Raw genomic sequence first — 111928 nt, forward strand, 5'->3', positions numbered from 1 at the left:
ACCCGGTGACCTATGGGGTCGATGCGATTCGGGTACTCATGCTCGATGGCTGGGTCTGGAGCGTACTCGGACCGTCACTTGCCGGACTCGTTGTCTTCGATCTAGTATTTGGCGCGATTGCGGTGGTGTTGATGAGGCGAGCAACAGACGCCACACCCCGCTGAGAGCTCCCTCAGAGCTTCTGTAGTCGAAAAGAATCACGTCGTATGTTTCGCATCATCCAATTGCCACGTTCACAACTCGAAGGCAGTCACGGATTCGTACGCTGGTCCATCAGAGGTGAGCGTACTTTCGGTGAGGTGAATTTCTGAGATTTCGAACCGACCGAGATCTGGACCACGCTCGCTGAGAATCTTCTGAACGTGTGCTTTTCCACCCGCGTGGTCCATCCGTGCGATGGTGGCGTGGGGGGTAAAAGCGTGATCAGCTGGTTCGAAGCCGATTTCGATCATTCGTTCTTCGATCGCCTCGTGGAGCAGACGGAGCCGTCCGCCGTCGTTTCGGATGCCAACCCAGATAACGCTGATATAATCGTGGCTCGGAAACACCCCGTATTCTCTCGCGTGTGCATTGAACGAGGACACATCAGCGGCGGCGATGGATTCAGCGAGCGTGGTCTCGACGGTACCAAGACGGTTTGGATCGACGCTACCGAGGAACTTGAGAGTGATATGGACCTGTTCCGGGTCGACGAGACGAACGCCATCGAGTGTCTCGAACGGAACTTGCGCAGTTCGGAGTTCGTCATTCGCATCGAGGTCGACGCTAACGAACAGTCGCATGCATAGTGATAGTGGCGCAGCCCTTAACCGTATTAGCTGCTAACCGCAAGTATGACTGAAGACGGCGATCCATCGCACCACTTCTCCGAAGGGGAGGGGTTTGGTGATCCATACGAAGGGTTCGACCTGGATCCAGAGTTCGACATCGATCCGAGCCGGGTCGATCCAGTCGATTCGCGGGTGCTTACAGACAATCTCGACGTAAGCCAACTACCGCAGGATCAGATCGACGTAGATCGACTTCTTGAGGTTGGCATCGAGTACACACAGATCAATCGCTACGAACAAGCAACCGAGACGTTCGAGCGGGTTGCCCGCCTCGCAGAAGACGACCATATCGAACAGGAAGCGTGGGTGAACAAAGGGGCCGCTCACGCGCAACTCGAAGAGTACGACGCGGCGATCGGTGCGTACAGAGACGCACTCCACATCGACGACGAAAGCGAACACGCTGCGACTGCCGAAACGAACCTCGCGTACGCGTTGTGGGAAGCGGGACGAACTGAGCAAGCACTCTCGCATGCAGAACGAGCGGTCGAGCTCGATCCTCGATTTGCGCAAGCGTGGTACAACCGTGGCTTCTTCCTCTCAGAGCGCGGGCTCGCCGAAGAATCCTTGAACTGCTTTAACAACGCCATCCGACTCGGCTTCCGTACTGCAGACATCCTCGAAGAGAAAGCGCGGGTACTCGAAGAGCTCGGCGAAGACGAAGAAGCAGAAGAAGTCGCAGCCGAAGCAGAAGAGATGCGACAGCGGGCCGAGAGCCGCATGATGGAATGACGTAATGTTACTCACAGAACGCGATACCGATCAAGGTCTGCTCGTCGCTGTCTGCGATACCGATATTGTCGGCGACACATTCGAGAGCGGATCCGTGAGCCTCACAGTCGAGGAGGAATTCTACGCCGACGAAGCCACTACAGTCGATGAAGCCACCGTGGTCGATGCGCTTTCCCGAGCAACGATTGCTAACATTGTCGGTACGAGAGCCGTCGAAGTCGCAATCGAACACGGTATTATCGATGAGAACGCGGTGCTCGATCTCGGTGAAACACAGCACGCACAGATGCTCCGTTTTTGATTTTCTATTATAACAAGTTTTGAAATAGTAGACTGAGGTCTGCCCGCTCGTAACTTCAAAGCGGAAGCTCCGGCTTGTCGTGAGGACCTGACGAAACCCGTTTATCCGGTTCTCGGTTACCTCCTCACATGTCCGAATCGTATCACACGCTTTCCAAGCGTGGTGAGTCCTCGTTCTCAGTGCAGGGATCAGAATTCATCGGCTACGCATCACCGAAATCGCAGGTTTCTGCCGCCGAGGCGTTCATCGAAACGGTCCAAGAGCAACACACTGACGCCACTCACAATGTCCCAGCGTACCGCGTCCGGACAGGAGACAACACGCTGGGATCTCATATGCTCCGTGAGTATTCGAACGACGACGGAGAGCCATCAGGATCTGCAGGAAAGCCGATGCTAAACGTCCTACAGGGGAAAGAACTGGAGAACGTGGTCGTCGTCGTGACGCGCTACTTTGGCGGAACGGAACTCGGCGTCGGAGGGCTCGTTCGTGCCTACTCGCGCGCTGTAAAGGAAGCAGTCGCCGACGCTGGTGTCATCGAAACAGTCCCGCACGAACGATTCACTGTGACCGTCGAGTACAGCGACTCAGGAACAGTCAGAGGAGTCCTCGAAAGCACTGGCGTCGAATTCGATGCACACTACGAAACTGACGTCTCATTCGACGTTCGAGTCCCCATCGAAAACGCCGAAAGCCTGCGTGACCGACTCCAGAGCGCAACGAGCGGACGTGCCAGAATAAACGGAGACGAATCAACCAGATCGTGAAAGCGCGTAGCCATCCGCAATGTCCTCACCCTCTCCGCCTTCTTCACCTTCATCTTCCTCACCGCCGCCTTCGCCCTCTCCTCCTTCTTCTCCGCCAACCTCGCCATCGTCTCCCTCTCCGCCTTCTTCTCCGCCACCGTCTTCTCCGCCGCCTTCTTCTCCGCCACCGTCTTCATCTTCGCCCTCTTCGCCTGGGCCAATACAACCAGCGAGAGCGAGGAGTCCCGTGACACTCGCCAGTCCCATCTTGATGTAGTCTCGTCGATGCATGCTCGGTCAGAGATCTGCAACTGTTATAGTGCTATTCCCTGTGACGTGGCTCAGTCACAAAGATTCAGTCAGCTACCCGATCCCGCTCTGGAGCACCACAGATCATCACCGCTCGTCTCAGTCGGTACCGAACGCACGATCGCCCGCATCACCGAGACCGGGAACGATGTAGCCGTTTTCGTCGAGACGATCATCGAGAGAGACGGTGAGGAGCGTTGCTTCGGGGAAGGCATCGCCGACGCGCAGGAGTCCATCTGGTGCGCTCACAGCCGAGAGAACGAACAGATTAGCCGGTTCGGGTTGGTCGTTGAGAACGGCTTCGAGGACAGTGCACATCGTGCTTCCAGTAGCGAGCATCGGATCGGCGACAATGACCGTATCCTCGGGTGTGATCGTCGGTAGCTTCACGTAATCAACCGAGATTGGGAACGCTCCAGCGTCATCCATGCCGGATTCTTCGTCTCGACCGGCGCTGATGACGCCCTGTCGTGCCTTCGGAAACGCTTTTAGTAATCCTTCAACGAACGGGGTTGCCGCTCTGAGAACGTTGATAATAACGACGTTTTCGATTCCTTTGATACGTTCGCCAGTCATTTCCGTGAGCGGTGTCGTCACCGGAACGTATTCGGTCTCCAGTGCTCCGTCGATGATTTCATAGCCACAGATGCGTCCGAGTTTCACCAGCCCTTTTCGGAATGGGACCTGCGCTGTTCCAGTATCGCGTATTTTTGAGAGTGTGTCACGTGCGAGTGCGTGCGTGATGAGTTGTACGTCGTCTCGATCTTCAATGGTCATACCTGTACGCCGGACAGCAGGGATCATAAATCACATTATACCGTTTTCTCGGTCGATCAGCCCTGAATCACCAGACTGCGGCGGTGTGAGCCAGTAGAGTGTGCGAGAGAAACGCAGTGTAGACGCTTGCCGAAGGGGATACAGGAATGGCGACACGCTTTTGCCGCCCGATCGGCGACTGTGAGCACATGACAGTAGCAGATAGGATTGAACGATACCGCCAAATCGTAGAGGAATGGGTACACGGACTCTACCATGGTATGATAGAACATCCTGCGTTCGAGCTCATTGAGAAAGAAGCCGAAGATATCGACGACGTGTTCATGCTCGCGTGCTTTCCGGATGCGTTTGGTGTTCCGAGTCCTATCTCCTACTACACTGCTGAGCTCCTCCCCCACCTCGCAACCGAATTCGAGCAGTGGGAACGGCGGCTGTGGGATCGGGAATCGATGATCGAACGGAAAGGCCAGCAGTATCACTTCTGATGGCATCATTTGTCTTCTTCGGCGGTAAGGGTGGAGTTGGTAAGACGACGGTCGCCTCTGCGTACGCTCTCCGCTGTACTGAAGCGGGACTGCGCACGATCGTTGTCTCGACAGATCCGGCTCACAGCACGAGCGACGTGTTCGAACAGGACTTCGACGATGAACCGACACCGGTTGACGGCTACGATGGTCTCTTTGCGATGGAAATCGACCCGAGTGAAGAGATCGACCAGCATCTCCAAGAGACGAAGCGAGCACTGAATGATCACGTTAGCCCATCGATGGTCAACGCAATCGACCAACAGATCGAGATGGCCCACCAAACGCCCGGCGCATACGAATCCGCCCTGTTTGATCGGTTCATCGAGGTGATGCGCACGACAGACGACTACGACCGAGTTGTCTTCGACACTGCCCCAACAGGCGGGACGCTGCGCTTGCTCTCGCTGCCGGAGTATCTCGAAGGATGGATCGATCGTCTCATGGACAAGCGTGCACGGAGCATCGACCTGTTCGAGAAGGCAGCGATCGGAGAGCGAGAGGCCCGACGGAAAGCCGAAAACGATCCGATTATCGCTCGACTGCGCGAACGGAAAGAGCGATTCGAGTTCGCCGGACGAATCCTCAGCGAGGAGGCGAGCTTCTACCTCGTTCTCAACCCCGACGAACTCTCGATCCGGGAAACGAGTCGAGCGATCGATGACCTCACTGGCCACGATCTATCTGTCTCCGGAGTAGTCGTTAACCGACTGACGCCCCAACCCGACGACGATGAGCAGGGAACGGGTGGACAGTTCCTCCGAGAACGACGCGAGAGAGAACTCGAACGACTCGAAACCATCCGTGCGTTCGATGAACCACTCCTCGCAACGATCGAAACGCGCGTCGGTGAAGTGAAAGGCAGCCTCCTTGATGATGTCGCCGACGAACTAACGATCGAAATCACACCTCAGACAGGCGCTCACTGAGATAAGAGATAAGATTATTACTACTGTCTACCGAGGAATAGTATGGACTGGACGATAGCACGTGGAGGAGGGCTAAACGTGGGTATAATTGGGATTCTCTTGCTGGCTTCGGTTCTATACGCTGAGTCTACACCGCTAGTTTTGGTTCTCGCGCTACTTGGTCTCAGCTTCGTGTATCATGGCGTTTCGATAATACGTACTGGATCGTACAATCCAGTGTGACGAACGTATACAAACGATAACGAAGCGAATTCCGACTCGAACGGAGCGTTTGCGTGCTACAATTCCCAGTACGCTGTAGCTGTAAATCCCCGCGAGGGTTTTTCTTTCGCGGAACCGTACTGTCTATCGATCATGGTGTTCGACTACGACAAAACGGTATCTGAGCGTGCCGACACCGCAACTGCGACGTTTGCGCTTGGATGTTTCTGGGGACCGGACGCACGATTTGGCGCAATGGATGGGGTCATTCGGACCCGCGTCGGCTACGCTGGCGGAACGACGGAGAGCCCTTCGTATCACAGCCTCGGCGATCACACGGAAGTGTTTCAGGTCGATTACGATCCGAATGAACGCTCGTATCGAGAGCTGCTTGAGCTCGTCTTCGCTGCGCACGACCCACACCAACAGCCGACGAAGACGCAGTATCAGAACGTCGTGTTTTACACATCAGACGACGAGCGAAGAGTGATCGAATCGGTCCTCGAAGAACGCGGGCAATCCATCGACGATATCGCAACGAGGATCGAACCACTCGATGTGTTCTACGCGGCCGAACCGTACCATCAGAAGTATCGACTTCGGAATCACCGACTTGCAGAGCAGTTCGCGGACTATGATGATGAAGCGTTTCGAGAATCACCAGCCGCGGCGACACTCAACGGATTTGTTGCGGATCACATCGACAGTGACGATCTTGGCAGTAATCTGAGGGCACTGCTCACTGACGTTGAGGCAGCCTGAACACCGGAGCAGTTCGAACGCCTACCGAAACCGTTCCACCGACGAGATTACCCGTTCCGATTTTTGTCCGTATATGGGGACAAGCGTTCGATATATGGATAGTATACGCATCATTCAGTCTCATATATCCGCCAGAGGATAGAATAAGTTATTTTCGAACGTTCACCGCATATGACAATCAACACGAAGGCTTATGTGTTCCAAATCAGGATAGATATTCGAAACCATGGTACAGATAGTCTGGCTCGTGCTCACGGTGTTGGTGCTGTTCAGTATCGGTTATTTGGGATATTCGAAATATCTCGCTCAGTTCGTCGAATTGGACGACAGCGAAGATACACCGGCACACAAATACGATGATGGACAGGAGTACGTACCGGCGAAGAAGCCGGTGTTACTCGGACACCATTACTCAAGTATTGCCGGTGGTGCTCCCATCGTTGGCCCGATCACAGCGGGCGCTGTCTGGGGATGGGTGCCAGCGCTGCTGTGGATCGCTATCGGGAATCCTTTGATGGGTGCTGTCCATGACTTCCTTTCTTTGTCGGGCAGCTTGCGACACGAAGGGAAGTCGATCGGGTACATCATCGGTGAGTACGTCGGTGAGCGCGGTAAGAACATGTTGCTGTGGTTTGCGTTCTTGACGATCATTCTCGTCGTTGGGGTGTTCGGACTGGTCGTTGCCGTCGTGTTCAATGCGTATCCGAGTGCAGCGACCGCGAGCATCCTCTATATTCTCCTCGCGGGGGTGTTTGGGATCTACCTCTACCAGCTCGATTTGCCGTTTATTGCTGGAACGGTGGTGTTCGTCACGGGCGTGTTTATGAGTGTGTTGGTCGGCATCCAAAACCCCCTCGCACTGTTCCCGGCCGCAGAGGCAGGCACGTATCCCGCGAACACGATCGTTCTCTTTTCTGGTAGTGGCTCGTGGATACCAGGAGCAGAAGCACTCGGAGCGAACACCGCAGCGTGGGTTCCAATCGTGCTCATCTACGCGTTCTTTGCAAGTGTTCTCCCTGTGTGGATGCTGCTGCAACCGCGTGATTACTTGTCTTCGTTCCTGCTCTATGCGGGTGTCGGCGGTGCCCTTCTCGCAATCATCGTTGGGACGCTTCTCAGCAACACCAGCGAGCCGCTCACCATCGGCCTCGATCCGTTTTACGGGTTCATGGGAACAGTGGGACTGCCGCTGTTTCCGCTGTTGTTCGTCACAATCGCGTGTGGTACCATTAGCGGCTTCCACTCGCTGGTCTCTTCGGGGACGACGGCAAAACAGCTCAACAAAGAATCCGACGCGCGCGTCATCGGCTACGGCGGTATGCTCGGTGAAGGTCTTCTAGCCACAGTCGCTCTGGCGACGCTCGCGGTCGTCGGCGTCACGGAAGGATCGGGAATTGCTCTGGCGTTGCCAAACTTCGCAACCGGTGGCGGTATCATCTTCACGAGTCTCAATATTCCACCTCGCTACGGCGCACCGTTCATGGCACTTGTGTTGGTGAGTTTCCTGCTCACAAGCACCGACACGGCTGTGCGTCTCGGTCGCTACATGTTAGAAGAGATCGTCGGAACGCCCGAAACCGCGACAGAGAAGATGGCAGTGAATCGCTACGCCGCTGCTGGCGTACAGGTCGGTCTCGGTTACCTGCTCGTAACGAGCGGGAGCTGGGAGAGCCTGTGGCCGCTGTTCGGCGGTGCAAACCAGCTGCTCGCGGCGCTTGCGCTCTTGACCGCAACCATCTGGCTCGCCAACTGGGATGAGAGCAAGCAGCTCCTGAGCACGGGCGTTCCGATGGCGCTCATGACCGTAATCACCATCATCGCGCTGTTGTATCTCGCATTCTGGCAGAACCTCGCTGGAAAGTTGCTCAACCCATCGTGGATGGCAGAAAACGGCGCGATCACTCAGCTCTCAGTCGCGTTGCAGATCATCATCGCGCTCATCCTCGTCGTTCTCGCAGTATCACTCGTCCGAATGGGGATCTCGAATATCAAAGCTGTACGGAGCGAAGCCAGCGCGGCAGTCACCGACGGTGGTGAACCAGACGGAGACTAAAAAGTCGATACATCACTGAAAATTCCTGTTACTGACGATACCCGATGAGAGAAGACAAATCAAGAAGACGAAGTGTTCTCACTGTTTGAGACGGCGCACGAGTCGATCGAATAGTCCTGCAGGCTCAGGATCTCGCCAGGGAGCGAATAGTCCAATATCAGCGTTCTTGCTTTTCACACTGTCCTGAGCTTCGGGTGCGACGACGACGAGATGAATCTCGTAATGACCGTAGTATCCGAATTTGAGGAGCGTTCGATCACGAAAACCGGAAGCGAACGTACGGACCGCATCGGTAATCTCGGGAACGATGAGTACGAACGTAAAATCGGTGCTGTAGTGCGTTTCGTCGCCTTCGATCCACTCGTCCGCGAGCTCGTGTCCGAGATCGACGAGCGAAGTGAGATCGTCACGCGTAACGCTGCGTTGACGACGAGCAAACAGATATTCCTCAGAACCGTGATTAGCGTAGTTGATCGACGAGTGAAGGAAGTGTTTCTGATGCTCGATACGCAGTTGTCCGGAGAGAGTGAACGATTCCCCTCGAACGTTCGTTTCCTGTTCGAGATCGTAGCTGTGCATCAGCCCATCCGCGATACGGTCTAGGTACTCATCATCCCAATCGGGAACATCTTCGCGGGGGCGAGCGCGTGACGGAGTGGAATCTGACGGAGATGGACGGACGTCTGAATCGTTCACGGTATCGGAATCGTCACTCATCGTATCAGAGATCGGCAGTAGGCGATGTTCGTCGCACGATCTGAGTGTCCATGACCGATCATTGGTATCGGTATACAAAAGAACACGGACCCCACGCGAACCTTTAAATTCAATCACCAGATATCCTGAAGTACGAGGATCGATAGCATGGATGATGAACAAACCGAGGCATGCGGTCGTTGTGGAATGACGAGTGTCGTCGACGCAGTTGGGGACGAGGACAGGCGCTGTGGGTTTGATAGTGAACGAATCGAACTTGACGACGAGGAACTTCGTCTGGCGTCGACACCGGCGGTCGTTGCTGGACGAGTGAAGCGGCGATTGGATGAGCTAGCAACGAAGTTTATCCACGGTCGGTAACACCGTCGTTGTGCGACGCTTGCTCGTACTCATCGCCTGCAGTTTCGTTACTACATAAAGAGCCAATCCTGTCGATAGTTGTGTCGGTCGGAGGGGTTTTTATACTCGCAGACGTAGCCGAAATAGGAGATGGAAGAAAGCGTTACCGGATTCATCGACCGGGGGTCGTGGGGAGATGTCGTCGAGCTCGGTGAACGAATCACACGAGCGCTCGGGGATTGCGGTGTCGATGGCGCAGCTTTCGAAGAATGGGACGAGTGGCGGCCAAAAAGCCACGAGCGGTTGGACAAAGATGTCAACGAAAAGACCGCACAGCAAGCCAGCGTTGACGAAAGCACGGGAGAAAAGGCCGGAAAGGATCCTGATGACGATCTCAAAACAGCAGGAGAGAAGCTTTCAGAGTCCTATGAGAAGCTCGATGAAGACACCGAGGAAGCCGTCGATAAGTGGAACGAGTCGATAGATTACGTCGCGCGTGCGGCCGATTCAGCGAGCCGGAAGGCGATTCGTGCGGTTGAGGGTGCGGTCTACAAGAACGTCATGACGCAGCTTGCACCCTATTATTTCGACAACGACGTTATCAGCGCGAATCTCCAGCGTATCGACGATGACGATCCCACGTACCGCCTCGAAGTGAACATCAACGACGACGATCTGCGAATACACGTCTCGAACATTTTAGCCGACTACGAGCAGTCAGTCGATCGGTGGCACATCGACTGTGAGAAAGACACTGAAATTCTGGAGGCCATCGAAGGGGCCGACGTTCCCGAAAACGGCACAGACTCGGACCCAACAACCAATTGAACCAGCCGCGCGCTGGCGCGCGCAATCGGGCGTGATATCCCGATACTGTAGGATCGAAATGCAGATATAGTAACAGAAGTGAAGATCGTGAGTGCACGAGTGAGATGTCGATCTTGGTTATATTCCTCCTATCGTTGGTTAGGTACCGCTTTAGAAAGATATGTTATGCAAATGTGTATGATAATTCCGATTTCCGAGCCAGAACATTCACAATACTGGCCGTTGTGAAGTAGTTTATGCCAACCGACACGGCTGTGGTTCTCGCGGCGGGAGAAGGGACTCGTTTGCGTCCACTTACCCGTAACCGTCCGAAGCCGATGTTACCGGCCGGGAATCGTCCGATCGTCGAGTATGTTTTGGATGCTCTGATTGAGGCCGGGATCAAGCGCATCTGCCTCGTCGTGGGTTACAAGCGCAGCCGGGTACAGGAACACTTCGGAGCGAAGTACCGGGATGTTCCAATTCAGTACGTCGTTCAGTCGAAACAGCTTGGCAGCGGGCACGCGCTCCAACAGGCCAAAAATAAACTCAGTGGGTCGTTCGTCGTTGTCAACGGCGACCGCGTCATCGAACCGTCGATCGTTACTGACGTTCTCGAAGCGTCCGAAGAAGATGACGCGGCGACACTCGCGGTTCTCGAACGGCCAGTTGAAAGCCGCTACGGTGCAGTCGTTATGCGCGGGTCGACCATCGTTGAGTTGATCGAAAAGCCCGATGATGAGTATCGGCTCGTCAACGGGGGCGTATACGTGTTCGATGAACGGATCTTCGATGCACTCGCAGAAACGCCGCGCCAGAACGGGAGCCTTCTGTTGACCGATGCAGTCGATCTACTAATTTACGAGGCGACAGTTCGAGGTGTCCGAACCGAAGGACTGTGGTCTGATGCAACATACCCGTGGGATCTGCTCTCTGTTTCGCGTGCACTACTTGAACACGAACTCGTTGACGGTCCACAGCACGAATCAGGCGTGTGGGTCGCAGACAGCGCAATCGTACACGACGACGCGACACTCCAGTCGCCGGTCGTTATTGGACCAGACTGCGAACTGGGACCAGGAGCGGTGATCGGACCCAACGTCGCGCTGGGTCGAAATGTAACGGTTGGGGCGAACTCGACTGTCGAGTCGAGCGTCATCGACACCGACACACGGATTGGTGCGGGTAGTACACTGCTCGATTGTGTGACCGGACAGGATGTCGATCTCGGAGCCGGGACAGTCGTTCCTGGTGGCCCAGCCGACGTCCAAATCAACGAGAGCCTCTTCCGTGATGAGCGGCTTGGAGCAGTGTTCGCCGACAGAGTTCGTTCTGGCGGCGGGGTCCGCTGTAAACCAGGGGCACTCGTCGGTACGAACGCCCGACTCGGAACTGGAGTCGTCGTCGATGGTCACGTTCCCGAACGCGCGGAGGTAGTACGATAATGTGTGGAATTATTGGATGTGCTGGCTGTGATGGAGAGACACTCGATACGCTGATGCACGGGCTTTCGAAGCTCGAATACCGAGGCTACGATTCAGCTGGCGTTGCGCTCTCGAATCACTCACTCAGCGTTGAACGAAAGGCGGGCAAACTCGATGCACTGAGAGATGCACTCTCGAATTCGAGTTTGAACGGAAACGGAAACGGAAATGAGAGCGTGATCGGTGACGGGTCTGGCGTGACGACTGCGGGCGACCCCGGAAACGATGCCCACGCGCCAGTCGGGATCGGCCACACTCGCTGGAGTACACACGGTCCGCCGACGGACGACAACGCCCACCCGCACCGAGATTGTACGGGTCGCGTTGCAGTCGTTCACAACGGAATCATCGAGAACTACCAGGAACTGCGTGATGATCTCTCCGAGGCAGGACACGAGTTCAAAAGCGACACGGACACAGAGGTCGTCCCGCACCTGATCGAATCGGCTCTCGACTCGGGAATACCGCCGGAATCAGCTGTTCTCTCTGCTGTCTCGAAGCTCGAAGGGAGTTATGCGATTGCAGCTGTCATCGCTGGCGTTGATCAGGTGTTCGCCGCACGGAACGACTCGCCGCTCGTGCTTGGTGTTGGAGACGACGAATACTTCCTCGCGAGCGACGTTCCTGCGTTCCGCGAGTTCACTGATAAGGTCGTCTACCTCGACGACGGCGAGTTCGCAATCATCAACGATGACGGATGGCGAGTGACCGACATCGATGGTGAGCCAGTAGAGAAGTCGGTGAGCACTGTCGAGTGGGATCCCGAAGAAACTGGAAAAAGTGGGTACGACCACTACATGCTCAAGGAGATCCACGAGCAACCGCGTGCGCTGCGTCAGTGTCTCCAGAGTCGTGTTGATGAACTCGGTGGACAGGTGACGCTCGAAGAGCTCGGCGATATAAACCCATCTTCGGTCCAGTTCGTCGCCTGTGGAACCTCATATCACGCTGCCCTCTACGGCGCGCAGTTGCTCCAGTCGGTTGGCATTCCTGCGCAGGCGTTCATCGCAAGCGAGTACGCGACGAGCGTTCCTCCGATCGGCGACAACCTCGTTATCGGTGTCACGCAGAGTGGTGAAACCGCAGACACATTGAGCGCGCTGCGGGAAGCCCGCCGCCGCGGTGCACGTACGCTCGCCGTCACGAACGTCGTCGGATCGACAGCAGCCCGTGAATGTGACGACGTGCTTTATATCCGCGCTGGACCGGAGATCGGTGTCGCCGCAACCAAAACGTTCGCCTCACAGCTGGTCACACTCTCGCTGTTGACGCTCCAGTTGGACGGAGAGGAGGACAACCGTGAGGCGATCGCCGGACTTCGGGATCTTCCGAGCAACGTTCAGGCCATCCTCGACGACACGAAAGCAAAAGAAATCGCAGAGGAGTACCACGACTCTGATGCGTACTTCTTCATCGGACGAGGGTTACACTACCCTGTCGCACTCGAAGGGGCACTGAAGTTCAAAGAGATCAGCTACGAGCACGCAGAAGGCTTCCCAGCGGGTGAACTCAAACACGGTCCGCTGGCGCTCGTGACCGACAACACGCCGGTGTTTGCTGTCGTCACTGGAGACGGTGAGCAGGCCCGAAAGACGATCGGCAACGTCAAAGAAGTCGAAGCACGTGATGCGCCCGTCATCGCCGTCACGGACGGCGTCTCAGATGTTGAACGCTACGCCGACCACGTTCTGCGCATCCCTGAATGCACACCCCGGACTGCGGCAGTGCTTGCAAACGTCCAGCTCCAACTCGTCTCCTACCACGCCGCAGCACAACTCGGGCGACCGATCGACAAACCACGGAACCTCGCAAAGAGCGTGACAGTCGAGTAAGAAGATATCAGTCTCCCGCGTTCGCTCGTACTAATCACGTTTTCACTACTGTGTCGGCTGAGAGAGGAGGATCTGACTGCGCTGCTATAATCTACGGAGTGTTTTGGCTACCGTGGCTATCATATCAAGAATTCCACCGGCATCGAGAGCAGAATTCGAAGTTGCACTACGGTCAGACTTAGACTCAGACGTAGACGTAGAATCTGTCTTCTCGACGTTCGGTCCTTCTGTTCGAGGGCAGCCAACAGTTGGGTCGTCTGGTATGGTCGGCCCGTACTGATTGTTCGGTCCCACGTCCACTCGTTGGAATGGATCATCGATTCCTTGCCGGACAGCCTCTCCGCGAGCGCCTGTCGGTTCTCGTTCGTGTGCAAACCAGTTCCAGTCGATGACGGACCGTTCCTCGGGAATCCCCCGAATATCGACTGCTTCTTGGGGTCGATCGAGCGTGTCTTCAGTGTACGCGAACGTGTTGTGGTGGATAGACAGCGCTTTCCCCGCAAGGAGCGGGTCATCACAGGAGATATTCTCGGAGAGACGGTGCATATCGAAGGCGTGTGAGATAGGATTCGGGCCAATGAGATTGTACTGCGCCTCATAGCCGTTCGTCGCGTAGCCGAATCCAGTGACAGCGTGCCGATTCGCATCGAAATACGTGTGTTCAATCCGGCTGTAGCCGTCGTAGAGTTCGATCCCGTATCCGAGCGTCTCCATTCGGTTGTGGTGAATCGCATTGTGATGGGCGTACCCTTCCGTCGCGTACTCCCGTGCTCCGAAGGCGATGGCAGCGTGCGGCCACCCGAATAGTTCACAGTTGTCGACCTCCGCTGTGTCGCCAAAGAGGTGAAGTCCGCAGCTGTAAGCCTCCTCTTTCTCGTCGAACTCCTCGCGCGGATCGAAGTAGTCCGTTCGCGGTCCGCGGAGCCGCAAGCCCGTAACACGGACACTGTCGGCCCGCGAGCGAATGAACCAGCGAGGACTGGCGTCGGTGTACACCAACCCGCCATCAGAACCATCGCGTCCCCGTCCCGAAGCGAGCGTGACTCCCTCTTGTAATGGTATGTTCGCTTCACCCGTGAGATCGATCTCCGCGTCGTCAGCGATGTAGACGATCGTGTTCGCGGATGCCGTATCGAGTGCCGCGAGCAACGCGGCCCGCGAATCGACGATCGTATCGGCTCGTTCCGGCTCGATATACCGATCGTACCCGTCGCCACCACCAACAACTGGACTGGCGTTCGTCATCGCGTTCGAAGTGTTCCCGGCCACTCGATTACGTTCGTCGTAACCGACCGTAAACGTGTGTACACAGACGTGCTGTTCTTGGTCGCCGGAAGACGGGCAAGCGATGAGATCGACGGATTGTGAGGTGAGATGAAACGCCCTAAAGTGACGTCAATACATGAAGATTATCGAAGCCAATAGACAAGGATGAGGCTGATGCCAACCACAAGCGAGACAGCGACGAGAGTGGAATCATCCGTCACGGGCAACTGCCTCTTTTCGTCCGATACGTCGCTTTTCGCGTGAATTCGGGTTTGGGATGCTTCAGCGTCGGTCATCTCCCACGTGGCCGTATCTCCCTCCACGCGATCGGCAGACGAGTTCAGAATTTCGCCCGGCATTGTCAGCGTGTATCGAACGGGAACCGTAAGGGAATCTGGCCCAGATGCGGCGTCGGATGCTTCGAATGTCCGATCCGTATAGATCACTCTCCCGTTTCGTTTTGTGACCGAGATCAAACTGTTGTTGGCTGGTGTATAGTCCTCAAGACGAATCGTTACGGTCACATTCCTGCCATTGACTGACTCCGAGTACTCGATATTCCCCACGCGAGTTCGGTTTATTTCCGACATCGATTTATTCATTATATATTCTTCCGTCGAAGAGTAGCCCTCACTCCGCGCTCCACGCTGAATATATGAGTACGCGTTCGTACTGATGTTCAGTCGCATCTCGTACGACGAGATCGTTCCATCTTCATCAACGGACGAATCAACTGAGATTGGAATCGTGAGACAGCCACTCAGAGAAACCAACGAAACAAGAAGGACACAAATCCCGATCCACCGACCAGTAGGTCCCCGTACCATCAGCCATCTGTTGAGAGATGAATTATAAATATCTAATCGTTTTTAGAGACGGTGACTGTTCTAGTATACCAGCCGGGGGTAACGGTCTTGATAGATTTCAGTGTAGCCGCGATCGATCGCCGAGTCGTGTCTGTTTCGATGAGAAGTCAAGGGGGCTAAGTGGTTCCGTCGCCCGGTGTGAGATATGCAGGGAACGGGGCCGCCAGCGAAGATGGCCGCGAATCGGGACGACCTCACCCCGATGATGAGTCAGTACTTCGAGCTCTGTACCGAGTTCGACGACTCACTCGTGTTGTTTCAAGTCGGAGATTTCTACGAGACGTTCTGTGAAGCTGCAGAGATCTCCTCGCGCACGCTCGAAATCACGCTCACCAAACGCGAGGATTCCTCAGGAACGTATCCGATGGCGGGGATTCCGATCGATAATGCGGCCTCGTACATCGAAACGCTGCTCGATGCTGGCTACCGGGTTGCTATCGCTGATCAGGTACAAGATCCATCAGAGGCATCCGGTGTGGTCGACCGGGCGGTTACACGCGTCGTGACACCGGGGACGGTGCTTGAAGATGAACTGCTCGCCGCCGGAACGAACAACTACCTCGCGTGTCTGATCACTGCGGACGAGAAAAGAGCGGGCAAAAAGGGTAATACGAGTGGAAACGCCACTGCCGTCGCATTTCTCGATATCTCGACTGGCGAGTTCCGCGTTACGAGCGGTGACAGCGTGGTCATACAGGACGAACTCGATCGGCTCGCACCATCAGAGGTGATCACTGCCGACGGATCGACAGTCGGAGCTGAGTTCACCGTCGATGGGATGCAGACGTCGTTCCGAACGGAGGCGTTCGATCCTGATGTGGCCCGTGAACGCGTTGCATCGTACGTCTCCAATCCCGAAGCGGTGCTCGAATCAGAGATCGAAATCCGCGCTTGTGGTGCCCTGCTCGCGTACGCAGAGTACACCCAAGGAGTCGATGCGGGTGGGATCGACTACATCGCCCGGATCACACGCTACTCTCCTCGGGAGTCGATGCGTCTCGATGCGACTGCGCTTCGATCGCTCGAGATTTTCGAGAACCGAGACGGCGGCGATGAGCACACGCTACTGGGCGTTCTCGATCAAACATCGTGTGCGCTCGGACGGCGGACGCTCACTCACTGGCTGCGCCGACCGCTCGTCAATCAGGCGGAGATCGAGCGACGACACGACGCTGTCGAGGAGTTCGTCTCACGGTCACTCGTTCGAGAGGAGGCGCGCGATCTCCTCCGTGATGTGTACGACATCGAGCGGCTCATCACTCGTGTTTCGCGTGGTCGGGCGAACGCCCGTGATCTCCGCTCGCTCAAAGAGACACTCGATGTCGTTCCCGAACTGAAAGCGGCGCTTGCGAGCATCGAGTGTGCCCCACTCACAGAACGACGCGAGATGCTAGACGAACTCGCCGACATCCGCGGACTCATCGGTCGGGCTATCCAGGCCGAGCCTCCCATCGAAGTGACCGAAGGAGGTGTCATTCAGGAGGGATACGACGACGATCTCGACGCGTTACGTGCGACCGAACGCGACGGACGCGAGTGGGTGGCCGATCTCGAAGCGCACGAGCGCGAACGTACCGGAATCGGTTCGCTGAACGTCGGCTACAACGAGGTCCACGGCTACTACATTGAGGTCACAAATCCCAATCTCGACCGGGTTCCCGACGACTACACGCGCAGGCAGACCCTAAAGAACTCAGAGCGCTTCTACACGCCAGATCTCAAACGACGCGAGGACGAAATCCTTGGGGCAGCCGAGCGTGCTGACGAACGAGAGTACCAGCTCTTCACCGAGGTTCGTGATGAGGTCGCTGCTGCAGCAGAGCGCGTCCAGCAGGTCGCGTCGGTGCTCGCAGATCTCGATGTGCTCGCAACGCTTGCACATATCGCTGCAGAGCGCGATTACACGCGACCGACACTGGGCGGGACAGGAATACACATTGACGCCGGTCGTCACCCTGTCGTCGAAACGACCGAGGAGATGTTCGTTCCCAACGACACCGATCTCACCGACGAGCGTCTCGCCGTCATTACCGGCCCGAACATGAGCGGAAAATCAACGTACATGCGTCAGGCCGCTCTCATCGTTCTTCTCGCACAGATCGGGAGCTTTGTCCCTGCCGACGCGGCCACCCTTCCAGTCGTTGACCGTGTCTTCACCCGCGTCGGTGCGAGCGATGACATCGCGGGGGGACGCTCGACGTTCATGCGCGAAATGGCAGAGCTATCCGAGATACTCCACAATGCGACCGATCGATCACTTGTCTTGCTCGACGAGGTCGGTCGGGGAACGAGCACAGCCGACGGGCGCGCCATCGCGTGGGCAGTCACGGAGTTCATCCACGACGAGATCGGTGCAACGACGCTGTTTGCAACCCACTATCACGAGCTGACGGCTATCGCAGACAGTCGATCGGACATACTGAACCTCCATTTCACCGTCGATCGGAGCAACGGAGAAATGACGTTTCTCCACACCGTCGTTGGAGGGGCGTCCTCGGCCTCCTACGGCGTCGACGTTGCACAACTCGCGGGCGTTCCTGTCCCGGTCATCGAGCGATCGCGTGCGCTGCTTGAGGACGGGCTCCCGAGCACAACAAAGCCAGACGAGCAGACGAACGGCCACTCAACGGCTGACAGCGATTCGTCGATGACTTCTGCGTCGGTCGCTCACTCTCCGCCGTCATCTACTCACGAGAATGGCCGCGGTAGTGATTTCTTGCTCGATCTCGAAGAGACTATTCGAGATCTCTCGATCGCAGATATGACACCACTCGAAGCCCTCACGACGCTCAACGACATCCAGCAACGGATTGATGACCGCGAGCGACGGAGCGATGACCGTTAGAACGCTCGATACCGAAACAATCGAACGCATTGCCGCGGGCGAAGTCGTTACTCGTCCGGCGAGTGCTGTGGCCGAACTCATCGAGAATGCGCTCGATGCGGGTGCAACTCGGATCGAGATCACTGCAGAGAACGGTGGACTCGACCGAATCCGTGTCGAGGACGACGGACACGGTATGAACGAAGCAGACGCTACGCTCGCCGTCCAGCACCACACGACGAGCAAGATCGAGGACGCAACGGATGTCGAACACGTCGAAACGCTCGGGTTTCGCGGTGAAGCCCTCCCGAGCATCGCAGCGGTTGCTCGCCTCGAACTGACGACGAAAACAGCTGATACGATCGCTGGAACACGTGTTACTGTCGAAGATGGTGAAACGTCGGTCGAGACTGCTGGCCGCGGTGTCGGAACGACCGTCGAGGCGAGCGATCTTTTTTCGAGTCTTCCAGTGCGACGAGAGTCGCTCGGATCGCCATCACAGGAGTTCGCGCGAATGAGCCAGCTGGTCTCACACTATGCCCTTACGCGGCCAACGGTGCGCTTTCGCCTCACGCACAACGACCGCACCGTCGTCTCAACACCCGGAACCGGGCGTACTGATGCCGTTCTCGCAGTCTACGACCGATCGACCGCCGGACAGAGCACCGAATTCGAGTTCGCGTTCGAAGCTGAGAGCGAGGCGACAGTCCACGTTCGGGGATTGCTCGTCTACCCCGCTGTGACGCGATCGAAGCCAACACACGTCTACACAGCTGTCAATGGTCGTCCGGTTGGGAACACGATGATGCGGAACGCAGCACTCGCGGGCTACGGAAGCCTCCTTCCCTCGGATCGGTATCCGATCGCCATCGTTTCGGTTTCACTCGCTCCCGAGGCCGTGGACGTGAACGTCCACCCTGCCAAGGAGACGGTTCGATTCGTTGACGACGAGTGGGTGGCGACAGCTGTCGAGCGAGGCGTCTCTGATGCGCTCTCTGGGACCGACCTCTCCCGACAGGCTGAGTTCGACTTCGATGCTCCGATCACAGAAAAAAGCAGCACGTCAGCGTTCGATGACGTATCCGTCATCGGGCAGTTTCGGGGACTGTACCTGCTCTGTGACGCTGGTGACGAGTTGCTCGTTGTCGATCAGCACGCAGCTCACGAACGTGTTAACTACGAGCGTCTTCAGGAACTCGCGGCCGATGAGATCAGTTCGGTTTCACTCGATCCGTCGCCGACGCTCTCGCTCACAGCAGCCGAAGCGGCAACGATCGAGGCACACCGCGATGCCATCGAGTCATTGGGATTCCAACTCGAAGCATTCGGAACCAATACGTACAGAGCGACAGCGATGCCGGCGCCACTCGGCCGTGTGGCCGACAGCGAAGCGGTCCACGACGTGCTCGATACGTTTCTCGCAGACGATACCCCATCCCCAACCGACCCGCGCGATGCGCTGCTCGCTGATCTCGCGTGCCATCCGTCGTTTCGAGCCGGTGATGAACTTTCGCGCTCTGAAGCGACCGCTCTCGTCGAACAGTTGGGTGCCTGTGAACAGTCGTTCTCCTGCCCGCACGGGCGTCCAACAGTACTCTCAATCGGAGAGTCGATGCTCGCGCGGAGTTTCGACCGACAGAATACACGCTTTGGATAACCGTCGTTTCCACAGGAGTGAGAGCACACGAATCCCCGTGAGTCTCTTCGTTGCAGTCGCTCTGTATGGTTTAGATATCCGATCGATTGACCCGCTGGATCGTGAGACTCGCGCTTGATTGGAGCGTCGTGTGGTCGGAAAACGCGACGGATTGGTTCTCTTCGAGTGTGCTATATCGTTCTGTTGCGCCGTCAAATCATGGCGTTGACTCCGCAATGGAGATCATCTGACCGTACTCCGAATCCCCCGAACAAACGCATTAGCCATCGAGTTTTACAGCACTGCCGGTCAGCGCCATGTGTAAGAAGACGATACCGAAGCCAATCGGAGCGAGTACAGCGATAAAAAGTCCACCCAACCCTCTTCCAACATTCAGGACACCGATGTTGTACAGTTGCCAGCCCATGAATCCGCTGAGGAGCAGACACGAAAGGGCAATGATTCCCGAAAATAGCCGCACAGAGGGAGTAAGATCGCTCACGGCCACTCGATTATGGTGTTCCTCGGAAGATCAGTTCCGTTTTCGATGTCGAGATGCCGTCCCACGATCCCAACGGATCCGAAATCGATACCAAGGACAGTGGCGGGAGTCGTTGTGAGCGACAGGTGGACGAACAGTTGAAAGACAGAGAGCGGACGCTCCAACGACCGAGAGCACCGAGTAATCGTGTACCGATGCGCTCTCGCATTCCTTATCGGTGGATCGTTACAGATTCGATCAGTACGTCGTCCACTGGTCGGTCCTGTGCAGCCGTTTCGACCGATCCAATCTCGTTGACGACATCCATTCCGTCCACGACTTCACCGAACACCGAATGCCGGCCATCAAGATGGGGCTGTGCGTCGAGTGTGATGAAAAACTGCGATCCGTTGGTGTTCGGACCGGAGTTGGCCATCGACAGTGTTCCTGGACCATCGTGAGACAGATCGTCGTGGAACTCATCGTCGAACTGATACCCGGGACCACCGCGTCCGGTGCCGGTCGGGTCCCCGCCCTGAATCATGAATCCATCAATGACGCGATGAACGAGAACGTCGTCGTACAGCGGCTCGTTCTGCTTTGTTTCGTCCGTCTCGGGATCGGTCCACTCCTTGCTCCCAGTGGCAAGTCCAATGAAGTTCTCGACGGTGCGCGGTACACGCTCTTCGAACAGTTCGACCTCGATATCACCGTGGTTCGTGTGGATCCGCGCGTTTGGATTGTCGCTCATACATTTAAATCGTCTCCTGGTAGGCTGAAAAGGGTGCCGATCAGCGGTCTGTGGTTCGATTGATGGGTTACACGGTTGATGAGCACTCAGCTCCCCGTGAGTGCTTCTTCGTATCCGTATCGCACGTTGTTGTAGAGAATGACTACGATAGCGACGAGAATTCGAATCATGATGAGCAGACTGCCGAGCTCGACGAGATTGACGACAAGATCCAGTTCGGCGATTCTGATCAGAACAATCTCAGAAGTGAGAGTGCCAGCGAACCACAACGCGAATGCGATCCAGAACGCTTCATCGCGCAAAAGGAGGGTAGTGAGTGTCGAGAGGACCATATATTTTCAATACGTGCTTTCGAATATATTTTTTCTGGGTCCGCGTGAGGTTCGTTGCGCAGTTCAGAATGCTTCGAGTGCTTCGAGCGTCTCGGCTGCGCGTCCGTCGTCGATAGCATCACGCGCCAGTGCTAACCCGTCCTCAATCGTTGCTGCGTCTTCGCGGGCGTAGATGCGGAGTGCAGCATTGAGCGCGATCGCATCAGCAAAGCTGTCCTCACGGTCACCAGTCAGAACCTCTCGGGTGATCTGTGCCGAGGCTGTGGGAACGTCCTCGACAGCGAGATCATCGCTCGTCATGTCCATCCCGTACTCTGCGGTTTCGATCTCGAAGTCATCGAGGTCGCCGTCGGTCGAAACGGCCACCTTCGTCGATCCGGGTCGGACGTCGTCGTAGCCCTCCATTCCTTGGAACATGACGACTCGTCGGATGTCATAACGTTCGCTCTCCGCGAACGTATCGATGATGCGCTTGGCGTAGGGGAGGTGATAGAAGCTCCCGAGGTGAACGGTTGCGTCTGCGGGGTTCGCGAGCGTCTCGATCGTGTTAACGAACGTCCGGACGCCCATCTGATCACGACGGTCGAAGAGATCGTGGACAGCCGGGTTGACGTTCGGTTGGTAGTAGAACCCGAATCCAATCTCGTCGGTCATAGCTGCGCTCTCCTCTGGAGCGAGATCAGTCCGAACGCCGAGTTCATCGAGCACGTGTTTGTACGCCCACGACTTTTGTGTTGGAACGTGATCGCCGCTGTGAGCGACAACGGGCGTCCCTGCGGCAGCGGCAACAACACCGGCACCGACACCGAGAAGCGCAGATCGACTCTTTCCGTCGTAGTTCGCGCCACAATCGACGGGATCACAGTCGGGGGAAGCGAACTCAACCGATTCCTCCGCCATCACGTCGATATACGCGGCGAGTTCTTCCGGTGTGTTGCGCTTCCACCGGTTCGCTAGCCAGAACGCCCCGAGTGTCGTTGGGTCTGGGGCACCCGCAAGGATGCGTTGGAACGCCTCCATTGCCTGTTCACGGGTCATATCGTCCGCGGACTTGTGTCCCGATCCGACGACCTCGGTCATGAGTCGCTTCAGCGGCCACTCACCGAATGTCTGTGCTGTCTCGACCATGTCCAGAATTCGGGCCTACCGTGCTAAAAACGTCCCGTTCGTCCCGAAACGTTGTGGATAGTCTCGGGTGCAAAGTGAGGTTACGAGCAAAATCTACGACTGTGGATCAGACGAGATCAGTGCGTTCGAACCGCCAGTAGCCCATTGCGAGCGGTACCATTGCCCAAAATAGCAGCACAAAGATTCCAAACAGTTGAACCGTTAGGTTTCCGGGATACCCGATCGATGAATCGGCCAGACTGGCGACGAACTCGCTGTTCTGTACGAAGTTATCCATCGGATTGACTCGCTGGGCGTAGAGGTACCACGTTGACCACGTGTTTGGGTCGAGTGGATCGATCCCCGCGGTTGAGGCACTTCCTGTAGATATCAGCGCCGCCAGCGGCAGCGCGACGCTTCTCCAGATTCCGAATGGACCAAGGATCATAAACAGACCCAACAGACTGGCAATTGCTTGCAACCGCGAGGTGACCGCCGCCGAGACCCCGACCGTCACCGCAGTCCACACTGTTCCATAGAATAGGACGTAACTCACCATCACGACGAACACGACGAGGGGGAGCGTCCCGTAAGCGATGGCAACGACAGCACCGAGTGCAAGCAACCCGATAGAGAGCACGGCCGCAACGAGCGCCACTCGTCCGAGTAGTTTGCCGACGATGACATCTCGCCGGACGATCGGATGACCGAACAACACTCGAAGACTTCCCGACTCGCGCTCCCCGACAACTGCTCGATATGCAGCGATTATGGTCAGCGGTGCGATGAAATTCTGGAAGACAAGCGGAAAGAACGCAATGGCGTCGGTAGCGTTGTCGAGGATCGGGCTATCCGTCAAGCCGTAGAAACTCGGAACGGTCACAACGAGTAACACCAATGTGAGACCCCAGAGGAGCTTCGAGCGGGCAGCGTCCTCGAACTCTTTTTTCGCGATAGTTAGCATCGGCGTCGCTGTCATGGTTTGCCCTCTCTCGCACCAGTTTTGTTCGTATGCTCGACGAAGATATCCTCCAGAGCGGTTCGTTCGACATCGATATCGATCACTGACGCTCCTGCTCGCTCAATCTCCGAGATGACCGTTGCCTTAATCTTAGAATTCGAACATCCGATACGGAGCGTTGTGCCGTTAATTGTTACATCAGTAACGTCATCGATACCCCTAATATTAGACGTATCAGGTACTTCGTCAACGGAGATAACAAGAGTAGATGTCGTCCCGGATGCTGCACACAGTTCATCAACTGTATCGACAGCGACGAGAGTACCTTCGTTCATGATACCGACGCGATCGCAGACTGCCTCAACCTGCTCCAAAATATGGCTGGAGAAGAATACGGTCGTGCCACGGTCTGTCTCCTCGCGGACAATCTGGCGCATCAGCCGAGCACCGTTCGGATCAAGGCCACTGGACGGCTCATCGAGGATGAGCAGATCGGGCTGGCCAACGAGTGCCATTCCCAGTGCAAGGCGCTGGCGCATTCCTTTCGAGAACTCACCGACTGTCTGATTCTCGCTGTCGGTGAGCCCGACTCGCTTCAGAACTGTGTCCGGGTCGTCGCTACTATCTTCCAATTCTACCGCGAATTGGATGTGTTTACGGGCGGTCAGCCGGTCATAGAGATGATAGCCTTCCGGAAGGATGCCGATATGCTCACGAACAAGACGTGGCTCGCTGTGAGGCTCATGCCCGAGAATCGATATCTCGCCTGAAGTGGGTCGAATAAAGTCGAGGAGCATATTGATGGTAGTAGACTTCCCTGCTCCATTCGGACCGAGAAAGCCGAATACTTCACCTTCGTTGACCTCTAGGTTCACGTCGTGGACCGCTGTCAGATCTCCAAATCGTTTCTTTAGCCGATTCGTTCTTATTACACTCATATTAACACACCTCCCGAGTGTATCGTAATGGTTTAAAATCTATCGTAAATCAAAGAATTCAATGAAGTCTGAATAGCCAAAGAGCTATCAACAGCATCCAGAGACGCTCATGTGTGCCATCCGATCGATTTCGAAATGCTACTCGTAGTCGAACAGCCGTAAGCGATACGAGAGACGGCGGAGAAGCTCAACTCGATCATGGCCGAGCTTCGACGCATCACGACGTATCCGATCAAAGCTCTCGATCCGTTCGACAGGGAAACGGGACAGATCACCGACGGGGGAGTGATCGAAGACGATCGTGAGTACGCTATCCTTGACCGATCGGCGGACGAATCCTACGACCCGGACACTGCATCCGTCTCCGGAAACGGCGATTACATCAACGGAAAGCGGACTGCTGCGGTTCACCGACTGCGTTCGACGTTCGACCCAGAAGCGCGCACTCTCATGATTCGAATTCAGGATGAGACAGACGCGCACACGTTCGATCTCGACGACAGAACGGAGCTGAATGCGTGGCTGACCGACTACTTCGGTCGACCAGTGAGTGTTCGTCGGGATGCGAGTGGCCATCACGATCTCCGCAAACGCGACATCTCGGGACCGTCGGTCATCAGCACTGCGACGCTCCGTGAAGTCGCTTCGTGGTTTCCGGAGATCGAGATAGACAGCATTCGTCGTCGGTTTCGCGCAAATCTCGAAATTGGGGGCGTCCCCCCATTCTGGGAGGACCGGCTTGTTGCCGACCACGGTGAGGCTGTTGCCTTTCGCGTCGGTGATGTGCGATTCGAAGGCGTCGAACCGTGCAAACGGTGTGTTGTTCCGCTACGCGATCCCGACACCGGAGAAAAGAACGACGACGTTCGGCAGACGTTCATAGAAAAGCGCAGAGAAACTCGGCCCGAGTGGCTTGACAGTGACCGCTTCGACAGTGATTTTCGACTGATGACAGTAACGAACATCCCGACACGTGATTGGGGGAAAACGCTGCGAGTGGGAGACTCCGTCGAGATCATCGGAACGCACTCATACTCCTCCTAAGTCGTATCCGATCGATTCACGACGGCTACAAAAGAACGACTGGGAAACGTTAAATATTTTTGACATACTCCTGCTGAGCTCCTTGATTGAAAAGCGAAATCGACCCTCAAAGGTCACAAATTGAATGAATCACTCGATCGACGGGTACTACGCGTTTTGTGCCTGCTCCTCTGGTTGTGCGCCAACCGAATCGAGTTGTTCCGTGATAAGCCCGTTCACGTGCTCAGGATTCGGCACGTTGACGAGTGTGAGATCGGTCCCGCCAGTTCCGGCCGTATCGACCCGAATGCTGCCGTACGATAGGAAGCGCTCGGGAAGTGATTGAGAATAGGAAGTGTTCTGGATTCGATCGAGTCGGATGTTGATCACATTCCGCGAGAGGATCCCCGTCTTTTTGTACACCTCCTCGCTTGTAAGCACATACTGAATGCTCTGGTGACGAAAGTACGTTATTGCGATCATCACAAAACCGATCCCCACGGGAGCGATCGAGATGATTCGTAGCACATCACTGGATAGTATGATCCCTCCAAGACCGAGTCCGATGACGATGAGTCCAGTGACGACTGTCCCCCAAGCTGACCGCAGACTCGGATGATCGCTCCAAATGAGTTGCTCGTCAGCAGTCAAGGTGACCCACGAAGGCACATCTACGTTTCCCGGCATATGCTGGGATATGTTACGCAGGAACTTGTCAGTATCCCTTAGCAGAAGACCAAGCTATGTTTTTGATCTCCTGTCGGGAAGGCTGTTTACAAAAATACTGATTGAACGCATTGTTGACAATACTATAACACAATTTCAGAAGCAATAGTGTGTCATAATATGAGCCACAGCAGCAGAGATGGGTAGACACGCCACATTCTACGAACAGATACGTTCGTCTGAAACCGACAGACGGTAAACGCCGACCGTACTACGAATAACAATGAGCGTACTGGAGGATGATTGGCGAAAGACCCTCGACGAGGTCGACGCCGAACTCATCGATGGGTTCCAGAGCGGTATCCCAGTCGAGCGTCGACCGTTTCGTGCGGTCGGGGCTGCGCTCGGCGTGACCGAAGCCGAGGCGTTGTCTCGGATTGAACGCCTCCGTAATCAAGGCATTTTTCGTCGATTTGGTGCGGTGTTGAATCCTCCGGTTATCGGAAGTTCGACGCTCGCAGCGGTGAAAGCCCCCGAAGAACAGTTCGACGAAATTGCTGTGGCGATCAACGACTACCAGCAGGTGAACCACAACTACCGACGAGACCACGAGTGGAATATGTGGTTCGTTGTTACCGCAGGGACTCGCAAGACACGCGATCGTATCCTCGGAGAGATCGAACAGCTAACAGGCAGCGTGCTCAATCTCCCGATGCTGACCGATTACTACATTAATCTCGAATTTCCCGTTGTAAACTCAGATCGGTTCGCACGCGAGAACCACACGGAGACGACAGTAGACGCCACACGAATCAGTGAAGCGGCGACTGCAGATCTCTCAGATCTCGATCGGCGGCTCCTGCTCGCAATACAAGACGGACTCCCGCTTTCTTTGACACCGTATCAAGACGTCGCAAACGCGATCAATGCAGACACCGAGACAGTCACAACCGCCATCGATCGTCTGCTCGATAGGGGCTGTATCAAGCGCATTGGCTGTGTCGTCAATCACGTCGTCACCGGTTTCGATAACAACTGTATGGTCGTCTGGGATATACCTGAAACAGAACTCGATGCCCGCGGCGAACGCGTCGGGGAAATTCCGTACGTGACGCTGTGCTATCATCGGCCACGGCGACCAGAACTGGGTTGGTCATACACGCTCTTTACGATGATTCACGGGCGAGATGCCGATGCTGTCGATGAGACCGTTGACGAGCTTGCACGCGAACATCTCCCCTATCCACACGAGCGTCTCTACTCGACTGAAACGCTGAAACAAACCGGCGCGCGCTACGAAGATCTCGTCAGCACGTAAATTCTCAAAAAGACACGCTTCTCAGATAGAGACGGATTGAAAGTAAGAGACGCCCATAAGCCGTGTCGTATCGCGCTGTACTATTGTTTTACGTGCCTCATCGCCCGATAATGACGAGCATCGGACCGACAAAGACGAGCCCAATACCAACGAACTTGTAGGTGACGTCGTTACCCATCAAGCTGAGCGGCAAGCTCATAAAGAGGAGACCGAATGTGACGACGTGAAGTCCAGTGATGGTCTTGCTCCGGAGCGGAAGGGTACCGAGCAGTCCGAGTACGAACACGAGCACAAGCACCTGACCGATATTGTACTGGAGCAGGAAATTGTCGATTACCTGTAGTGGGAGCGCGAACATCCTTACATCCCATTCACGACGGTGCGGATTTCAAGGTTCCGTTACTCGGCGCAAGAATGAGATACCAACGCACACTCACACGTTAGTACCGACTTGAGAAATCGATCGGTCGTAGCAACAGATACCACAGCGCGAATATTGTGAGTCCGTACCCGAAAATCCACATGAGTTCTCCGGATCCGGGCGGTCCGATTCGATCGAGCAGGTACACCATCAAGCCCGACATGACGATCCCGATCGCAGCGATGGCTCCACCGACCACGAACATCCTCGAAAGACCACCCGATTCATCAGTAGTGGTTTCAGAGTCAGTATCACCAGTAGTGTCGATATCGGAGCCTGTGTCTGCACTATCGTCGAGATCGACAGTAGTGTCGGTGTCCATGTCCCTGTCCCCGTTCGATTGTCCCATATTCGCCGTTCACTCTCCGGGAGTGTGAACCCCTCGGTTGGAGATCGTTCTGTATCGGCCAGTTCTTCGAGAAGAGCGCCTACATCGTCCAGTTTAGACGCTTCCTCACTCGTTACCGTCCAGAATACCAGTGTGGTTGTACTGTCTTCTGTTGCGAGTGAAGCAGTAACGCTTTCACACAACAAGTCGTGTTAATTTCATGCCTTCGTCACGGGAAGCAGCATTCGATAGACGGACATGGTCGCCAGTGTGGGCGGGCTATGCGGCCTGTGCGTGGATGCTCGTGTTCGCCGCGATGAGCTTCTACTGGGCACTCGGCGGAACCGCCGGTCTTCAGACAGTCTCACTCGGGCAGGAGCGTGCAGGCGAGTCGTGGTTTACGTTGGTTCTTTGGCTCACCGGTCTTCTGAAAGTCATCGGCGGTCTGCTCGCGCTCGCGCTTGTTCGGCCGTGGGGGCAGCGAGTTCCTCGCATGCTGTTGCTCACTGCCGCGTGGGGGGTGAGCGCCCTGTTGCTTCTCCACGGTGTCGATTTCGTGATTCAGGGCGCGCTGACGAAGACTGGCGTCATCAGCGTCCCTACACTCACGGCGTGGACAGCGGTTCATTGGCAGACGTTCGTGTGGGGACCGTGGTTTGTACTCGGTGGGATCGCCTTCTGTGTGGCGAGTTGGAACTATCAGCGTCGGGCGTCTACGTGGCGTGCTGAGACGACGTGAGATCGGATTCGGTCTTCGGGATGTGAGCAAATGCTGCTCCAGCGAACGCAGCGACGGTAACGACGAGTGAAACCGGGACGAACAGCCCCAGCAAGGAGACAAGTGGGAAGAAAACAGTTTCCACACCGAGCGCTCCACCACTGAACAGCTCATAGAGTACTGTCACTCCATAGGCAATAACGAAAGGAATCAGCGTCCCAGCAGCAACTGCACCGAGAAACCGCTGATACTCACGTCTAAGCGCTATTCGTTGTCCAACGTAATAGCCGAATCCGACCGCGAGGACCATCATGAAGAGCAGTCCGATAACCTTCGTTCCGTTGGTGTACACCAGGGCTGTCTGTCCCAATGTGCCGAACGTCGGAAGCCAACTTGGAGAACCGTTACCAATCCATCTGTTCATGAAAATTTGTGGAACGTACTGAACGACGAGACTGAGGACTCCGATTACACTTGCGAGGACAGCGATACGTTTGTTATTCACACATGAGATAACTTCTATTTTATCATAAGTCTTGTTGAAAATGGCAGCGTCGCTGTCTGTAGCTATCAGTGGCGGATAGTGGCATCCAACCGGTGCTGCTGTCCACGGCGGTTTCAACGGTGCTGTTCATACACTCAGCGTCATCATCAGATTCGAGCAGCTGTGGGAATACGAGCACGCTTAAGCCGCTCTGTCTACACGTTCAGATATACAACACAATGCAACCACGGGAGCTCTCTGCCCACAGCGTATACCGGGCCGGACGTGGAATCGAGGAAGTCGCCCGCGAGCTTGGGATGGATCCCGACGAGCTAATTAAGCTCTCCTCGAACGAGAATCCACTCGGGCCGAGTCCGGCAGCGACTGATGCAATTCACGAATGCGCAGATCACGTCCACACCTACCCGAAAACTGCCCATTCTGACCTCATTGAGGCAATTGCTCGGGAGTGGGATGTCGAACCGAGACAGGTGTGGCTCGCCAACGGCGGGGATGGTGCGCTCGATTATCTCGCCCGCGCGTTTTTGGAACCGGGAGATCAGGTACTCGTTTCCGATCCCGGTTTCGCCTACTACGCGATGAGTGCCCGCTATCACCACGGCACTGTCGCAACGTACCCACTCCGGAAGAGTGATGACTTCGAACAGACCGCAGAGAACATTCTTGAGAGCTACGACGGCGATCGGATCGTCTGCGTTACCAGTCCGCACAACCCTTCGGGACGTGAACTTCCACGCGAGGAACTGCTCACGCTCGCTGATCGAACCGACGATTCGACGCTTGTCCTCGTCGATGAGGCGTACGGCGAGTTCTCCGACTCACCGAGCGCGATCGAGCTGCTTTCAGAGCGCGATGACATTGCTGTGCTCCGCACATTTTCGAAAGCGTACGGGCTAGCAGGACTACGGCTGGGCTATCTGGTCGCGCCCACGTCGTGGACAGATGCCTACGCTCGCGTGAACACGCCGTTTGCGGCGAGCGAGATCGCCTGCCGGGCCGGGAAAGCAGCGCTCGGTGACGACGCACACCTCGAAGAAACTAGTAAGTTGGTTGCGTGGTCGCGTGCGTACATGCACGAGCAGATTGACGCACGCACGTGGCCGAGTGCGGGTAATTTCATTCTCGTCGAAGTAGGTGATGCGGATGCGGTTGCAACAGCGAGTCAGGAACACGGTGTGATTATTCGTGATTGTACGAGCTTTGGACTCCCCGAGTGCGTTCGGATCACGTGTGGGACACGAGAACAGACAAAACGCGCTGTCGAAGTTATAAACGAATGCATATGAGAGTCGCTGTCACCGGCACCCCAGGAACGGGAAAGACGACGGCGACAGAACGGCTTACAGGAGAGACAGTCATCCACCTCAACGATGTGATCCGCGAGGAAGGCTTGTATACGGAGCGGGACAGCGAACGAGACAGCCTTGTCGCCGATTTCGATGGGATCGAAGACTGGCTCGACGAACAGACGACGAGCCCGTTGGTCGTCGAATCGCACCTCGCTCACCACTTCGATGCTGACCGCGTCGTCGTCTTGCGCTGTCATCCCGAAATAATGCAAGAACGACTCCAAGAGCGTGGAGAACCCGACGCGAAGGCACACGAAAACGCGGAGGCAGAGGCACTCGATGTGATTCTCGCAGAGACGGTCGATCAGCACGGTGAGGATCACACCTACGAAATCGACACGACAGATCAGAACCCAGCAGCCGTCGCCCACGAGATCAAACATGTTATTTTGGGTGAGCGCGAACCGAGCGTCGGAGAGGTGAACTTCGTCGATTTCCTATGACGCTCGATCGTTTTCGACCCATTGCGGCGCGCGTTCTGAATCCCTTCGTCGACCTCTCGGTCCGTGCGGGACTGACGCCGAACACGGTGAGTATCGCTGCGGTCGGACTCGCGGTCGCTGCGGGGCTCGCGTTCGCGCTTGCGGGAGATGAGCCGTCACTCTATCTCTTCGGTGCTGTACTCGTGTTCCTCAATGGCTGGTTCGATCTGCTCGATGGAGCAATCGCGCGTCGACTCGACACCACCTCATCGGCCGGTGATCTCATAGATCACGTCCTCGATCGATACGCCGATATCGTCGTCATCGTCGGACTCGCGGCGGGCGTCGAGCGCTACGGAATCGGACTCGCGGCGGTCACAGGCGTGTTGATGACCTCGTATCTCGGGACACAAGCGCAAGCAGTCGGTCTCGATCGTGTCTACGGTGGTCTCGTGGGGCGTGCAGACCGACTCGCACTCATTGGAATCGGTGGCGTCCTCGCCGCATTCGTTCACGGTCGTGTTTATGGGATAACCATTATTGGCTGGCTGCTCGTTCTGTTTGCCATCGTTGGCCACCTGACAGCAATACAACGGTTCTACCACGCACTGCGCGCGCTCGATACGAACTGACAAGACGCGAAAACTGCAAGGCGTGTGGCGATATTTCGATGTATCGATGCAGTAGGCGGCGTATCATTTATACCCCCCCGTGGCAAAGCTTTGGTCATGCCTCAATGTGAGATGTGCGGTAAGGAGGTTCCCTCCCTGAAGGCAGTACGTATCGAGGGAGCGGAGATCGATGTTTGTGATGAGTGTGCGGATTTTGGAACTGAGATCCGTACAGAGTCACCCTCTAGCACGTCCACGAAGTACTCGACAGGTAGTAGTTCGGAAGGCTCAACATCCTCGGGGAGTTCTTCATCTTCATCTTCCGCTTCCACATCAAGCGGATCACGGCGTGATATGTTCGATGAGATGGAGGAAATTGCACAGGACTATCACGAACGCATTCGGAGCGCTCGTGAAGCATCCGGCCTCTCGCAAGAGGAGTTGGCCAAGCAGCTCAACGAGAAAGCGAGTCTGATTCGAAAACTTGAGCATGGTGATGTCCTTCCGAGCGACAACATACAGACGAAGCTCGAACGGAAGCTTGACATCTCGCTCGCTGAATCCGCCGACATGGACGACAGCGAGTGGGAGGGTGGCTCATCGACAGGGAGCTACACGCTCGGAGACGTGGTCCGGCGAAAAGACTGAGCGAGGGTGAAAAGCTATATCAGCTTCGGTGTGGGCCTTTCAGTATGTTCGTTGTCGTCAATCTCAAATCCTATGCGTGCGATCCGGTCGAGATCGCGTCCGCCGCAGCCGACGTAGCCGACGACGTGGATGCACGCATTGCAGTCGCTCCACAGACCGCGCATATCGAGCGGGTTGCATCGACAGGCGTTGAAACATGGGCACAGCACGTTGATTCCATCGAACACGGTAGCCACACGGGACAGTCGCTCGCCGAATCCGTCGCGGACGCGGGTGCGGTTGGGACGTTGCTCAACCACTCCGAGCGACGGCTGAAGCTTGCGGATATCGATGGTGGAATCCACGCGGCCAAGCGAGCTGGTCTCGAAACGGTCGTGTGCGCGAATAATCCGGCACAGATTGGAGCTGTCACAGCGCTCTCACCAGAGATGGTTGCTGTCGAACCACCGGAACTCATCGGAACGGGCACACCAGTCAGCCACGCTGATCCAGACATTGTCAGTGAAGCGGTACGCACGGCGAACGGCGTCGACGAGTCGGTACCAGTCCTCTGTGGTGCAGGTATCTCGACTGGCGACGATGTCGATGCGGCTGTCGAACTCGGAAGCGAAGGCGTACTGCTCGCCAGCGGTGTCGCAAAGGTGGATGACCCACGCGCAGTGCTCACGGATCTCGTAACGAACGAGTAACCACTCATATATTCGAGCCGACAGGCTCTTTTGGGGTTCGTTCTAATGGGTAGATAATGCGTATTCGTGACTGGCAGGACATACTGACCGACGTCGTGGAGTCGAGCGCGACCCCCGACGACTGGCGCGCTGTGGCGGGCAATCGTCAGCGCGGTGTTGGCGAGGATATGTACCTTGGCCATCCCGATGCGGGAGTCTTCCATCTCAAGACGTACGCGAAAAATCCATTCGAAGTCAAGGGTGTCGGTGGACGAGTCGCCCGGCGAATCGATGATGATCTCGATCCACTCTTTCCGACCACGGATACTGGGCGGTTCGGTGTTCAATCACCTATTGAGGACGAATCACAGGCCGAACAGACGGCCACCGAGCTCGAAGAGGTGATCAAGACCCACGCCGACGCGCCGACAACGCCTGATGCGCTGTTCGAAGACGTGATGGGCGCATTAGACAGTCCTGCCTACGGGCCGATAGAGTACGACCAGTACGACCGACCGGAACAGCTCGACGAACTCGGACACACGTTCGAAGAGGCAGAAGAGCTCCTCGAACGCGACTTCAAGGACATCATCGGCGATGATGGCGTCGATCGCGGCTTCCAATAATATCGCGAGAGAGCTAGTAGAGAGGGCACAACGCTGTGTATTCCGGTGACAGCCGCGTACCGTGAAGTCTTTTATTGGAGTAGGTAAGCCTATCAATCAGCCGAGTGTCTATTCGACATGGACGCTGAGGAAACCGTCCGTTCGTACTACGAAACCCTTCGCCGCGGCGAGTCACTGCCCCCTTACTTCGCCGAAACCGAAGCTATCGTTAAATTCGGCATCTCAGAGCGTCTCACAGGATTTGAAGAAGTTGCAGCGGGACTCAAAGAGCAGACTCGGACGACCAACAACTGGCAGATCGATAGCAAAGCCCTCCACGTGGTCGAGCGCGAGGCGTACGCGTGGTTTTCTGATGATGTCTTCATGGCGTGGACAGACACTGATCGACAGATCCGCTATGAGTTCGACAGTCGCTGGAGCGGAACACTCGAACGACACAATGATGCGTGGCACTTCGTCGAGATGCACGTCAGTACCCCGAGGGACCTCTGATGGTCAGTCCAACCAGCGATGCTGGCCATTTTGGTTCCCGGCTGAAGCTCTTTTTCGTCGTCCTCGTCGGCGTCTCTGCCGGGCTCATCACCCGTGTTGGGGATGCGACACTCCTCGAAAGCGCGCTGGTCGTCGTTTTGGGACTCGGAGTTGGAGTGGTCCTCGTCTGGATCGTCTTTCCGGGGAATAAGAATGGAAACGATCGGACGAGTGGAAGATGATGAGAATCTATCCCGAGACACAGCCTTCGGTTATATTTCTATTCTACACGAACCATTTGACCCAAAATGATTGTACTTTGGCATAGATAATAGACTATATGATTATATCATCTGAAAATGGAATATGCCCTCTAGTCATGCGATTCGCACTGCAGCAATAGCCGATACGGAGACAATGTTAGTCATTCACGTTGCTGCTATCATCGCTCACGGACCGTCTGAATACTCAGACAAACAGGTGGCAGCGTGGGCAGCGAAGACAGATGGAACTGATAGATATGTGAATGCCATTGAGGAATCTTCGACGGAACTCGTCGTCGCAGAGTCTGACGATCGAGTGGTTGGCTTTGGTGAACTTGACGTGGAAACTGGTGAGATCGAGGCACTTTTCGTAGATCCGCAGCGAGATGGGGAAGGTATCGGTTCATCGATCCTGAGTCACTTCGAGCAGCGACTTCGGAGCTATGGTTTCGAAGTGGCTCGGTTGCGTGCCGTACTCAATGCGACCGGATTCTACAAAAAGCATGGATACGATGCAATCGAGAGGGTGACTACACAGACAACCAACGACATTGACGTGGATTTTATCTGGATGGAGAAGTTGCTCTAACGCATACTCACTGACCCACCCCAACAGTCGATTTGACGACAAGTTCTTGCTGAGAGAATTGAAGATCGGTAGACGGTAGCCTCGTCTGTTTAATGTCTGCACTCATATGAGGACATAGATGTCAAATTTCCGAGGATGTCGTTCTTGGAGTCTCAACGTCCCGCGATCTTTACGACGCCTTTATGTTGTGAACTACCTCAAGCCGGTCGACGATTCTGGCTGTCGGTTCAATCGCCTGTTCGATGAGCGCGGCATTCTTGTACGCTTGGGGGGCTTCGTCCAGCGTCTCTCCGTTCACGGAGGTCGAGAAGATGTCTGACATCTGCTCGCGGAACGTATCGAGATCGAGTTCTCGGAACGCTTTCCGTCGGCTCATCACTCGTCCTGCTCCGTGGGGGGCTGAGAAGTTCCATTCAGGATTGGACTTACCTTCACAGATGAGCGTTCCATCGCGCATATTGAATGGAACGATGATCCGCTCGTCCTCGTAGGCGCGGGTCGCCCCTTTCCGAATCACCAGATCTCTGAAATCGATGTAGTTGTGGACGGATTCGATTTCATCGTTTGGCTCAGTCCCGAGGAGAGAGCAGATCTCACGAGCCATCTCTCGTCTGTTTTCCGAGGCGTACTGCTGTGCGAAGATCATATCGATGAAATAGCCGTGTGCTTCTTCGCCTTCGAGATAATCGAGGGTCTCGTTCCGATCTCGATCCGTGAGTCGCTCGTTCAGTTCGTCGATACGGCGTCCGATCTCTTCACCGTCGTACTCCTCGCGGATGCGTTCGATTTCGGCTTCGACGTCGACACCGCGCGTGTCCATGTGTTCGGTGGCGCGTTCTTGCCAGTAGTTAGCGGTGTTGTACCCGAGACCACGGCTCCCGCTATGAACAACGAGCCAGAGGTCGCCTGTCCGCTCGCTCCGCCCAAACTCGATGAAGTGATTGCCGCCGCCGAGCGTTCCAATGCTGTTGATTGCTCGTTTCTCACTAACGCCAACGCGCCGACAGAGATCGGTGAAATACTCCGTGTCGTAGCCATCGAACGCGATCTCCCGACCGTATCGCTGCTCGAAGCGTTCGACCGTCTCGGTCGCTCTGTCCCACGGAAATTCCGTGATACTGTACTCGCTGTTCGACCGGACTGACGAGCCCATCGGCACACGAGAACGAATCGCTTCGTCCAGTTCAGTGCCGGAAAGCGAAATGTCGGAACCGATGTTCACCGCGAAGAGTCCACAGCCGATATCGACACCGATGGTGTTCGGAACGACGCGGTCGCCGAGCGCCATCGTGAATCCGATAACGCTGCCTTTTCCCCAGTGAGCGTCGCTCATCACCCGAACCGAATTTTGGAACGCAGGGTGATCGACGAGTGTCTGAAGCTGCTCGTGGGCTGACTCCCCGAGCTGGTCCGCTTCGAGAAACACACGGGCCGTCGTGTGTTCGCCCTCGATATCAATCATACGGGGGGTACAAGACGGGCGGCCTAAACGTCGCCGGAACAGTGTCTTGATGAGTATATTTGACACGACATCCGTGTAGCTTTATGAATGCAGACCGAATAGTCGAACGATGACACGAGCAAGTGTCGTCGGAGCCGGAATGACGGCCTTCGGCGTTCACGAATCGACGCTGTCCGAGCTATTCGCAACAGCAGCGCTCGATGCGTACGATGACGCGGGCGTTGGTCCCGCAGACATCGACGCGTTTTACTTCGGGAACGCAATGGGTGGTCAAACCGAAAACGACACACACCTCGCCCCAAAGCTCGCCACGGAGGTGGGTATTGCCGGTGTTCCAGCACAGCGATTTGAGGACGCCTGTGCGACATCGGCGAGCGCGTTCAAGAACGCTGTACAAGCAGTCGACGCCGGTATTCACGACACAGTTCTCGTCGGCGGCGTCGAGCGATGTACCCCCGAAACAGGGAACGGAACCGGGGAGATGACCCGCATTTTCGCCTCTGCATCACATCGACAATACGAGCAACCAACCGGGCTGACGTTCCCCGGCGTGTTTGCCCTCATGACAAAACGGCACATGCACGTCTACGGGACAACAGAAGAGCAGTTGGCTCACGTCGCGGTGAAAAATCACAGAAACGGGACGTACAACCCACGAGCACACTTCGGCAGAGAAGCGACCGTCGAGGAGGTGCTCGATTCGCCGATCGTCGCCGACCCGTTCCGTCTCATGGACTGCTGTCCGTTTTCCGACGGGGCAGCAGCAGTCATTGTCACCAGTGACGATCTGGCCGACTCCTATGATGCACCAGTGGACGTCACTGGAGTGGGTCAAGCGACCGATCTCGTCCCATTGGGACTCAAATCGACGTTATACGCAACACAGGCCGCACGCGACGCCTCCGCGAAAGCCTACGAGCAGGCTGACATAACAGCTAACGACGTTGACTTTGCGGAAGTACACGACTGCTTTACCGGTGCGGAAGTGCTGGCAAGCGAGGCCATCGGCTTCTTCGAGGATGGAGAAGGAGGTCCAGCAGCCGCAGCCGGGAGAAGCGCGCTCGATGGCGATCGACCGATCAACCCGAGTGGCGGACTCAAGGCGAAAGGTCACCCGATCGGTGCGACCGGCACCGCCCAAATCGTCGAACTCACCGAACAACTCCGTGGTGATGTCGGTGAACGACAGATCGACGACGCGACGTGTGGACTCGCGCACAACCTCGGCGGAGACGCCGGAACAACTGTCATTTCCGTTATGGAGGTGCGCGGATGAGTCTCTCGTACAGCGAGTGGACAGAGGGACTTCGCACGGGTGCGCTCCTCGGAGTCTCGTGTTCTGATTGTACGACAACGTACGGGACGCCGGTTTCGGTCTGTCACGACTGCGGCGGTCGTTCGCTCCAATCGGTCGAACTGCCAGACGAAGGCATACTCCACTCGATAACACGAATTGCTGTTCCGCCAGTCGGCTTCGATGGTTCGTACTACGTTGGTATCGTCGAAGTGGAGAACGACCGCAACCGTGCCCGTCTTGCGGCACGGATCGAGAGCGACGAAGAACCCGAGATTGGAACGACAGTGGTGCTCACAGACGTTATTGAAGAAGACCCAAGCGGGTACGTAGCACCAGTGTTTGAAACGAGAGACGAACGCTAATCAGACGCCCATCCGGGCAAGCCATTTTTCGGCGTCGTCGAGTTCGCTATCGGTCGGGAGATTCTCTTTGCGTTCCCAGACGAGCGATGCGGTCTGTAGATCTTCTGCGTCAGCGACTGCATCGAAGAAATCCTTACCGCGCTCGTACTGCCGGCGTTTGCGACCGAGACCGAGCAAATGCCGCATGAGCTGCGTGAGCGGGTTCCCACCGCGACGACGCTCTTCGAGTTTCCTTCGGAGATCGTCATACTCGTCGTCGAACGTCCGGTCCATCAGCAGTTCAGCGTATCCCTCGACGGCCGTCATAGTGACGTCGACCTGTTTGAAATCAGCCCGGTCGAAACGCCCGGACGAGAGGTCGTCTACAACGTCTTCGAGACAGTCTTCGAGATGGTTAGCGAGCCACGGAGCACTCCCGAATTCAGCGGCGTGGGTGACTTCGTGAAACGCGATCCAGCGTCTGAACCGTGGCAGATCCACAGCCAGACGATCGGCAACGCGCTCGATGTTCGGGTTGACAAAGTACAATGCGTGGGCGTTACCCGTGTCAGGTGAGAGGAGAAGCGGATCGTACTGCCCAAGAACGTTGTTCGCAAGAAAGCTGATCGAAATCGCCATTGACCCCGTGTTGACTGACCGGACGACGCCTGGAAGAAACTCGACACCAGTATCTAGGTCGGCGAGAATACGCTCGAACGTCTCGATATTCGCATCGATCCAATGGTGCCGGTGTTGGACTTCGATCGTCTCCGGAAGGTCGAAATCGAGACCACCGACCGAACGGATCCGATCGCGGGCAGCACGAACGTCAGACTGATAGGACTCGACTTCGTCCGACGACAGATCGAGATCACCCGGAGCCGTCGCCGCTTTTGCAGACTCGGCCACCGCCGCCCAGTCAACTGGACCGGCACCTGACGCATCCGCGACGGCCCTGACAGCGCGGTAGAAATTCATGGTAGCTATACTAGACGAGAGCACTATGCAAAGGCCTTCCGACTACGCAAAAATGCTGGAAAATAATGTTCTGAGCGCTCAATAGAGCAACACAGTCATTGTGGGATAGAACGTCACCAGTGCCATCCTGCTGTACTCACGGAGGAGTCCGAGCACAGTTGAAGAACATTGGATGAAGACACGTGCCGGTCACACTTTGTTCTCGGCATCGATCAGAGAGATGCTGGTTCACGATTTATTGCTACTCGTGCTCCAAGACGTTCCGAGCAGTGACATATCGAGTGAAGCTTAAAGAGCGAGTGTGAGGGGAGTTGTCGTATGGAACTCATCAAAGCCACCGCTGAAGATCTTGATGCACTCGTCGACCGCTGGTACACGCTCGCACGCTCGATGGAGGCGTACGACGAACTGAACGAACTCGTCTATGCGGACGTTGACGAAGTTCCCGACGACGGCTTTCGGGACCATCTTGACGACGAGAACGTCACAGACTACCTCATCGTCAACGAGAGTGAGCCGATCGGCTTTGTCACACTCAGGAAGGGTCATCACGCATCTAGGCAGTACTCGCAGTATCTCCGCATCGTGAACCTCGCTATCGACGAAGGCTATCAGAGCCGGGGACACGGCACAGAAGTCGTCGAGCGTGTAAAAGCGATGGCTCGTGAGCAGGGGTGTGACCATCTCACGGTCTCCTGTGAGTGGGAGAACGAGAGTGCACGCCGATTCTACCGCGAGACGGGCTTCCAGCCAAAGCAGGTCGACTACGCACAGTCACTTGAGTAGGCATCGACAGAGTTGTTTCAATTTTTCCAGACAATATTAGATTGCAACCATTCAGTTAGCCGTTTACGAGAGCTCGTCTGTGGATGAATCGAGCGGGCCGATCAGACTAGTCGAATAGCGGTAAGTCGAAAATACAAGCGACAGATGAAAACCATCGGAGAATGAAGAGAGTCGATCAAGAATTCAGACGCTTGCTCCAGTCGGAGACGGTTCGGTGTTCTTCCATCGTCTCATGAGGACGGTCAGCACCACGAGAAAGGAGAGACCGATGATCGCTCGGATTCCGCCACGATCCTCACCCTCGCTGGAATCCGTTTCGGCATCCGTATCAATCACTAGTTCAGCATCTTCGTCATCGTCTTCATCTTCGTCTCCGTCCCCTCCGAACGTTCGCTTGAGGAGGACGATCAGAGCGAGCAGTGTGAGCAGGAGAACTCCGCCGAGTCCGGCGATGAGTTTCATGCTCGGGCCTGATGATTCTGTTTCAGTTGGTGCCCCATCGGACCGTGCGCGACCGCCAAACGGCGCGTTGAATGTCGAGTCGTCGATTTCCATCCTGAAAACAGTGATATCAACCATACCAATAGTTGGTGCGGTACGACTATAGAAATTTGCCTGCACATCGCACTGCTTGAAGAAAGTATCGTGGTGTTCATCTTCGTACGTCACGACGCTTTCGCATGAACGAGCGACAGCGGACGTTTCTCGATGATTTATTGCAGACTGCGTCTCCGTCTGGGTTCGAGCACGCTGGCCAGCGTGTTTGGGTGGAGTACGTCGAGCAGTTTGCAGACGATGTTCGGATGGACGCGTACGGAAATGCGGTTGCAGTCTATCAAGGAGGAGCCAGCAACGTAGAGATTGCGTTCGCTGGTCACGCTGACGAAATCGGATTCATGATCCGTGACATTACCGACGACGGATTCTTGAAGCTCACAAGTGTCGGTGGGTCGGATAAAACCGTTTCCAGAGGTCAACACGTCACTGTTCACGCCGATACGCCTGTCCATGGTGTCATCGGGCAGACGGCGATTCACCTGCGAGATTCTGACGAAGCGGCTGTCGCAGATATCAGCGAACAGCACGTCGATATTGGGGTTGACTCACGAGAGATGGCCGAGGAACTCGTCGAAATCGGCGACCCGATTACGTTTACAAATGAAACTGCTTCGTTGCAAGGAACGCGGCTGTCGGCTCGTGGGATGGACAACCGTATCGGTGTGTGGGCGGCCGCAGAAGGCCTGCGACGGGCAGCAGAGCGCAACGCAGACGCGACAATATACGCTGTTTCGACCGTACAAGAGGAAATCGGTCTGCAAGGCGCACAGATGGTCGGATTCGGACTGACACCAGATATGTTCATCGTCATTGACGTCACGCACGCGACTGACTCTCCTGGAATACCGGGGGAGAAGCACAACAGCGTCGAACTCGGGGAGGGACCTGTGATCGCCCGTGGAAGCGCGAACCATCCACAACTCGTCGATACCGTCAGACGCATCGCCGCAGGAGAGGGAATCGACGTGCAACTCCAAGCCGCCAGTAGCTCGACCGGTACGGACGCAGACGCCTTCTACACCTCCCGTAGCGGTGTTCCGTCGCTAAGTATCGGGCTGCCTAACCGGTATATGCATACCCCGGTCGAAGTCATCGACACTGACGATCTCGATGTGCTTGCAGATCTCCTTGGGATCGTTGGAGCCGAAGCAGATGGGTTCGAACTTCGACCATGAGTGGCAGATCACGATTGGTAGAACAACACACACCATCTCCTGATCGATCGTACCCGGTGCGCTTAAGACACAGGAACGAGGGAAAATGAATATGGCTGGCCGACCGCTTGATGTGCTGGAAGAATCACTCGGGACTGTGGTGACGATTAATCTGAAAGGTGGGGAAGTGTACACTGGTGAACTAGCCGGATACGACCAGCACATGAACCTCGTCATCGAAGAGGACGAAGACACAACCGTTATACGCGGTGATAACGTCGTTTCAATCAACCCATGACTGGAGCGGGAACCCCGAGCCAGGGAAAGAAGAATAAGACGACGCACGTGAAGTGTCGAAGATGTGGGAAGAAGTCGTACCACGTTAAGAAGAAAGTGTGTTCGGCGTGCGGGTTTGGAAAATCTGCCAAGCGTCGCGAGTACGCGTGGCAATCCAAGGCTGGCGAATAATGCACGAAAAATGCGGTGTTACCGGACTTTCACTTGTTGATCGGGACGCCGCTCGCCCAATTTATTACGCACTGTACGCTCTTCAGCATCGCGGTCAGGAATCGGCGGGGATCGTTACACACGATGGCTTTCAGCAGTACGATCACGTCGAGATGGGACTTGTTGGCGATGCTTTCACCGAGGAAGATCTCGATGGACTGCATGGAAGCGTTGGTATCGGACACGTTCGGTATCCGACGTCTGGAAGCGTCGACGCGTGCTGTGCACAGCCATTTTCAGTGTCGTTCAAGAGTGGATCACTCGGTCTCTCGCACAACGGCAATCTCATTAATGCAAACGAAGTTCGAGATGAGCTTGCCGGGCAAGGACACGCATTCACGTCCGATGGAGATACCGAAGTTATCGCACACGATCTCGCGCGGAATCTCTTAGACGGCGACCTCATCCACGCTGTTAAGAAGACGATGAACAGACTCCACGGATCGTACTCGCTGACGATTATGCACGATGATATCGTCGTTGGCGTCCGCGATCCGGAGGGGAATCGGCCACTCTGTCTCGGCAAGCTCGAAGATGGATACGTGCTGACGAGCGAAAGTTCCGCCATCGACACGCTTGATGGCGAACTAATCCGTGATGTTCGTCCTGGTGAACTGATCCGGCTCGAACCCGACGGGACGGGATACGAGTCGTACCAGCTCAGTGAGCGCGAGAACAGCGCCCACTGTTTCTTCGAACACGTCTATTTCGCCCGTCCTGATTCGGTCATTGATGGCACGTTGGTTTACGAGAGCCGTCGTGAACTGGGTCGTCAACTCTGGGAAGAATCCGGTGTCGAGACGGACGTCGTGATGCCTGTTCCGGACTCTGGCCGGGCGTTTGCGAGCGGATACGCTGAGGTCGCATCGGGTGTTGAATTCGCCGAAGGCCTGATGAAAAACCGCTATGTTGGCCGGACGTTCATCATGCCCACACAGGATGCTCGAGAGCAGGCAGTGCGCTTGAAACTCAATCCAATCAAAAGTACTGTCGAAGGAAAGACGGTTACGCTCATCGATGACAGTATCGTCCGTGGGACCACCTCGACGCAGCTGGTTGATCTCCTGCGAGGGGCTGGTGCCGAAGAGGTACACATGCGTATCGGTGCACCGCCGATTATCGCCCCCTGCTACATGGGGATCGATATGGCGAGCCGTTCGGAACTCATCGCGGCAAACCGGGATGTCGAAGAGATCCGCGAAGTGATCGGTGCAGATAGTCTCGCGTATCTCTCGATCGACGCCGTTGCGCAGGCACTCGATATCTCGAAGGACGATCTTTGTCTTGGCTGTGTCACGGGAGCGTATCCGTACGATATCCCTGACGAACCGACCGATCGGGACGTAACTCGTCCGGGAATCGGAGACGAATCGGTCCCAGCAGCCGATTGATCACAGAAGTATATTGTGATACTTCTGGAAAGAAAATCGTAGGGATTGACTTGAAACACCCAGAAAAATGATGTACGAGGGACGTTCATGGCCGACTGTGCCATTTACGCCCTTCCACTTTGGTCCCGGACTCTTGGTTGGCGTTCCGCTCAGACGACGCCTTGACCCCGTGACGTTTCTCGTTGCGAACGTGCTGGTTGACGTGCGAGCGACGCTCGTTTTCTTCAATATACGCTCTGGTCCATTACACGGGCCACTTCACACGTATCTTGGCGCCCTCGGACTCGCTGTTATTCTTACAGGGAGTGTTCTCGTGGTTACACAGAGGATTCCAAACACCACTCAGTGGACTGGATACCGGCCAGCATCGGTGACAGCCGTCGCGCTGGCAAGCGTCGCAGGAACGTGGCTCCACGTTACACTCGATGCGATCCTGTACTCCGACATGCAACCGCTCTATCCCGTCCTCGGAAATCCGCTGTACGGCCTTACAGGAACACTCACTATCTACGGCGCGTGTACGCTTGCACTCTTTCTCGGAGCGATTGCGAGCGTCCCACCCCTCTGGAGACGGTGGCGAGCGAGCAGTGCGTAACGCGATTGACTAATTCCCCTAAAGCGCCGACCGAGACAGCACGAAGCCGTAAGCCGAGCTATTGGTACTTGAAATCTCATCAGTCCCACAACGAATGAGAGAATTACGGCAAACATGTCCCTTGGAATGATTGAGACATCTTCCAAACCATACTTATATTGCCACTATTTACAGTGCATAAACATATTCTCAGATACACATATGATGTCGGAAATAAACTGTTGCGAAGTGAGGTCGTGGAGACCGAGGGTATGGAGAGCGCGCGAGGCCGGCGATAGCGAGGTCAACGGTTATACTAGTGACACAGCGACACAAAGTATGAAAATTTTACTTTGCCAATAATTATATTTGCGTTTTATTGTAACTAAATTGTGTGATTAATCGGTTTGTTCGACATGGATCTACAAGACTTATACCACAGTAGAAAGCTAACGAAGGTCATGGAGACCGGTCGGTCACAAGAACGAGTAACCTCGGCATTGAGCACACTCAACGCCGTGTATGACTCGTTTTCCGTCCACCAGACGTCGATGAGTGTTGACCGGGACACGTACGAACATGTTGCTCAACACTGTGAACGCGGTGTCATTGAGGCCGATGTCAAGGTCCGTCACGACAAAGGGGTTCTCGTTCTCGAAACAGACGGCGTCAGACGGATGCCTCACGGGCCTATTGAAGCCGGCGACGAATCGATCGAGGCTGGTGCCCGGCGTCTTGTGAAGGATCTCACCGGCGTCACGTGTGACATCATCGATCTCGCGAGCGCCAACATCGTTGGCATCCACGATACATCGGGTCCGGACCGGGAGCCGGTGTATCGTCTTTCTGCGCTGTTCGAGGCGATCTACAAGACTGGTGAACTCGACGAGTGTGCCACGTGGCACACAACGAAGCCTCCGTTAGTCACTCATTGTGAACGATAACTAGATGACGCCCGTTGCGATTGCGGCTTCTCGGGCTGCTGCTTCACTGACGCCGTTTCCGAGGATGGTGTACCGATCTCGAATTTCGTGAGCCGTCGTCATCGCTTCGAGTAGATCTTCGGTCGTGTGACCGAGCGCTTCGGCGGTGGTCGGTGCGCCGATGCTCGCAAGTGCGTCACGAACAGCGCGCCATTCCCCATCCTGGCCCGAGTGGAGGTACTCCGTGGTGATGCTTGCAACACCGACCTGATGTCCGTGCAGAGCCGTCTCGGGAGCGATGCGGTCGAGTTGATGGGAGATGAGATGCTCTGCGCCGCTCGCCGGACGCGAAGAGTCGGCAATACTCATCGCAACACCCGACGACACGAGCGCTTTCATCACGATCCATGCCGACTCTTCGAGACCCTTCTTGATCGAATCCGCATTTCCAACGAGCATCTCGGCGGTCATACGCGAAAGCGCGCCTGCGTATTCGGAGTATTCGACGTTCTTCAGTCGGTGAGCGAGCTGCCAGTCTCTGACAGCGGTGTGATTGCTGATGATGTCTGCACAGCCAGCAGTAATGAACCGCCACGGTGCACTGGCGATGATAGTCGTATCAGCGATCACCACCAGTGGAGGATCAGCGGCGACGCTGTGTCGTGTATCACCTTGTGGAATCGACCCACGACCGCTGACGATACCGTCGTGGCTCGCTGTCGTTGGAATTGAGACGAACCCGACACCGATATCATCAGCCGCCATTTTGGCGACATCGATGACAGTTCCTCCACCGACACCAAGAAGAAAATCGACCGATTCGGTCTCCGCCCGATCGATGACGCGCTCGACAGACGCGAATTTCGCTTCGTCGATGAGTTCTATCGGTGGATCGTATTCGAGCTGCTTTGCGATTCGCTCTGCTGCGATCGTTTTCGGCGTCGAGCTCGTCACAATGAGTGGCACACCGTCGAGATGAAGATCAGAGAGTGCTGTTGCCGTCTCCTCAATGACACCGTGACCGATAACGACGTTGCGCGGCAGGCGAATCCAAGCGCGCTTATCGAACATACAGACGCGAGTCCTTCAGCGGATATATACTGTCGGTTACGTGTTCACGAACGTACCGAGTCGGCAGCTGATACGGATCGCCAGTCCCATCATGGTTGTAGTATGACCGTCGCTGCTCACAGGCCGACAAACAAAGGGCGTATCAGACTCGATGATGTACGAATAGCAATCAAATGTCTCGTCGAGATCAGTACTACAACAAGGCGAAACAACAGGGCTACCGTTCGCGGGCCGCGTACAAGCTCAAGCAGCTCGATGATACAGCCAATCTCATCGACGAGCACGCCACGGTTGTCGACCTCGGGGCAGCCCCCGGAGGCTGGCTTCAGGTTGCACACGAGCTTGCCGGTGATGAGGGGACGGTCATCGGCGTTGATCGTCAGCGCATCAAGCCGATTGACGGATGTGAGACGATTAAGGGTGATATGACCGACGCGGAAACGAGAGAACGGCTACACGAGCGGATCGGAAAGGCAGACGTCGTCCTCTCGGATATGGCACCGAACATGTCTGGTGAGTACTCACTCGATCACGCCCGATCGATTCATCTCGCTCGACAGGCGTTCGAAACCGCCCTTGCTGTGCTCGCACCAGATGGCGCGTTTGTGGTGAAGGTGTTTGATGGACCAGATCTTTCGAAGTTCCGCTCGGACATCGAGGGCGAGTTCCAGTACGTCCGTGCCGTCCGACCAGACGCCTCTCGAGATGAATCCTCTGAGCTGTATCTCGTCGGAAAGGGACGGCTCACCGCACCGGTCCAGGTTGGCGACGAACTCGACGTTGAGATTGTCGACACCGGCCACGAAGGCGATGGTATCGCAAAAGTCGACGGATACACGCTCTTTGTTCCGGACACTGAAGTAGGCGAGACGGTCCGAACACGTATCGACGATGTGAAGCCAAACTTCGGCTTCGGAGAACGAATGGAGTGACCGACGCGCTGCATCAAACTCCGAACTCGATCCAGCTAGACGCATCCGATACAACCGAACAGCAACGGAGTTAAACGAGAATCCAACGTCAACAAAATAGGAAAGGAATTGCTATTAGATGATAGAAAATAAAACGCTAACATGTATAAATTACAGTCGTGATTGACGACAAATATGTACTGGTTTCGAAACAATATTGAAAGATAGTTTTGGAACGCCGAGTGATGTCGGTTGCAATGTTACTTCGACATATTCCGTTTGCCAGAGGCTCCAATCTCAGGGCGGTTCGACCGTACAAATCCCACGACAGCGTAGACGATCGGAGTATCGAGGATAGCGATGAGCAGTTTTAGCAAATATTGTCCGACGATGAGTTGGACGATGACAGCTGTCGGGAGGACCGAACCGGTGCCGAGGAACTGCGGTGCGAGCACGAACGCAATTCCAACGAAAATAACCGTGTCTATCAGCTGACTTGTGGCGGTCGAGCCGATGTTTCGCAACCAGAGTTGTGCGCCGTCGGTCGCTTCACGCAGCCGGTGGAAGATTATGACATCCCAATTCTGACTGACGAGATAGGCAATGAGACTTCCGAGGATGATGCTTGTGCTTGCACCGAGCACGCCTTTGAACGTCTCAGGATCGACAGCACTGCTCTGGGCCGCAGGTGCCCAGATCGTGCTCCAGACGAGCGCAAGCAGAACAAAGTTCATGAGAAAGCCAATGTTGACCATCACCTGCGCTGAACGCTTTCCGTAGAGCTCCGTGACGCAGTCTGAGGCGAAGAACGTGAGCGTGTAGGCGAGCGCTGCGCCGGGCACGACGACCTCGTTAGCGATGAGTGGAACTGACACTGGTAGCGTAAACGCCAGCAGCTTCGAGGCTGTCAGCTGTGCGGTCACCAACGCGGTGATGAACAACGCAATCAGCGCGAGTGCGGGGACTGGTATGACGCGATCCTGCCATCCATCGCTCTCGTATCTACTCATCGTCCTGTAACCTCCCGTGGCGCTCGTCGATCTCATCGAGCACATCGAGCGTCTTTCTGATCGATCCTCGGATGGCGTCACTCCGATTAACGAACTTTCCATTTTCACCGACGTGTTCGTCGAGATCGTCGAGCAACTCCTGTGGGATCTCCACGCTTATCTTGGGCATACTCGAATATTATCGTTCGAGTACGTGTGTTCGTCGGTTCGGACTATCTGAGTCATGAGACGGACCAGAAACCATTGCACAGGCGCTGGACCAACGCTACTGTGGGTTCTGAATCGCGCTTTACCCATCGAGCCCCCGAGAAGATACAACGAGTGCGCTTCAGAGAATCTGTACCGACGACCGCTCTGCTCTGTTCACGTATCGGTGTCGGATTCATCCAGCGCGTGCCACGACAGCCGTGGGTTTCTGGCCGCGCTTGCTTGATCGATCTGCCGCGCTGTGGTGCGCTGTGGTGCACTCTCGACCGTCTCCTCGCTTTCTGCTGCCACGGCGTTGAACGCGTGAGCAAGCTGGTCGAGCGTCCGCTGGTTCTCGATTTCGGTCGGTTCTGTCATCAGCGCTTCGTCCACGGCTTCGGGCCACTTCGTTGTCGGCGGGTGGACACCGTGATCGAGCATACGCTTTGCGACAGAGGCGGCGTCCATATCCGCGCTGGCGACGAATTCGTGGTGGAATGGATCGAACGGGATGTCGTATTCGATCTGGCTTGCGAGGTAGTTCGCGTTCAGCACGGCCTTTGCGCTCGCATCGGTCAGGCCAGCATCTCCGAGTCGGGCAATGTAGGCGTAGGTCTTGACGAGCACGAGCCAGTTGCCCTGATAACCGTGGACTCGCCCGATCGTGCGTTCGGGTGAAAACAGTTCGAACCCATCATCTGTCTGCTCGACACGCGGTTCGGGCAGAAATTCTTCGAGTTCGTCGACGACGCCGACGGGACCTGCGCCGGGACCACCACCACCGTGGGGCGTTGCAAACGTCTTGTGGACGTTATAGTGCATGACGTCAAAGCCCATGTCGCCTGGACGGGCACGTCCGAGTAGCGCGTTTAGGTTCGCACCGTCGTAGTAGAGCAACCCACCAGCGTCGTGGACGATGTCGGCGATTTCTGTGATGTCACGCTCGAACAGTCCGAGCGTGTTCGGGTTCGTAAGCATGAGCGCAGCGGTGTCATCGCTCACAGCAGCCGACAGCGCATCCAGATCGACGCGGCCGTCTTCGGCACTAGGGAGACTCACCACGTCGTAGCCCGCTAACGCCGCGGTTGCGAAGTTCGTGCCGTGGGCGCTGTCCGGAACGAGGACCTCGTTTCTGTCGTTTCCGTGTGCCTCGTGGTATGCTTTGGCGACGAGGATACCAGTGAACTCACCCGCCGCACCGGCCGGTGGTTGGAGCGTGACGGCGTCCATCCCGCCGATTCGTTCGAGATACTCCTGCAGTCGGTACATGAGTTCGAGCGTCCCCTGTACGCTATCGGAGGATCGGTCGGGGTGAACGGCTCCGGCAGGGAGTGCAGCCACGTCCTCGGTGAACGACGGATTGTACTTCATCGTACAGGAGCCGAGCGGAAACGGACCATTTTCGATCCCATAGTTCATTTCAGAGAGCCGGGTGTAGTGTCGTGCGAGCTCTGGCTCGGAGAGAGCGGGGAGTGAGAGCGACTCACGCGTAAGGTCCGCTGGGAGTTCGGACTCGGTGGACTCGACAGCAACGTCCTCCGATCGCTTCTCCGTGAGGAGTGGCTCATAGCAGTCGTCTCCGTTCGTCCAGCGTGCTTGGTCGTACTTCATGCGATTACCTCCAGTGTCTCAACGAATTCATCGCGCGCAGCGGCGTTCGTTTCGGTCGTACACACCTGTAGCATGTGGTCATCGATGGCGTGGACAGCGAAGCCGTGTTTTTCGAGCGCTGCTGTAATCTCAGCTGCCTTCCGGTCAGTCCGAACGACGAACTCGCGGAAGTGGTGGCGGTCGTGAATCGGGGCGTCGATGCCGTCGATCGCGTCCAACCGCGCAGCTAGCTCTCTCGCGCTCCGGACACAGTCGTTTGCGAGATCGAGTAAGCCGTCGGGACCGAGCGATGCGACACACATCGCGGTTCGGAGCGCGACCCACGCTTGGTTCGTACAGATGTTACTCGTCGCACGCTCTCGACGGATGTGCTGTTCGCGGGTCTGTAGTGTGAGAGTGTACGCGCGCCGTTCCGTCGCGTCCTCGCTCACTCCAACGAGTCGGCCAGGGACCTGACGCAAAAACGCCTCGCGGCAGGCGAACAGACCGAGACCCATCCCGTAGCTCATCGGAAGTCCGAGCGATCCCGCTTCTCCGACAACGACATCGACGCCAACGCTCGCTGGTTCCTGCAACAGCGCGAGCGCGACGATGTCGGAGCCAAGGCAGAATAATGCGTCGTGCGCGTGCGCGAGGTCCCCAATTTCTTCGAGATGCTCCTCTATTGTGCCCCGAACGGTCGGAGTTTCGGCGTACAACAACGCTATGTCCTCGTTCATCCGTTGTTCGAGGGTGTTTAGATCGACGTTTCCGTCGTCCATCGGGTAGGACTCGACCGTCAGGTCGGTGCCAGCAACGTAGTTTTCGAGGACAGCACGACGGTTATGGTGGAGGAGTTCGGGCACCAGCACCGTCTTTCCCGTGGTCTGTCGAACTCGGTCGGCGAGTGTCGCCGCCTCACCGAGCGCGGTGGCTGCGTCGTACATCGAGCAGTTTGCTACGGGGAGACCAGTCAGCTCGACGAGCATCGACTGATACTCGAATAATGCCTGCAAGAACCCTTGCGCGACTTCGGGTTGATACTGGGTGTAGCTCGTGAGGAACTCAGACCGATCTGCGAGATGATCGACCCACGACGGCACGTAGTGGTCGTAGTGGCCTCGGCCGAGAAACTCCGTCAGATCGGCATTCCTATCGAGTAGTGCATCGGTCTCGGCGATCACAGACTGTTCTGACTGTTGGGGAATGTCGAATTCGCCCTCAAACAGTACCTCCTCCGGGATGTCGAACAAGTCCTCTTCGCTGTCTGCCCCGATGGCATCGAGCATGAATGCCGTTTCATCAGGCGTATGCGGCGCGAAGGGACTGCCAGTGTCGTTATTGCTCATGGTAAACGTAGATCGGTGGTCGTCCACGGCACAGCTAGTGGGAAAAATTTGCGAGCGCGAGCATATCAGACCCGCGATTCAGCCGTCCGATCTTGCAACACACTTTTCGATAAGATCCGTGCTGAATTGTTGTGGTTGTTCGTCTGGATAGTACCGCAGTCTCTGATCGTATCAGCATCTCTCGCCTGAACAGGTCTGTCTCTTTTAGTGAGCTACGTTGCTGGGTACTCTGTATCCTGTCTTTGATGCCTCGAACGGTGTCCATCGAAGACGTTTGCCCCAGTCAGCTCTATCTCAGCAGCGCGAAGGTGGGTGCTGTCATCGAATGGTTCGATTTCGATCATCCAGATCCGATTGTGCTTCCGGTACGTGACTACGACGGTGACCCGTATCTGACTGATGGTCACACGCGTGCATTCGTCGCCTCTCTTGCGGGAAACGAGAAACTACGAGTGACGCGAGATGAGACCTCTTTCGAACGAACCGACCTACAAGTCTATCACGAGTGTCTCAGTTGGTGTTCGAGCGCGGGGATCACGACCATCAGTGATCTCGCCGGGCGGGTCCTGAGTCCGAAAGCGTACGAGAAGCAGTGGATCGAACGCTGTCATCGAGTGGCCGAACAATTCGAGTGAGAATTCACAATGTTGTGAGCAACAGTCGAAGGAGGATCGACAGCGGAACATCATGGAGGTCGGGAACGTTAATACACGTGCAAGTGGTTATTACAACCATGTTCGATGAGGAGGATTTACACGAAATTCGAGCGTCTCACGAGGAATGGCAAGCGGAAACCCTCGATCCGGCGCTCGATGCTCACGGCGAACGCAGGGATCGGTTCGCTACGGTGTCGAACCACGAAGTAGATCGCCTGTATACCCCTGCGGATATCTCCAATCTCGATTATGAGGACGATCTCGGATACCCCGGCGAGCCACCGTACACCCGTGGACCGTATCCGACGATGTACCGAGGGCGCACGTGGACGATGCGTCAGTTCGCCGGATTCGGCACTGCAGAGGAGACCAACGAGCGCTTTCACTACCTCATTGAGGAAGGACAGACCGGACTCTCGACTGCGTTCGACATGCCGAGCCTGATGGGGATCGACTCGGACGATCCGATGAGCCAAGGAGAGGTCGGCAAAGAGGGTGTTGCGGTCGATACGCTTCGGGATATGGAGATCCTCTTCGACGGTATCGACCTCGATACTGTCTCGACATCGTTTACGATCAACCCGAGTGCGATCGTCATCTACGCGATGTATCTCGCGCTGGCAGACCAACAGGGAGTTCCGCGCGAACAGGTCCGTGGGACGCTCCAGAACGATATGCTGAAGGAGTTCATCGCACAGAAAGAGTGGGTCATCCCACCGAAGCCGAGTGTCGACATCGTCACGGATGTGGTCGAATACGCGACCGAGAACACGCCGAAATTCTACCCGGTTTCAGTCTCGGGCTATCATATCCGCGAAGCTGGTTCGACGGCCGCACAGGAACTCGCGTTCACGCTCGCGGACGGCTTTGCGTACGTTGAAGCTGCTCTCGAACGGGGATTGGACGTAGACAGCGTTGCGCCACAGCTCTCGTTCTTTTTCAACTCGCACAACTCTGTGTTCGAAGAGGTTGCAAAGTTCCGCGCCGCTCGGCGCATCTACGAGCGTGTGATGACAGAGCGCTACGGAGCCGAAAGCGGTGCCGCCCGGCGACTGAAGTTCCACACCCAGACAGCTGGGCAGTCACTGACGGCCCAACAGCCGCTCAACAACATCATCCGAGTGACGCTGCAGGCGGCGGCAGCCGTTATGGGTGGCACACAGAGTCTTCACACCAACAGCTACGACGAGGCGCTTGCACTACCGAGCGAGGAGGCAGTCCGCGTCGCACTGCGCACACAACAGATCATTGCTGATGAATCCGGATTGGCTGATATCGTCGATCCGCTTGGTGGAAGCTACGCCATCGAGACGCTCACTGATGAGATGGAATCTGAGGTGATGTCCTACATCGATGAGATCGAAGAGATGGGCGACGGATCGATCCACGACGGCGTCCTCCGAGGCATCGACGAGGGCTATTTCCACCGCGAGATTCAGGACTCGGCCTACGAGTACCAAGAACGCGTCGATGCAGAGGAAGAGACCGTCGTCGGCGTCAACAAGCACACTATGGAAGAAGATACGAGACCGGAACTTCTCCACGTCGGCGAAAAATCCGCGACACGACAGATCGAACGACTCGAACAAGTGAAAGAACAACGCGATGACGAAGCCGTCGCAGAGACACTCACAGCACTCGAAGAAGCGATCCTCGCTGGTAAAAACACTGTCCCGTACGTCATCGACGCCGTGAAAGCCTACGCCACAATGGGCGAAATAATGCAGGTCTACGAAGCAGAACACGGGAGCTATACCGAGACGATTAGCGTAACCTGAGATAGCCCACCACAGAAGCAGTGAGTGGGCCGACACACTGCAACCGACACAAGCAGTCAGGGAGTCGTTCGGACTGGTACAGAACGACGCTATCGTTCGAATGGTAGGCCTCAGATATGAGGAAAGTGTTGGACAGTAATAAAATCTCTTTTAATTAATTATGTATTATAACTTGTATGTTGTGAGATTTTATACACATTTACTGTAATAAAACTATATAATAGTTTATTGTCGTTAATGCTATGTGGTGGGTGTTCATATGACCTAGCGAGATGAGCAACGAGGAACAAGAACTGGAAGCTCGATTAGCTGATCAGGAATATTTCCGGCCCTCACCCGAGTTCGTCGGGCAGGCGAACGTGAGTGATCCAGCAATCTACGATCGATTCGATGATTTTCCGGCGGGTTTCGAAGAATACGCCGAATTATTGGACTGGGACAAACGCTGGGATGAGGTGTTAGACGCGAGCAACCCCCCGTTTTATGAGTGGTTCGTCGGCGGGGAGTTGAATGCCTCGTACAACTGCGTCGATCGACATCTCGACGAGCGCAAGAATCAAGCGGCACTGCGTTGGGAGGGCGAAGACGGCACACAGCGCACGCTCACCTACCAAGATCTCTACCGAGAGGTCAACGAGATGGCGGCCGCCTTACAATCAATCGGTGTTGAAGAAGACGACATCGTGACGATCCACCTTCCCATGGTGCCCGCCTTGCCGATCACGATGCTAGCGTGTGCTCGTCTTGGCGCCCCCCATTCGGTGGTGTTCGCGGGCTTTTCGGCCAGCGCGCTAGCCGAGCGAGTGCGTGATGCCGACTCCGAGTACATCATCACGATCGACGGCTACTACCGCCGAGACGAGTTGCTCGATCACATCCAGAAAACCGATCAGGCGCTCACAGAGGTCGAACACGACCCACAGGTACTGGCGTGGACCCGCCACGACGACGCTCGTCACGAGATCGACGAGGAGTATACGATGGTCGACGACTTACTGGCCGAGCACCGTCGTGAGGAGGTCGAGCCAGTCTCACGGGCGGCTGAGGATCCGCTGTTCTTGATGTACACCTCAGGGACGACAGGCAAGCCCAAGGGCTGTCAGCACCGGACAGGAGGATATCTCGCGTACGTGACGGGAACTTCGAAATACGTCGAGGATATCAAGCCTGAGGACACCTACTGGTGTTCGGCGGATATCGGCTGGATTACTGGGCACTCGTATATCGTGTATGGGCCGCTCGCGCTCGGAACGACGTCGCTCATGTACGAGGGTGCGCCGGATCATCCACACAAGGGACGCATCTGGGAGATCGCAGAGCGCTACGACGTGGATATCTTCCACACCTCTCCCACTGCCGTGCGGATGTTCATGAAATGGGGCGAAGAGTATCCCGAAGAGTACGACTTTGACTTCCGGCATATGACGACAGTTGGTGAACCGATCCAGCCCGAGGCGTGGCTGTGGTATTACACCCACATTGGCGATGAAAGCGCGGTGATCGTCGACACGTGGTGGCAGACCGAAACAGGCGGACACCTGATCACGAACCTCCCTGCGCTCCAAGACATGAAGCCCGGGAGTGCAGGTGTGCCTGCTCCAGGAATCGCTCCCGCACTCTACAACGATGCGGGCGAATCTCTCGAATCAGCGAACGGTCAAGCGGGTAATCTCGTGATCGAGAACCCATGGCCGGGAATGCTCCAGACGGTCTACGGTGACGACGAGCGATTCATCAATACCTACTGGGCGGACTTTTCGGAGACAGACTCTGATGACTGGCACGATTGGACGTACAAGGCAGGCGACGGCGCGGTCCACGCCCAAGATGGTTACTTCCGGGTGCTCGGGCGGTTAGATGACGTGATGAACGTGGCGGGGCACCGGCTGGGAACGATGGAGCTCGAATCAGCAGTCGCAGAAGTCGAAGCCGTGGCCGAGGCAGCGGTAGCCGCACGCGAGCACGCCGAGAAAGGGGAAGTTCCGGACGTCTACGTCACGCTGCGCGAAGGTCAGGAAGAAAGCGAGGAGGTACGCGAGGCGATCGTCGGGGCGATCGAAACGGAAATCGGACCATTCGCGCGACCGGCGAACGTGCTGTTTGTCGCTGATTTGCCCAAGACTCGATCGGGGAAGATCATGCGCCGGCTGCTTGAGGACATCTCGAACGAGGAGGAACTGGGCGATACGACGACGCTACGCGATCCCAGCGTCCCCGAACAGATCCGCGAACAGATCCAAGCAGGCTGAAACGTACCAGTAAATCCTGACAGTTCCACAGTTCGCTTCCGTTTCTCGTTTTATTGCTCGTGTTCGTTATTCCTGCTTGATCGTGAGATGAGATTCGACGTGAACGGACGGTCAGTCGTTTCCTTATTCTCGACCGGCGATCAAGACTGGTCGGTTGGTGTTGAGAATGATCGCTTCAGCACCGATTCGCATCTGCATTTTTCCGGCGAGTGAGCGATGCCGTCCGCCGATACAAATGAGATCCGCATCCTCACGCTCGGCGGTATCGAGAATCGCGTTTGCGGGTGTTCGATCAGTTGCGAGCAGTGACACATCGACCCCGTGATCAATGAGATAGTCGTGGACATCGCTGATGGAAGGAATTGATAGAAGGTCCACATCGTCGTCAGCGTGGACGATCGTGGCAGAGATGGATTCGCCTGGTAGATCGGAGACCGCTTTGGCTTTCGCACGAGCCTGCGCATCGTCAGTTGCGATTCCCATGACGACGTGATACATCACCTCAAATTCAGTTCCGATGGTATTTACGAATTATCGTCGACCGGTTCAGCGTATCGGTTCGAGACGAAGATCATCAACAGGAAGATCGAACCGAGTAGCGTTGCGATCGTGAGTGCACCGTATACGGCCATCCCGATCGCCGTTGGCGGGAGCTGAATCACACCGAATAGCTCCGGGTCAAGTCCCTCGATTCCGAAGCTACCGATGGTGAATCCAGCCATGGCAGCGATGCCGACGATCGTGACATATAGATACATCACAAACTTCCGACCGCCAAGCTCAGGAACGTTTTGGCTCACAGTTCTTATTACGAATAGTGGTACGATTAGCCTTTTGCCCTGCGATGACAACGCCCGGAGTATGGGTGAAAAAGAACTCCTCCTGCTCGTTCTGGTTGGCATCGCTATGCTCATGTTCGTTACTGGAATCATCCTCGTTTCGAACCTCGTGTATTGACCGCTACACCGATTGAGAGCCAACTCAAAGCAATACCGGGAGATAGATGTAACATCTGACTACCGGCTTCTGGCACGATGTGAAGCTCCGTTATTCTGAATACATCAGCTGGGACAGGACCAGCATATAAACGAATACGAGAGGAGAGAAGAAAGAAGAGAGAAAGTTACGAGCGGCGGACAACGCCACCGCAAAATGTCGCTTCGATGGTGGTCGGTCTTACGATTCAGTCTTCGTCTGCTTCAGTGCCGCCGTCGGTTTTGACTGTATTCGTCTCGTCTCCACCGTCGGTGACGGCAGTCTGGAGGCGGCGTGCGTGCCACTCGAATTCGGGGGATGTCATACCGTACTCTCGAAGGTTCCACGGATCTTCACCGACGACAGGCCCTTCGTACCACGAGACGACGAAATTCCACAGCCAGACGATCGTTCCGATCGCCATGAGGAACGCCCCGAAGGTAGCAATCTGATGGAGATTCTCGGTGAGGATCGAGAATGGAGTACCATCTGAGAGCACGTACGTCGCGTATCGGCGAGGCATGCCCTCATAGCCCAACAGCAACATTGCAAAGAACGTGATGTTGGATCCGAGCATCCACAGTCCGAAGTGCCACCGTGCGAGTGTCCGCTGGTACATCCGACCAGTGAAGATCGGATACCAGTAGTACATGGCAGCGAAGCCAGCGAAGGCGATCGCACCCATGACGATGTAGTGGAAGTGACCGACGACGTAGTACGTATCGTGAAGGATGAGATCAACGGGAATGGCCGAGAGGAAAATCCCGGTCACACCACCGATAATGAAGTTCGAGACGAAACCGATACAGAACAGCATCGGTGCGGTCAATCGAAGGTCTCCGTTCCACATCGTCGTGATCCAGTTGAACGTCTTCACCGCACTCGGGATCGCAATGGCGAGTGAAACCGCCATGAAGCTCAGCCGGATACGTGGATCGATACCGGTCGTGAACATGTGGTGTGCCCACACGCCAAACGACAGCACACCGATCGCCAACGTGGAGTAGACGACGAATTTGAAGCCGAATAGCTTCCGCCCCGAGAATTTCGGGATGATGAGGCTCACGACCCCCATCGGCGGCAACACGAGAATGTACACTTCGGGGTGCCCGAAGAACCAGAACAGGTGCTGCCAGAGAAGCGAGCCGCCTCCGTCGACCGCGAAGAACGTGGTTCCAAAGTTCCGATCCAGCAGCAGCATGATCAATGCGCTCCCGAGGAGCGGGAACGAAAACAGGATCAGCCCTGACTGGGTAAGGATCGTCCACGAGAAAATATCGAGGTTCGCCCAATTGATATTTTTCCCACGTTCAGTGAAGATGGTAACGATGAAATTAACTGCACCCATCGTCGCCGAAACGCCTGTTAAGTGGAGGCCGAGGAGGAAGAGATCCACACCGGGATTGACCTGCTGAGCCGAGAGCGGTGTGTACATCGTCCAACTCGTTTGGGATGCTTGAATGGCACCACCGGTTGCGGGATCAAGGAAGAAGCCCGCCCAGATGAGCACTGCACCCGGTGGAAGCAGCCAGAATGCAATGGCGTTGATCCGTGGAAACGCCATGTCGTCTGCGCCGATGAGCAACGGAATGAAATAGTTCGCAAGCGCCGCGATAATCGGCGTCCCGAACAGGAACAGCATCGTGATTCCGTGGCTCGTCATCAACGCATTATACAGGTTCTCTCCACCGAGTCCGGCGAGTAGATCCATCTCCGGTGTCGAGAGCTCTGCGCGCATCAGGAATGCTGCCATTCCACCCCACACAAAGGAGATGACGGCGTATACGCCGTAGAGCATTCCAATGTCTTTGTGATCGACCGTCGTCAACCAACGAATAAGGCCGGACGGCTTTTCTTCAGAAATATACCCCGTCTCGTCACTGACGGCGGTGCCTCCGCTGGTAAGTGGCGTGTACGACCGCCAGTCCTCCATGCGAGAGAGGACCATTGCCACACCAGCGAGAAATATCCCCATCAAAACAGTCAGCGCGAGCTGTGCTGAGAGGTCCATATCCACCCTTCAGCACCGGTGGATTAGAAAGGTTATGTTCTGACTTCACGAGTACAGTGTTTTACAATCGCTGCACTCCCGGCGAATAGTGTTGTACAAAACAGCTCCCGATTGAGCACGCAGATCGACCGTTCGCAAGTGATAAATGTGTGCCCATCGCTAAACCGCAGCCATAACAGAGACATAGTCATGTTATGACATCATATTACACTCTGTGATATTGCACCATGCGGTGCTACGGCGTTACGTTACAGATTCTCGAGTTTTTCTTCGTCTTTGGCGATGGCCTTTCCGGAGTAGTAGGTGAGTACTGCCAATCCGATAAAGGGAATGACGAGCAGACTCATTTGGATCGTCGTCACGACTGGGTCGAACTTGAACACCGGGAGGACTGCGAACAAGACGACGAAAAACACGATGATTCCAAGCGGGATGATATTGACCGCGAGATCAAGCATCGTTTCCCGGTCGAAAACACTCGATTCCATGACAACGGATGAGAGTGGAAGCGTAAATAGGCTATCGATTCGCGTTACAGTGTCTCGACATCCGGCTCGACAAACTGTGCGAGTTGGCTCACCACGATAGCGATAACGCCGGCGACGACGATGGAGAGGCCACGAATGGCGATGCCGTTCGGTCGGGCACTGAACAACTCTGATAACACCGACGAGAGCGCAGCGACGCTCGCGCTGGGTACCTGTGTTGCAACGAGTATGCCACCGAGTACGATGAGAACGAGACCCAATCCACCGAGAATACCCCACGCTTGTTCGGTGTAGCCTGCCTCCGTGACAATTCCAGCGATACTTCCCGAAAACAGGAGTAATCCCCCGACCGACAGTGGAATAATTCCTAAAAGAATGCCGAGTTCGGAGATGACAAGCCCAAGTGCGACGAACAGGGGCCACGGACTCGACATCCGATACTGGTCACTCAATCCCGGTTGGTCGTCCATAGCACGGTTACGAAATACACCCTCAAAGGAGCGTCGGATCGACGGTTGTCGTTCGAGCTGCAAGTATCAGGCGAACGTCCGGCTGATCTCGTTGTTCTCGCTTTCCTCGTCGTTGATCTTCTCCCACGCGTTATCGAAGTCCTCACGACGAACGGTGTCGCGGTCGTCTCTGATAGCGAACATCCCGGCCTCGGTACAGATCGCTTTGATATCTGCACCACTTGCAGACCCGGTATCGGTAGCCAGCTGCTCGAAATCAACGTCGTCATCGACGTTCATCGAACGAGTGTGGATCTGGAAGATCGCTTCTCGGCCTTCCTGCTCTGGTTTCGGGACCTCGATAAGACGGTCGAACCGTCCGGGTCGGAGGATAGCGCGGTCGAGCATGTCGAATCGGTTGGTGGCCGCGATGATGCTGATCTGTCCCCGGTCGTCAAAGCCGTCCATCTCGGAGAGCAACTGCATCATGGTGCGCTGAACTTCGGCATCGCCCGACGTTTTCGAGTCGGTCCGTTTCGAAGCGATCGCGTCGATCTCGTCGATGAAGATGACAGCTGGTTCGTGCTGGCGAGAGAGTTCAAAGAGGTCGCGCACGAGCTTTGCACCCTCTCCGATAAACTTGTGAACGAGTTCCGAGCCAGCCATTTTGATGAACGTCGCGTCGGTCTGGTTGGCAACCGCCTTTGCAAGCATCGTCTTCCCTGTCCCCGGGGGTCCGTAGAGCAACACGCCCGACGGCGGATCGATACCGACAGCATCGAATCGATCCGGGTTGGTAAGCGGCATCTCGACGGTTTCGCGCACTTCCTCGACTTGCTCGTCGATGCCACCGATGTTCTGGTACGTCACGTCCGGGTCGTGTTCAACTTGCATTACGCGCGCACGAACGTCGGTCTCTGCGTCGAGAACGCTGACGATCGAAAGAGAGTTGTTGACCGCGACACGCGCGTCGGGTTCGAGCTGATCGCGCATCTCGTCAGTAACCTCGGTGAGCGCCTCCTGATTGTTTCCGTGCTGTTTTATGATAATGCCCTCATTAGAAATTTCCTGTACCGTAGCAACGAACAGCGGCGATTGCTTGAGCTTCTTGTTCTCGTGTGTCAATCGCTCGAGCTTTTGCTGATACTTGTTATTTTCCGCGTTCGCATCGAGGAGCTTATCTCGCATCTCTTCGTTTTGTCCCTCGAGAATCTCCAGTCGTTCTTGAAGGGACTCAATTTTCTCCTGTTGTGACGCGTCGGGATCATATGGCCAATCGACGTCGTCAACGATGTCGGTCATCCAGCGACGACTAGCGCTCGTATTCATAAGAGGCTTCGGGTCGGTTCAATTCAACGTGTACGTATTCTGGCTTTCTGTCCCCGAACAGAGCTGATCTCGACTGAATACGTTCGTACACAGCGCCGTAAGCTATCTATATCACCCAGAAATCAAATTACCAAAGGTAATTTTAGAATGGAAAATATTACATTGTTGCATTATAAATAGGAGATATGCCCACGGCAGAGGAGAGCGGCGGAGAACAACACAGTGAGGAAGCCCTCCGAGACTGTCCACCGAGCGCAAAACTGGTCGCAAAGGTACTCGAATACGATGGTCCACTGACCCAACAAGAGCTGGCCGAACAGACGCTGTTACCGACACGAACGGTGCGGTATGCAGTCTCTCGCCTAGACGAAGTTGGTGTCGTTCAATCTCGGTTTTCGTTTACCGACGCCAGAAAGCGGGTGTACCAGCTCACGCCAGAGTGACAATTTTGCTCGATCGGGTCGGCGTGCCCGTCGATCACTTTCGGGACGCTCGCACAATCGATTTAGGTATTGGAGTAAAACTCTCGAACAGATGACGCGCGTGATTCACACGGGCGATACGCACATCGGGTATCAGCAGTATCACCAGCCCGAACGCCGCCACGATTTCCTCGATGCGTTCGGACAAGTGATCGATGATGCGATCGACGACGAGGTTGATGCGGTCGTTCACGCTGGCGACCTTTTCCACGACCGACAGCCCGGCCTACAGGACATTCTCGGAACACTCTCACGACTCCGGCCGCTTGCAGCCGCCGACATCCCGTTCCTCGCTGTCGTCGGTAACCACGAATCGAAACGGGATGTTCAGTGGCTCGATCTGTTCGAGTCACTCGGATTGGCTGTTCGAATCGGACGAACGCCACACGTCGTTGGCGACACGGCCTTTTATGGAATGGACTTCGTCCCCCGTGCACAGCGTGCTGCGCTGGAGTACGACTTCGAACCTCACACCGCCGAACACGCTGTGCTCGTTACTCATGGACTGTTCGAACCGTTCGAGTACGGCGACTGGGCCACAGAGCAGGTGCTACAAGAATCAACGGTGTCGTTCGATGCAATGTTGCTCGGTGATAACCACACGCCAGACCGCACGGAGATCGACGGAACGGTGGTTACGTACTGTGGATCAACCGAGCGCGCGAGTGCGTCCGAAACTGACGAGCGAGGCTACAACATCGTTAGTTTTTCTGAAGAGTCTGACTCCCATCAGGTTCACATCTCACGGCGTGGCCTGGAGACACGCGAGTTCGTGTTCATCGATCTCGAACTCAAGTCCGGGGAAGGAATTGAGCGAATCACAGAACGTGTTGGCCAACACGATCTGACCGACAGCGTTGTTGTCGTCACGATTGATGGTGAAGGCGATCCTGTCGCTCCTGCTAGTGTCGAGTCGTTTATCGACGAACAAGGGGCGCTCGTCGCTCGTGTAACCGATCGGCGCGAACGAGATGACGAGGAGGAAATCGAGGCAAACTTCGCTGATCCGGATGAAGCCGTCCGCGAACGAGTACGCGATCTCGGGTTGAGCGTGGCCGCGCAGGGCATCGACGAAACCGTCCGGACGAACACCATCGCAGACGCGAACGTGGCGGATGAAGTCCAACGACGAGTTCAAGATCTCATCGACGACGCTGATGCGTTCGCTGTCGACACCGATGCACAAGCAAAGAGAGAAAACGGCGACGCAAACGACGGCGCTGCGGTTTCGGAGAGTACAGAGGAAGAGGCCGACGACGGGGAGACGGCAGCCGACGGAGGGGCTGAACAGTCGACAATGGGTGAGTACCAGTGAGATTCGAGCGGCTTCGGCTCATGAACTTCAAATGCTACGAAAACGTCGAGGTTCGTCTCGACCGTGGCGTGACGGTCATCCACGGACTGAACGGAAGCGGGAAATCATCGCTGTTGGAGGCGTGTTTCTTCGCGCTGTACGGATCGAAAGCGTTGGACGCCCGACTCGACGAGATCGTCACGATCGGTGCCGAGAAAGCGACTGTCGAACTCTGGTTCAAACACGACGGAGCCGAGTATCACATCGAGCGTCGCATCCACGTCCGAGACGAGAGCGCACGGACGACGAAATGCGTGCTCGAAACGCCCGACTCCGACGAAACTATCGAAGGTGCAACTGACGTTCGTAATCGAATTGGCAGCCTCCTCCGAATGGACGACGAAGCGTTCGTCAACTGCGCCTACGTTCGTCAGGGTGAAGTAAACAAACTCATCAACGCGACGCCGAGCCAGCGACAGGATATGATCGATGACCTCCTGCAACTCGGGCGATTGGAGGATTATCGTGAGCGGGCTAGTGACGCGCGCGTTGGCGTTGGGCGCGTCCGTGACAACAAAGAAGGAGAGCTGACGGGCCTTATCGACCAGATTGAAGAAAAAGAAGAGAGCAACCTTCACGCGCGCCTGAACGAGTGTCAGACAGAACGCACCGAAATCGTCGAAGAGATCGACCGCATTGAAACCAAGCGAGAGAAGGCGATTACGACGCGCGATCACGAGCAGCAGGTGATCGAAGAAGCCGACGAGCAGCGATCGAAAATCGAGACGCTCGCGGACGATATCGAAGACCTTCAGACGAGCATCGAAACGACCGAGCGCGAACGGAACACGATGAGCAAGCGCCTCCGTGAGGAACGCGAAAGCGTTGATGAAAAACGCGATCAACTTGAGGAAACGCTTGAAACGGTCGATCTCGACGGTTCTGACCCGAAAGTCGAAGAACGGATCGATACACTCGAAACACGCGATGAAGAGCTATTGGAGACGTTACAAGAGCAGCAGTTGAGCGCACAGGAACAGAGCAATCGAGCCACACAGCTTGAGGAGACAGCTGAAGAGCACGAACGACAGGCCGAAGAGGCAAGAGAGAACGTAGACGAACTCGAAACGACACTCGAAGAACGAAACGAGATCCTCACCGAGCGGCACGAGAAGTTAGAATCATTACGCACAAAGCGGTCTGAAAAACTCGAGCAGTTCGAGAGCGCACCCTGTGAGCTCGGCAGTGCGAGTGAGCACCGACAGACCGTCTCCAAAGAGCAGACGGAACTGCGCGAGCGCGAAGCCGAGCGACGAAGCGAGCTGAGTGCAGCACGAGACGCTGTGGAAGAGGCAGAGCAACTGCAGGCCGAAGGAAAATGTCCCGAATGTGGACAGCCTGTCGATGGCTCACCACACGTCGAGGCGATTGAAGAGCGCCGCGAACGCGTCCGTGAACTCGAATCGGCACTCGACACGATCGAGACTGAGCGAGAGGCTGCGGACGAACGGCTCAAGACAGCGGACACACTCGTCGAACTCGAAGCAGACATTGAACGGCTCGAATCGGAAATCGATACAGAAGAGCAGCTTATTGAGAACGAGAAAGCGTCCGTTTCGAAGGAACGTGACCAATGCGCCGAGCTACGAGAGACAGCAGACACCCACGTAGAGAAGGCACAAAAGAAGCGTGAGGAAGCAACCGAGGCCCGCGAACAAGCCGCGGACTGTCGATCGACCATCGGTGAGATCAACGCCGAACGCCAGACCGTCAACGAACGGATTGAACGACTCGAAACGATCGAATCCCTACTGGACGATATCGACACAGCAGAGACTGAGATAGAACGGCTCCGGACGCGACGGGAAGAACTCGAGGAACTGAACACAGAGCGCAGAGAGAGCGTTACAGAAAAGCGACAGCAGAAACAGGACCTCGAAGAGCAGTTCGACGAAGCGCGGATCGAGAAGGCCAAAGAGAACAAGACGGGGGCAGAGCGCTACATCGAATGGGCCGATGACAAGCTCTCTGATCTCGCAGAGAAACGCGACACGCTACAGGGACACATCGGAGCGATCCAGAACGAGATCGAGACGTTAGAAGAGCTGCGAGAGCGTCAAAAGGAGCTAACAGCGACCGTCGAGCGACTGACCGCACTGTACGAGGAGACCGAACAGCTCCAGACGATGTACGCGGAACTGCGATCCGAGCTGCGCCAGCGCAACGTCCAGAAGCTCGAACGATTGTTGAACGATACGTTCGGGCTGCTCTATCAGAACGATTCGTACGCACGAATTGAGCTCGATGGCGATTACGAACTAACGGTGTACCAGAAAGATGGAGAAGTCCTCGATCCCGAACAGCTCTCGGGTGGCGAACGCGCACTGTTCAATCTCAGCCTGCGCTGTGCCGTGTATCGGCTGCTTGCTGAGGGAATCGATGGAGCGGCACCGATGCCTCCACTCATTCTCGACGAACCGACGGTGTTCCTCGATTCGGGGCACGTCTCGAAGCTTTTGGATCTCGTCACATCGATGCGCGAGATCGGTGTCGAACAGATCGTCGTCGTCAGTCACGACGACGAACTCGTTGGAGCGGCTGACGACCTCGTGAACGTCGCAAAAGATCCGACAACGAATCGCTCGACAATCGAACGGCGAAAAGCACTCTCCGTATAAAAATCAGTCACACAACGCCGAGATCCCTTCACTCGCTTGTTCGGTCGTTTTGTAGCCGGGAACACCACCGATCGAGACTGTTTCGATGAGTTCAGCAGCGCGTAGCTCCGTGAGAAGCCCGTTGAGATCGCTTTCACAGAGATCGGAACACTCCATGAGGTCAACGGCGGCCATCGGTCCACGTCGGTCAAGAATTATTAACACACCGAGAGCGTGGTCACTCGACGCGACGCGAATGATTCGACGAACGGGAGCAGCGATCGCTTGTGCGGCGGTTTCGAGCGATGAGACACCAGTACATTCGAGTTTCTCGTTTTCGATGTAACGCTCGTCACCGGTCTCGGGGTCACGAACGAGCGAGGAACCGCTCGATCGTTTGATGAGAAGATATCGGCATCCGTCGTCGGTCCGGACCGTGCGCATACGTTACGTAGCAACCACAGGCCATTATCCGTTCTGATAGCTTCGGTACCGACGATACCCGACAATGAGTGCGAGCACGCCGACGGCTAAAATAGAGCCCCCGAATTGGAGGCGTCCCTGAAAGATGATAATCATCCCTCCAAGACTAGTTGCAAGCAGCCCGATTTTGGCCATGACGACAACAATCCAAAATGTCCGATACAGATCTGTGGAAACGTCAGACTCGGAGAAATCTGGCGGCTCGGGGATATCGACCTGCGGGCCAAGACTATCGGGATCGAACTCATCTGGTTCGTTCAGCCCGAGAGCGCTATCGTCTTCAGTCGGATCCACGAGTACACATATGGTTGGCGATTCACAAAAGACTCTCGTTGCCGTGTACTGATCTGTACAGTCACACGCAGAAATCAGGGATGAGAGGAGAGCTATGCGGCGTCGTCTAATCGAACAGTCTCGCGGGACTGCATCCACGCGAGCGGGTTGTCGGCATCGTAGAAGACGACACCCTCATCAGTTTCGTACGCCTCGGTCGATGCGATGGCGTTGGAAACGGCTGACTCAGGACGCGATTCGTCCGCACGATCCGGCGTTGACGGGACGTCATTGTCAGACATTGCCGTATTACATGGTAATCAATAGCACACTATATATCTTGTGGGCACACTCAAAGATTGCCGCAGCTAAATGACAACAGACTATATCGATGGAATCACTAGGATCAGCGGAGTTTTTACCCGCTCGCACCCATCGACGACTATGACCGAGAACGCACGTCTCACGGATTTTACTGGGGGTGATGAGAGCGATCGTCGACCGTCAGCGGAGGCTGAGGCGGTTGCTGGCAACGGCGGCGCAGTCGTTTCCCCGGACGTGGTCGATACCGCTGCGTACCGCTACCCTGATGCTGACGGCAGTGTCGACATCGCGGTCACACAAGTGGATTACACTATCGAAGGAAACGGTAGCGATGAGTTCCCAATTCTTCACGTGTTCGGACGGACGACAGACAACAAGACCGAGCACGTCCGCGTTCGAGAGTTTCGGCCGTATTTTTATACCCCAACGGAGTCGCTCGACGCTCCTCCGGAAACAGAGTACGATACGCTCACAGGAAGCGAGGACGGTTACGAGAGCATCCGTGGAGAGTCGTTAACGAAGGTCTTCGGACAGACGCCACGCGATGTGGGGCAACTGCGTGATCAGTTCGAACACTACGAAGCGGACATTCTCTTTCCCAACCGACTTCTCATTGATAAGGACATTACGAGTGGGATTCGCATCCCCAATCGACGCGCCGACGATGGGAGCATCGATATTCCCCATCAAGAGATCAAACCAATCGAGGTAGAGGCCGATCTCCGAGTGAATACGTTCGATATCGAGGTCGATGACCGCTCTGGCTTTCCGGAGGACGGCGAAGAGCCGATCATCTGTCTGACGAGCCACGACTCGTACGACGAGCAGTACATCGTCTGGTTGTACGAGTCACCAAACGGGGAACAGGGACCGGACGGACTCCCCGACTACGAACCTATTTCGGAGGACATCGACGCAGAGGTACGCCGATTCGAGAGCGAGGAACAGATGCTCACAGCGTTCCTCAATTACATCGAGAAAACCGACCCGGACGTACTGACTGGGTGGAACTTCGACGACTTCGACGCGCCGTATTTCCTCGATCGATTGGAAGAGTTGGGTGGAACAGACGGACTCAACCCGGATCGACTGTCGCGGGTGGACGAAGTCTGGCGCAACGACTGGCAGGGACCGAATGTGAAGGGTCGGATCGTGTTCGATCTACTCTATGCATACAAGCGCACGCAGTTCACCGAACTCGACTCCTACCGACTCGACGCTGTCGGTGAAGTCGAGCTGGGCATCGGGAAAGAACGCTATCCGGGCGATATTGGGACACTCTGGGAAGAAGATCCCGAACAGCTGCTCGAATACAACCTTCGAGACGTGGAGCTGTGCATCGAACTCGATCGAAAGCAGAGTATTATCCAATTCTGGGAAGAGGTCGCTACGTTCGTCGGTTGTAAGTTAGAAGACGCGACCACGCCGGGCGATGCGGTGGACTTGTACATTCTGCACAAAGTGTACGGCGATCTCGTGTTACCCTCGAAAGGGACTGTCGAGTCAGAGGAGTATGAAGGAGGCGCGGTCTTCGATCCGATCACCGGTCTCAAGGAGATGGTGAGCGTCCTCGATCTGAAGTCGCTCTACCCGATGGCGATGGTCACCATCAACGCGAGCCCCGAGACAAAGGTCGGCCCGGAGTTCGATGGTGAGGCGTACAAGGCCCCGAATGGAACGCTGTTTCGAAAAGAACCAGACGGGATCATCAGGGAGATGGTCGATGAGTTACTCACCGAACGCGACGAGAAGAAGACCCGTCGTGACGAACACGATCCGACGAGTGAGGCTTACAAGACGTACGACCGCCAGCAGGCAGCCGTAAAGGTCTTGATGAATTCGTTGTATGGCGTTCTCGCGTGGGACCGCTTCCGTCTCTACGATACGGAGATGGGCGCTGCGGTGACAGCAACCGGCCGTGAAGTGATAAAACACACCGAGAAAGCCGCGAACAAGATGGGAAAGGAGGTCGTGTACGGTGACACCGATTCAGTGATGACTGAATTCGGACAAGACATCTCGAAAGAGGCTGCCATCGAGCAATCGTTCGAACTGGCAGAGCAGATCAACGACTCGTACGACGAGTTCGCGCGCGAGACGCTCAACGCGACCGAGCACCGGTTTCAGATCGAGTTCGAGAAATTGTACCGACGCTTCTTCCAGGCGGGCCGGAAGAAGCGATACGCCGGACACATCATCTGGAAAGAGGGCAAAGACGTAGACGACATCGAGATCACAGGGTTCGAATACAAGCGTTCTGACATTGCGCCAGTCACAAAGGAAGTCCAGCGGCGGGTCATCGAACTCATCGTCACGAGCGAAGGCGAGGAGTACCGCGATGAGGTGACGGAGTACGTCCACGATGTCATCCAGCAGTTCCAAAATGGCGAGATTAGTGTCGAAGAGATCGGAATCCCCGGTGGAATCGGGAAGCGACTCGATAACTACGACACTGATACCGCACACGTCCGTGGTGCGAAGTACGCGAACGCAGTGCTCGGAACGAACTTCATGCGCGGATCGAAGCCGAAACGACTGTACTTAGACCGGGTTCATCCCGACTTCTTCCAGCGTATCGAGGGCAACGAGGGGATCAGTGCCAACGGCTCCGGAGACCAAGCGTACAACGAGTTCAAACGCAATCAGGACGTTATCTGCATCGAGTTCGCCGATCAGCTACACGATGAATTCCGTGTCGACTGGGACAAAATGCTCGACCGAACGCTCAGAGGACCCATTGAGCGCGTTCTCGAAGCTATCGGCATCTCGTGGGACGAAGTCAAAACCGGACACCAACAGATGGGACTGGGCGACTTTTGAAACCGAACTGAACACGAGATTCTCAGAGCATCACGTGAATATACACCACCCCCTAAGCCCCTATAAAACTACAGTAAACATGCGATAGGTTGCGTTTTCTTTTCTACTCGGGAAATTTTGTTTCCATAATCCAAATTCGATCACCAACGATACGAAAACATTATACGCGAGACGAGCCGAGCAACAGGTGACAAGGTACACCTATCATGGCACGATTAGAGATACGGAACCTTCATGCGAAGGTAAACGAAGATGGCGGTGAGACGATTCTAAACGGTGTCGACCTCGAAGTGTTGTCCGGTGAAATCCACGCACTGATGGGACCGAACGGCAGTGGGAAATCAACGATGGCGAAGGTCATCGCTGGTCATCCCGCATACGAGGTCACCGACGGCGAAGTGCTCATTCACCTCGACGAGAATGAGTTCGGAAACGGTGAGATTCCCGAAGACAATCGAACGTGGAATCTCCTCGAAATGGAGCCGAACGAACGAGCTGCCCTCGGTGTCTTCCTCGGATTCCAGTACCCATCTGAGATCGAGGGCGTCACGATGGTGAACTTCCTCAGAACGGCCCTGAACGCGAAAATCGAAGAGCGCGAAGAGCTGTTCGAGGAGGGCGAGAGCGAAGAAGAAGGAGAAGAAGAAGCCGGATACGATACCAGCCCGATGGAGGGCCCTGCGGACGATGGTGACGTTGGTGTCGCAGAGTTTCAGCAGCTCCTCAAAGAGAAGATGGAGCAACTGGACATGGACGAGAAGTTCGCACAGCGATACCTCAATGCGGGCTTCTCGGGCGGTGAGAAAAAGCAAAACGAAGTGCTGCAAGCGGCCGTTCTCGAACCGTCCGTTGCAGTGCTCGATGAGATCGATTCCGGCCTCGACATCGATCGGCTTCAAGATGTCTCGGCAGGGATCAACGCGCTGCGCGACGAACAGGGCGCTGGCGTATTGCAAATCACGCACTACCAGCGAATTCTCGACTACGTCGAGCCCGACCACGTCCACATCATGCTCGACGGTGAGGTCGTCATGAGTGACGGCCCCGAACTCGCCGTCAAGCTGGAAGACAAGGGTTACGACTGGGTCCGAGAAGACGTTTACGAGACAGCCTGATAAAGCCAGAGTTCCAAACCATACTTACAATGAGTTCAGAACAAGATCATCTTCAAGAGACCGACACGGAGGCTCGCTTCGAGTTCAAGAAGGAGCAGCGCTCGGCGTTTCAGACCGAGAAAGGTCTCACGGAGGAGACAATCCGTCTCATCTCCGATGACAAAGACGAACCTGACTGGATGCGTGACCGCCGTCTGCGTGCGCTCCGTCAGTTCCACGAAATGCCGATGCCGACCGACTGGCCCGGTCAGCCAGATTTGAGCGAGGTCGACATCGACGAGATTGTCCCGTACATCCGTCCCGACATCGATACCCGGGGCGGTGTCGACGATTGGGAAGACCTCCCCGAAGAGATTCAGGACACGTTCGATAAGCTCGGCATCCCAGAGGCAGAGAAAAACGCCCTCTCGGGTGTCGGAGCCCAGTACGAGTCCGAGATCGTCTACCAGAACATGCAAGAACAGTGGGAGGAGAAGGGTGTCATCTTCTGTGACATGGACAAGGCCGTCCAAGAGCACCCAGACATCGTTGAAGAGTACTTCATGACGAAGTGCGTGCCGCCAAGCGACAACAAGTTCGCGGCGCTTCACGGTGCAGTCTGGTCCGGTGGCTCGTTCGTCTACGTCCCCGAGGGCGTCACTGTCGAAATGCCCGTTCAGGCGTACTTCCGCATGAACAGCGAGGGAATGGGCCAGTTCGAGCACACGCTCATCATCGCAGAAGAGAACAGTGAAGTGCACTACATCGAGGGATGTTCTGCACCCAAGTACAGCCGCTTCAATCTCCACTCGGGCGGCGTCGAAGTCTTCGTCAAGGAGGGAGCACACGTCCAGTATTCCACTGTGCAAAACTGGTCGAAAAACACGTACAACCTCAACACGAAGCGAGCAATCGCCGAGAAGGACGCGACGATGGAATGGGTGTCCGGAAGTATGGGATCGAAGGCGACGATGCTCTACCCGTCGACGATCCTGAAAGGACCCGGAGCGACGGACAACCACATCACCATCGCGTTCGCTGGTGAAGGTCAGAACATCGACACCGGGGCGAAGGTGTACCACAACGCGCCGAACACGAAATCGACGATCGAGTCCAAATCCATCTCGAAGGACGGTGGCCGGACCAACTACCGAGGACTCGTCCACATCGCCGATGGCGCAGAAGGTTCGAGCACCGCTGTCGAGTGTGATGCGCTGATGTTCGACAACGAGTCCACCTCGGATACGATGCCGTACATGGAAATCGAGGAGTCGAAGGTAGACGTTGCACACGAAGCCACGGTCGGGAAAATCGGTGACGAGGACATCTTCTACCTCCAATCACGGGGACTGGACGACGACGACGCAAAGCAGATGATCGTCGCCGGATTCATCGAGCCGATCACCGAGGAACTGCCAATCGAGTATGCGGTCGAGTTGAACCGCCTCATCGAACTCGAAATGGAAGGGAGCCTCGGGTAGACGCACAATACAATGAGTACACAGGTACACGCACATCCTACGGAAAAGCAGGTACGGTCGATTAGCGAGGAACTCGGTGAACCGGAGTGGATGCTCGAGATTCGTCTCGAAGCACTCTCCGAACTCTCCGAGCTTGCGTTCCCCGATGTCATCAAGACACCGGGGCGTACGTGGACAGATCTCTCAGAGCTCGATTTCGAGTCACTCGTCGATCCGTTGGGCGCAACTGAGCAAAAAGACCGGATCGGACCCAACAACGTCGAGGTGCTGTCGTTTGCCGAGGCGATAGACGAGCACGAAACGCTCGTGCGCGAGCACTTCGGGAGCATCATCGATCCCCAAACGAACTATCTGACGGCGCTCTCGACGGCGCTCTTCACGACAGGAACGGTTGTCTACGTCCCAGACGGCGTTGATGCCGAGGACGTGACGATCCGAACGACGATGGATTCTCAGTCGCTGTTCAACTACACGCTCATCATCGCCGAAGAGTCCTCGTCGGTAACGATCCTCGAACGACAAGAAACCGGGAGTGACACGGAAACGACGGACGACACTTCCAGCGAGCGTTACTACAGCGGTATCGTCGAGCTCGCTGCTGGCGAGAACAGCTACGTTCAGTACGGATCGCTTCAGGATCTCTCTGAAGAGACGTACAACTACCAGCTGAAATGCGCGAGCACGGACACCTACGCGACTGCCAACTGGATCGACTGCAATATTGGGTCGCGGTTGACGAAGACGAGCGTCGAGACGGATCTCGACGGCGATTCTTCAGAGACGAAGATCGTCGGAGCGTTCTACGGTCACGATGACCAACACTTCGACGTTGACGCTCGTGTCTGGCACAACGACGAACAAACCACTGCGGATCTCGTTACCCGCGGCGTCATCGACGATCACGCTCGCTCGGTCTACGAAGGCGTCCAGAACGTCGGGCGCGATGCATGGAGCACAAGCTCCTACCAGCGCGAGAACACGCTGATGCTCTCTGATGAGAGCGAAGCCGACGCCTCTCCGAAGCTCATCATCAACAACCACGACACGGAGGCGAGCCACTCCGCGACAGTCGGACAGGTCGACGCCGAGGACCTGTTCTATATGACCTCTCGCGGAGTCGCCGAGCATCTGGCAAAGAACATGCTCGTCGAGGGCTTTTTCGTCCCCGTCTTAGAGGAAATCGAAGTTGACGAACTGCGTGAAGACGTGAGCGGACGAATCCGAGACCGTCTGCGAGCGCGGATGTAGCTGGAACCGGCACACCAACTCACGGAGACAGAGCGGACGAAGAACAGAGGACGGAGACCGAAGAAAGAGGGAACAACTTAACTTTCAGCATCTCCGATGCGGAGTATGAACGTAAACGCATCGCTGTCTGAACACTATCATATTATTCGACATGAGTGTCACGCGCGCCGTTGGGTCTGATCACCAACTTGCCCGGCTCTTGCAGATCGGGATGGTTCTCGAAGAGGTCGTTGAGGCGCGGGCGTACAAGCACGCGCAGGCGATGGACTCCGAACTCGAAGAGGATATCCTCGCATTGCTCGAACACGCTGCTGAGGAATCCGCGAACCACCGCACCGAGCTAGAGGCGTTGGTTGATGAACTCGAAGCTGATCCTGTGCCGTTCGACCAGATAGAGACGCTCGTCGAAGCCCGCTATGGCAAGACGAAACCAGAAGATTTTGACGGCATACTGTACGATCAGCTCTGCAACGAGGAGACAGCCTACAAGTTCTACGACGATGTGATCACGGCCATTGAGGCCTCTGATACGTCGTTTGGAATCGATCGCCAACGACTGATTACTGTACTCAGTCGTATCCGTGAAGAGGAAGCCGAGGGTGTCGAAGAAGTGACCACACTGATGGAGGACCGATAATGAATACGTCCGACCAGTACCTGAAAGCGATCTATCTTGTCCAGCAAGTCGAGAATGGACCCGCTTCGACGGGCCGCGTTGCTGATATGCTGGACGTAAGCCCCGCGAGCGCGAACGAAATGATCGGCAAGCTCCAAGAGCGCGGCTTTGCCGACCACGAGAAGTACAAAGGTGTCTCACTCACTGATGACGGGATTACCCGAGCGCGTGATGCGCTCCAAACGTATTGCATCATCGAACGGTTTCTCGTAGAAGTACTCGAAGTCGAACGGTTTCGCACAGAAGCACAAACGCTCGAAACGGTCATCGACAGCAACGTTGCAGAACGCCTCGATACAATCATCGACCGCGAACCACAGTGCCCGGACTGCTTTGGCCCCGAAACAGATGTCTGTGCGCTCTTAGAATGTGACATTACAGAAGCAGCGGATTCGGAAGTGGCCGATTGATCACAGCTAGAGTCCCGTCTGCTTGCATGCGAATTGCGTCGGCGATGTACACCACAGGAGCAAATTCAAGACGATAACCAACGAGTAGTATCGAGATCAACAGCCAGCGATTGCATACAAGGTCGTGTTATCGGCAAGATACAGACGTTCATCGGCTGGCACGAGGATTCGAAAGTCCAACATGTCACTCCCCTTGGGACCTCGATACGTGTTTATTAGACTGCCGTTGGCAGCGTCCAACACGAGTAATTCGTCGAGATAGAAACTATAGACGACACCATCAGCATGCGCCACGAGGGGCCCACCACCATACTCGCTGATGAACATTTCCCACTGAACGTCGCCACTTGCCCGATCAAGCGCGTACATCGTCTCACCAATAGCTGCATAAACGACGCCATCTCCGATGGCTGGCTGGCTAACGTTTTCAGATTGACCAGTCTGGAGCGGAGAGGACTCCTTGCTCCAAAGGATATCCCCTGTGTCGGCTGCTATCCCATACAGGGCTGTATTAGTGGCAGCAAAGACGTGTTCATCAGTCGCGATGAGACGTGGGAATTCGTGACTGAGCTTGGTTCTCCAGCGACGCTCGCCTGTCGCTGCATCCAATGCAATAACAAAAGATCCAGATTCAGGAGTCCCGCTTCCGACGTACAAGGTTTGATCAGCAACAGCGTGACGGGCTGTTGATCCGCCGATGTTACGCTGCCAGATTTTTGAACCGTCGGTTCGATCAAGGGTGAACAGCCGTGGTCCGGTTGCAAGATGGAGTCGTTCTGTCGTTGCCACCATGCCAGCCCCACTGTCTTCGACAGTCCACAGTTCCGTCCCGTCAGCAGCATCGAACGCACGGGTATACTGTCCACTCAGATAGACGGTCCCGTCGATACTAGCAGGTGGTCCGTTGTAGATATTTTCAGGGTTATCCATATCGACAGTCCAGCGTTTAGACCCTGTGGCGCGGTTGAGCGCGAACAATGTGGCAGTCCCATCGATATTATCGACAAAATACGCAGACGCTTCATCGATGACAGGATAGTTACTCGCTCCTTTAAACATCCAAGCAAGTGTGAACAGCTGTGTTGGTGGGGACGCACCCATCGCGGCACTCGTATTTCCAGGCCCGCGCTGGTACTGTGGCCAGAGATCGCTCGTCGGCCTCGATTGAACCGCTGTTGCCGAAGATAGTTGCTGGAAATTGTTTGATGTGTCTGCATGCGTAGATCCGATGATAGTAGTGCCACCGATAGTGCTGAGACTAGTTGAAACAAATGTACGACGATCAATCATCTTTCGTAATCCCCCATATCACCATATATACATCGCTCAGACATATACAAATTTTGTAACCATTAAATTAAATCGTGCATATTATGTAATAAGGTGCTGTTATTGGAATGGATGCCAGCAGAATTAGACGACCCATCTCCGCCAGATTCTCCTGTGGGTGGTGGACGTGAATACGGAGACAAATTCACCCCAGATGATGCCGATGAGGTAGTCAGCACGAAATCACAACTCCTCTCAGCACTCGAAGAGACAGAGTTCCGCTCGAAAGAGGACTCACAATATGTGATCTATATCGATAATAACTCGAAAATAGATATGACTGGTGAAAATTCACTTCCACTCGGTCATAATGTCACACTCGCAAGCGGCCGAGGAGTGGACGATGCTCGCGGAGCGCTCTTATACATTCGCCGAGATCAATGGGATACCAACCCGATTTTCAAATCGAGAAGGAATAATGTTAGAATATCTGGTCTTCGAGCTGAAGGTCCAAATACTCAGTACTTCGATCCGGGTCCTGTGGAAGAAATAAACAACCGGGCAACAGCGGGATTCTGGCTCTTCGGTGAGAACACTACGATCGATAATTGTCAATTGTATGGATGGACAGACGCGGCTATCGCCATTGGTGCGGCAACTCATATGCCACAAAACGCACGGGTTCGGTACTGTAGTATCCACAACAACCAGATGGAGGGCCTCGGATACGGCATTACCGTGTACAACGGTAATCCAACAATTGATATGAACTACTTCGATCGTAATCGCCACTCAATCGACGGGTTTGGCTTTGCAACGTGTGGATACAAAGCCACAGCAAATCTTGTTGGTCCTCATCCAGTCGATCATGCCTTCGACATGCACGCGCTCACAGAGAATATTAGTGATTATGAGGGTAATCTCGCAGGTGGAACAATAATCATAGAGAGAAATACATTCCAATTTAACACACATCATAGAGCTGTTGATGGGCAAGCTGAGGAAGCGGTCAAGATTCGGGGACGCCCAGATGATGGGGTGTATATTCGAAATAACCGATTCTATCACCTTGAAGAGCCGGAGAATCCGCATGTTCATGGACAAGCATATCAACAGAGGATGCCAGATCCTGATGCGATCGACGGGTGGGAGAACCTTTTTACGTCTGATAACCAGTTTGGGACGGCGGTTTGCGGTGAAATCGGCGTGGAAACGCCTGCACAAGCATCTCGGGAGCAATGGCACACCGTCTCTCTCCGTGGTGTCTATCAGGATCCAGTAGTGATGATGAAATCAGCTTCGTACAAAGATCCGGAGCCATGTCACATACGTCTTCGAAACGTCGAGTCGGACAGCTTCGAATTCCAGATTGGAAAATGGCTATATCAAGACGGATCGCACAAACCGGAATTTCTCTCCTATTTGGTTCTGGAAACAGGGACGCAACGAGCTAACAATGGAACATTAATTGAAACGGGGAAAACCAGCGTCAACCACGAATTCAAATCAATTTCATTCGAATCCGATTTCGATAGTCAGCCAGTAGTGCTCACTCAGCCACAAGTTGTGCAGGGAGCCCACCCTGCTGTTACGAGGAATAATAATGTGACAGCTGATGGCTTCGATGTTCGTCTTCAGGAAGAACAGCGGCTCTCGAATGGCGGACACCGTTTTGAACCCGTGGGTTACATGGCGTTCGAACAAGGTGTGATCAATTTGTTAAGTACTCGTCTAGAGGTTGGAAGAACCCCCACAGAGGTCACAGACGACTGGTATCGGGTGAACTTCAAAACCACGCGTGATACACCAGCATTCCTTGCGGATATACAGACGTTCAATGGAATAGACACATCCTATCCGAGATTTACTAATCTGAATAAATACGGAGTCGATATTAAGATCGATGAAGAGCAGAGCGCAGACAATGAAACAGTCCACAAATACAGCGAATCTGTCGGTTATATCGTCTCTGAGAAAAAGAACGGACTTATCTGAATAGACATTATTGGCAGTGTATCAGCCGATAATGCTATTTTCTGTAGAGGATCGCTGTCGCGGCAAAGATGTTTGATCAATCGATAGGGACAGTGGGAAAGCAAAGCCAGACAACTGACTCGACCCAACCTCGTCCCGTGACTACCGGGAGCGTACGATATGTTGTTTCACACCATCCGAACGATGGAAAGGGTAACGCTATTGTATACCGAGAGGTAATCCCAGCGTGAAGTCCCGTGGTGTAGTGGCCAATCATAGCGGCCTTTGGACATGATACGGTTCGTCCCTGTCATGGAAGTCAGCCGTTGACCCCAGTTCGAATCTGGGCGGGACTACTCCATATTCTGCAGCGTGTTCTGATTGTGCATTGCTGTCGTTCAGTTTCTACAAGCAAATACTGAAGCTGTCCGATTGGATGCGGATCGGGATTACTGGTGGACTGGGCTTCAAAGAACAGCAATAGACATGGAGACGAAACCAGTGGACTCTGGACTAGAGGTATGCTGCGTCCCAGCGTGTCGCTTTGCGTTGGTTGCCACAGTTATTACACTCTGCCCGACCCATTGAGTCCATTGCAATATCGAGACTGCTACAGTTCGAGCAAAAGTAACCGTACCGGTCAGTTCGGTCAGCATCGTTGTAGGCGACGAGGAACGGTGCAACGCTGCCACGCTCGGCGTCATCGTGATCGATATAGACCTCACCTGCGCCATTTTCGGTAGTGACGGACTCGATATCAGTGGGCTCGTCCTCGACGTAGATGTTCTCGACGTATTCGCTCCCATCGATCTCGATTCGTTCGTCGACAGCTCGTACGAGCCCGTGATCCTCGTAGAAATCGTTTCCTCCCGGATTGTCTCTGAGAACGCGTCCACGAAGCCGTGTGGCACCCATCTCCATCAGTCGATCGTAGATAGCGTGATAGAGACGGTTTCCGACTCCCTCACCTCGGTAATCAGGATCGACGTGTAGCCACAGGAGATCACCGTCGCCGCCTGGCTCGACGATATCGCCTTCAGCGAAGCCGACGACTTCGCCATCACGCTCGGCGACTAAGACGATCAGGTTGGGGTCATCGAGTTTCTCCGTCATCGTATCGACGTTGTACCATTGCTTGACAGCACTCTCGATCGTCTGGGGACTGAGTGTATACGAAGCTTCGAGCGATCGACGCGCTATATCGCGAATCGTCGTCCCATCCTCTGGTTTTGCTGGTCGGACGTCCATATTATGCTAATGTCCTTCATCAACAATAAACCCCACTGCCAGGGTGAAGATACTGTAAACGTCATTCGAGACGTCTAAGAGCCGTGTATAGCCGATCAATAATGAAAATGTAACAACACGACAAGTAGGTTATAATTACTCACTGGTCGGCACGTAGTACAGTCAGTTCCAGCCTATTCTATTTTATCCCGATCAATTGGATTTTCGACCAACGTAAACCTCAAGACTGTAACACCACTATAGACGAGCAATATGATTAATTCTCGGTATTGGGGGCGGTATTGTGGGGGTTGAGATACGCGAAAATCCCGTAACAGACGACGAGTTCGAGGAAATGAAACAGTTCGTCCATGATTATCTCGCTGCGAGTGTGGAAGGAGAAGACGACGGGGGCCGGATGCGCTGGTATCCGTGGCACTCTGCAGACTACCGGTACAACCACATCCTAAACGTCATCGATATTTCAACTCGGATTGCCGAGAAGGAGGGTGCGAACATCGATGTCGTTCGTGTGGCCGCGCTGTTTCACGACATCTCGAAGTTAGAAGTCGATCAGGACGTTCACGCAGAGGCTGGCGCTCGTGTTGCACGGGAGTATCTAAAGAGTCACGGCAACTATCCTTCGTCGTTCATCGACGAAGTGTGTGATTCTGTCAGAGCACATTCTTATCAGGGACCACTCATGGATCTCCCGCTCGAAACGCGCTGTCTCATCGAGAGTGATCTTCTCGATAAAGTCGGTGCAAACGGAATGGCGCTCATTCTTCTCCGGATGGGCTATGAAGCTCGCACCCACATGGACTGTTCTGAGATGATCGATCGCATCTTAGAGCGGGGCGAAGACGCGATCGATCGAATCGAGAGCGACAGCGCAGAGAGCATTGCCCACCAACGGCTCAAACGCGTGCGTTGGTTCCGTGAGTGGCTCGTCTCCGAAGTCGCCGAACTAGAACCAGACGGCGTCGACCACGAAGAGCGTTGAGCCGGAGAAAGCAAACGGTAGCCAGGCTCAGATAAACAGCCGTCGGAACGCATCGACGAGAAAGTAGACACCGAATCCTCCGAGAACGAGCGCACTCACACCGGTGATGAGTGGGGCGAGCGTTTGTACCCGACGCTCTGCGGCGACAAGGGTCACTGGAAAGCCCACGACCCAAACGACGATCCCACCGAACAGTCCGACGAGCAACACAGGACTCCCTGTCTGGACGACGAACTGTCCGGCAAGCGACTCTGACAGCGGTGCCAACACGTCCACTGTGCCAGGATCGAGCAGCGCAACGCCGGCCGTCAACCAAAAGAGAATCTGGTACGGATTGGTGACAGCAAGCACGAACGCTTTTCGAAATCCGCGTCCACTCGTGTCCTCACTACGAAAGCCATTATGAAGTTCGGTAGCCGTTTCGTAGGCGAAATACAACATGATGACGCCACCGACGGCGATCATCGTTGCTCGAAGAAGCGGCAGTCGCTCGATAACCGCAACGACGCCCAGCAGCGCACCTCCGAAAAAACAAAGATCAGCAGTCATCGCTCCCAATCCAGCACGAACACCCGAAACCCAGCCGTGGACGACGCTCTCTTCAGCAATAACGGCGTTCATCGGTCCTGGTGGAGCCGCAAGCGCTAATCCGAACACGACACCAGCAAAGAACGTCACGGGAAAATCCATCATCTTGCTATAGACGCGTGATTGTGAAAAATCACACGTACGAGCGTTCAGCTGCGTGGGAATCTGACGCACCCGATCAGAACCAGCCCAATACTAGTAGAACGTGAAATTCGTTGCGGTCTGAGTGAATCAGATTCCTTGACGCATCAGGTGACTCCGGAGAAGATCTGCGTCTTTTCGTCCTGCAGCGGTGTTGATGATGGCAATTGTATCACGTTCATCGAACTGCTCGTGCAGTTCCCACGCGCCGCTTGCTGCGGCTCCAGCTGAGACACCCATCTCGATCCCTTCGTGGCTTGCGACGGTGACAGCACTTTCGAGGATGGTTTCATCACTGGTTGCGATTGCTCCGCCGCCGCTCTCGCGGAGTGCATCGAGCACAAGTTCACTCCCGTTTGGATCCGGCCGTTCGAGATTGCCACACACAGTATCGGGAACCTCCCACGGATCGTGTGTGCTTGCGCCGGAGTCAAACGCCTCGACGATCGGCGCACAGGCCTCTGACTGGGCTGCATACAGCGGTGGAAGAGTGTCGATCAGTCCGAGATCCCGGAACTCACGGGCCGCCTTGGCCATCCCGACGAGAGCAGCGCTTCCCTCAAATGGATAGAACACGGCGTCGGGAACCTGCCAGTCCAGCTGTTCGAGAAGTTCGTACATGATCGTCTTCGCTCCCTCGTGGCGATAGGGCGTTTCGAACGGCTGGACCGAGTACCAGTCTTCTTCGACCATCGTGTCCTCGTACGCCGCTGTAGCATCGTTGATCCGTCCCTCGACAACGGTCATATCGCCGCCGTGGACGTTGATCATGGCTTTCGTAAGGAACGAAGATCGTGATGGTACGAACGCGTGACTCGTAATTCCGGCGCGGGCAGCGTATGCGGCCACAGATTGTCCGGCATCGCCTGCTGTAGCGAGGGCAACGTCAGTCGCTCCGTGCTGTCGCGCGGCCGAAACGGCGAGTGCACTCTCACGATCGAGCAACGTTCCCGTTGGATTTGTTCCCTCGTCCTTGATGACACACCGCTCGATTCCGAGCTCAGCTGCGAGTGTCGGACAGTCGATAATCGGGGTCCCCCCTTCGCCCAACGAGACGAACTCGTCAGACGGAATCGGAAGAAGCTGTTCGTATTTCTCCGGGCCAAACGACTGGGACTCGAGATCATCACGAGAGAGATCGATCGCTTCGTAATCGTACACCGGATCGAGAATTGCACCCTCTGGATGGTGGCTGGTCGTCGCGTCGAACAGCTCATCCGCTTCGGGACAGAGAACACCCCTGAATGCTGGCGTCGTTTCCATACCAGTGCTATCCGTCGGACTCAACTAAGCACTGTTGACACGCCCGAGAGAAACAACGGACCAAGAGATTCTGGCACGACACACCGAATGACCATACTTCTGGATGATGTGCAGGACACATCCATCCAGTCGGCTACTGTAACGGGTGCATCGTCAGGAACGACTCGTTCGTTGGGTCTGAGCACAGATCGAGGGTTAGGTAGTATCATCAGAGACGGTCGCATAGGCCTCATTCACCTGTTGGAACGCCTCAGGGTCGCCACCCATGTCGGGATGAACAGCTTTGACTTTTTTGCGGTACGCGGCCCTTATCTGCTGGTCTGTCGCATTCGATGGAAGACCGAGGACCGCAAGAGCAGCATCGGATTCGTCCACGGATGAGTCCTCATCAGATAGATCGAAAGTCGGTGTCTCGAACGGAAGACGGTTCCCGAGGTAGATCCCTGGCATCTCGTGTTCGACGAGAACTGCGTGCGTCGATGAGTGTTCGATGGCGTAGAATGCGCGGGCGTCGAACGTGATAGCAACGTCGCGGTTCGGGAGATAGAACTCGACAGGCTGTTCATCGATGAGATGGTCTTCGACGAACGGTTCATCGATTGCGTGGAGATACTGTCGAATTTCCGTCCGACGGCGACCCTCGCCACTTCTGACCGCCCCGCCGGTTGTCCGGTCGGGGAAAAAATACGCCCCGAGTATAAAGACGCCTGCGACGACAGCACTCACTATGAGTCCGAGGAGTATACCGGAGAGCAGCCAATCGGGGATGTCTACCGGGACCAGTTGCACAAGACACAGTTAGTGGAGCGAGCGTAAGAACTCCCCGATGCTACACGATCACACACATGAACAGCAACCAACGAACAGTGGATGGTGACAAATGAAACATGAGGATCAATGAGAACGTGTCTTCAGCACACTGCTGTCAGATCAACCGATATATCGCAAGTCGTCGTCGGTCGGTGCTGGTCCTTGTTCCATCTCCCGAATTTTCGTCACGACCTCTTCCATTTCCTCGGCGCGTTCTTCGAGTGACTCGTAGCCGACTTCGAAATCGAGAATAGTTTCGAGGACTTCGAGGACAGCCTGCGCGCTTTTTGGATCGACGAGATAGCCGCTTGTTTCACCCATGAGGCAGGCTGCATCGAGTCCACGGCGCTCGCCCATTCCGAGTAAGAGTCCGCTCACGCCGACGATCCCGCCAGCGGGTTCGTCCTCTCGGAACTCGACCGTATCGGACAGCTCCTCAATGAGCTCCGCAGAAGAGGCAGCACCAATGACGCTGTACTCCTCGATGAGCTCGCCTGTTGGGACGCCACCGAGTGTGAACGCGCGTTCGACGTCGTACTCCGCTGCGATGTCGAGAATCGAATCCGTGAGCCGGTAGTGTCCTGTCGAATCCTGTGCTTGGTGGTCACCAGTCAGCACAAGCAGATCAGCGTCGATAGCCTCGCCTGATTCTTGCTCGTCCTCTTGCAATGGTGTAGAGAGATCGACCGCGTGAAATTCGAGACACGCGAGCTGTGTACGTCCATCTTCGATGGTGACCTGTGGTGGGAAATGCTCCGAATACAGGCGGCTGATAAGTGTATTATTGAACTCCTCTAGTAGATGTTCGGCGGCGAGCTTGCCAACGTGACCGACACCAGGGAGCCCTTCGATAAGAACGGGAGAATTCATATCCGGTTGGGCAACCGTCTCGATATCGAACTCGTCCATGCAGCCTACTCGTGTGCTCGCCGCTTAAGTGCACGTCGGTACTCGCCGTAGCGGTCTGTGGGATCATACGGCGCTGGTGCGCTGTTGACCGCGTCACTACCACAGACAGGACAGGTCGAGGCGAGCGTGTACACTGGACCGTCGTGGTGCTCTTGCCATGACGCACAGACACGAATATCCGAAATCATCTCATACTACGATCTATTCTGGGTCTGTCGATTATTCTGCTTCAGTCTGTCGCTCTCGGTGGAAGTCTGCAGTTCCACCGCGCTCCTCAATGACTGCCCGCGCTCGTTCGACGGTTTCTGTAAGCTCATCCTCTGCAACTTTATACGACGGCGCGCGCACTTTGATGCGGTACTCTGGCGAACCGACGTACGTCACACCGAGTTCGACTTCGTCCGATACCTCTCCATTTCCTTCGGCACTCTCGAGTGCCGCACGAACATCATCGACGCCATTGGGATTAGACGAGCGGAGATGGACGTAGCCGGTCACCGTAACATACGGAACAGAGACGTTCTCGCGTGCAGTGTCGACGATAGTTGTGATCTCCTCGTCAGTGAGATCGGTCTCGGAGAGCGTGTCTTCGCCGTGGATCGCCGCCTGCTCGAAGCCCTCATACAGCGTACCGAAGACAGAGAGCAACTCGTTTGCGACCGTCCCGTACTGCTCGTCACTCACGTCCTCCCCGAACGCGAGGGTCATCCATTTGTCCGCCTTCTGCTCGTTTTTCCACTCTTGGATCTTCTCAGAGCGCTGGTGGTCGTTAACGTCCTTGACCGAGAGATCGATCTGCTGGGCACTCTCATCGACATCAAGCACTTTGCACACGACCGTCTCGCCCGTATTGACGTGGTCACGGATGTTCTTGATCCACCCGCTTGCTACCTCGCTGATGTGGACGAGTCCACGGCGATCTGTGTACTCTAATAGATCCACGAACACCCCAAAATCCTCGATTTCGTCAACCCGGCCGACGACGAGATCGCCCGGATCGGGCCAGCCTGTGTACTTCATGCATCTGGCTTACAGTCTGATGGGAATAAAGGCACCGTATACCACCAACGGCACCTCCTGAACGAAGTGGTTTGCCCAACTGGATCAACCACTGATCGAAGAATAGAACGGCTTGGTTCGATCAACCGCAGACCGATACCGACGCGTGAGAAGAGAGCCGATCAAGCGTGTTCTGCACGCCGTTCGACTGTCTCGGTGACCTCACCTTCGATGACGGCTTTGCCTCCTGTGGGCCGTGCTAAGACGTGTCCACAGACCGCGCACGCGACTTCGGTCGCAGCCTTACCGTAGATGATCTGTTCGTTCTCACAGTCCGGGCACGTCACTCGGTAGAAGCGTCCAGACATGGTTACTCCTGAAACTCCAGACGGCCTGCGCGCCATCCCTTTCGGAGGTGAGCTTTTCCACAGTCGCTGCACCGGTACTTCAGGTTCGTCTTTTTCGTCGGTTTGTCACCACTCGGAACCTTCGAGAACTTACCAGCGTTCCCGATTCCAGACTTCTGGCGCTTTCGTTGGCGACCCTGCACCTTCGTCATGCCTGAGGAGCGACCGCTCCGCACCTTCTCAACCTCGTGCTCATGGTGCGCGTTGCAATGCGGACAGTACGTCCGAAATCGACGTGGCATCTGCATGGTTGTTGAATCACTATTATCGACGCCACATTAAAACGCGTTTGGTTCGGAGCAGCCAGTCGATCAGATCAGACAGTTTCCTCTTACCTTCGATCACGCTGTCCGCCGTAGTGTCTGATTGTCCTGGCTAGAGAACAAATGTCGACATACATGACCATATTCAATCAATAGTATATATAGTTGAATTATTTAGTATATTATAATATTTTATATAATTACGAAATAATTAATATCTGCAATATTCTTGATTTTTTTGATGCGAGAGAAACTACTTCGGCGGAGAACGTTCCTTAAACAGACAAGTGGAGCCGCAGCAGGGATTGTAGCACTACGGTCTACGAGTTCCTCGGCGCAGGGAGCAACACCGATTCCGGTGATCTCGACTCGTGGTCACTTCGACGACAGCGGATCCCTCACAGGTGGACATTCAGCGACTGGCTACGACACCGACGGGACAGTTCCAGGTGTCGACACTGGTTGTGCAAGCGACTTGCTCGTCTTCGCACACGGCTGGACCAAGGACGCCACAGACGACGAAGCAAAACAGGCTGCAGAGGCGAAAATCGAACACGCTGATGCGTCGCTCGGCGGAGCGGGGTACGGCGGGACTGTCGTCGGTTACTCGTGGGACAACAACAAAGGTGGCGGCGTGGACTTCGGCTGGGGTGAAGCACAGAGCATCGCACAGCAGAACGGTTCGAAACTCGCCCAGTTCTGTCTCGATTACAAGTACTCGTGTGGCGGAACGCTTCGTCTTGCCAGTCATTCGCTTGGAGCACAGGTCGTGTTCAGCACACTTCGGGTGCTCAATGCAACTTCATATTGGAACGACAACGGCTACCAGATCGATTCAGCGCACTTCCTCGGGGCGGCGACCGACAACGAAGTACCATCCCAAGAGGACATGGATAGCTACAACGCGGTTGCTAACGAAACGGTCGGGACGTTCAACTACTACAGCGAAGAGGACGACACACTGGAGTGGATTTACAACACCATCGAGTTCGACCAAGCACTCGGTGAGACAGGAGTCGAAGACGGCAACACGCCGCCTCCGAACTACACCGACTTCGACGCGACTGGGCAAGTCGGTAACAACCACTCGGGCTATCTTGACAACGTTTCCGACGAAGTTGTGGCCCACATCAACACGGTCTAGCGTTATTCACCAGTAAGCGCCTCGCTGCCTGGGGCGATATCGATGTACTCCCCGAGGTCGCGCTCGCGCGCTTTTTCATAGAGCATGTACGCAGACGCGACGGTCTCGATTGCGGTTCCACCGCTGTCGAAGATCGTTATTTCCTCGTCACTCGTCCGTCCAGCGACGTCACCGGCGAGTACTTGCCCGAGATCACCGTGGATGTGATCCTCTGTGAGTCCACGCTCGTCCATCGCTTGCATGAATGCGCCAGCATCGCTCGTCGCACGATCGTAGAGATCTGGAACGTACGTCGAGCGCTCAATAACAGTCGCGTCGAGCTCTCGGGCGTTCGGATCGTACTGCCCCATTGCAGTGACATGAGTCCCTGGTTCGAGTCGTTCACCGTCGAAGACTGGTTCTGTATCGTTTGTAGCAGTGATGAGCACGTCTACTCCCTCGAGGACGGCATCGCTCGATGCGACTGCGCCAACAGAGGCGTCGTACTGCTCGTTCATCTCCCCCACAAAGCGTTCGCGGCTCTCTTTCGTCGGCGAATAGACGTTGACAGTTCCGAAATCGCGCACGGTCATCGCCGCGTGTACTTGGCCACGGGCCTGCGCACCGCTTCCAATGACACCGAGCGTCCGCGCGTCCTCACGAGCAAGAGCATCGATGGCAACTGCACCGACGGCACCGGTTTTGTATGGATTGAGGCTCGCACCATCAAGAAGTGCGAGTGGACGACCGCTCTCGGCGTCGAACAGCGGAAGGAAAAAGTGTACGTCGCGATCGTCGAACCCCGCTGCGTATGTGTAGCCACCCATTGCGCCCGTCTCGGGAAGAATAGCAAGATAGCCCGTAAGCATCCCCGCTGGATCGTCGTGAACGAGTTTCGTCCGCGGGGCTGCCGGACCCTGCTGACGATAACCCTCACGAACAGCCGTCACGTACTCCGCAGGTGTCGCCAGACCCGCGAGTTCTTCGCTGGTCAGAAACAACGTCTTCGTCATATATGCCACAAGAAGCGGTGATGGCTTAGTGTTGATGCCCGATACGATCGATCGTTAATCGGCGTTAACGGACGCAATGTCAGTATGGGAAGACGACTGTTCTGTCGGTGTCGGATCAGTTGGCGCGCGGACGAACAGTGCATGTCCCATGAACAGAACAGCAATCGTTGCAGCCACTGTTATGGCGAGCGTCAGCTCAACGCCGGCAACGGTCAATGCACCGGAAACACCGGCGAGTGAAAGCGGAATAAGGCCAAGGACGATATCGTAGTACCCAGTCATCGTCTACCATAACGTAGTGCTTCCATCATTTATAAATCTTTCCACGTCACCAACCTGTATCATCCAATGTAGCCATGACATACCCCCACACAAATACCTGCAAATCCATCTCATAAGTTATGAGCTGGTTTTGTAGTTCAACCGGCCGCAGTCGGGCGTTTTTCAGAGTATATATGCATTTTGCATCGAGTTCGCTTTTGCAATAACAATCATTAACAATTGTGAGTGGTTAGGGGCCAACCAATTGATGGAGACTACGTAAGGTCGTACACACCAACAACTCCATTCGAACCATTCACAGGCGATTCGAGAACCTCCTCGCGTTGGTCACTGTTCCGGTTCAATTGCCGAACAGATACTCGAAACACCGACTCCACACATTCGCAGCCAGATCAGCAACCAACGAAGAAAATCTTTGGAAATAGCCTCTATGAACACCGAGTTCCCGCATGCGGATGAGTGTTGTTGTTTACGTAAGTTTGAAGCGCGCTTGCAATGATAGATTGGTGTGAATCGGAACGATCGAGCAATCACGGGGTTAGTCATGCTCGCTCATTCGCTTGTCCACACCTACGAGTTCGTCTTCCCCGTATTCATCCCGCTTTGGCTGTCACAGTTCGGAACGACAGAGGCAATCGTCGGTGCCATTGTCGGCATCGGGCTCTCGTTGTTCGGACTGGGAGCACCGCTGGCGGGTGTACTCACCGACCGTCGCGGATCGAAACCACTCATCCTCGCCTGTCTATTCGGGATGGGTGGCTCGTTCGTTTTGCTCGGTCTTTCATCGACGATTGCCGGACTCATTGGCATCAGTCAGCTATCAATGTCTGGAATAGCGATACCAACCGAACTTGGTGTCGTCACGATTGCACTGATTGTCTGGGGCGTTTCTGCAAGCCTCTATCATCCTGCGGGACTGTCTCTCATCACCAGAGGCGTCGAAGCGCGCGGAAGTGCCTTCGCGTACCACGGCACGGCGGGCAATATTGGCACTGCTCTTGGTCCGCTTCTTGCCACCATCCTCCTGTTCTTTCTGAGCAATAACTGGCGCATCGTCGCCCTCATTCTCGCAGTTCCCGCACTCGTTGGTGTGGCGTACGCTGTTCGTATCAACGTAAACGAGACCGCTGCCGTCTCGACCGCGACCGATGGAGGGTCCGAGACAGAGAGCGGCATCTCATCACTGTCCGAGTTCTTCTCGCTCTCGAAGACGCTGCTTGCCAGTGCGTTCCTCGTTGTGTTTAGTATCGTGATGTTTTCTGGGCTGTACTACCGTGGCGTTCTCACATTTTTGCCGTCGCTCCTCGGAGATATCGGGATCATTGCACCAATTGAATTCTACGGACGAACGATCGAGCCGGCGAACTACCTCTATACGGGGCTTCTCGCAACGGGTGTCGGTGGCCAGTACGTTGGCGGGAAACTCACCGACAGAATTCCCGTTGAGCTGGGTCTCACAGTGGGATACGCGGCGTTCGGTGTCGTTGCACTCGCGTTTCTCCCCATCACGGCCCTCGGGCTAATTCCATTTGTGCTCCTCTTAGCGCTGCTCGGGTTCGTCCTCTTTTTCGTCCAGCCGTTTTACCAAGCAACAGTCGCAGACTACACTCCTGCCTCAGTGCGTGGACTGTCCTACGGGTACACGTATCTCGGTGTATTCGGCATCGGTGCGCTCGGAACGCCGCTCGCAGGTGCAGCACTCACGTATCTTTCACTCCCATATTTGTTTGGACTCCTCGCCGTAATCGGAGGAGCGGCTGCTGGACTCAGCCTGTATTTGCTCACCGCAGAACGAAACCGTTGATCTGATGTCCTAGATACCGATTACCAGATGCTGACCACAATCCGCCACGGAACGAGTAGTACGAGACCGACACCAATCGAAACGAGCACGAATGTGACGGCGAAATCGCCGTGGAACACTGACGTGGCGCGAAGAGCTTGTCCGATTACTGCTGCGAGGATCCACGTACCACCAGCCACCAGTGCTGCCTGTTTCGGAGACTCGCGCGCAGCGTGACTGTACGCACCGAGCACGAGAGCAGCGAGAATCCACCCAATGTAGAAGGGGACTGCTGTACCGACGATTCGCTCTGGATGCGATCCCAAATAACTGACCGAGTAGTGACTGAGTTCGCCCGCGAGAACGAACAGCCCTATGAGCGCAGCATCACCGATCGCTACCCCAAAGCTCCGTGAGGAGAAATCGACCCGCCCTACTCCCGTTGTGGTGCTCATGGCTGTCAGTACCACCGGACTCCACTCATACGTTCTGGTCCGTTCTGCTTCATCCGTCATATACAATAGATCACAGAACTCCCTCTCGATCGTTCCGGAGCAGAGACCACATAGTTCTCGCTCACTAATCATCGTGTATGGAGTACGCCGTGCTCGGGTGGCCGCCGGACGGACCGACACTCCGTCTCGATTATCGCCGATTCGGCTACGCTGGGAAGTTCGTCATGACGAACACCGGAAAGGCGATCGCACGCGATAGCGACGGCGAGCAAGAGCCGCTCGCAGCGGTCGCGTTCAACGAAGATCGGACCGACCCGAACACGCTTTGGCTCCGGTATATCACTACTCGACGAGATCGCAGAGGAGAGGGCATCGGCGCGCGGCTCGCGGCGTTTATCACCAACCAAGCCCACGAACGCGGCTACGACCGAGTTGTGATCGCTGTCAACAATCCGTTTGCCTATCACGCGTTGTTCAAAGCCGGATTCGGATTCACCGGAGAACGAACCGGTATCGCCGAACTGGTACTCGAACACCCGAGCAACACGAAACGCTATCACGCGGGACTCGACATATTCTGCGAGCGCGATCTCACCGAGGACGAACGAGCGTTTCTCGACACGAAATCCAAAGAAGGGCCGCCGAGCGTTGTCCCACCAGAGGGTTAAAGCGTTACTCGGCATAGATTCGAGCAATGGGAAACGCATCGCTCAGGGATATTGCGGCTATCGACGAGGTCTCGTTCGACTCACTCGATGGAGTCGTCGCTGTTGACGCGCACAATTGGCTCTATCGGTATCTCACGACAACGGTCAGATTCACCAACAGTGACGTTTATACGACAGAAGACGGAGCAGAGGTCGCAAATCTGATCGGAGTTGTTCGCGGACTGCCGAAGTTTTTCGAGAACGATCTCACCCCTGTCTTCATCTTCGATGGGGGCGTCACGGATCTCAAAAGCGACGAGGTACAGGCGCGTCGGGAACAGCGCCAGCAGTACGAAGAGCAGCTCGAAACGGCCCGCAAAGAGGGCGACGCGACTGAGGTTGCACTGCTCGAATCGCGCACACAACGCCTGACGAACGTCATCCAAGAGACGACCCGCGAGCTTCTCTCGTTGCTCGATGTACCGGTCGTCGAAGCTCCCGCAGAAGGTGAAGCACAAGCCGCCCACATGGGTCGCACAGGGGCCGTCGATTACGTCGGAAGCGAGGACTACGACACCCTCCTTTTGGGAGCCCCCCTCACGATCCGTAAGCTCACGAACTCTGGCGACCCAGAGCGCATGGACTTCGAGGCGACGTTGGCGGAACACGACATCACGTGGGAACAGCTCGTCGATATCGGTATCCTCTGTGGAACAGACTTCAACGAAGGGATTTCCGGTATCGGACCGAAAACGGCAGTGAAAAAAATCAACACACACGGTGATCTGTGGAGTGTGCTCGACGCCGAAGGTGAGTACATCGAACACGCTGATCTCATCCGAGAGCTGTTCTTGAACCCCGACGTGACCGACGATTATGCGTTCGAGACGGACACCTCACCAGATATCGGAGCCGCAAAAGCCTACGTTTCCGATTGGGGAATCCCAGAGAGCAACGTCGAACGTGGATTCGAGCGCATCGAAGAATCAGTCGCCCAGACCGGACTGGACGAGTGGATGTAATTCGTTCAGTGGATACGTCCACCCGAGCGACGACCGCAGTCGATCACAAACATTCTGCGACGAAGTGTCTGGCGAGCCACGATTCAGCGCGTTGGAGCCGGTATTGGAGCGTCGATTGAGGTATTCCGACAGCAATAGCGAGATCACTCAACGAAGTCTCGCGTGGTGTTTGATAATACCCATGCTCGACAGCCAATTCGAGGGCCTCACGCTGTTCGTACGGGAGTTTCGCTACGGTGATCGCCTCGTCAGTCCAATGAGTCGGCTCGCTCAGATGTGAAAGGCTCACGCTGAGACCGTCACAGAGTTCAGCCTGCATGGCGTCGTACAGCCGACCAACGTTCGCGTCGTTGCGCATCAGAATGCGCCACTCGTAGCGCTCCTCTCGGCGTTCGGTTTCGTAAAACAGCCCGTCACCAAGATACTCGCGTGCGAGCGACGGCAACGTCCGGCACTTGTCGATCCCAGATCGATAGGTGTAGATTGTGCTACTCGTGGCATCACCAGAGAGTAGTTCGTACTCGCGGTGAGAATGACAGGCAGGTCGATCAGGACACTCGTTGCACCGTTCGCTATCGAGCAAGAGGTATTCGAGCCGTTCAATTGCCGATTTTGGGCCAGTGATTCGATCAAGCCGCCACATCGCGTCACCGGCCATCGAACACGCAACCGATTTTGATAGCGCCGATGGATGTTCGATAAACACGTCTGCGACTGCGTCGACCCCAGGTTCGTATTCGATCGTAATAACGAACTCCCGCATAGCAGGATATCGGTTCACACCGAAGTAATACCATCGATCAGGGCAGACTCGGTGTCGAACAAAATACCGAATAAAACCGCTCTATGAGCAGTACACTGGCTTTTACGATGATGATTAATCATCATATAAATCGGAGTTCGGTTATAACCAAACATAGCTATATGATAGTCGGGCGTCTATTTGTGGATGAATACGAGTGTGGCAGCGAAAGGACAAATACCAATCTGGAGAGCCAGCAACCAGTGAATAACGTAACATCGTACAATCCGACAGAGACATCGACAACCGAGCGTTCGACCCACGACGGTGAGCAGAAACACGCTGAGCGGGAAATGGTCTGTCCCGAGTGTGGAGGAGTACTCATCGAGGATCACGAACACGGAGAGCGTGTCTGTACCGAGTGTGGGTTAGTTGTCGAGAGCGATGAGATGGACCGTGGTCCGGAGTGGCGTGCGTTCGATGCCAGCGAGCGAGACGAGAAGGCTCGCGTCGGTGCTCCGACAACCAACATGATGCACGATAAAGGGTTGTCGACCACCATTGACTGGCAGAACAAGGATGCCTACGGTTCAGCACTCTCATCTCGACAGCGCCAGAAGATGCAACGTCTTCGGACGTGGAACGAGCGCGTTCAGGCGGGTAATGCAAGAGAGCGTAATCTCAAGCAGGCATTGGGTGAGATCGATCGGATGGCCTCAGCACTCAGTCTTCCCGAAACGGTCCGCGAAACTGCAAGCGTCATCTATCGGCGTGCGCTTTCGGAAGGACACGTGCAGGGGCGATCGATCGAGGGAATTGCGACGGCCGCACTGTACGCAGCTGGGCGACAAGCCGGAACGCCACGAACGATCGATGAGGTGGCTCACGTCAGTCGAATTGAAGAGCTTCGGTTCGAACGCGCTTACCGGTATCTGGTTCGGGAATTGGGTCTCGAAATCGCCCCTGCGAACCCGGTGAGCTACATTCCTCGGTTTGCGAGCGATCTTAGCGTGAGTGATGAAACCGAGCGTCGAGCACGAGAACTCCTCGATGCAGCAAAGGATGAGGGTGTTCACAGCGGGAAGAACCCAGTTGGGTTGGCTGCCGCCGCCCTGTACGCGGCTGGGCTACTAACGAGTGAAGATATCACGCAACGTCGCATTGCGAAAACCGCTGATGTCAGCGCCGTTACTATCCGAAAACGATACCGTGAGCTCCTTCGAGCGGGCTATGACGGCGCACCAGACACCGATCTCTGAGAAGCAGCGCTTATTCGACATTTCCTGAATATCTTCGGTGCTGAACAACTTTTAGTTCCAGCTGTATTGCTCTCGGTGGATGTTCTACCCTACGTCTGATCTTCAAGGAATGGTTACTGAGTGATACGTAACTGACAGCAATTCGGAGTGAGCCATCATCGTATTAGAATCAGCTCCATTTGGAACGTGCAAATCGGTACGTATTTGGTTATTGTTCACAAATAGCTATCGATATACCAGAAACAATACTGGTAAACAGTACACATCTATGCCAATCTTTGGACTCCCAACAGTGACGTTCGTGATGGCTGTGGCAACAATCTTAGCAGGCAGTCTTGGAGCGATTCACTACGTCGTGGTACACAAATTCATGGAAAAACCGTTCCCCGATCAAGAGGTGAGCGAGTAGATGGTTAACCCGGTCTATCTCGGCGCATTCATCGTCTACCTCGTGCTTGTGCTTGCGATCGGGGTCTGGGGGTATACAAAAACAAAGACGAAGGACGATTTCTGGGTATACGGACGGAATCTCGGGAAGTGGCTCGCAACGTGGTCGCTGGTTGCGAACTTCTTTAGCGCTGTCGCAGCCATCGGCGTCATCGGGGAAACGTCGAAAACCGGCTACGCGATCCTCGTCGGTGTCAATTTCGGATTGGCGCTCGGGATTAGTGGACTCTATTTCGTTTCGCATAAGATCCGCGCACTCGATGAGGTCACCCTTTCGGACATTGTCGCCAACGTCACTGGTCGAGAGTATGCCCGTCCTGTCACTGGTGTCATCCTATTCAGCAATGCATGGGTCTACCTCATCATCCAACTCGTCGGTGCGAGCGTCCTCGTTACCGCAATTACTGGCGTTCCCTACCGGTATATGGTCTGGGTTATTGGGATCGTGTTCATACTCTACACCGTCCTCGGTGGTCTGGTCAGCGTCGCGTGGACTGATTTAGCGCAGGGAACCGTGATGGTTGCGCTCATGACGCTCACTGCTGCCTACCTGGTGGTCGATCTCGGCGGGTTCACGGCAATGAACACGCAGTTTGCCGCGATTGATGCGGCCAATGTAGAACCATTGGGCGGTGGAGAGTACACCCTGATCACGATTGTGAGTTCCATCGTCGGATTCTTCGGAACGATCTTCACGGGACAGAACGTGATCATCAGGATCAACGCAACGAAGGACATCGAGACGACTAAATTTCATTTGGCGGCCGGGGGTGTCATCATCGGAAGTTTCCTCGTCGTGACGACGATATTGGGCGCTGCGACGGGCGTTGCACTCGACAACGCTGGTCATACGGTTGCCAACCCAGATAAAGCGTTCCCGGTGCTCATTACCCAGTATATGCCGACGACGATCGGTACCATCATCATTCTAGGAATCATGAGCGCCATCCTTTCGACGACAGACACTCGCCTCCATGCGCTTGGAGTGACGCTCACACGGGATATCTACGATTACTTCAGACCAAATACGTCAGACGAACATCAGCTCAAGATTTCCCGAGCGACCACGATCGTTTTCGGACTGCTTGCGACAGCGATTGGTGCGAACCCGCCTGGAACGATCTTCGACCTCTACAGTTTCCGGGCGGTACTGTTGACTACTGGTTTGCTATTACCAGTGTACGTTGCACTCTATTGGCGGGGCTTCGACGGCCGAGTAATCATCGCATCGATGGTGCTGGGAGGTGTCTTCGGCGTTGGTACCGCGTTGGTCGGTGGGACGGTGATGGGTGTCCCCGCGACACTGCTCGGCGTGGGAGTTGCCGCACTGGTACTGTTGAGTGGGCGCGTCGTGCTGTATCGCGTCCCGACTGCCGACCAGTCGAACGATCCGCAAACGTAACATCCTCCTCGCCATCACGGAAGCCTCTCACACGACAGCGTGCGGTTCATTAATGTGCAGAGAACAGATCAGGAATTTCGACACTCATACCGATATATCCGGATCGATGAGTACCGTTAGAGTCAAACCCACGCTGGGTTTATCACTCACGACATGAGCACAGATCAGGGTCGGGGTCAGCGGTCAATTCGCTGTCTTGTCGCCAAGGTCGGATTGGACGGTCACGACCGGGGTGCACACGTTATCGCTCGTGCGTTCCGCGATGCGGGGTTCGAAGTCATCTACTCCGGACTCCACAAAGCACCAGACGAGATCGTTCAGGCCGCTGTCCAAGAAGATGTCGACGTGCTCGGAATCTCTATTCTCTCGGGCGCACACAACACGCTCGTGCCGAAGATTGTAGAGGGATTAGAAGAGTACGGCGCGCTCGATGACACGCTCATCATCGTCGGTGGAATTGTTCCTGAAGACGACCGTCCAGAGCTCAAAGAGCTCGGTGTTGCCGAAATCTTCGGTCCCGGTGCGTCGATGGAAGAGACGACCCAGTTCGTCCGCGAGAACGCCCCCGAGCGCGAGCGATGAGCCTCGTTGAGGACCTTCTCGCGGGAGATCACCGGGCGCTTGCCCGCACCATTACGAGGATCGAAAATCGGATGTCCGGCTATCGGGACATCGTGGGCGAACTCCACGAACACACCGGCAACGCGAACGTCATCGGGATCACCGGGAGTCCAGGCGCGGGAAAATCGACGCTCGTCGACAAGCTCACGAAACACTACCGAGATGCAGGCCACACTGTTGGCGTTCTCGCCATCGACCCGTCCTCTCCGTTCACCGGCGGGTCTGTCCTCGGCGATCGCATTCGTATGGTCTCTACGACGGGAGACATGGACGTGTTCTTCCGATCGATGAGCGCTCGCGGCAGTCTTGGCGGGCTTTCGACGGCAACGGCAGACGCAGTGAAAGCGCTCGATGCGTTCGGAAAGGACACGATCCTCATCGAGACCGTCGGAGCCGGACAGAACGAGATAGACATCGTGAAGACCGCCGACACGGTCGCCGTCCTCGTTCCACCGGGGTCGGGTGATGACATACAGATGCTCAAAGCGGGCATCTTCGAGATTGGAGATGTGTTCGTCGTCAACAAAGCCGATCTCCCCGGTGCAGATCGTACGGTGAAAGAGCTGCGGGAGATGATTCGAACACGCGAGGATTACACAGCCAACGGAGATACCTCACCGATCACCACCGCGATCGAACACACGACAGAGGGGACACACTGGGAGCCACAGCTCGTCGAGACGGTTGCGAACTCTGGAGAGGGCGTGGACGAACTCGTTTCGGTGCTACAGGATCACGCAGAGTATCTCACAGACTCCGGTGCACGAACAGAGCGTGACCGCCTGCGCTACGCAGAGGAGATTCGCACACACGTACGCGAAGATGTCAGGTACCTTCTGGCACGGGAGATCGAAAATCGGGGCGGTCTCGATGAACTTGCCAGCGCGGTCGAGCAACGCGAAACAGACCCATACACGATCGCTGACACGCTGCTCGATCCGATTGAATCCTGCCTCGAAGAGCAGAGCACGGAACTCGATCAGTAAAATTCTGCTCTCTGGTTTTTCGTCTCGTCTCGAATATCATGTTGAGTGATCGATCAGTCGCTGAATAGATCAGATCCTGGTCGCCAAAATGGAGATCTGCAGGGATTTCAGCCACTGTTAAGCACGCGACGGTCGTACTGTCGTCTATGCGATTTCGCACGCTTCTTGCAGGAACAGTCGGTGGGATTGGTCTCACTGCCGCCGCGAATAAGATGCTCTCCGATAAGGCAACGCGCCTTCATCCACCGTTGGGACAGGCAACCGAAAGCTATCGCTGGCGCGGATTCGACGTTTCGTACAGTGAGGCCGGTGATCCAGACGATCCGGATCTCCTCTTACTTCACGGCATCAATGCTGCCGGATCAAGCGCCGAGTTTGCTGCCGTGTTCGACGAGCTCGCGTCGGACCACCACGTCATCGCGCCAGATCTGCCCGGATTCGGTCTGTCAGACCGTCCTCCGCTGCTGTACTCCCCATCGCTGTACGCAACATTCATTGCCGATTTTGCGCGGGATGTGACCGACGAGCCGAGCGTGGTCGCGTCGTCTCTTTCGGGCGCGTACACGGTAATGGCCGCTGAAAAGACTCAGTTCTCGGAGTTCGTCTTCATCTGCCCGACCACTTCGACGATGCCAGGCAACCGAACGTGGCTGCGGTCGCTTCTGCGATCTCCGCTCGTCGGTGAGGCACTGTTCAATCTCATCTCGTCTGAATCCTCGCTGCGCTACTTCGAGGCCGATCACGGGCTGTACGATCCCTCGAACGCCGATGATGAGTATATCGAATACCGTTGGCAGTTGACCCATCAACCAGGTGCGCGATACGCTCCTGCGTCGTTCATCAGTGGCGCGCTCGATCCCGATCTCGACCTCGAAGCAGCGCTCTCGACGCTCGATGAACCGGTGACGCTCGTGTGGGGACGTGAAACCGAAACCACGCCACTCTCTACAGGTCGTGCGCTCGCAGAGAACACAGACGCACGACTCGCAATCATCGACGAGGCACTGTTGCTTCCACACGTTGAACACCCACAGCAGTTCACCGACATCGTACGGGAAGACGAGATTCCCGATGCGAATACAGAGTGAGCTAGCTGTTCTGCTCGAATAAGCAACGAGAAGCCGCTTTTACTGTCGACCTTCGACGTGAGCCGCACGCGAGATGGTATGAAGATGTAACTGCACACTCAGTCGTTGGAGTTGGTAACGGGAACGGTCGAATTGGAGAGTCCGATACCACCCGATAGGTCCACTTGCGGATACGGGATGTCGATTCCCTGCTCGTCGAATGCGTTCTTGACGTTGGTGACGTACTCGCCACGGATCGCAACGTAGTCTGCACGGCTCGGGTCAGCGATCCAGACCCGTGCTGTGAGTTCAATGTAGGAATCGGCGAGTTCTGTGAGATGAACTGTCGGTACCGGGTTGTTGAGGATACCCTTCTGCTGTTTGGCTTCCTCGACGATGATGTCCGTCGCCGCTTGGATATCGTCGTCGTAGCCGATACCGAACTCGATCTGAATCCGGAGCTTATTCTTTGCGACGGGGTTTTTGATGACGCCGTCTGTGAGTTGGGAGTTCGGCACGGTGAGCAACTCGTTGTCGAACGTCCGGACGCGCGTCACGCGGAGGCTGATATCCTCAACGATCCCTTCGCCCTCATCCCACTCGATCCAATCACCGATGCGAAACGGCTTGTCGGTGTAGATGAACACGCCCGCGACGAAGTTCGCGATAGCGTCCTGCATCGCCAATCCGATTGCGAGTGTTCCCGCTGCTACGATGGTCGAGAGCGAGCTGAGAAGATTCGTTAAATCGGCGGCACTCAACCCGATTGCGACAGCGACGAACAGGAGGATGCCGGTGGCAATCCGTTTGATCGGCCGTTTCGCGTGATCATCGAGACTGCTGCGCGCGAGTGCGCTGTCGAGAACGGGCCAGACGATTACGCGCCCAACGGCGTAAACGACCACGAAGGTAACGACAAAGAGGATCGCCTGTGTGACTGAACCAGCGTAACCTCCTAAAAATTCGAGGAACCAGAACGGTTCGGGGGGGGCCATCAATGATACACCGCCGTATGCCCCCGTGTATCGATGATTTCCGCGTTGACGCGCGATGCAAGTTCAGTCGCCAGTTCCTCAGTTGTCGTTCCACCGCGAGACGATCGCAGGAACTTCACTTTCACGAGCGTTCGGTCTTTGAGCTGACTGCGCAGTTCGCTCACAACTGGGTCGAGACCGCTCTTTCCAACTCGAATCGTCGCATCAACATCGTGTGCCTGTTTCCGCAGCTCGTCGCTCATAGCTCCCTATTCAACTGCGAAAAGGGTCAAATTGACGGTTCCATCCCGAAGGACCCTTTCGAACACCAATCATCCGAAACACAGACGCTGACGGGCTGGAATGCGAACAGAACGAGGACGCTGGGGCCGGTGAGGCGAGCAACAGCGGGCAGAGCGATTCACTGACGGGAATGATACGGATATCTCGATTGTGCCCCACAGTCGCAGGTGATGACCACGTGACCGTCTTGCAGTCGAACTCGGGCGTTTCGCCCCGGACGGAGGTAGACGTCGCACGCATCGCAGGTAAATCGCTTGAACGTTCGTGGGAGTCCACATCGATTACGCTCTGCGACCCGTCGCGCTCGCTGGACGTACGCCCGCGCGCGGTCGTCATGCCCTTCACGCACTGCTCTTTTAGCGAGTGCACACAACCGTTCGATTCGTTCCTCAGCGATGGTCATCCAGTACGGACCGGATTCCGCTCCCGGGACGCAAAAAGCAACCGCTCTCTTCGTACGTCGGGAGACGTTTCGATTCGTGAGAGAGTGAGACCGTACCATTAGCCGGATCTCACAGATTCACGAAGATAGAGGTGTAAAGACAGACACATAGACATACGTTCCTCGAATGCTGGAAAAACGGAAGGTACAGGGCCCCAGCCCCAAATATGATAGAGAGGATATGTCCTCTGATCAAGAAAGCACTAAATCCCAGAATCGAATCGGCTTCGGCATCGCAATGGGCGTTGGAATCGGGGCTGCACTCGGTGTTGCGACAGAAAATATAGGATTGTGGATCGGCGTCGGTGTCGCACTTGGAATCGCTCTCGGTGCCGGCTGGGATCAAGCAAAAGGATAAGTGATACCGTCTCTCGCAAAACCGCGGCTCGCTGCTGTCCCCTGTTTTATTCAATCGATAACGATGCGAATCCAGAGAGAACGGGCTGTGTCCCCGCTCAGAGGAATGCCGTCACGACGTTACATGTAGCCGAGATCGCGCAGGCGCGCCATCAGGTCCTCTTTGTCCTGTGCGCGGCCAGCACGCTCGGTCGTCTCTTCGAGATTCTGCAACCATGCGGGTTCGGAATCTGCCTTGTTCGTGCTCACTTCGCTACCAAGCGAGCGGAATCCTTCGAAGTATTTCGGGCTGACAGGGATGTCCGCGTGGGTAAGGTTGTTCGGGAGATCGTCGTAGTCCTGCGGAACGTGTCCTGCCGGGTAGTCAGGCACCGTATCAGGCACGACGAAGTTCCAGAAGGCGTCCCAGACAGCGCGCTCTTCGAACTGGAGAATGGGTTGAATGCGGTCGTGTGGCGGGTAGATGTCAGGATCGTGACGCGGACTGAAGAACGTCTCGTCTGCGCGTGCTTCCTGTTCGTCCCAGCGGATTCCGGAGATGATGCCGTCGATGTTGTGAGCCTCAAGCGTGTTGTTGAGCGCGACAGTCTTGAGCAGGTGGTTGCCGACGTAGGTGTCGAGCAAGAACGGGAACGTATCCTCCTCGTATTCGAGAATATTGTTCACGTGGTGCTGGTTCTGCTCGTTCAGGTCAGAAACAGCAATCTCTTCGCCCGGTTCATCAGCGAGCGCACCAACATCGTCGTTGCGCGCGTAGATGACTTCGAGATCCCACTCGTCGGCCCAGTGTTCGACGAATTTCATGAGTTCGTCGAAATGTTGGAAGTGGTCGATGAACACGGCCGGTGGAAGATCGAGGTCGTACTCCTCGGCGACCTGCGCGACGAAGTACAGCGCAAGCGTTGAATCTTTTCCACCGGTCCACATCACTGCGGGCGTCTCGTACTCCTCAAGACCGATCCGCGTGACTTCGATGGCCTTCTCAATTTTGTCCTCAAGCGCCGGATAGTCCTCTGGCTGCTCGTTTTCGCCAGCGGTGTAATCGACGTCAAGGTAGTCGGGGAAGTCTGACATCCTGTAATTATATATTATTACCCTCCTTCAAGTGGTTTTCGGCCGAATGTAAATTCGAAAATTGGTATCAATGCCCACAATGGGGGTGAAATCGGGGACGGGAGGATTATTCGGTTCTATCTCCTCCAAATCTTGAAAGACCCGATTAGCTGATAAACTCGTTACTACGCCAATCGACGCCGTTCGTTGCGGTGTTGTCGTGGGGATCTTCTCGGACTTCGATGGTAGCTGCTCGGTCTTCACCATCGACGATTCGAGTCGCTTCAAGCTGGCCGTTAACGGCAGTAATAGCGGTGAGCGTCCCTTTCTCTGCGTCCCGTGCGAGATCACAGAGCACCTCAAACATCGGATACTGGAGCGCTGTATTCTGAAGCACAGTTTCGCGGTCTCCCTTGAAGCAAGCGTATTCGACGAGTTCTGATGGTCGCTCTTCTTCTTCTTCTTGTCCGAAGGCTCCCCACTGCGGGCCGCTGGGAGAGGCCGACGCTCCGAACGGTCCTTCTTCGTCCTCTTCTTCCTCGTCTAGATACACTCGATTCTCGCTAACACTGGCTTTCAGTTGTGCCGTGGGGGTGTACTTGCTGATGTTGTCTTCGGCTGCAACAGCACTGAGGATGAGGGTATTGTTTCGTCGAGTAATTTCGATATCCGCAATCTCGACGGGCAAATCGACCGAGTCGAAGTGTGAGTGTACGTCTTCGAGTGGCAATTCGAGTGTCGAGTGTAGCGTGTATACGTGGCTGGTCATAACTGTGACAGATGCTCTTGGGGTCACTGGCATCCCCGCGACCGGAACTGGTCGATCTATTCTATGGATTCTTCACTTATACTGTTTTCGAGCCGCATATCCGGGCTGCACGCAACGATATAGTGAAATGAGACTCGGATGAGACAGATCAAAACTGCTCGAAGAGCAAGCAATTGGGCAGTAATTCACTCTGTGAGTAACTTATTCATCCATTGAGCGTCTCGTTCAGTTCCCCACGTTCGTCGAGTTCAGCCAGAATGTCACTGCCCCCAATGAATTCTCCATCGACGTACACTTGCGGGATCGTCTCCCAGCCGCTGTGTTGTTCCAGCGCACCACGATGAGATTCGAGTGCTTCGAGCGTATCGACGGTTGCAATGTCGTCGCGGTACTGATTGATAAGCCCAAGCGCTCGTCGGGAGTACCCACATTGGGGCATCAGCGATGTGCCCTTCATGAATAGGACCACTTCGTTCTCCTCGATAGCCGAGTCAACTCGATCGCGGACTTCCTCTTCACTCAGGTCGGGTTCTGGATCGAACGCCATAGGTCCGGTAGCTTCCCTCGGTGGAAACATGTTTCGGCAACGCGCATCGCTCGGCCGCCGGAGATATCAGACCGTATCCAGCAGGTTATGATGTCGTAGCACATTCGATCAGGTATGAGTCTTCCTGAGTACGAAGTGGCAGTTGTTGGCGGTGGTCCCGCCGGTTTGACCGCCGCGCTGTACACGACGCGCCTTGGTCACGACACCGTTGTGATCAACCGTGGTGGAGGCCGCGCCGCAATGATGCTCGATACGCACAACGTCATTGGCGTCACGGAGGACGTTTCGGGCAATGAGTTCCTCCAGACCGCCATCGATCAGATCGAAGGCTACGGAGCTGACTACCACCGTGACCTCGTCGAAACGATCGATCGGACCGACGATGGCCGGTTTCAGCTCACTGCAGGCAACCGCGTGATTGTCGCCGAGCGTGTCGTACTCGCAACCGGATTCTCGGATGCCCGACCTGACCCACCGCTTCCCCGAACGGGGCGTGGGCTGCACTACTGTCTCCACTGTGATGCGTACATGTTCGTCGACGAATCCGTCTACGTGATGGGGCACAACGAGAGCGCGGCCCACGTCGCCATGATTATGCTCAACTTCACTGACGAGGTCGACCTTCTCACGCGCGGTGAAGATCCCACGTGGAGCGAAGAAACGAACCGACAACTCCGTTCCCACCCGGTCGATATCATCGAATCGGACATTACGGGCAGTGAAACGGGCACTGATGGATGGCTCGAAGCGTTCACGTTCGAGGACGAAACCCGCCGAGAGTACAAAGGCGGGTTCCCCATGTACGGCTCGGAGTACAACAACGAGCTGGCGGAGTCACTCGGCTGTGAGTTGAACGACGATGGAACGGTCGTCGTCGATGAGGATGGACAGACGACCGTCGAGGGCGTGTACGCGCTCGGTGATCTCACCGCAGGTCACAACCAGATCCCGGTGGCGATGGGTGAAGGCGCACAGACCGGTCTCGCGCTCCACTACGAACTCCGCACGTATCCGAAATCGATCGACGAAATTGAAGCAGAAGGAGGAATTGGATCGGAAGACGTGCCCGCCATCTCCGATCGACTCCGCGAGCAGGCGCGCGAACATCGAGGGATGGAATCGACTGCGGCCGACGACTAATTCGCTGGTATTTCTGACCGAATTGGCGCACCGGTTCACGAGCGGTTGCTTGAACCGAACCCGCGTGAACGCTAGCGGGATCAATCGCTGTTCGACGCGATCGAAAACATATCACTATGTTCACTAAAACCGAGTTCAGCAAACGTTCAAAGCGTACCCCTGCGTGCTCTGTACTGACGCATGAGTCACGAACTTCCGCCGCTGCCCTACGCATACGACGCACTCGAACCGCACATCTCCGAACAAGTCCTGACGTGGCACCACGACACCCACCATCAGGGCTACGTAAACGGCTGGAACAGTGCCGAAGAAACGCTGTCTGACAACCGCGCTGCTGCTGATTTTGACGGGTCTGCAGGTGCCCTCCGATCGGTGACCCACAACGGCTGTGGGCACATCCTCCATGACCTCTTCTGGCAAAACATGTCGCCAGAGGGGGGCGACGAACCAACCGGAGAGCTCGCAGCACGCATCGAGTCGGACTTTGGCTCCTACGAAGCGTGGAAAGGAGAGTTCGAAACTGCCGCAGGTGCCGCAAGCGGCTGGGCGCTCCTCGTCTACGACAGCTTCTCGAATCAGCTACGCAATGTTGTGGTCGACAAGCACGATCAGGGTGCGTTGTGGGGATCACACCCAATTCTCGCACTCGATGTCTGGGAGCACTCCTACTACTACGATTATGGTCCCGCACGCGGTGACTTCGTCGACGCGTTCTTTGCGGTCGTCGACTGGGACGAATCCACAGAGCGATACGAGCAAGCCGTCGAACTGTTCGAATAATACATCGACACAAGCACGATTTTTTCGATATCGGCCTGTTCAAAGCGTGTGATCGGAGCGCTCTGTTCCAAGCAATATGATTGTCGGACGAAAGTCTCATAGTTGGTTGACTATTCAGGATCTGCATGGGAGAGACTCGGTGGAAACGACCGTGGCTTGCGATGTTGCTCGGAACACTCCTCACAGGATTCGGCCATCTTTACCTCCGGCGGTGGTGGCGGGCGTTAGGGTGGCTCCTCGCCACGTACGCAACCATGGTTCTATTCGTTCCGTCAGCGGCCACGGATGCGCTGATATCTCAGATAACGAACACAGATGCGCTGCTGTCTCAGATAACGAATTTCGAACCGGTTTCAGTCCCCATCGTAGATGTTCTTCCTCTCCTCCTCGTCGGTATCGCTAGTGTTTTTGACGCGTACGTCCTCGCTCGGATGAATAACCAACGAGTGCTCGAACAGCAGATGGGAATACAGCGATGTTCCAACTGTCACCGTCCAATTGACCCAGACGTTTCATTCTGTCAGTGGTGTGCGAATCCACGCGATGAGCCATCTGAAAACGAAATAAGTTGAAGAGAGATTTTGGAAAGTGAGGCGCTGAAAGCCACGGCCACTCACGAATCAGTCGATTCGGTCTCAGTCCCGTTGTGCGTTTCCTTGAGCGTCTTCTTGTCGGTCTTTCCGATATCAGTGAGCGGCATCGTTTCGACGAATTCGACTTCCTCGGGGAGTGCTTGTCGGGGAACGTTCCCTTCGAGATGCTCGCGGATATCCGCAGGAGTGAGCTGATCTGCGTCTGGAGCCGGCTCGATGTAGATCTTCACGCGCTCGCTCCCGGGACGATCTGGATCGGGGATTCCGATCGTCGCAGGTCGCTTGATCGCTGGATGATCGTACAACAACTCATCGACCTCTTCGGAGTACACCTTCAGCCCGGAGACGTTGATCATGTTCTTCACGCGATCAACAACGTAGAATCGACCGCTTGGATCGATCTTCACCACATCGCCTGTTCCAATGAACCCCTCATCGTCGAACGGATCCTTCCCATCGAGATATCCAAGCATCCGTTGGGGTCCGTTGAGATACATCTCGCCTTCTCGTTCCTCCTCGATCGCTTCCTCGATCGGAATTACCTCGCCCGAATCCACATCAACCAGCTTGACCTCCGTGTCGGGAACCGGAACGCCAATCGTCGGGTGATCGAACGCGTCTTCGGCGCTCGGCTGTCCGGTCATCATGTCGAGCAATCCACGAGCGTTGAAATGCGTTATCGGGGACATTTCCGAAAGACCGTACCCCTGCGAGATGCCCTTCGATTTCTCCCCGAAGTCCGATTTGGTTGTGTTCGCCAATGGAGCAGATCCGGAGATGCCGATGATGTCCTGTTCGAGTTCCTCGTCGATGAGTTCCATGAACTGCGTGGGCACACCGAGCATGATGAGCGCACCAAACTCGTTGATCATCTCGACCATCATCTCCGTATTCCGTGCATCAGGGACCAACAGCACGTCCATCCCGAGTTCGATCAGTGTGTTCATCACGGAATATCCATACGAATGGTACATCGGAAGGGCCATGATGGCCGTTTCCTGTCCGCGCATGAGCTGAGCCATCTGTGACTGACTGGCGACACCTTGGAGCGCGTTCGCGTAGATATTCCGATGGCTGAGTCGACAGCCCTTCGGCAGCCCGGTCGTTCCACCCGTGAACAACAGCGTGTGAACGTCGTCAACGTCGAAGGTGAGATCTGGTGGATCCGGCGCTGTCGTTTCGATCACGTCTCGGAGCCACTCCACGCCGTCGATTTCCTCGTGCTCTGCTGGCGGATCGGACGAGTAGTCGTCGATAGTGGTGAGAATGACGTGCTCGATGTCGAGTTCATCGCGCAGTCGGAGAATGAGGTCACGGTGTTTGTCCTGTCCGATGAGCACCGACGGCTGGCCCTGTTCGAGGCGGTAGATGAGATCCTCTTCAGCATCGAGAAAATCGTTCGGGATGTGGACCCCACCAGCACGAGAGATCGCGTACGTTGTGATGATGAACTGTGCTGACGTCGGGAGGACGCTTGCAACGCGGTCGCCCGTCCCAACACCGCGCTCGTTGAGTGCCGTTGCGAGGCGCTCAACGTGGTCGAGAACAGTCGGATACGGATATTTCTCGGAGAGTTGGACCAATCCCTGCTCAGGATACTCCTCAGCAGCCGTATACAACAGATCGTGAACCGGCTGATCTGGATACGGCTCGAGTGAGTGCGGAATGCCGAACTCTTCGTACTCCGTGTGCCACGGATACTCGAGTGCGTCAATCTCTGACATCTACCGGTAGCATGCTACGCGCAACGGTTAAAATCACCTACGTGTATACGAGGGGGTACTTAACGATCAGTCGTCGGCGCTTGCAGCGTCGCTCGTGGTTTCGTTCTCGATACTCGGTGGGTATTTCCCGCGATCGAGTTTGAGATCGGACAGCGGACGAGCCATGCACGTCAATGCGTACGATTCGGCTTCCTCCTCAGTGAGACCGCGCGCCGCAACAACAGTCTGTTCAACCTCGCCTTCGATGATCTCTGCAGAGCAGGCCAGACACATCCCGACGCGGCAGGAGTACTCCTGCGCGATTCCCTCCTCAATACACCGGCTCAGAATGGTCTGCTTATCGGAGACGGTGACCGTCTCGTCCGTCCCAACGAACTCTACCGTATACTCTGTCATACTGGCCAGTTTCGTGAGGGATGACTAAACTCTTGTTGGAGTGACTGGCAAACGTTCCACCTTATCCACGAACAAATCCTCACTATCCGTTCGTACTGGATAGGAAACCGATAATGGTTTTCCCGTTGGGTAACCTCTGAGTGATATGACCACCTACGATGTCGTCGTCGTCGGTTCAGGGACTGGGGGCTGCTATGCCGCTGCAACGGTCGCCCGGGCGGGCTACGACGTGGTCATTCTCGAACGTAAGACCGCCGAGGAGGCGGGTCACATCGCTTGCGGTGATGCGATTAAGGGAGCAGCGAACTTTCCGGAGGCTATTCCCAAATCGCAGATTGAACCCGCATTTTCGAACACCGACGTCGATCACGGTCGGTTCGAACTCCCATCTGAGGAGTGTGTTCTCGACATTCCGGTCCCCGGCGAGCTCGCTGTTCTGGACCGCTGGGAATACGGTCGTCTGATCATAGACGGCGCGGAGAAACAGGGTGTCGACTTTCACTACGATACGGTTGTCAAAGACGTCCTCCAAGAAGAGGGCGAACGCGTAAGAGGGGTCAAAGCGATCAGAGATGGATCGGCAGTCGACTATGAGGCCGAAGTTGTCATTGACGCCGCAGGAGCGCTCTCACTGTTGCAGGATAAAGCCGACTTCTCCGAGTCGACGTTCGACACCAACGTCAATTACTCGCAGTTCTGTTCTGCCTACCGCGAGATCATCGAAGTCGACGAGCCAGTCGAGTGGAAAGACGCGCTCGTGTTCAAACCGACCGAGCGCGCTGCTGGGTATGTGTGGTACTTCCCGCGGACACCCACCGAAATCAACGTTGGACTCGGCTTCCAGATGAATGAATCGCCGATGAAACTCGTCGAAGTTCTCAAAGACGACCTTCGGGAGCGAACTGAGTTCGCTGGCGCGCGGGTGAAAGACAAGCTCGGGGCAGCACTACCGACCCGGCGGCCGTACGATTCGGCAGTCGCACCCGGCTTCCTTGCTGTTGGTGACGCTGCCGGTCACGTCAATCCCACCACGGGTGGCGGGATTGCTGGAGCGGCCTACGCGGGGATGTATGCTGGTGAACAAGCCGTCGAAGCGATCGGAACGGGTGATATTGGCGAAGGGGCGCTCTGGGGCTACAACGAACGGGTGATGGATCACTTCGGTGCTCGATACGCTGCACTCGATGTGTACAACATCTTTGTAACTGCGTACGATCTCGACGATCTCACAGCGCTCCTCGCCGCGATGCCCACACAAAATTTCTCCGAAGCGCTCTATTCCGGCAGCACGAGCTTCGGACCGCGACTCGCGCTGCGAACGCTGTGGAAAAGTCTCGGACACTGGGGCACGCTATTTGATCTCTACTCGACGAAACGACTTGCCGACCGCCTGCTCTCTCATTACGAGAACTATCCTGATTCAATCTCGGAGTTCAACGGCTGGCGCATCCGGCGCGACCGCCTCATGGACGAGATATACGAAACAACTGGCGCAGACGCGAAATACTAGTTGTTGCGCACAGCAGGGGGACGCTGTACATTGTTTCGGCGATACAGATCGTCGTTTTACTACTATTTTACTGTACGGCTGTGAGTGGAGTCGCTATCGCTTAGAGAGCGAAGACAATCAACAACAAAGCGGTCTGTCACTGCACAATACAAATATGATTATTCGTGACGTTCGTTCTAACACGGAGATTCTGTGTTGGCCGACCGAAACGGAGACAGGAGGCACCCATGACAGTCAAAGATATTGCACGCCCACGTGAGGAACTCGTATCGGCATCTCCAGACACCTCCCTGCCCGAGCTCGCCCAGTTGATGGATGAGCGGAAAGTTGGTTGTGTCGTGATCGAAACCGACGGAGATCCCACCGGAATCATCACGGATCGTGATTTTGCGATCATGGTCGTCGGTGAAGGCAAAGACCCGACAGAACTGACCGCTGCGGACGTCATGCACCGCGATCCACATACGGCCGACGCCGACGATGGTGTATTCGAGCTTTGTGCGACAATGCGCGAACACGGCGTCCGTCGTATGCCCGTCGTTGAGGATGGGAAGCTCACAGGCATCATTACGCTCGACGATCTGGTTGTCCTACTCGAACAGGAAATGCACGACCTCTCTGAGGTCATCCGAGCCGAATCACCAGCCTACCAAACATCGTAAATTACTCCATCTCATCTCATCTCATCTTATCTCATCTTATCTTATCCCATTCCAACCGACTCCTTCGGCGTGTACTCAGTCCTTGAGGTGGGATTTCGATGTGAACACCGGACAATCAGTCACCAACCGATTGACCGGTGGCCAACGGCTCGTGTTTTCATCCCAACAATTCCGATTCAATACTCATAGCAGAGCGTCAGTCAGTGGAATAAAAAAGAGCTAGATTGAACGAGGAATACAAAAGAAAAGCCAAATTGAACGAGGAATTTGTATTATCAGGCGGTGACGAGGGCACCAGAGCTGGAGTTGTTAGCGCTCGCGTTCGGTCCCCCAGTCGAATTCGAATTTGAGGATGAGGAGTTACCTGATCCGCCCTGTTTCTGTTGTTGTAGCCATTTCTGGTAGTCTGCTTGGCTTTTGACTTCGATCGTTCCGAGCATACTGGAGTGACCGACGCCGCAGTATTCCGCACAGTAGAGCTGGTAGGTTCCCGGTTCGTAGGCCTCTGTTTTCATGGTGTTGTACTGCTCTGGGAAGGCGTCCTGTTTCAATCCGAGCTCGGGGGCGTGGAACGAGTGGAGCCAGTCCACAGAGATGACGTGAAGATACACAGGCTGATTCGCGGGGATAACGAGTGTTCCAGTGTTCGAGACGTCGCCATCAGCTTGGATGTAATTGAACGTCCACGAATACTTTTGTGCGACGACTTCGACCTGCACAGCGTCTTCCTCTGTTGGGGCCTGTGCGCCCTTAGCGTCTTCTGAGAGTCCTTGGATTGATTGGCTGGGAGGGTCTGAGACAGTGACACCGCCAACGAAGCTGCTCCCGAGGACTTGATAGGCAGCAAGACCGACGAACAGGAGGACAATTGCCGTTGCGATGGTCCACGTGATTTCGAGACGTCGGTTCTCTTGTGTCGGCTTTGCTTCACCACTATCTTTGAACCGGTAGACAGTGTAGATGAGAATGCCCTCGACGAGCACCGTGATTGGTACCGCTGCGTACAACAATTTTTCGTTGAGGTTGGTGATCAGTTTCGAATTAATCGATGGCTGGGCGGCTGCTGGATCGACAAATAAGGTAGCCAGCGCGAGACCGACACCGATTCCCAGCACCATCCGCGTCCGCGTGGCGTTCATACGCTCGGCTAAGAAAGCGCGTGGTAAATACCTGCTGAACTGCGGTGATCAATGGACAAAGCGGGGGTAATAAGTACGAACGCTACTGAAGAAATGCTAGTGTCCACGGAATCTCATCGTCCACGTTTCACGACGCTGCTCGTGGCTGCTCTCATCGGCGTCTATCTGCTCGTCGTCGTCGGTGCGACTGCTGCACTCTCAGAAGCCGTCAGGGCGTGCTCGACGTGGCCCCTCTGTTCGGGACCGATCGGCGATCTGCAGATCACAATCGCCGTCGGCCACCGCGTTGCAGCACTCCTTGTGGCTGTTCTTGTCCTCGGAGCGGCTGTCGTCGGCTGGACTGAGGCCTCTCGACGTGTCAGACGGACGCTTGTTCTCGCGGTCGTGCTATACCCTGTTCAGGTTGGCATCGGTGCTCTCGTTGCGACACGGAATGCACCGAGCAACATCGCCGGTTTCCACCTCCTCACCGGTGCGGCAATCTTCGTTGCACTCGCACTCGCACTCGCGTGGCAACTCGAGGACGAAACGGGCGACCTCGAAAACAGAGCAGATGAAGAGAAACCGATCACACCAACACCAGAAACAGCAACAACGACGGGGTCAGCGTCGCCATCCGCTTCGGAACCGGATGTATCTCCGACTGACTTCAGTCGAGAATCTGAATCTGATCTGCTTTCACGCGTACGAGCGACGACAGGCGCTTATTTCAGATTGATGAAACCACGGTTGATGTGGCTGCTCTGTCTCGTTGCCTCGGCAGGAATGGCGCTTGCTGCTGGACCGTCGTTGTCCGTCGAAACGATCGTGTATACGCTCGGTGGCGGTGTGCTCTCCATCGGTGCGAGCGGGACGTTCAACCACGTTCTCGAACGAGACACCGATCAACGGATGGCCAGAACTGCCGACCGGCCGCTCGCAACACACGAGGTACCGGTCAGGAACGCACTCGCATTCGGTGTGCTCCTCACCCTCACGTCGATCGCAGTCTTCTTGCAAGTGAACGTTCTCGCTGCTGCACTCGGATTCATTGCGATCGTCTTTTACAGTGTGATCTACACGCTCGTGTTGAAACCGAACACAGTCCAGAACACAGTTATCGGAGGGGCTGCAGGCGCACTCCCGGCACTCATCGGGTGGGCGGCCGTCACCGGACGTATCGGTGTTCCGGGGCTTGCACTCGCAGGAATCATCTTCCTCTGGACGCCGGCGCACTTTTACAACCTCGCACTCGCGTATCAGGAAGACTACGAGCGCGGTGGCTTCCCGATGCTACCGGTCGTCTACGGTGAGACGGTGACCAGAAAGCACATCATCTACTACCTCATCGCAACGTTGCTCGCAGCGAGTGCGCTATCGGCGCTCACGACACTCGGTTGGTTGTACGCCGCGACGACGGTCGTCCTCGGAGCGGTGTTCCTTTTGGCAGTCGTTCGACTCC

General features: G+C 55.5%; 123 protein-coding genes and 1 tRNA gene (2 of these 124 cut by a window edge). 68 read left to right on the plus strand and 56 right to left on the minus strand.

Going from position 1 to position 111928, the window contains the following annotated elements:
* Window positions 1-164 carry the 3' portion of an ABC transporter permease gene (locus MW898_RS12180; protein WP_248907581.1) on the plus strand. 658 nt of this gene lie to the left of the window's left edge, so 164 of the gene's 822 nt are visible here — the last part of the coding sequence; the start codon falls outside the window, past its left edge; the stop codon is at window positions 162-164.
* A gap of 69 nt (window positions 165-233) precedes the next feature.
* Here the strand turns inward: MW898_RS12180 and thpR are convergent, their stop codons facing one another.
* A complete protein-coding gene (gene thpR / locus MW898_RS12185; protein ID WP_248907583.1) occupies window positions 234-782 on the minus strand; it encodes an RNA 2',3'-cyclic phosphodiesterase in 549 nt (182 codons plus the stop codon).
* A gap of 51 nt (window positions 783-833) precedes the next feature.
* On the opposite strand from thpR, the gene MW898_RS12190 reads away from it, so the two are divergent.
* The 3 genes from MW898_RS12190 to MW898_RS12200 all read left to right on the plus strand — a co-directional run bounded on the left by MW898_RS12190 (window position 834) and on the right by MW898_RS12200 (window position 2630).
* Entirely contained in the window at window positions 834-1562 is a 729-nt protein-coding gene (locus MW898_RS12190) for a tetratricopeptide repeat protein (RefSeq protein ID WP_248907584.1), read from the plus strand.
* A 4-nt stretch (window positions 1563-1566) separates the two neighbouring features.
* Complete coding sequence (locus MW898_RS12195; protein ID WP_248907586.1) at window positions 1567-1863, plus strand: DUF424 domain-containing protein; 297 nt, start codon at window positions 1567-1569, stop codon at window positions 1861-1863.
* Between the two features lie 128 nt (window positions 1864-1991).
* Window positions 1992-2630, plus strand: coding sequence for an IMPACT family protein (locus tag MW898_RS12200; RefSeq protein ID WP_248907588.1), 639 nt, complete (start codon window positions 1992-1994; stop codon window positions 2628-2630).
* Here the strand turns inward: MW898_RS12200 and MW898_RS12205 are convergent.
* Window positions 2616-2900 carry a hypothetical protein gene (locus MW898_RS12205; protein ID WP_248907590.1) on the minus strand — a complete coding sequence of 95 codons (285 nt, stop codon included), beginning with the start codon at window positions 2898-2900 and terminating at the stop codon, window positions 2616-2618. The genes MW898_RS12200 and MW898_RS12205 overlap by 15 nt on opposite strands.
* Window positions 2901-3017: 117 nt before the next feature.
* The gene (upp, locus tag MW898_RS12210; RefSeq protein ID WP_248907592.1) at window positions 3018-3695 is read right to left on the minus strand and encodes a uracil phosphoribosyltransferase; all 678 of its coding nucleotides are present in this window, start codon (window positions 3693-3695) and stop codon (window positions 3018-3020) included.
* Between the two features lie 188 nt (window positions 3696-3883).
* On the opposite strand from upp, the gene MW898_RS12215 reads away from it, so the two are divergent.
* From MW898_RS12215 to MW898_RS12230, 4 genes are all read left to right on the plus strand, one after another.
* Window positions 3884-4180, plus strand: coding sequence for a DUF7990 family protein (locus tag MW898_RS12215; protein ID WP_248907594.1), 297 nt, complete (start codon window positions 3884-3886; stop codon window positions 4178-4180).
* Window positions 4180-5148: an ArsA family ATPase gene (locus MW898_RS12220; RefSeq protein ID WP_248907596.1), complete on the plus strand. Its 969-nt coding sequence runs from the start codon at window positions 4180-4182 to the stop codon at window positions 5146-5148. The genes MW898_RS12215 and MW898_RS12220 overlap by 1 nt, the downstream gene beginning before the upstream one ends.
* A gap of 354 nt (window positions 5149-5502) precedes the next feature.
* A complete protein-coding gene (msrA, locus tag MW898_RS12225; protein WP_248907598.1) occupies window positions 5503-6111 on the plus strand; it encodes a peptide-methionine (S)-S-oxide reductase MsrA in 609 nt (202 codons plus the stop codon).
* 226 nt (window positions 6112-6337) lie between these two features.
* A complete protein-coding gene (locus MW898_RS12230; protein ID WP_248907600.1) occupies window positions 6338-8164 on the plus strand; it encodes a carbon starvation CstA family protein in 1827 nt (608 codons plus the stop codon).
* Window positions 8165-8242: 78 nt separating this feature from the next.
* On the opposite strand, the gene MW898_RS12235 is transcribed toward MW898_RS12230, so the two are convergent.
* Window positions 8243-8881: a DUF8052 family protein gene (locus tag MW898_RS12235; protein ID WP_248907602.1), complete on the minus strand. Its 639-nt coding sequence runs from the start codon at window positions 8879-8881 to the stop codon at window positions 8243-8245.
* Between the two features lie 147 nt (window positions 8882-9028).
* Here MW898_RS12235 and MW898_RS12240 point away from each other — a divergent pair, with 147 nt between their 5' ends.
* The 4 genes from MW898_RS12240 to glmS all read left to right on the plus strand — a co-directional run bounded on the left by MW898_RS12240 (window position 9029) and on the right by glmS (window position 13343).
* A complete protein-coding gene (locus MW898_RS12240; protein ID WP_248907637.1) occupies window positions 9029-9241 on the plus strand; it encodes a DUF8007 family protein in 213 nt (70 codons plus the stop codon).
* A gap of 129 nt (window positions 9242-9370) precedes the next feature.
* A complete protein-coding gene (locus tag MW898_RS12245) occupies window positions 9371-10048 on the plus strand; it encodes a DUF5828 family protein (RefSeq protein ID WP_248907639.1) in 678 nt (225 codons plus the stop codon).
* A gap of 236 nt (window positions 10049-10284) precedes the next feature.
* A complete protein-coding gene (gene glmU / locus MW898_RS12250; RefSeq protein ID WP_248907641.1) occupies window positions 10285-11472 on the plus strand; it encodes a bifunctional sugar-1-phosphate nucleotidylyltransferase/acetyltransferase in 1188 nt (395 codons plus the stop codon).
* Window positions 11472-13343: a glutamine--fructose-6-phosphate transaminase (isomerizing) gene (gene glmS / locus MW898_RS12255; protein ID WP_248907643.1), complete on the plus strand. Its 1872-nt coding sequence runs from the start codon at window positions 11472-11474 to the stop codon at window positions 13341-13343. The genes glmU and glmS overlap by 1 nt, the downstream gene beginning before the upstream one ends.
* Before the next feature lie 84 nt (window positions 13344-13427).
* On the opposite strand, the gene MW898_RS12260 is transcribed toward glmS, so the two are convergent.
* Together MW898_RS12260 and MW898_RS12265 are read right to left on the minus strand one after the other, a co-directional pair.
* Complete coding sequence (locus MW898_RS12260; protein WP_248907645.1) at window positions 13428-14612, minus strand: hypothetical protein; 1185 nt, start codon at window positions 14610-14612, stop codon at window positions 13428-13430.
* Between the two features lie 140 nt (window positions 14613-14752).
* On the minus strand, window positions 14753-15436 hold the full coding sequence (locus tag MW898_RS12265) for a hypothetical protein (protein ID WP_248907647.1): 684 nt from the start codon (window positions 15434-15436) through the stop codon (window positions 14753-14755).
* A 184-nt stretch (window positions 15437-15620) separates the two neighbouring features.
* Here MW898_RS12265 and mutS point away from each other — a divergent pair, with 184 nt between their 5' ends.
* The gene (gene mutS / locus MW898_RS12270) at window positions 15621-18320 is read left to right on the plus strand and encodes a DNA mismatch repair protein MutS (RefSeq protein ID WP_248907649.1); all 2700 of its coding nucleotides are present in this window, start codon (window positions 15621-15623) and stop codon (window positions 18318-18320) included.
* Window positions 18289-19956, plus strand: coding sequence for a DNA mismatch repair endonuclease MutL (gene mutL, locus MW898_RS12275; protein ID WP_248907651.1), 1668 nt, complete (start codon window positions 18289-18291; stop codon window positions 19954-19956). The genes mutS and mutL overlap by 32 nt, the downstream gene beginning before the upstream one ends.
* Window positions 19957-20215: 259 nt before the next feature.
* Here mutL and MW898_RS12280 read toward each other — a convergent pair whose 3' ends face one another.
* The 6 genes from MW898_RS12280 to MW898_RS12305 all read right to left on the minus strand — a co-directional run bounded on the left by MW898_RS12280 (window position 20216) and on the right by MW898_RS12305 (window position 24505).
* A complete protein-coding gene (locus MW898_RS12280; protein ID WP_248907653.1) occupies window positions 20216-20437 on the minus strand; it encodes a hypothetical protein in 222 nt (73 codons plus the stop codon).
* A 211-nt stretch (window positions 20438-20648) separates the two neighbouring features.
* Entirely contained in the window at window positions 20649-21167 is a 519-nt protein-coding gene (locus tag MW898_RS12285) for a peptidylprolyl isomerase (protein WP_248907654.1), read from the minus strand.
* Window positions 21168-21253: 86 nt separating this feature from the next.
* Window positions 21254-21499 (minus strand): hypothetical protein, encoded by a 246-nt coding sequence (locus MW898_RS12290; protein WP_248907656.1) that lies wholly within the window; start codon window positions 21497-21499, stop codon window positions 21254-21256.
* 63 nt (window positions 21500-21562) lie between these two features.
* Window positions 21563-22627 (minus strand): anthranilate phosphoribosyltransferase, encoded by a 1065-nt coding sequence (locus MW898_RS12295; RefSeq protein ID WP_248907658.1) that lies wholly within the window; start codon window positions 22625-22627, stop codon window positions 21563-21565.
* Window positions 22628-22733: 106 nt separating this feature from the next.
* Entirely contained in the window at window positions 22734-23585 is an 852-nt protein-coding gene (locus MW898_RS12300) for an ABC transporter permease (protein ID WP_248907660.1), read from the minus strand.
* A complete protein-coding gene (locus MW898_RS12305; protein ID WP_248907662.1) occupies window positions 23582-24505 on the minus strand; it encodes an ABC transporter ATP-binding protein in 924 nt (307 codons plus the stop codon). The genes MW898_RS12300 and MW898_RS12305 overlap by 4 nt, the downstream gene beginning before the upstream one ends.
* Before the next feature lie 198 nt (window positions 24506-24703).
* Here MW898_RS12305 and MW898_RS12310 point away from each other — a divergent pair, with 198 nt between their 5' ends.
* Window positions 24704-25549, plus strand: coding sequence for an MOSC domain-containing protein (locus MW898_RS12310; RefSeq protein WP_248907664.1), 846 nt, complete (start codon window positions 24704-24706; stop codon window positions 25547-25549).
* Between the two features lie 147 nt (window positions 25550-25696).
* Here MW898_RS12310 and MW898_RS12315 read toward each other — a convergent pair whose 3' ends face one another.
* On the minus strand, window positions 25697-26215 hold the full coding sequence (locus MW898_RS12315) for a PH domain-containing protein (RefSeq protein ID WP_248907666.1): 519 nt from the start codon (window positions 26213-26215) through the stop codon (window positions 25697-25699).
* 262 nt (window positions 26216-26477) lie between these two features.
* Here MW898_RS12315 and ahbB point away from each other — a divergent pair, with 262 nt between their 5' ends.
* Window positions 26478-27512 (plus strand): siroheme decarboxylase subunit beta, encoded by a 1035-nt coding sequence (gene ahbB / locus MW898_RS12320; RefSeq protein WP_248907668.1) that lies wholly within the window; start codon window positions 26478-26480, stop codon window positions 27510-27512.
* Between the two features lie 97 nt (window positions 27513-27609).
* Here the strand turns inward: ahbB and MW898_RS12325 are convergent, their stop codons facing one another.
* Window positions 27610-27870 carry a DUF8006 family protein gene (locus MW898_RS12325; protein ID WP_248907669.1) on the minus strand — a complete coding sequence of 87 codons (261 nt, stop codon included), beginning with the start codon at window positions 27868-27870 and terminating at the stop codon, window positions 27610-27612.
* An 82-nt stretch (window positions 27871-27952) separates the two neighbouring features.
* Window positions 27953-28282, minus strand: coding sequence for a DUF7996 family protein (locus MW898_RS12330; protein ID WP_248907671.1), 330 nt, complete (start codon window positions 28280-28282; stop codon window positions 27953-27955).
* 199 nt (window positions 28283-28481) lie between these two features.
* Between MW898_RS12330 and MW898_RS12335 the strand changes: the two genes are divergently transcribed.
* The gene (locus tag MW898_RS12335; protein ID WP_248907673.1) at window positions 28482-29000 is read left to right on the plus strand and encodes a DUF3995 domain-containing protein; all 519 of its coding nucleotides are present in this window, start codon (window positions 28482-28484) and stop codon (window positions 28998-29000) included.
* On the opposite strand, the gene MW898_RS12340 is transcribed toward MW898_RS12335, so the two are convergent.
* Entirely contained in the window at window positions 28975-29484 is a 510-nt protein-coding gene (locus tag MW898_RS12340) for a hypothetical protein (protein ID WP_248907674.1), read from the minus strand. The genes MW898_RS12335 and MW898_RS12340 overlap by 26 nt on opposite strands.
* Window positions 29485-29702: 218 nt before the next feature.
* On the opposite strand from MW898_RS12340, the gene hisC reads away from it, so the two are divergent.
* The 9 genes from hisC (at window position 29703) to MW898_RS12385 (ending at window position 35131) form a co-directional block, all read left to right on the plus strand.
* On the plus strand, window positions 29703-30770 hold the full coding sequence (gene hisC / locus MW898_RS12345) for a histidinol-phosphate transaminase (protein WP_248907676.1): 1068 nt from the start codon (window positions 29703-29705) through the stop codon (window positions 30768-30770).
* Window positions 30767-31276: an adenylate kinase family protein gene (locus MW898_RS12350; protein WP_248909765.1), complete on the plus strand. Its 510-nt coding sequence runs from the start codon at window positions 30767-30769 to the stop codon at window positions 31274-31276. Before hisC ends, MW898_RS12350 begins: the two co-directional genes overlap by 4 nt.
* Window positions 31273-31887: a CDP-alcohol phosphatidyltransferase family protein gene (locus MW898_RS12355; RefSeq protein WP_248907684.1), complete on the plus strand. Its 615-nt coding sequence runs from the start codon at window positions 31273-31275 to the stop codon at window positions 31885-31887. The genes MW898_RS12350 and MW898_RS12355 overlap by 4 nt, the downstream gene beginning before the upstream one ends.
* A 96-nt stretch (window positions 31888-31983) precedes the next feature.
* Window positions 31984-32514, plus strand: coding sequence for a multiprotein bridging factor aMBF1 (locus MW898_RS12360; RefSeq protein WP_248907693.1), 531 nt, complete (start codon window positions 31984-31986; stop codon window positions 32512-32514).
* A 44-nt stretch (window positions 32515-32558) separates the two neighbouring features.
* A complete protein-coding gene (tpiA, locus tag MW898_RS12365) occupies window positions 32559-33203 on the plus strand; it encodes a triose-phosphate isomerase (RefSeq protein WP_248907695.1) in 645 nt (214 codons plus the stop codon).
* Between the two features lie 56 nt (window positions 33204-33259).
* Window positions 33260-33808 carry a hypothetical protein gene (locus MW898_RS12370; protein ID WP_248907704.1) on the plus strand — a complete coding sequence of 183 codons (549 nt, stop codon included), beginning with the start codon at window positions 33260-33262 and terminating at the stop codon, window positions 33806-33808.
* A 117-nt stretch (window positions 33809-33925) separates the two neighbouring features.
* Window positions 33926-34300: a nuclear transport factor 2 family protein gene (locus MW898_RS12375; protein WP_248907706.1), complete on the plus strand. Its 375-nt coding sequence runs from the start codon at window positions 33926-33928 to the stop codon at window positions 34298-34300.
* Complete coding sequence (locus MW898_RS12380; RefSeq protein ID WP_248907708.1) at window positions 34300-34521, plus strand: DUF8527 family protein; 222 nt, start codon at window positions 34300-34302, stop codon at window positions 34519-34521. Before MW898_RS12375 ends, MW898_RS12380 begins: the two co-directional genes overlap by 1 nt.
* Before the next feature lie 124 nt (window positions 34522-34645).
* Window positions 34646-35131: a GNAT family N-acetyltransferase gene (locus MW898_RS12385; protein ID WP_248907710.1), complete on the plus strand. Its 486-nt coding sequence runs from the start codon at window positions 34646-34648 to the stop codon at window positions 35129-35131.
* 169 nt (window positions 35132-35300) lie between these two features.
* Here MW898_RS12385 and MW898_RS12390 read toward each other — a convergent pair whose 3' ends face one another.
* Entirely contained in the window at window positions 35301-36593 is a 1293-nt protein-coding gene (locus MW898_RS12390) for an RtcB family protein (protein WP_248907712.1), read from the minus strand.
* Window positions 36594-36702: 109 nt separating this feature from the next.
* On the opposite strand from MW898_RS12390, the gene MW898_RS12395 reads away from it, so the two are divergent.
* Both MW898_RS12395 and MW898_RS12400 read left to right on the plus strand, forming a co-directional pair.
* Complete coding sequence (locus MW898_RS12395) at window positions 36703-37869, plus strand: thiolase C-terminal domain-containing protein (RefSeq protein WP_248907713.1); 1167 nt, start codon at window positions 36703-36705, stop codon at window positions 37867-37869.
* Window positions 37866-38252, plus strand: coding sequence for a Zn-ribbon domain-containing OB-fold protein (locus MW898_RS12400; RefSeq protein WP_248907715.1), 387 nt, complete (start codon window positions 37866-37868; stop codon window positions 38250-38252). Before MW898_RS12395 ends, MW898_RS12400 begins: the two co-directional genes overlap by 4 nt.
* Here MW898_RS12400 and MW898_RS12405 read toward each other — a convergent pair whose 3' ends face one another.
* Entirely contained in the window at window positions 38253-39209 is a 957-nt protein-coding gene (locus tag MW898_RS12405) for an Rv3626c family coenzyme F420 biosynthesis-associated protein (RefSeq protein WP_248907717.1), read from the minus strand.
* 318 nt (window positions 39210-39527) lie between these two features.
* On the opposite strand from MW898_RS12405, the gene MW898_RS12410 reads away from it, so the two are divergent.
* A complete protein-coding gene (locus MW898_RS12410) occupies window positions 39528-39995 on the plus strand; it encodes a GNAT family N-acetyltransferase (RefSeq protein ID WP_248907720.1) in 468 nt (155 codons plus the stop codon).
* Window positions 39996-40178: 183 nt separating this feature from the next.
* Here the strand turns inward: MW898_RS12410 and MW898_RS12415 are convergent, their stop codons facing one another.
* Entirely contained in the window at window positions 40179-40574 is a 396-nt protein-coding gene (locus MW898_RS12415; RefSeq protein ID WP_248907722.1) for a hypothetical protein, read from the minus strand.
* A 101-nt stretch (window positions 40575-40675) separates the two neighbouring features.
* Between MW898_RS12415 and MW898_RS12420 the strand changes: the two genes are divergently transcribed.
* From MW898_RS12420 to MW898_RS12445, 6 genes are all read left to right on the plus strand, one after another.
* Complete coding sequence (locus MW898_RS12420; RefSeq protein ID WP_248907723.1) at window positions 40676-41728, plus strand: M20/M25/M40 family metallo-hydrolase; 1053 nt, start codon at window positions 40676-40678, stop codon at window positions 41726-41728.
* Window positions 41729-41819: 91 nt separating this feature from the next.
* Window positions 41820-42005 carry an LSM domain-containing protein gene (locus MW898_RS12425; protein WP_248907725.1) on the plus strand — a complete coding sequence of 62 codons (186 nt, stop codon included), beginning with the start codon at window positions 41820-41822 and terminating at the stop codon, window positions 42003-42005.
* Window positions 42002-42175, plus strand: coding sequence for a 50S ribosomal protein L37e (locus MW898_RS12430; RefSeq protein WP_248907727.1), 174 nt, complete (start codon window positions 42002-42004; stop codon window positions 42173-42175). The genes MW898_RS12425 and MW898_RS12430 overlap by 4 nt, the downstream gene beginning before the upstream one ends.
* Window positions 42175-43605, plus strand: coding sequence for an amidophosphoribosyltransferase (purF, locus tag MW898_RS12435; RefSeq protein ID WP_248907729.1), 1431 nt, complete (start codon window positions 42175-42177; stop codon window positions 43603-43605). Before MW898_RS12430 ends, purF begins: the two co-directional genes overlap by 1 nt.
* Before the next feature lie 97 nt (window positions 43606-43702).
* Window positions 43703-44200, plus strand: a complete 498-nt coding sequence (locus MW898_RS12440; protein WP_248907737.1) for a hypothetical protein — start codon at window positions 43703-43705, stop codon at window positions 44198-44200.
* 440 nt (window positions 44201-44640) lie between these two features.
* Window positions 44641-45123, plus strand: coding sequence for a hypothetical protein (locus MW898_RS12445; protein ID WP_248907745.1), 483 nt, complete (start codon window positions 44641-44643; stop codon window positions 45121-45123).
* Here the strand turns inward: MW898_RS12445 and MW898_RS12450 are convergent, their stop codons facing one another.
* The gene (locus MW898_RS12450) at window positions 45124-46173 is read right to left on the minus strand and encodes an NAD(P)-dependent glycerol-1-phosphate dehydrogenase (protein WP_248907753.1); all 1050 of its coding nucleotides are present in this window, start codon (window positions 46171-46173) and stop codon (window positions 45124-45126) included.
* 173 nt (window positions 46174-46346) lie between these two features.
* On the opposite strand from MW898_RS12450, the gene MW898_RS12455 reads away from it, so the two are divergent.
* Window positions 46347-47105: a 23S rRNA (uridine(2552)-2'-O)-methyltransferase gene (locus MW898_RS12455; RefSeq protein WP_248907755.1), complete on the plus strand. Its 759-nt coding sequence runs from the start codon at window positions 46347-46349 to the stop codon at window positions 47103-47105.
* A gap of 239 nt (window positions 47106-47344) precedes the next feature.
* Here MW898_RS12455 and MW898_RS12460 read toward each other — a convergent pair whose 3' ends face one another.
* The 4 genes from MW898_RS12460 to gcvPA form a co-directional block, all read right to left on the minus strand.
* Window positions 47345-48094 (minus strand): queuosine precursor transporter, encoded by a 750-nt coding sequence (locus MW898_RS12460; RefSeq protein ID WP_248907757.1) that lies wholly within the window; start codon window positions 48092-48094, stop codon window positions 47345-47347.
* On the minus strand, window positions 48087-48263 hold the full coding sequence (locus MW898_RS12465; protein WP_248907759.1) for a ribbon-helix-helix domain-containing protein: 177 nt from the start codon (window positions 48261-48263) through the stop codon (window positions 48087-48089). Before MW898_RS12465 ends, MW898_RS12460 begins: the two co-directional genes overlap by 8 nt.
* Before the next feature lie 194 nt (window positions 48264-48457).
* The gene (gene gcvPB, locus MW898_RS12470) at window positions 48458-49891 is read right to left on the minus strand and encodes an aminomethyl-transferring glycine dehydrogenase subunit GcvPB (RefSeq protein ID WP_248907761.1); all 1434 of its coding nucleotides are present in this window, start codon (window positions 49889-49891) and stop codon (window positions 48458-48460) included.
* Window positions 49888-51219: an aminomethyl-transferring glycine dehydrogenase subunit GcvPA gene (gene gcvPA / locus MW898_RS12475; protein WP_248907763.1), complete on the minus strand. Its 1332-nt coding sequence runs from the start codon at window positions 51217-51219 to the stop codon at window positions 49888-49890. Before gcvPA ends, gcvPB begins: the two co-directional genes overlap by 4 nt.
* A gap of 245 nt (window positions 51220-51464) precedes the next feature.
* Here gcvPA and MW898_RS12480 point away from each other — a divergent pair, with 245 nt between their 5' ends.
* From MW898_RS12480 to acs, 3 genes are all read left to right on the plus strand, one after another.
* On the plus strand, window positions 51465-51854 hold the full coding sequence (locus tag MW898_RS12480) for a hypothetical protein (RefSeq protein ID WP_248907765.1): 390 nt from the start codon (window positions 51465-51467) through the stop codon (window positions 51852-51854).
* A 98-nt stretch (window positions 51855-51952) separates the two neighbouring features.
* Window positions 51953-53653, plus strand: coding sequence for an acyl-CoA mutase large subunit family protein (locus MW898_RS12485; RefSeq protein ID WP_248907767.1), 1701 nt, complete (start codon window positions 51953-51955; stop codon window positions 53651-53653).
* Window positions 53654-53925: 272 nt separating this feature from the next.
* Complete coding sequence (gene acs, locus MW898_RS12490; RefSeq protein ID WP_248907769.1) at window positions 53926-55902, plus strand: acetate--CoA ligase; 1977 nt, start codon at window positions 53926-53928, stop codon at window positions 55900-55902.
* Between the two features lie 123 nt (window positions 55903-56025).
* On the opposite strand, the gene MW898_RS12495 is transcribed toward acs, so the two are convergent.
* The 6 genes from MW898_RS12495 to pan1 all read right to left on the minus strand — a co-directional run bounded on the left by MW898_RS12495 (window position 56026) and on the right by pan1 (window position 61127).
* Entirely contained in the window at window positions 56026-56400 is a 375-nt protein-coding gene (locus tag MW898_RS12495) for a universal stress protein (RefSeq protein ID WP_248907770.1), read from the minus strand.
* Window positions 56401-56426: 26 nt separating this feature from the next.
* A complete protein-coding gene (locus MW898_RS12500; protein ID WP_248907772.1) occupies window positions 56427-56702 on the minus strand; it encodes a DUF7520 family protein in 276 nt (91 codons plus the stop codon).
* Between the two features lie 383 nt (window positions 56703-57085).
* Entirely contained in the window at window positions 57086-58888 is a 1803-nt protein-coding gene (locus MW898_RS12505; protein ID WP_368409078.1) for a cbb3-type cytochrome c oxidase subunit I, read from the minus strand.
* Between the two features lie 248 nt (window positions 58889-59136).
* Complete coding sequence (locus MW898_RS12510; protein ID WP_248907773.1) at window positions 59137-59376, minus strand: DUF6684 family protein; 240 nt, start codon at window positions 59374-59376, stop codon at window positions 59137-59139.
* Window positions 59377-59420: 44 nt separating this feature from the next.
* Window positions 59421-59846 carry a DUF7541 family protein gene (locus tag MW898_RS12515; RefSeq protein WP_248907775.1) on the minus strand — a complete coding sequence of 142 codons (426 nt, stop codon included), beginning with the start codon at window positions 59844-59846 and terminating at the stop codon, window positions 59421-59423.
* A gap of 66 nt (window positions 59847-59912) precedes the next feature.
* Window positions 59913-61127: a proteasome-activating nucleotidase Pan1 gene (pan1, locus tag MW898_RS12520; protein WP_248907777.1), complete on the minus strand. Its 1215-nt coding sequence runs from the start codon at window positions 61125-61127 to the stop codon at window positions 59913-59915.
* A gap of 212 nt (window positions 61128-61339) precedes the next feature.
* Here pan1 and MW898_RS12525 point away from each other — a divergent pair, with 212 nt between their 5' ends.
* The 3 genes from MW898_RS12525 to rad50 all read left to right on the plus strand — a co-directional run bounded on the left by MW898_RS12525 (window position 61340) and on the right by rad50 (window position 65608).
* Window positions 61340-61597 (plus strand): winged helix-turn-helix domain-containing protein, encoded by a 258-nt coding sequence (locus tag MW898_RS12525; RefSeq protein WP_248907779.1) that lies wholly within the window; start codon window positions 61340-61342, stop codon window positions 61595-61597.
* A gap of 91 nt (window positions 61598-61688) precedes the next feature.
* Entirely contained in the window at window positions 61689-62951 is a 1263-nt protein-coding gene (gene mre11 / locus MW898_RS12530; RefSeq protein WP_248907781.1) for a DNA double-strand break repair protein Mre11, read from the plus strand.
* The gene (gene rad50 / locus MW898_RS12535; protein ID WP_248907782.1) at window positions 62948-65608 is read left to right on the plus strand and encodes a DNA double-strand break repair ATPase Rad50; all 2661 of its coding nucleotides are present in this window, start codon (window positions 62948-62950) and stop codon (window positions 65606-65608) included. The genes mre11 and rad50 overlap by 4 nt, the downstream gene beginning before the upstream one ends.
* 3 nt (window positions 65609-65611) lie before the next feature.
* Here the strand turns inward: rad50 and MW898_RS12540 are convergent, their stop codons facing one another.
* The 3 genes from MW898_RS12540 to MW898_RS12550 form a co-directional block, all read right to left on the minus strand.
* Window positions 65612-66031, minus strand: coding sequence for a DUF7346 family protein (locus MW898_RS12540; RefSeq protein WP_248907784.1), 420 nt, complete (start codon window positions 66029-66031; stop codon window positions 65612-65614).
* Window positions 66032-66055: 24 nt separating this feature from the next.
* Window positions 66056-66364, minus strand: coding sequence for a DUF7322 domain-containing protein (locus MW898_RS12545; RefSeq protein ID WP_248907786.1), 309 nt, complete (start codon window positions 66362-66364; stop codon window positions 66056-66058).
* A gap of 92 nt (window positions 66365-66456) precedes the next feature.
* Window positions 66457-66645 carry a DUF7331 family protein gene (locus MW898_RS12550; protein ID WP_248907788.1) on the minus strand — a complete coding sequence of 63 codons (189 nt, stop codon included), beginning with the start codon at window positions 66643-66645 and terminating at the stop codon, window positions 66457-66459.
* Window positions 66646-66787: 142 nt separating this feature from the next.
* Here MW898_RS12550 and MW898_RS12555 point away from each other — a divergent pair, with 142 nt between their 5' ends.
* The 6 genes from MW898_RS12555 to MW898_RS12580 all read left to right on the plus strand — a co-directional run bounded on the left by MW898_RS12555 (window position 66788) and on the right by MW898_RS12580 (window position 74396).
* Window positions 66788-69487, plus strand: coding sequence for a DNA-directed DNA polymerase (locus MW898_RS12555; protein ID WP_248907790.1), 2700 nt, complete (start codon window positions 66788-66790; stop codon window positions 69485-69487).
* Between the two features lie 206 nt (window positions 69488-69693).
* On the plus strand, window positions 69694-70602 hold the full coding sequence (locus MW898_RS12560) for an ABC transporter ATP-binding protein (protein WP_248907792.1): 909 nt from the start codon (window positions 69694-69696) through the stop codon (window positions 70600-70602).
* A gap of 29 nt (window positions 70603-70631) precedes the next feature.
* A complete protein-coding gene (sufB, locus tag MW898_RS12565) occupies window positions 70632-72062 on the plus strand; it encodes a Fe-S cluster assembly protein SufB (RefSeq protein WP_248907807.1) in 1431 nt (476 codons plus the stop codon).
* A gap of 12 nt (window positions 72063-72074) precedes the next feature.
* A complete protein-coding gene (gene sufD / locus MW898_RS12570) occupies window positions 72075-73310 on the plus strand; it encodes a Fe-S cluster assembly protein SufD (protein ID WP_248907809.1) in 1236 nt (411 codons plus the stop codon).
* 151 nt (window positions 73311-73461) lie between these two features.
* Window positions 73462-73947 carry a ferritin-like domain-containing protein gene (locus tag MW898_RS12575; RefSeq protein WP_248907811.1) on the plus strand — a complete coding sequence of 162 codons (486 nt, stop codon included), beginning with the start codon at window positions 73462-73464 and terminating at the stop codon, window positions 73945-73947.
* On the plus strand, window positions 73947-74396 hold the full coding sequence (locus MW898_RS12580; RefSeq protein WP_248907812.1) for a metal-dependent transcriptional regulator: 450 nt from the start codon (window positions 73947-73949) through the stop codon (window positions 74394-74396). Before MW898_RS12575 ends, MW898_RS12580 begins: the two co-directional genes overlap by 1 nt.
* Window positions 74397-74492: 96 nt before the next feature.
* Here MW898_RS12580 and MW898_RS12585 read toward each other — a convergent pair whose 3' ends face one another.
* The gene (locus MW898_RS12585) at window positions 74493-75686 is read right to left on the minus strand and encodes an outer membrane protein assembly factor BamB family protein (RefSeq protein ID WP_248907814.1); all 1194 of its coding nucleotides are present in this window, start codon (window positions 75684-75686) and stop codon (window positions 74493-74495) included.
* Window positions 75687-75797: 111 nt separating this feature from the next.
* Between MW898_RS12585 and MW898_RS12590 the strand changes: the two genes are divergently transcribed.
* Both MW898_RS12590 and MW898_RS12595 read left to right on the plus strand, forming a co-directional pair.
* Window positions 75798-77660 (plus strand): right-handed parallel beta-helix repeat-containing protein, encoded by a 1863-nt coding sequence (locus tag MW898_RS12590; RefSeq protein WP_248907816.1) that lies wholly within the window; start codon window positions 75798-75800, stop codon window positions 77658-77660.
* 230 nt (window positions 77661-77890) lie between these two features.
* A tRNA-Gln gene (locus MW898_RS12595) sits at window positions 77891-77995 on the plus strand.
* Window positions 77996-78152: 157 nt separating this feature from the next.
* Here the strand turns inward: MW898_RS12595 and MW898_RS12600 are convergent.
* Complete coding sequence (locus MW898_RS12600) at window positions 78153-78887, minus strand: GNAT family N-acetyltransferase (protein ID WP_248907818.1); 735 nt, start codon at window positions 78885-78887, stop codon at window positions 78153-78155.
* A 283-nt stretch (window positions 78888-79170) separates the two neighbouring features.
* Between MW898_RS12600 and MW898_RS12605 the strand changes: the two genes are divergently transcribed.
* Complete coding sequence (locus tag MW898_RS12605; protein ID WP_248907820.1) at window positions 79171-79869, plus strand: HD domain-containing protein; 699 nt, start codon at window positions 79171-79173, stop codon at window positions 79867-79869.
* 27 nt (window positions 79870-79896) lie between these two features.
* Here MW898_RS12605 and MW898_RS12610 read toward each other — a convergent pair whose 3' ends face one another.
* The 8 genes from MW898_RS12610 to MW898_RS12645 form a co-directional block, all read right to left on the minus strand.
* Window positions 79897-80559 (minus strand): LysE family translocator, encoded by a 663-nt coding sequence (locus tag MW898_RS12610; RefSeq protein ID WP_368409092.1) that lies wholly within the window; start codon window positions 80557-80559, stop codon window positions 79897-79899.
* Window positions 80560-80688: 129 nt separating this feature from the next.
* Entirely contained in the window at window positions 80689-81861 is a 1173-nt protein-coding gene (locus tag MW898_RS12615) for a threonine synthase (protein ID WP_248907824.1), read from the minus strand.
* Window positions 81862-82056: 195 nt separating this feature from the next.
* A complete protein-coding gene (locus MW898_RS12620) occupies window positions 82057-82650 on the minus strand; it encodes a J domain-containing protein (protein ID WP_248907826.1) in 594 nt (197 codons plus the stop codon).
* Between the two features lie 141 nt (window positions 82651-82791).
* Entirely contained in the window at window positions 82792-83580 is a 789-nt protein-coding gene (locus tag MW898_RS12625) for a proteasome assembly chaperone family protein (protein ID WP_248907828.1), read from the minus strand.
* Between the two features lie 5 nt (window positions 83581-83585).
* Window positions 83586-83768, minus strand: coding sequence for an RNA-protein complex protein Nop10 (locus MW898_RS12630; RefSeq protein WP_248907837.1), 183 nt, complete (start codon window positions 83766-83768; stop codon window positions 83586-83588).
* A 31-nt stretch (window positions 83769-83799) separates the two neighbouring features.
* On the minus strand, window positions 83800-84600 hold the full coding sequence (locus tag MW898_RS12635; RefSeq protein WP_248907839.1) for a translation initiation factor IF-2 subunit alpha: 801 nt from the start codon (window positions 84598-84600) through the stop codon (window positions 83800-83802).
* A gap of 161 nt (window positions 84601-84761) precedes the next feature.
* Complete coding sequence (locus MW898_RS12640; RefSeq protein WP_248907841.1) at window positions 84762-84947, minus strand: 30S ribosomal protein S27e; 186 nt, start codon at window positions 84945-84947, stop codon at window positions 84762-84764.
* A 2-nt stretch (window positions 84948-84949) separates the two neighbouring features.
* On the minus strand, window positions 84950-85234 hold the full coding sequence (locus tag MW898_RS12645; RefSeq protein WP_248907843.1) for a 50S ribosomal protein L44e: 285 nt from the start codon (window positions 85232-85234) through the stop codon (window positions 84950-84952).
* Between the two features lie 256 nt (window positions 85235-85490).
* Between MW898_RS12645 and MW898_RS12650 the strand changes: the two genes are divergently transcribed.
* Window positions 85491-86393 carry a hypothetical protein gene (locus MW898_RS12650; RefSeq protein WP_248907845.1) on the plus strand — a complete coding sequence of 301 codons (903 nt, stop codon included), beginning with the start codon at window positions 85491-85493 and terminating at the stop codon, window positions 86391-86393.
* A 2-nt stretch (window positions 86394-86395) separates the two neighbouring features.
* Here the strand turns inward: MW898_RS12650 and MW898_RS12655 are convergent, their stop codons facing one another.
* Together MW898_RS12655 and MW898_RS12660 are read right to left on the minus strand one after the other, a co-directional pair.
* Window positions 86396-87385 carry an ornithine cyclodeaminase family protein gene (locus tag MW898_RS12655; RefSeq protein ID WP_248907846.1) on the minus strand — a complete coding sequence of 330 codons (990 nt, stop codon included), beginning with the start codon at window positions 87383-87385 and terminating at the stop codon, window positions 86396-86398.
* A gap of 54 nt (window positions 87386-87439) precedes the next feature.
* A complete protein-coding gene (locus MW898_RS12660; protein WP_248907848.1) occupies window positions 87440-87667 on the minus strand; it encodes a DUF8015 family protein in 228 nt (75 codons plus the stop codon).
* 508 nt (window positions 87668-88175) lie between these two features.
* Here MW898_RS12660 and MW898_RS12665 point away from each other — a divergent pair.
* The gene (locus tag MW898_RS12665) at window positions 88176-89471 is read left to right on the plus strand and encodes an MFS transporter (protein ID WP_248907850.1); all 1296 of its coding nucleotides are present in this window, start codon (window positions 88176-88178) and stop codon (window positions 89469-89471) included.
* A 20-nt stretch (window positions 89472-89491) separates the two neighbouring features.
* On the opposite strand, the gene MW898_RS12670 is transcribed toward MW898_RS12665, so the two are convergent.
* Window positions 89492-89905, minus strand: coding sequence for a DUF3054 domain-containing protein (locus MW898_RS12670; protein ID WP_248907851.1), 414 nt, complete (start codon window positions 89903-89905; stop codon window positions 89492-89494).
* 137 nt (window positions 89906-90042) lie between these two features.
* On the opposite strand from MW898_RS12670, the gene MW898_RS12675 reads away from it, so the two are divergent.
* Together MW898_RS12675 and fen are read left to right on the plus strand one after the other, a co-directional pair.
* On the plus strand, window positions 90043-90573 hold the full coding sequence (locus tag MW898_RS12675) for a GNAT family N-acetyltransferase (protein WP_248907853.1): 531 nt from the start codon (window positions 90043-90045) through the stop codon (window positions 90571-90573).
* Window positions 90574-90599: 26 nt separating this feature from the next.
* The gene (fen, locus tag MW898_RS12680; RefSeq protein ID WP_248907855.1) at window positions 90600-91574 is read left to right on the plus strand and encodes a flap endonuclease-1; all 975 of its coding nucleotides are present in this window, start codon (window positions 90600-90602) and stop codon (window positions 91572-91574) included.
* A gap of 43 nt (window positions 91575-91617) precedes the next feature.
* Here fen and MW898_RS12685 read toward each other — a convergent pair whose 3' ends face one another.
* Complete coding sequence (locus tag MW898_RS12685; protein ID WP_248907857.1) at window positions 91618-92337, minus strand: helix-turn-helix domain-containing protein; 720 nt, start codon at window positions 92335-92337, stop codon at window positions 91618-91620.
* A 242-nt stretch (window positions 92338-92579) separates the two neighbouring features.
* Between MW898_RS12685 and MW898_RS12690 the strand changes: the two genes are divergently transcribed.
* From MW898_RS12690 to MW898_RS12715, 6 genes are all read left to right on the plus strand, one after another.
* The gene (locus MW898_RS12690; RefSeq protein ID WP_248907866.1) at window positions 92580-93575 is read left to right on the plus strand and encodes a transcription initiation factor IIB; all 996 of its coding nucleotides are present in this window, start codon (window positions 92580-92582) and stop codon (window positions 93573-93575) included.
* 268 nt (window positions 93576-93843) lie between these two features.
* Window positions 93844-93984, plus strand: a complete 141-nt coding sequence (locus tag MW898_RS12695; RefSeq protein ID WP_248907868.1) for a hypothetical protein — start codon at window positions 93844-93846, stop codon at window positions 93982-93984.
* The gene (locus MW898_RS12700) at window positions 93985-95424 is read left to right on the plus strand and encodes a sodium:solute symporter family protein (RefSeq protein WP_248907870.1); all 1440 of its coding nucleotides are present in this window, start codon (window positions 93985-93987) and stop codon (window positions 95422-95424) included. It begins immediately after the preceding gene.
* A gap of 153 nt (window positions 95425-95577) precedes the next feature.
* Window positions 95578-96006, plus strand: a complete 429-nt coding sequence (locus tag MW898_RS12705) for a cobalamin B12-binding domain-containing protein (RefSeq protein WP_248907872.1) — start codon at window positions 95578-95580, stop codon at window positions 96004-96006.
* Window positions 96003-97031 (plus strand): methylmalonyl Co-A mutase-associated GTPase MeaB, encoded by a 1029-nt coding sequence (gene meaB / locus MW898_RS12710; protein ID WP_248907880.1) that lies wholly within the window; start codon window positions 96003-96005, stop codon window positions 97029-97031. Before MW898_RS12705 ends, meaB begins: the two co-directional genes overlap by 4 nt.
* A 146-nt stretch (window positions 97032-97177) precedes the next feature.
* Window positions 97178-98119: an alpha/beta fold hydrolase gene (locus tag MW898_RS12715; protein ID WP_248907882.1), complete on the plus strand. Its 942-nt coding sequence runs from the start codon at window positions 97178-97180 to the stop codon at window positions 98117-98119.
* Between the two features lie 98 nt (window positions 98120-98217).
* On the opposite strand, the gene MW898_RS12720 is transcribed toward MW898_RS12715, so the two are convergent.
* The 3 genes from MW898_RS12720 to MW898_RS12730 all read right to left on the minus strand — a co-directional run bounded on the left by MW898_RS12720 (window position 98218) and on the right by MW898_RS12730 (window position 99778).
* Entirely contained in the window at window positions 98218-99093 is an 876-nt protein-coding gene (locus MW898_RS12720) for a mechanosensitive ion channel family protein (RefSeq protein WP_248907884.1), read from the minus strand.
* Window positions 99093-99335: a YhbY family RNA-binding protein gene (locus tag MW898_RS12725; protein ID WP_248907885.1), complete on the minus strand. Its 243-nt coding sequence runs from the start codon at window positions 99333-99335 to the stop codon at window positions 99093-99095. The genes MW898_RS12720 and MW898_RS12725 overlap by 1 nt, the downstream gene beginning before the upstream one ends.
* A 158-nt stretch (window positions 99336-99493) precedes the next feature.
* The gene (locus MW898_RS12730; RefSeq protein ID WP_248909767.1) at window positions 99494-99778 is read right to left on the minus strand and encodes a ribonuclease P protein component 4; all 285 of its coding nucleotides are present in this window, start codon (window positions 99776-99778) and stop codon (window positions 99494-99496) included.
* A 220-nt stretch (window positions 99779-99998) separates the two neighbouring features.
* Here MW898_RS12730 and MW898_RS12735 point away from each other — a divergent pair, with 220 nt between their 5' ends.
* Window positions 99999-100175, plus strand: a complete 177-nt coding sequence (locus MW898_RS12735; protein WP_248907887.1) for a glycine zipper domain-containing protein — start codon at window positions 99999-100001, stop codon at window positions 100173-100175.
* A gap of 119 nt (window positions 100176-100294) precedes the next feature.
* Here the strand turns inward: MW898_RS12735 and MW898_RS12740 are convergent, their stop codons facing one another.
* The 3 genes from MW898_RS12740 to MW898_RS12750 all read right to left on the minus strand — a co-directional run bounded on the left by MW898_RS12740 (window position 100295) and on the right by MW898_RS12750 (window position 102543).
* Window positions 100295-101248 (minus strand): phosphoadenosine phosphosulfate reductase family protein, encoded by a 954-nt coding sequence (locus MW898_RS12740; protein WP_248907889.1) that lies wholly within the window; start codon window positions 101246-101248, stop codon window positions 100295-100297.
* A 145-nt stretch (window positions 101249-101393) separates the two neighbouring features.
* The gene (locus tag MW898_RS12745; protein ID WP_248907891.1) at window positions 101394-101996 is read right to left on the minus strand and encodes a DUF7110 family protein; all 603 of its coding nucleotides are present in this window, start codon (window positions 101994-101996) and stop codon (window positions 101394-101396) included.
* 205 nt (window positions 101997-102201) lie between these two features.
* Window positions 102202-102543, minus strand: coding sequence for a glutaredoxin family protein (locus MW898_RS12750; RefSeq protein WP_248907893.1), 342 nt, complete (start codon window positions 102541-102543; stop codon window positions 102202-102204).
* Window positions 102544-102657: 114 nt separating this feature from the next.
* On the opposite strand from MW898_RS12750, the gene MW898_RS12755 reads away from it, so the two are divergent.
* The 3 genes from MW898_RS12755 to MW898_RS12765 all read left to right on the plus strand — a co-directional run bounded on the left by MW898_RS12755 (window position 102658) and on the right by MW898_RS12765 (window position 105035).
* Window positions 102658-103683 carry an NAD(P)/FAD-dependent oxidoreductase gene (locus MW898_RS12755; RefSeq protein ID WP_248907895.1) on the plus strand — a complete coding sequence of 342 codons (1026 nt, stop codon included), beginning with the start codon at window positions 102658-102660 and terminating at the stop codon, window positions 103681-103683.
* Window positions 103684-103863: 180 nt separating this feature from the next.
* Window positions 103864-104463 carry a superoxide dismutase [Mn] gene (sod, locus tag MW898_RS12760; RefSeq protein WP_248907904.1) on the plus strand — a complete coding sequence of 200 codons (600 nt, stop codon included), beginning with the start codon at window positions 103864-103866 and terminating at the stop codon, window positions 104461-104463.
* 125 nt (window positions 104464-104588) lie between these two features.
* Window positions 104589-105035: a DUF7575 domain-containing protein gene (locus MW898_RS12765; RefSeq protein WP_248907907.1), complete on the plus strand. Its 447-nt coding sequence runs from the start codon at window positions 104589-104591 to the stop codon at window positions 105033-105035.
* Window positions 105036-105076: 41 nt separating this feature from the next.
* Here the strand turns inward: MW898_RS12765 and MW898_RS12770 are convergent, their stop codons facing one another.
* Window positions 105077-106780: an AMP-binding protein gene (locus MW898_RS12770; protein WP_248907908.1), complete on the minus strand. Its 1704-nt coding sequence runs from the start codon at window positions 106778-106780 to the stop codon at window positions 105077-105079.
* Window positions 106781-106846: 66 nt separating this feature from the next.
* Window positions 106847-107176 carry a 2Fe-2S iron-sulfur cluster-binding protein gene (locus MW898_RS12775; protein WP_248907910.1) on the minus strand — a complete coding sequence of 110 codons (330 nt, stop codon included), beginning with the start codon at window positions 107174-107176 and terminating at the stop codon, window positions 106847-106849.
* 145 nt (window positions 107177-107321) lie between these two features.
* On the opposite strand from MW898_RS12775, the gene MW898_RS12780 reads away from it, so the two are divergent.
* On the plus strand, window positions 107322-108686 hold the full coding sequence (locus tag MW898_RS12780; RefSeq protein ID WP_248907912.1) for a geranylgeranyl reductase family protein: 1365 nt from the start codon (window positions 107322-107324) through the stop codon (window positions 108684-108686).
* A 227-nt stretch (window positions 108687-108913) separates the two neighbouring features.
* Window positions 108914-109348, plus strand: a complete 435-nt coding sequence (locus MW898_RS12785) for a CBS domain-containing protein (RefSeq protein ID WP_248907914.1) — start codon at window positions 108914-108916, stop codon at window positions 109346-109348.
* Window positions 109349-109623: 275 nt separating this feature from the next.
* Here MW898_RS12785 and coxB read toward each other — a convergent pair whose 3' ends face one another.
* Complete coding sequence (gene coxB, locus MW898_RS12790; protein ID WP_248907916.1) at window positions 109624-110487, minus strand: cytochrome c oxidase subunit II; 864 nt, start codon at window positions 110485-110487, stop codon at window positions 109624-109626.
* A gap of 93 nt (window positions 110488-110580) precedes the next feature.
* Here coxB and MW898_RS12795 point away from each other — a divergent pair, with 93 nt between their 5' ends.
* Window positions 110581-111928, plus strand: the 5' portion of a protein-coding gene (locus MW898_RS12795) for a heme o synthase (RefSeq protein WP_248909768.1). Its footprint extends 104 nt past the window's final position; 1348 of the gene's 1452 nt are visible here — the first part of the coding sequence; its start codon is at window positions 110581-110583; the stop codon falls past the right edge of the window.

It is taken from the genome of Halocatena marina (assembly GCF_023276375.1).
GTDB lineage: Archaea > Halobacteriota > Halobacteria > Halobacteriales > Haloarculaceae > Halocatena > Halocatena marina.

What these genes read in the sequence shown, in the direction of transcription:
- tpiA (WP_248907695.1), top strand. Translation starts at nt 32,559, where the DNA reads ATGTTCGTTGTCGTCAATCTCAAATCCTATGCGTGCGATCCGGTCGAG.
- MW898_RS12205 (WP_248907590.1), bottom strand. Translation starts at nt 2,900, where the DNA reads ATGCATCGACGAGACTACATCAAGATGGGACTGGCGAGTGTCACGGGA.
- MW898_RS12540 (WP_248907784.1), bottom strand. Translation starts at nt 66,031, where the DNA reads ATGCGCACGGTCCGGACCGACGACGGATGCCGATATCTTCTCATCAAA.
- MW898_RS12695 (WP_248907868.1), top strand. Translation starts at nt 93,844, where the DNA reads ATGCCAATCTTTGGACTCCCAACAGTGACGTTCGTGATGGCTGTGGCA.
- MW898_RS12515 (WP_248907775.1), bottom strand. Translation starts at nt 59,846, where the DNA reads ATGGACGACCAACCGGGATTGAGTGACCAGTATCGGATGTCGAGTCCG.
- MW898_RS12625 (WP_248907828.1), bottom strand. Translation starts at nt 83,580, where the DNA reads ATGGACGAGTTCGATATCGAGACGGTTGCCCAACCGGATATGAATTCT.
- msrA (WP_248907598.1), top strand. Translation starts at nt 5,503, where the DNA reads ATGGTGTTCGACTACGACAAAACGGTATCTGAGCGTGCCGACACCGCA.
- MW898_RS12335 (WP_248907673.1), top strand. Translation starts at nt 28,482, where the DNA reads ATGCCTTCGTCACGGGAAGCAGCATTCGATAGACGGACATGGTCGCCA.
- upp (WP_248907592.1), bottom strand. Translation starts at nt 3,695, where the DNA reads ATGACCATTGAAGATCGAGACGACGTACAACTCATCACGCACGCACTC.
- MW898_RS12355 (WP_248907684.1), top strand. Translation starts at nt 31,273, where the DNA reads ATGACGCTCGATCGTTTTCGACCCATTGCGGCGCGCGTTCTGAATCCC.
- MW898_RS12360 (WP_248907693.1), top strand. Translation starts at nt 31,984, where the DNA reads ATGCCTCAATGTGAGATGTGCGGTAAGGAGGTTCCCTCCCTGAAGGCA.
- MW898_RS12450 (WP_248907753.1), bottom strand. Translation starts at nt 46,173, where the DNA reads ATGTTCGATAAGCGCGCTTGGATTCGCCTGCCGCGCAACGTCGTTATC.
- mutS (WP_248907649.1), top strand. Translation starts at nt 15,621, where the DNA reads ATGCAGGGAACGGGGCCGCCAGCGAAGATGGCCGCGAATCGGGACGAC.
- MW898_RS12425 (WP_248907725.1), top strand. Translation starts at nt 41,820, where the DNA reads ATGGCTGGCCGACCGCTTGATGTGCTGGAAGAATCACTCGGGACTGTG.
- MW898_RS12750 (WP_248907893.1), bottom strand. Translation starts at nt 102,543, where the DNA reads ATGGCGTTCGATCCAGAACCCGACCTGAGTGAAGAGGAAGTCCGCGAT.
- MW898_RS12265 (WP_248907647.1), bottom strand. Translation starts at nt 15,436, where the DNA reads ATGGTACGGGGACCTACTGGTCGGTGGATCGGGATTTGTGTCCTTCTT.
- sufB (WP_248907807.1), top strand. Translation starts at nt 70,632, where the DNA reads ATGAGTTCAGAACAAGATCATCTTCAAGAGACCGACACGGAGGCTCGC.
- MW898_RS12445 (WP_248907745.1), top strand. Translation starts at nt 44,641, where the DNA reads ATGGAGACCGGTCGGTCACAAGAACGAGTAACCTCGGCATTGAGCACA.
- MW898_RS12555 (WP_248907790.1), top strand. Translation starts at nt 66,788, where the DNA reads ATGACCGAGAACGCACGTCTCACGGATTTTACTGGGGGTGATGAGAGC.
- MW898_RS12420 (WP_248907723.1), top strand. Translation starts at nt 40,676, where the DNA reads ATGAACGAGCGACAGCGGACGTTTCTCGATGATTTATTGCAGACTGCG.
- MW898_RS12770 (WP_248907908.1), bottom strand. Translation starts at nt 106,780, where the DNA reads ATGTCAGAGATTGACGCACTCGAGTATCCGTGGCACACGGAGTACGAA.
- MW898_RS12685 (WP_248907857.1), bottom strand. Translation starts at nt 92,337, where the DNA reads ATGCGGGAGTTCGTTATTACGATCGAATACGAACCTGGGGTCGACGCA.
- MW898_RS12725 (WP_248907885.1), bottom strand. Translation starts at nt 99,335, where the DNA reads ATGAGCGACGAGCTGCGGAAACAGGCACACGATGTTGATGCGACGATT.
- MW898_RS12390 (WP_248907712.1), bottom strand. Translation starts at nt 36,593, where the DNA reads ATGATTGATATCGAGGGCGAACACACGACGGCCCGTGTGTTTCTCGAA.
- MW898_RS12730 (WP_248909767.1), bottom strand. Translation starts at nt 99,778, where the DNA reads ATGACCATCGCTGAGGAACGAATCGAACGGTTGTGTGCACTCGCTAAA.
- MW898_RS12780 (WP_248907912.1), top strand. Translation starts at nt 107,322, where the DNA reads ATGACCACCTACGATGTCGTCGTCGTCGGTTCAGGGACTGGGGGCTGC.
- MW898_RS12525 (WP_248907779.1), top strand. Translation starts at nt 61,340, where the DNA reads ATGCCCACGGCAGAGGAGAGCGGCGGAGAACAACACAGTGAGGAAGCC.
- MW898_RS12700 (WP_248907870.1), top strand. Translation starts at nt 93,985, where the DNA reads ATGGTTAACCCGGTCTATCTCGGCGCATTCATCGTCTACCTCGTGCTT.
- MW898_RS12755 (WP_248907895.1), top strand. Translation starts at nt 102,658, where the DNA reads ATGAGTCTTCCTGAGTACGAAGTGGCAGTTGTTGGCGGTGGTCCCGCC.
- MW898_RS12375 (WP_248907706.1), top strand. Translation starts at nt 33,926, where the DNA reads ATGGACGCTGAGGAAACCGTCCGTTCGTACTACGAAACCCTTCGCCGC.
- MW898_RS12315 (WP_248907666.1), bottom strand. Translation starts at nt 26,215, where the DNA reads ATGCCGGGAAACGTAGATGTGCCTTCGTGGGTCACCTTGACTGCTGAC.
- MW898_RS12385 (WP_248907710.1), top strand. Translation starts at nt 34,646, where the DNA reads ATGCCCTCTAGTCATGCGATTCGCACTGCAGCAATAGCCGATACGGAG.
- MW898_RS12785 (WP_248907914.1), top strand. Translation starts at nt 108,914, where the DNA reads ATGACAGTCAAAGATATTGCACGCCCACGTGAGGAACTCGTATCGGCA.
- MW898_RS12590 (WP_248907816.1), top strand. Translation starts at nt 75,798, where the DNA reads ATGCCAGCAGAATTAGACGACCCATCTCCGCCAGATTCTCCTGTGGGT.
- MW898_RS12655 (WP_248907846.1), bottom strand. Translation starts at nt 87,385, where the DNA reads ATGACGAAGACGTTGTTTCTGACCAGCGAAGAACTCGCGGGTCTGGCG.
- MW898_RS12235 (WP_248907602.1), bottom strand. Translation starts at nt 8,881, where the DNA reads ATGAGTGACGATTCCGATACCGTGAACGATTCAGACGTCCGTCCATCT.
- MW898_RS12610 (WP_368409092.1), bottom strand. Translation starts at nt 80,559, where the DNA reads ATGGATTTTCCCGTGACGTTCTTTGCTGGTGTCGTGTTCGGATTAGCG.
- MW898_RS12575 (WP_248907811.1), top strand. Translation starts at nt 73,462, where the DNA reads ATGAGTGTCACGCGCGCCGTTGGGTCTGATCACCAACTTGCCCGGCTC.
- MW898_RS12460 (WP_248907757.1), bottom strand. Translation starts at nt 48,094, where the DNA reads ATGAGTAGATACGAGAGCGATGGATGGCAGGATCGCGTCATACCAGTC.
- MW898_RS12645 (WP_248907843.1), bottom strand. Translation starts at nt 85,234, where the DNA reads ATGCAGATGCCACGTCGATTTCGGACGTACTGTCCGCATTGCAACGCG.
- glmU (WP_248907641.1), top strand. Translation starts at nt 10,285, where the DNA reads ATGCCAACCGACACGGCTGTGGTTCTCGCGGCGGGAGAAGGGACTCGT.
- MW898_RS12330 (WP_248907671.1), bottom strand. Translation starts at nt 28,282, where the DNA reads ATGGGACAATCGAACGGGGACAGGGACATGGACACCGACACTACTGTC.
- sufD (WP_248907809.1), top strand. Translation starts at nt 72,075, where the DNA reads ATGAGTACACAGGTACACGCACATCCTACGGAAAAGCAGGTACGGTCG.
- MW898_RS12455 (WP_248907755.1), top strand. Translation starts at nt 46,347, where the DNA reads ATGTCTCGTCGAGATCAGTACTACAACAAGGCGAAACAACAGGGCTAC.
- MW898_RS12615 (WP_248907824.1), bottom strand. Translation starts at nt 81,861, where the DNA reads ATGGAAACGACGCCAGCATTCAGGGGTGTTCTCTGTCCCGAAGCGGAT.
- MW898_RS12580 (WP_248907812.1), top strand. Translation starts at nt 73,947, where the DNA reads ATGAATACGTCCGACCAGTACCTGAAAGCGATCTATCTTGTCCAGCAA.
- MW898_RS12465 (WP_248907759.1), bottom strand. Translation starts at nt 48,263, where the DNA reads ATGCCCAAGATAAGCGTGGAGATCCCACAGGAGTTGCTCGACGATCTC.
- MW898_RS12370 (WP_248907704.1), top strand. Translation starts at nt 33,260, where the DNA reads ATGCGTATTCGTGACTGGCAGGACATACTGACCGACGTCGTGGAGTCG.
- MW898_RS12190 (WP_248907584.1), top strand. Translation starts at nt 834, where the DNA reads ATGACTGAAGACGGCGATCCATCGCACCACTTCTCCGAAGGGGAGGGG.
- MW898_RS12230 (WP_248907600.1), top strand. Translation starts at nt 6,338, where the DNA reads ATGGTACAGATAGTCTGGCTCGTGCTCACGGTGTTGGTGCTGTTCAGT.
- MW898_RS12675 (WP_248907853.1), top strand. Translation starts at nt 90,043, where the DNA reads ATGGAGTACGCCGTGCTCGGGTGGCCGCCGGACGGACCGACACTCCGT.
- MW898_RS12350 (WP_248909765.1), top strand. Translation starts at nt 30,767, where the DNA reads ATGAGAGTCGCTGTCACCGGCACCCCAGGAACGGGAAAGACGACGGCG.
- MW898_RS12705 (WP_248907872.1), top strand. Translation starts at nt 95,578, where the DNA reads ATGAGCACAGATCAGGGTCGGGGTCAGCGGTCAATTCGCTGTCTTGTC.
- MW898_RS12195 (WP_248907586.1), top strand. Translation starts at nt 1,567, where the DNA reads ATGTTACTCACAGAACGCGATACCGATCAAGGTCTGCTCGTCGCTGTC.
- MW898_RS12305 (WP_248907662.1), bottom strand. Translation starts at nt 24,505, where the DNA reads ATGAGTGTAATAAGAACGAATCGGCTAAAGAAACGATTTGGAGATCTG.
- fen (WP_248907855.1), top strand. Translation starts at nt 90,600, where the DNA reads ATGGGAAACGCATCGCTCAGGGATATTGCGGCTATCGACGAGGTCTCG.
- mre11 (WP_248907781.1), top strand. Translation starts at nt 61,689, where the DNA reads ATGACGCGCGTGATTCACACGGGCGATACGCACATCGGGTATCAGCAG.
- MW898_RS12410 (WP_248907720.1), top strand. Translation starts at nt 39,528, where the DNA reads ATGGAACTCATCAAAGCCACCGCTGAAGATCTTGATGCACTCGTCGAC.
- MW898_RS12290 (WP_248907656.1), bottom strand. Translation starts at nt 21,499, where the DNA reads ATGGTCCTCTCGACACTCACTACCCTCCTTTTGCGCGATGAAGCGTTC.
- MW898_RS12430 (WP_248907727.1), top strand. Translation starts at nt 42,002, where the DNA reads ATGACTGGAGCGGGAACCCCGAGCCAGGGAAAGAAGAATAAGACGACG.
- MW898_RS12560 (WP_248907792.1), top strand. Translation starts at nt 69,694, where the DNA reads ATGGCACGATTAGAGATACGGAACCTTCATGCGAAGGTAAACGAAGAT.
- MW898_RS12400 (WP_248907715.1), top strand. Translation starts at nt 37,866, where the DNA reads ATGAGTCTCTCGTACAGCGAGTGGACAGAGGGACTTCGCACGGGTGCG.
- MW898_RS12650 (WP_248907845.1), top strand. Translation starts at nt 85,491, where the DNA reads ATGCGAGAGAAACTACTTCGGCGGAGAACGTTCCTTAAACAGACAAGT.
- MW898_RS12325 (WP_248907669.1), bottom strand. Translation starts at nt 27,870, where the DNA reads ATGTTCGCGCTCCCACTACAGGTAATCGACAATTTCCTGCTCCAGTAC.
- MW898_RS12245 (WP_248907639.1), top strand. Translation starts at nt 9,371, where the DNA reads ATGGAAGAAAGCGTTACCGGATTCATCGACCGGGGGTCGTGGGGAGAT.
- MW898_RS12600 (WP_248907818.1), bottom strand. Translation starts at nt 78,887, where the DNA reads ATGGACGTCCGACCAGCAAAACCAGAGGATGGGACGACGATTCGCGAT.
- MW898_RS12630 (WP_248907837.1), bottom strand. Translation starts at nt 83,768, where the DNA reads ATGATTTCGGATATTCGTGTCTGTGCGTCATGGCAAGAGCACCACGAC.
- MW898_RS12745 (WP_248907891.1), bottom strand. Translation starts at nt 101,996, where the DNA reads ATGACCAGCCACGTATACACGCTACACTCGACACTCGAATTGCCACTC.
- mutL (WP_248907651.1), top strand. Translation starts at nt 18,289, where the DNA reads ATGACCGCGAGCGACGGAGCGATGACCGTTAGAACGCTCGATACCGAA.
- MW898_RS12300 (WP_248907660.1), bottom strand. Translation starts at nt 23,585, where the DNA reads ATGACAGCGACGCCGATGCTAACTATCGCGAAAAAAGAGTTCGAGGAC.
- MW898_RS12765 (WP_248907907.1), top strand. Translation starts at nt 104,589, where the DNA reads ATGGGAGAGACTCGGTGGAAACGACCGTGGCTTGCGATGTTGCTCGGA.
- MW898_RS12670 (WP_248907851.1), bottom strand. Translation starts at nt 89,905, where the DNA reads ATGAGCACCACAACGGGAGTAGGGCGGGTCGATTTCTCCTCACGGAGC.
- ahbB (WP_248907668.1), top strand. Translation starts at nt 26,478, where the DNA reads ATGAGCGTACTGGAGGATGATTGGCGAAAGACCCTCGACGAGGTCGAC.
- acs (WP_248907769.1), top strand. Translation starts at nt 53,926, where the DNA reads ATGAGCAACGAGGAACAAGAACTGGAAGCTCGATTAGCTGATCAGGAA.
- MW898_RS12640 (WP_248907841.1), bottom strand. Translation starts at nt 84,947, where the DNA reads ATGTCTGGACGCTTCTACCGAGTGACGTGCCCGGACTGTGAGAACGAA.
- MW898_RS12215 (WP_248907594.1), top strand. Translation starts at nt 3,884, where the DNA reads ATGACAGTAGCAGATAGGATTGAACGATACCGCCAAATCGTAGAGGAA.
- MW898_RS12775 (WP_248907910.1), bottom strand. Translation starts at nt 107,176, where the DNA reads ATGACAGAGTATACGGTAGAGTTCGTTGGGACGGACGAGACGGTCACC.
- MW898_RS12550 (WP_248907788.1), bottom strand. Translation starts at nt 66,645, where the DNA reads ATGTCTGACAATGACGTCCCGTCAACGCCGGATCGTGCGGACGAATCG.
- MW898_RS12495 (WP_248907770.1), bottom strand. Translation starts at nt 56,400, where the DNA reads ATGTATCACGTCGTCATGGGAATCGCAACTGACGATGCGCAGGCTCGT.
- MW898_RS12405 (WP_248907717.1), bottom strand. Translation starts at nt 39,209, where the DNA reads ATGAATTTCTACCGCGCTGTCAGGGCCGTCGCGGATGCGTCAGGTGCC.
- MW898_RS12295 (WP_248907658.1), bottom strand. Translation starts at nt 22,627, where the DNA reads ATGGTCGAGACAGCACAGACATTCGGTGAGTGGCCGCTGAAGCGACTC.
- MW898_RS12415 (WP_248907722.1), bottom strand. Translation starts at nt 40,574, where the DNA reads ATGGTTGATATCACTGTTTTCAGGATGGAAATCGACGACTCGACATTC.
- coxB (WP_248907916.1), bottom strand. Translation starts at nt 110,487, where the DNA reads ATGAACGCCACGCGGACGCGGATGGTGCTGGGAATCGGTGTCGGTCTC.
- MW898_RS12635 (WP_248907839.1), bottom strand. Translation starts at nt 84,600, where the DNA reads ATGAAGTACACAGGCTGGCCCGATCCGGGCGATCTCGTCGTCGGCCGG.
- MW898_RS12510 (WP_248907773.1), bottom strand. Translation starts at nt 59,376, where the DNA reads ATGGAATCGAGTGTTTTCGACCGGGAAACGATGCTTGATCTCGCGGTC.
- MW898_RS12200 (WP_248907588.1), top strand. Translation starts at nt 1,992, where the DNA reads ATGTCCGAATCGTATCACACGCTTTCCAAGCGTGGTGAGTCCTCGTTC.
- pan1 (WP_248907777.1), bottom strand. Translation starts at nt 61,127, where the DNA reads ATGACCGACATCGTTGACGACGTCGATTGGCCATATGATCCCGACGCG.
- MW898_RS12310 (WP_248907664.1), top strand. Translation starts at nt 24,704, where the DNA reads ATGGCCGAGCTTCGACGCATCACGACGTATCCGATCAAAGCTCTCGAT.
- sod (WP_248907904.1), top strand. Translation starts at nt 103,864, where the DNA reads ATGAGTCACGAACTTCCGCCGCTGCCCTACGCATACGACGCACTCGAA.
- MW898_RS12715 (WP_248907882.1), top strand. Translation starts at nt 97,178, where the DNA reads ATGCGATTTCGCACGCTTCTTGCAGGAACAGTCGGTGGGATTGGTCTC.
- MW898_RS12720 (WP_248907884.1), bottom strand. Translation starts at nt 99,093, where the DNA reads ATGGCCCCCCCCGAACCGTTCTGGTTCCTCGAATTTTTAGGAGGTTAC.
- MW898_RS12285 (WP_248907654.1), bottom strand. Translation starts at nt 21,167, where the DNA reads ATGAGCGACAATCCAAACGCGCGGATCCACACGAACCACGGTGATATC.
- MW898_RS12585 (WP_248907814.1), bottom strand. Translation starts at nt 75,686, where the DNA reads ATGATTGATCGTCGTACATTTGTTTCAACTAGTCTCAGCACTATCGGT.
- MW898_RS12505 (WP_368409078.1), bottom strand. Translation starts at nt 58,888, where the DNA reads ATGGACCTCTCAGCACAGCTCGCGCTGACTGTTTTGATGGGGATATTT.
- MW898_RS12240 (WP_248907637.1), top strand. Translation starts at nt 9,029, where the DNA reads ATGGATGATGAACAAACCGAGGCATGCGGTCGTTGTGGAATGACGAGT.
- MW898_RS12660 (WP_248907848.1), bottom strand. Translation starts at nt 87,667, where the DNA reads ATGACTGGGTACTACGATATCGTCCTTGGCCTTATTCCGCTTTCACTC.
- MW898_RS12395 (WP_248907713.1), top strand. Translation starts at nt 36,703, where the DNA reads ATGACACGAGCAAGTGTCGTCGGAGCCGGAATGACGGCCTTCGGCGTT.
- MW898_RS12480 (WP_248907765.1), top strand. Translation starts at nt 51,465, where the DNA reads ATGCCTCGAACGGTGTCCATCGAAGACGTTTGCCCCAGTCAGCTCTAT.
- thpR (WP_248907583.1), bottom strand. Translation starts at nt 782, where the DNA reads ATGCGACTGTTCGTTAGCGTCGACCTCGATGCGAATGACGAACTCCGA.
- MW898_RS12380 (WP_248907708.1), top strand. Translation starts at nt 34,300, where the DNA reads ATGGTCAGTCCAACCAGCGATGCTGGCCATTTTGGTTCCCGGCTGAAG.
- glmS (WP_248907643.1), top strand. Translation starts at nt 11,472, where the DNA reads ATGTGTGGAATTATTGGATGTGCTGGCTGTGATGGAGAGACACTCGAT.
- gcvPB (WP_248907761.1), bottom strand. Translation starts at nt 49,891, where the DNA reads ATGAAGTACGACCAAGCACGCTGGACGAACGGAGACGACTGCTATGAG.
- hisC (WP_248907676.1), top strand. Translation starts at nt 29,703, where the DNA reads ATGCAACCACGGGAGCTCTCTGCCCACAGCGTATACCGGGCCGGACGT.
- MW898_RS12740 (WP_248907889.1), bottom strand. Translation starts at nt 101,248, where the DNA reads ATGTCAGACTTCCCCGACTACCTTGACGTCGATTACACCGCTGGCGAA.
- MW898_RS12485 (WP_248907767.1), top strand. Translation starts at nt 51,953, where the DNA reads ATGTTCGATGAGGAGGATTTACACGAAATTCGAGCGTCTCACGAGGAA.
- MW898_RS12220 (WP_248907596.1), top strand. Translation starts at nt 4,180, where the DNA reads ATGGCATCATTTGTCTTCTTCGGCGGTAAGGGTGGAGTTGGTAAGACG.
- gcvPA (WP_248907763.1), bottom strand. Translation starts at nt 51,219, where the DNA reads ATGAGCAATAACGACACTGGCAGTCCCTTCGCGCCGCATACGCCTGAT.
- meaB (WP_248907880.1), top strand. Translation starts at nt 96,003, where the DNA reads ATGAGCCTCGTTGAGGACCTTCTCGCGGGAGATCACCGGGCGCTTGCC.
- MW898_RS12735 (WP_248907887.1), top strand. Translation starts at nt 99,999, where the DNA reads ATGTCCTCTGATCAAGAAAGCACTAAATCCCAGAATCGAATCGGCTTC.
- purF (WP_248907729.1), top strand. Translation starts at nt 42,175, where the DNA reads ATGCACGAAAAATGCGGTGTTACCGGACTTTCACTTGTTGATCGGGAC.